Source organism: Vibrio sp. TBV020 (assembly GCF_046056895.1).
Taxonomy (GTDB): domain Bacteria; phylum Pseudomonadota; class Gammaproteobacteria; order Enterobacterales; family Vibrionaceae; genus Vibrio.
In genome coordinates this window covers 922,100-1,037,442 of sequence record NZ_JBEEAQ010000003.1, presented here as the reverse complement: position 1 = coordinate 1,037,442, position 115,343 = coordinate 922,100, and the positions used below count along the sequence as shown (strand labels likewise).

Here is a 115,343-nt window from a genome sequence, read left to right as displayed (position 1 = left end):
CTTCACTGCCCAATAGTCTCTCGGAGTTAGCTTGCTAAAAAGGAGTGATTATGGACATGATCAAAATTGCAGCTCTAACCCTTAGTTTACTAAGTGTTAGTTTAAAGGCCGCACCCATTTACAATGAAACACAATCTTATCAACAGGGAAGCCAAGTTGAGCATCTAGGCAGCATCTATCAAGCGAAATGGTGGGCAGATACTGGGGATATTCCCGGCGCGCCAGTACAACAAGAGTGGCAAACGCCTTGGAAGTTGCTTGAGCAAACTACGCCACCTACCGAGCCATTACCTAAACCAGAACCACCAACCACCCCGGAGGTTCCAGCTAAGCCACAAGAAAATCGCATCGGGCCAGAGGTCACTTACTCTGAAATAGAGAACCTTAGTTATTATCTTATTGACCCTGACACGCCCGATGATATCGCTTATGCGCTAAGTCAAGATGACACCGTGCCTATGCATGGAAGAACAGACTACAATGTAGCTTGGAAGTACACGTATGCCAAAAAAGAAGGTATTTGTTCTATTGCTAAAGCTGAAGTAAAAGTGACCACACACTACGTAATGCCTAAGCTAACATTGCGTTCATCCGCCAATATAGATACGCAAGCAAAGTTTAACGCTTACTATGATAAGCTCATGGCACATGAGAAAAACCATCACGGTTTTGGAGTAAGTGCTGCTCAAGAGATTGAACAACTTATCTTTGGTTGGGAGCCTGAATCTTGCCAAACAATTGGCAACTCAATTAACAGCGCGGCTTATAACATTCTCGATAAATACGGAGAACAAAACCGTATTTATGATGATGAAACCAACCATGGGTATACAGAGGGTGTGGTCATCCATTAGTCCAAATACGAAAAAGCCACTCAGTTACGAGTGGCTTTTAACTTACTATCAGGATCTTTAAGGGCGGTAAACCTTAACGTTGTTAAAGCCCTGCTCTTGTAGATATAGAGCTTGTAGTCGGCTCATGACGCCACGGTCACAATAAAGTAAGTAAGTCTTAGACTGGTCTAAGTCACCAAACTGAGTAGCCAACTTGAAGAATGGAATATGTTTTACTTCCACACCTTCAATTTCTAATGGGTTGTCGTCTTCTTCTTCCGGACTACGGATATCAAGAACGATCGCATGCTCTTCTACCGCTTGAACTTGTTCAACTTCTGGCGCCGCTTGCTCTGTTTCTTTAGCAATGTCACGGATATCCATAACACGAGCATCACGAACCACTTGCTCTAGAATATCGAAGTCAAACTTATCTTCTTCTGCGTCTAGTTTCGCTTTCACTGCTTTCACTGTTGGCTTTTTCGAGATCACACCACAGTATTCAGGCATTGTTTTAGCAAAATCTTCAGTGCCGATTTCGCGCGCTAGATTGATGATATCTTCTTTGTCCCAGTTAATTAATGGGCGCAGAATCAATGTATCTGTCACGTTATCAATATGACGAAGGTTAGTCAGCGTTTGGCTTGATACCTGACCTAGAGCTTCACCTGTAACTAGAGCTTCAATCTTGAACTTCTCAGCGACCATACCTGCTGCACGCATAAACATACGCTTAAGAATTACGCCCATTTGGCCGTCATCTACTTTCTCTAGAATTTCTGCCACTACTGGTTCGAAATCTACCGAGATGAAGCGTACTTTTGCCGAAGAACCGTACTTGTTCCATAGGTAGTGAGAAACCTGCTTAACACCGATTTCGTGTGCTGGACCACCTAAGTTAAAGAAACAGTAATGTACTTTTGAACCACGTTTGATGTGCAGGTAGCTTGAAACACCTGAATCGAAGCCGCCAGAAATCAGGCTCAATACGTCTTCTTGTGTTCCTAGTGGGAAACCGCCTAGACCTTTGTAACGCGCGATAACCTGGTTTAGCTTTTCGTTCGCGACTTCAACTTTCACCGTTACGTCTGGGTTCTTTAGCTTAACGCTCGCACTTTCAATCGCTTGGTTTAGACCGCCACCAACGTAGCGCTCAAGTTCAATCGACGTAAAGTCATGCTTACCACGACGTTTTGCACGAACAACGAACGTCTTACCTTCTAGGTTTGGACGATTTAATTCCAACACCTGCTCGAAAATGTCATGCAGATCTTTAAAGTCTGATTGTTGCACTTCAAGTACGTGGTGAATACCTGGAGTTTGCGTCAGTACTTCAATCACTTCGTTGCGATATTGGTCTGATTCCGCCGTTACTTCGATGTGATCACGACGATTGAATACCGCTACTGACTCAGCACGACTTTTAATTACGTTGCGAATATTACACTCAAGAATCTTTGTGAAGCGCTTACGCACCGACTCACTTTTTACAAAAATTTCTGGATGGGGCTTTACGATAAATTTCATAATTCACTTCACAACAAGTTTAATAAATTCGCAGAATGAGCAGGCCAGCTAAGCGTTAGCCGCTCATTCAAAATAAGAGTTGTTCTCTAAGGGCGCAAGATTATACATGAATGAATGACCATAAAAAAGACGAGCCTTTCGCTCGTCCTTTTCTTTTATCTAATTACTGGTACTTCATCGCTGAGTAGCGCCTCGCCCTGCATGATACTGATTTCCACACGACGATTTCGAGAACGCTGTGCTTCGGTATCATTTGGTCCTAGCGGCTCAGTGTCGGCCATACCTCGAACACGCAGGCGACCATGGTCAAAGCCTCGCACTTTTTCCATCTCTTGCGCTACAGATACGGCTCGTTGAGCGGATAAATCCCAGTTAGAACGATAAAGTTCAGAATCAATGCGTTGGTTGTCTGTGTGACCCGATACACGGATTATGCCCGGAATATCTTTGACCAAATCAGCAATCTGTCTCACAAGTGGCCTAAACTTCGGCTGTAAGAATGCAGAACCTTCCGGAAACGCGCCCTTCTCACGTATGCGAATATCGATCTGCTGACCAAGGTTTTCTACCTCGATCGCACCTTGCTCAATTTCTCGTTCAAGCGCCTTCTTGATACTCTCCATGATGGTCTCAAGCTCTTGAGACATCTCCGCGGATTGCTGTTGCTCGTTATCAGACTCTGAGTTCTGGTTATTCTGCGTCGAAGTATCCGGTGATTGTCCACCAGTCAACTTACCTTCATCACGCTGCGTACCACCGGCTCTATCAGACTCCCCTTCATGAAACTCTAAGGTTTGCTGAGTAATGTCGATAGTCTGTTGCATGATGACATCAATCGGTGTTGGTTCTGGACGCCCAGGACGAAACTCTTGAGCAATGATACTAGTCCCTTTCGGAATATCTTTTACTTCCAATCGGTTTTGAACACCGAAAGCAAACTTCATCGACCCCGCGATCTGTTTAAACTTCAATACGTCCATTTCAGAAAACGAGAGCAGAAGTACGAAGAAACACATCAGCAGCGACATTAAGTCGGCAAAAGTCCCCATCCATAGCGGGAGGCCAGGCGGCGGACATTTGGGTTGTTCTTCTTCCATACCTTCGACCTTACTCGTTATCTACATCAAGAGCACGCTTACCTTCGTTGAGGTAATTCTTGAGGTAACTATCGATGACACGAGGGTTCTGACCATCTTGAATAGCCAACACACCATCCATAACTAGACGACGATTCAGTTTTTCTTGCTCACGGCGAAGAGAGAGTTTGTCAGCAATCGGGAAGAACACCATGTTAGAGAGAATAGCACCATACAAGGTCGTCAAAAGCGCTACCGCCATTGCAGGGCCGATCGCTTTAGGATCGTCCATGTTTGAAAGCATCGCTACTAGGCCAACCAGTGTACCGATCATCCCCATTGCTGGTGCTACGTCGCCAAAGGCTCTAAATACACTCGCACCAAAATCGTGACGTTCATCAGTTAACACAATATCTTTCTGCAGCGCCGCTCTTACAACATCTGCATCATGGCCATCCACCAGCAAATCGATGCCTTTTTGCATAAAGCCATTGGTAATTTCCATCTCTTCTAGAGCTAGGAAACCGCCTTTACGCGCAGCATCAGCCATTTCAACCACTTTGGCAATCAAGTCTTCTGGCTCATCAGCCTTAAACATGAATGCTTTACCCGCGATTTTTGCCGCACCAAAGAATTGCCCCATGGTAAACTTCATTAAGACGACGAAAGTAGAGCCACCCACTACGATAAGGATCGATGTCACATCGACGAACATCATAATGCTTCCGCCAAGTATCATTGCCATGATAACGAAAGCAAAACCGCCTAACAGTCCTACCAGCGTTGCTAAATCCACAGAGCACTCCTCATGCTATTTTGAGCTTCTATCAAAGTATATCGGCAACGTGTTCAGATCTTTAGTTTTTTATTGGTAACCCATTCACATAAATGTAAACACCTGCGTCTTCCTTTTTCAGAATCAACAGCTCAAAGTCATCCGAACTGTACGATAGACTGCCAAAGCTCGATTTTTCTGACAATTTTACTCGGTTAAATTTGACCATCATTATCGGCTAAGGTAACTTTCGTGCATCTTTGTCAAAGTAGAAACGTTATGGCGAGCAAGAAACCTGAAAACATGACCTTCGAGGCGACAATCGACGAGCTCGATGTCATCGTAGAAAACCTTGAAAATGGTGATTTAGCATTGGAAGATGCACTCAAAAAGTTTGAGCGTGGTATTTCGCTTGCTCGTGCAGGCCAAACAAAACTCAGTGACGCCGAACAGCGTGTCAGTATTTTGCTGCAAAACGATGACGAATCACCATTAAGTGACTTTGACGGCCAGCCTGAGTAATCGATAGAAATATGTCTGTTATGCAAGAGGCATTAACCTCATTTCAACAACGCAATAATGATCAGCTAAATCTTTGGCTGCAAGCTCTGCCACACCAAAACCAATCTTTGATTGAAGCGATGCGCTACGGCCTATTACTAGGTGGAAAACGCGCTCGTCCATTTTTGGTATACATCACGGGCCAAATGCTAGGCTGTGATGCAAAAGACCTTGATACGCCTGCTTCAGCAGTCGAGTGTATTCATGCCTACTCATTAATTCATGACGATCTTCCAGCAATGGATGATGATGAGCTGCGTCGAGGACAACCGACATGCCATATCAAATTTGATGAAGCGACCGCGATCTTAACTGGCGACGCATTACAAACTCTCGCTTTCACAATCTTAGCTGACGGTGATTTGAACCCTAACGCTGAGTCGAACCGTATAAAGATGGTTAAAGTGCTAGCAGATGCCTCTGGTGCAAATGGCATGTGTATGGGCCAAGCATTAGATTTAGCTGCTGAAAATCGCTCAGTGTCTCTACAAGAGCTGGAAGAGATTCATCGTAACAAGACCGGCGCTCTAATGAAGTCAGCAATACGCTTAGGCGCCCTTGCTGCAGGTGAAAAAGGTCTTGAGGTGATGCCACTTCTTGACCAGTACGCCGATGCGGTTGGCTTAGCATTCCAAGTGCAAGACGATATCTTAGATATTATTGGCGACACAGAGACACTAGGGAAACCTCAAGGCTCTGACCAAGAATTAAACAAAAGTACTTATCCAGCACTGCTTGGATTAGACGGAGCTATTAACAAAGCTCACACTCTGTTAAATGAAGCACTTCAAGCTTTGGAAGCAATCCCATACAATACAGAGTTACTCGAAGAGTTCGCCCGATATGTCATCGAGCGCAAGAACTAACACAATAAGCGCGCATTTATATGACTCTTGATATTTCAAAATATCCAACACTCGCTCTAGCAGATACGCCTGATGAGCTACGTAGTCTTCCAAAAGAAGTGCTACCGAAACTGTGTGATGAATTACGTACCTACTTATTGAATTCAGTGAGCCAATCTAGTGGCCACTTAGCTTCTGGCTTAGGAACGGTTGAACTCACAGTCGCGCTTCACTACGTATACAACACACCTTTTGACCAATTGGTGTGGGATGTAGGTCACCAAGCGTATCCGCATAAGATCTTAACGGGTCGCCGCGATCAGATGCCAACTATTCGTCAAAAAGACGGCTTACACCCATTTCCATGGCGCGATGAGAGTGAATACGACACATTGTCTGTCGGTCACTCTTCTACATCGATCAGTGCTGCTTTAGGAATGGCAATTAGTGCAGGCAAAGAAGATAAAAATCGTAAAGTTGTTAGCGTAATTGGCGACGGGGCGATTACCGCGGGCATGGCGTTTGAAGCAATGAACCATGCCGGCGACGTTCACCCAGACATGCTGGTTATTCTTAACGACAACGAAATGTCGATTTCGGAGAACGTTGGTGCACTGAACAACCACCTAGCTCAAGTTCTTTCAGGTAACCTTTACACATCGATTCGTGAAGGCGGCAAAAAGGTTCTATCCGGTGTTCCACCAATCAAAGAGCTGGTTCGTCGTACTGAAGAACATCTCAAAGGCATGGTCATTCCAGGGACTCTTTTCGAAGAGCTTGGCTTTAACTACATTGGCCCAATCGATGGTCATGATGTTAACGAACTGATTAAAACTCTTAAGAATATGCGTGAACTAAAAGGCCCACAGTTCCTGCATATCATGACTAAGAAAGGCAAAGGTTACGAACCTGCAGAGAAAGATCCAATCGGCTACCACGGTGTACCTAAATTCGATCCTAGCCATACATCTCTACCTAAGAGCAGTGGTGGAAAGCCAAGCTTCTCGAAAATCTTTGGTGACTTCCTATGCGATATGGCAGCGCAAGATCCTAAGCTAATGGCGATTACACCAGCCATGCGTGAAGGCTCTGGTATGGTTCGTTTCTCTAAAGAATACCCAGAACAATACTTTGATGTTGCGATTGCAGAGCAGCACGCCGTGACGCTAGCGACGGGTATGGCTATTGCGGGTGACAACCCGATTGTTGCTATTTACTCAACGTTCTTACAGCGTGGCTACGATCAATTGATTCACGATGTTGCCATCATGGACTTACCTGTAATGTTCGCCATTGACCGTGCGGGATTAGTTGGTGCAGATGGTCAAACTCACCAAGGTGCGTTCGATCTTAGCTTCATGCGCTGCATTCCAAACATGGTGATCATGGCACCAAGTGATGAAAACGAATGCCGTCAAATGCTCTACACCGGCCATAAACATACAGGTCCATCTGCGGTTCGCTATCCGCGTGGCACTGGCATGGGGACTGAGATTGAAAAAGAGTTTACAGCTCTTGAAATCGGCAAAGGACGTGTGGTTCGAAATGGCGAGAAAGTAGCTATATTGAGCTTTGGTACTTTCTTGGGTAACGCTCTAGAAGCCGCTGAATCATTAAATGCAACTGTCGCTGACATGCGCTTCGTGAAGCCTTTAGATGAAGAGCTGATCAAACAACTTGTTGAAGACCATGACGTGATTGTCACTCTCGAAGAGAACGCTATTGCCGGTGGTGCTGGCGCTGGAGTGATTGAGTTCATGATGAAAGAAAAAATTCTGAAACCAGTGCTAAACCTTGGTTTGCCAGATAAGTTCATCGCACAAGGTACTCAAGATGAGCTTCATCAAGAGCTTGGTTTAGATTCGCAAGGAATTGAACAATCGATTCGTGGCTACTTAGCGAAATAGTGACCGATTCTTCTGTTTGTTAAAAAGCCCTCTTCGGAGGGCTTTTTCATTTTTAGTCAATTTAACTCGGTATTTGCCAATCAAACTCAGCACACAACTTGTGCCATGTTTCATCAACGCCCGCTTTTATCACCAGCTTCTCATGGGTAAACGGATGAACAAACTCTAAGCTTGATGCATGCAAAAGCAGTCTGTGAGAGTCGTAGACCTCTCTATACAACTTATTATGCTTACCATCGCCATGAGTCGTGTCACCAACAATAGGATGCCTTAGGTGAGCCATATGACGCCTTAACTGGTGTTTACGTCCTGTAAGTGGTTTCATCTCCATCAAACAGTAACGAGTCGTTGGAAACTTACCAGTTGAATGAGGCACTTCCACTTTTGCCAGTGGTAAATAATCAGTGATCGCTTCTTGCGCTTCTTTCTCTTGGCTTGCGTGTTTATCTGCGATTTTATCTAGCTCAACCTTCAAGGCGTAATCTAGACGACCAGACTCCTCAATCCAACCACGGACAATCGCATGATATGTTTTTTCCATCTCATGATTTGCAAACATAGGCATCACTTGCGAAGCCACTTCACTAGACAGGGCAAAAATAAGCACTCCCGATGTTGGGCGATCAAGGCGATGTAATGGAAACACGTGCTGACCAATTTGGTCACGTAAGGTTTGCATCACAAATTGCGTTTCGTGTTTATCCAACCAACTACGGTGTACCAACATACCAGCAGGCTTGTTAACAGCAACAAAATATTCATCTTGATAAACAATCTCAAGCATCACTGCATACCTTATCTACTTGTTGAATGAGATTAACTAGAGTCGTCATTGATGGCTGCTCTTTCCAGTTTTCTTCAAAATATGGTGCCATCGAAAACCCGACGGGGATCGGCTGATTAGTGGTAAGTAATCCGCGCATACGAGCAATGAAAATCCATTGAAGCCACTCTTGTGGAGCCAAGGTATCAATAGCAAAAGGCTCTTGGCTAGTTAGCGCTTGATCATTCGGAGACGTCTCTTGCCACTGGCCTAGATTACGCAGTTCGCCCTCTAAAGCATCGAGGAGCGTGACTAATTGTATTTCTTTCGTCATTAATCTTTATATTGGACCTTGAAAATTGCCCTAAGAGTACCATTTATAGAGGAAAGAAAGTTAGGACAATTCTCTAATGGAAACCATTCATACCCTTACCCAACTGCTTACAGATAGCGATTGCCAGTACCAAGTCTTTGATCTTGGACGTCGAATTAAAACTATTGATGCAAAAACTTTCGCAGATACGGAAAAAGGTCAATTACCTTATCCTTATCCAATGCAGCGCAAAGCTCATATTGCGATCGCGTATTGGAACCAAGAGCAGCAGCCATGGATTTGGTTTCTAAAGTTTGAGTTGGATGAACGTGGTCTACTTAAACAATCTGATATCGGTAACTTTCTGAAGTATGTCATTGAGGCTATGGGCACTCGCATCAATCAAGAGATGACCGAGGAACAACAAGAGAAACTGTCTAACAATCCTTATACCTTCAAACCAGCCGAAGATAAGATGGCGGTGTTCCACAGCCAGATTCGAGCTTCTTTAGATATGCCTTGTAGTCAGTACTACGAACATGCTCAGCACTATTTTTCAGGTGGTTTAGAGTGGGATAAGTGGCACACTGTTGGCTTGCAAGGCGTCACCGACATTTGTGCTCGTCTTGGCCAAGAACAAAACGGCGTCAACGTGCGTAAGGCTCTGAAGCAGCTTCCGAATGAACCTCTTTATGCGCTTCTGGGAGCACTAGAGCACACCGAACTTTCAGATAAGTTGGCAGAGCGAATCGCCGAAATGGCCAAGCAGCAGATTGAGAGTGAACAACCTGACCTGTTCCTACTTTCAGCACTCACTCGAGCTCTCGCGGGTGCCCCTGTATCGATCGCTCAGCCTATTGTTGATGCAATTTTGGCGAGCCCACGCTTAAGCCATCAAGAAGTACTTATCGGTATTGCTGGGCGCAGCTGGCATTGGTTAAGTAACGTCACCATTGCTGAACAATTCCTACTACGTTTAGCACAAACAGGTAACCAAACTCTGTTTAATCAGCTGTTTGCCGATCTTGTTATGCTACCTGAATTGAGAATGGTGCTATTGCCACTATTACACTCAAGTCCATCACAAGAGCTTGCTCAAGCACTTATTCGACTGCAACAAGCGACTAAGGCGTAATTATGATTCAAGACCTCTTTGCTATTCTAGCCCTTGCGATTGTATGTCTTATTTTTTGGCAACAAAGACGTCAAGCTGAGATCGCCAAAGGTATCGCTGCGCGTAAATGCAAAGAGCTTGATCTTCAATTAGTGAGCGTTGCCCTTAAAAGCCACAAACTCAAAACGCCAGACGGTGTCTGGCGTTGGCATTCTGTGTATCAGTTTGAATTCTCATCCCTTGGGGATGATTGCTACCAAGGGGAAATTATTATGCAAGGCTTTCGACTAGCAAAGGTGGCTCTGCCGCCACATCGGATGTAAATAGATACTCCCCATAAGGGCCGAACGTATCTTCTTTATGTGCGTTTAAAACAAAGCCAAGCTTGGTTAAGATCCGAATTGAAGGCTCATGCCCAACGTTTGCAGTTGCGATAACTTTGCTGATGTTTAAATCCCGTAGCGCCTTAGGGAAAAATGCTTGTAATGCTTCACTCGCAATCCCTCTTCCCCAATAGTTCTTATCAAAGATAAAGCCCAATTCAGGTTCACTATCTAGGTCAGACAAAAATACATGCCCGACATATTCACGTGTAGCGCTATCTAGTACCGCCATGGCATAGATATTACGGTCTGTCAGTACCTGTTCAAATAGTTTCTTTGCTGATGACACTGTATGTGCACCATTCATTTGTGCGCGGTTAATCGCACAGCAGTTGAGCATAAGAAACTCAGATTGTAATGATTCGTTATAAGGTACTAATAACGATCGGCGAGTCACAATAGTCATGACACATCCTTGTAAGCAGCAGTTCTTGTCTTATAAAACAAAGCCGAAAATTTATACCAACTGATCTCAACCTTTATTGATCTAGGTTGTTTTTAGTACATTGTTATTAGAGTTATTAGTAAAGGTGGGATCTAAGAAAAACCCCGACACGTTAGTATCGGGGTTATAAGTCTTACTCGCAGCAATCCGGCTACAAAAGGTGCTCCATGCATCTTCCTTAATAGTTACTGAATCCTTCAGTAAAATCCTACTATCGCCTTCCTAGCGGTGTCCTAATCATCCTGATAGCTAACATATCCTCGTTAGCACACATCACTCTATCCGTAAGTGGTGTCCTGTGTATCTTCCTGATACGATTCCTAGCCTCTTCCTAGAGGTGTCCATTGTCGTCCTTGTCACTAACATCCTGTTAGTGCTTGTTTCCTTACAATGTCCTTTCGCTCCATGCTTGATTAACTATCCTAGTTAACCAATCTTCATCCTGAAGATTCCCAATCCTTGGTCTTTCCTGTTCCGTGTCAGTATCCTTCCGACAGGTTCTAATTTACGCGAATTGCAGATTGAGACAATGTCTTCGGCAAATAAAAATGGCGTAACAAGTTTGAAACAAACAATAATAGTCAAAATAATCATATATTTAGAATAAGGTTAAGTGATTATCTTGAGATACAAACGCTATTTATCTCACAGCAGGTGTGAGAGATCTCGCACAGAGCAATTCATAATTTTCTATTCGCTAATTGGGTGCGGGCTGAGTATGATGATTTGTATAAGCGAAATGGAGGTTTTATGCTTACTCAAGATGTTAGCCAAGAGCTAAAAGATGTCCTTGAACAGTTACACGCTGAGGGTAAGCAGCCCACAGTTGCATTGGTAAAAGCGCGTTTGAGCACACCTATCCCAATGCCTGCTCTTATTACCACACTAAAAAGTTGGAAGAACTCGAATCGTGTACCTAAAGTTGAAGTAGCGGCGAAAACTGAATCAAACGATCAGGATCGTATAAAGCAATTGGAGCAAGAGGTTGCGCAGTTGAATAAGCGTATAGCAGCCTTAGAGAGCAAATTTGGACTTTAAGCTCCCGCACGTTCTATCCGTCATTCATAAGAGGGAGGTACGACCGGATTGGGATTGGGAAAAGTCCCTCCAACCAAGTCGGAAATAAGTAGAGATTCTTTACTCTCTCCTTCGTCGTTCTAAGGAATGGCAAACACTTATAGCGCACAAAAATAAAAAGGCTTGGCATTACGCCAAGCCTTTATTTATTTGAATCAGGTTAGATTACCAACCAGTGATCTCACGAAGACCTTTACCGATGTCTGCAAGAGACTTCACAGTCTTAACGCCTGCAGCTTCTAGTGCAGCAAATTTGTCTTCCGCAGTACCTTTACCACCAGAGATGATCGCACCTGCGTGACCCATACGCTTACCAGGAGGAGCAGTAACACCCGCAATGTAAGAAACAACTGGTTTAGTTACGTTCTCTTTGATGAACGCTGCCGCTTCTTCTTCTGCAGTACCACCGATCTCACCAATCATTACGATTGCTTCAGTTTCTGGGTCTTCTTGGAACAGTTTTAGGATATCAATGAAGTTTGAACCTGGGATTGGGTCACCACCGATACCAACACACGTAGACTGACCAAAGCCTTCGTCTGTCGTTTGCTTAACCGCTTCGTACGTCAACGTACCAGAGCGTGAAACGATACCCACTTTACCCTTCTTGTGGATGTGACCAGGCATGATACCAATCTTACACTCGTCTGGAGTGATTAGACCTGGACAGTTAGGACCGATCATGCGAACGCCAGTTTCTTCAAGCTTCACTTTAACATCGATCATATCTGTTGTTGGGATACCTTCAGTGATCGTTACGATTAGCTCGATACCTGCGTCGATCGCTTCTAGAATTGCATCTTTACAGAAAGGTGCAGGAACGTAGATAACGGTCGCAGTTGCGCCAGTTGCTTCTACAGCTTCACGTACAGTGTTAAATACAGGTAGACCTAGGTGAGTTTGACCACCTTTACCTGGAGAAACACCGCCAACCATTTGCGTACCGTACGCGATCGCTTGCTCAGAGTGGAAAGTACCTTGACCACCAGTGAAACCCTGACAGATTACTTTCGTGTCTTTATTAATTAGTACAGACATTATTTGCCCTCCGCAGCAGCAACAACTTTCTGAGCTGCGTCAGTTAGCGACTCAGCAGCAATGATATCAACATCAGAATTAGCAAGAACTTCGCGACCTAGGTCAGCGTTAGTACCTTCCAGACGAACAACTACTGGTACGCTTACACCTACCTCTTTAACCGCACCGATAATACCTTCAGCGATCATGTCACAACGTACGATACCACCGAAAATGTTTACTAGTACTGCTTTTACATTGTCATCAGATAGGATGATCTTGAATGCTTCTGCTACACGTTCTTTCGTTGCGCCGCCACCTACGTCAAGGAAGTTAGCTGGCTTACCACCGTGTAGGTTTACGATATCCATCGTACCCATTGCTAGACCAGCACCGTTAACCATACAGCCAACATTACCGTCTAGTGCTACGTAGTTTAGTTCCCACTGAGCAGCGTGTGCTTCACGCTCATCTTCTTGAGATGGATCGTGCATTTCACGTAGTTTAGGCTGACGGTACATCGCGTTTGAGTCGATGTTGATCTTGCCGTCAAGACATAGAAGGTTGCCTTCACCAGTGATTACAAGAGGGTTGATCTCTAGTAGAGCTAGGTCGTACTGAGAGAACATGTTGCCAAGACCCATGAAGATCTTAACAAATTGTTTGATTTGGTCGCCTTCAAGACCCAGTTTGAACGCAAGTTCACGGCCTTGGTAAGCTTGAGGACCTACTAGTGGATCGATAGCTGCTTTGTGAATCAACTCTGGCGTTTCTTCTGCAACTTTCTCGATTTCTACACCACCTTCAGTAGAAGCCATGAATACGACTTTACGCGTAGCACGGTCAACAACAGCACCTAGGTATAGTTCGTTAGCAATGTTTGATGCTTCTTCAACTAGGATTTTTGTTACAGGCTGACCATTTGCGTCTGTTTGATAAGTTACTAGGTTTTTACCTAGCCACTTTTGTGCGAACTCTTTTACGCCATCTTTAGTGTCATGTAGTTCGACACCACCGGCTTTACCACGTCCACCTGCGTGAACCTGACATTTAACAACTTTCTTCTCAGTAGAGATGCGACCTGCAGCTTCGAAAGCTTCTTGTGGCGTGTCACACGCGTAGCCTTCCGGTACAGGCAAACCGAATTCTGCAAACAGCTGTTTGGCTTGGTATTCATGCAAATTCATTTTGATATTCCGTTTATTTTCCCTTAAGGGATTATTATTTCCATAACGTCGCTATGTTGCGTACGTCTGTAGGGTCTTCTCAAATAAATCACTCTATATTTCAACAACAAAGAATGACTCAAGTGAAGGCCAGACAGTTGAGCTAGTCTAGCCTTTGAAACTATCGAACGTCTAGCTACCCAAGGTAACTAGACGTTTTAGCGATATTAAACGTCTAATAGCAGACGTGCTGGATCTTCTAGTAGCTCTTTAATTGTTACTAGGAAACCCACAGACTCACGGCCATCGATTAGACGGTGATCGTAAGATAGAGCTAGATACATCATAGGTAGGATTTCAACCTTACCATCCACTGCCATCGGACGCTCTTGGATCTTGTGCATACCAAGAATTGCCGACTGAGGTGGGTTGATGATTGGCGTTGACATTAGTGAACCAAATACACCACCGTTAGTGATAGTGAAGTTACCACCCATAAGTTCATCAACAGTTAGCTTGCCATCACGACCTTTGATTGCTAACTCTTTAATGCCCTTCTCTACATCAGCGAAACCTAGCGTGTCACAGTCTTTCAGAACCGGTGTTACTAGACCACGTGGCGTCGATACCGCCATGCTGATGTCGAAGTAGTTGTGGTAAACAATATCATCGCCATCGATAGATGCGTTTACTTCAGGGTAACGTTTTAGCGCTTCTGTTACTGCTTTCACATAGAAAGACATGAAGCCTAGACGAATACCATGACGCTCTTCGAACTGGTCTTTGTACTGCTTACGAAGATCCATGATTGGCTTCATGTTCACTTCGTTAAACGTTGTCAGCATTGCTGTGTTGTTCTTCGCTTCTAGAAGACGGTTCGCTACTGTCTTACGCAGACGAGTCATAGGAACACGCTTCTGGCTACGAGCTGCTGCTGGCGCTTCTGCTACTGGAGCTTCCGCTTTAGGTGCTGCTTTCGCGTTTGCGATGTGCGCATCAATATCTTCACGAGTGATACGACCGCCAACACCTGTACCTTTAACTTGGCTAGCTTCTAGACCATGCTCAGCAAGTAGGCGACGAACAGCTGGGCTTAATGCATCGTTGCTTTCTTCAGTCAGCGCGGCTTTGTGACGCTTATCTGGCGATGCTTCTGTCGACTCAGTTGTATCCGTTGTTGGTTCACCCGCTACTGCGCCTGGCTTGAGCTTAGCGATTAGCTGTTTAGAAAGTACCGTTGCACCTTCTTCTTCAATGATAGCTTCTAGAACACCGGCTTCTGGAGCTGGTACTTCTAGAACAACTTTATCAGTTTCGATATCAACCAGTACTTCGTCACGCTCTACTGCGTCACCAGGTTGTTTGTGCCAAGTTGCTACTGTAGCGTCTGCAACAGATTCAGGTAAATCTGGAACCAGAATTTCAATTGTCATATCTGTTTCTTCCTTTAACTTCTAGTTCTTAATCCGAAGTTTTTGTATTCACGTTCAGCGCATCTTCAACCAGCGCTTTTTGTTGTTTCAAGTGTACTGACATATAACCAACAGCTGGAGACGCTGACGCTGGACGACCAGCATATTTAAGATCAGCACCTGCTGGGATCGCAGCACGGAAGTTGTGTTGGCTACAGTACCAAGCACCTTGGTTTTGAGGCTCTTCTTGACACCAAACGAAATCTTCTACGTTTGTGTATTGCTCAATCGCTGCTTTTACTTCATCCAGAGGGAATGGGTAAAGCTGTTCGATACGAACAATCGCTACATCGTCTTGCTCATTGTTACGGCGCTGTTCTAGTAGGTCGAAATAAACCTTACCTGAACAGAACACTACGCGTTTCACTTTCGCTGCATCTAAGCTGTCAATTTCAGGAATTGCTGGTTGGAAAGTACCATCCGCAAGCTCTTCCATTGTCGACGTACATAGTGGATGACGAAGTAGAGACTTCGGAGACATCACGATCAGTGGACGACGCATTGGTCGAACAACTTGACGACGAATCATGTGGTAAACCTGAGCTGGTGTTGATGGAACAACAACCTGCATATTTTGTTCAGCACATAATTGTAGGTAACGTTCTAGACGTGCAGATGAGTGCTCAGGGCCCTGACCTTCATAGCCATGAGGTAGAAGCATCGTTAGACCACATAGACGTGCCCACTTCTGCTCACCTGATGAGATAAACTGGTCAATAACAACCTGTGCACCGTTTGCAAAGTCACCAAACTGCGCTTCCCAAAGGGTCAGGCCGCTTGGCTCTGCAGTTGCGTAACCATATTCAAACGCCAGTACCGCTTCTTCAGACAATACTGAGTCGAATACTTGGAAAGGACCCTGTTTGTCGTGAATATTCGCTAGAGGAACGAATGTGCTCGCGTCATTTTGATTGTGCAGAACAGAGTGACGGTGGAAGAACGTACCACGACCAGAATCCTGACCAGAAATACGAATGCGTTTTCCGTCGTCAACAAGAGTTGCGTACGCTAGAGTCTCAGCCATACCCCAATCAATAGCTTTCTCGCCACTGATCATCGCTTTACGATCGTTGTAAAGCTTGTTTACACGGCTTTGAAGTTTATGGCTATCTGGGTAGTCCGTTAGGCGATTACCAAGCTCGACAAGGCGGTTAGCGTCAAACTTATTATCCCACTCTACATCCCAGTCATGGCCAAGGTATGGTGACCAGTCTACAGAGTGCAGAGCCATCGGGCGCCATTCTTTAACTACAACTTCACCGTGATCCAATGCATCACGATACTCATTGACTAGTTGAGTTGCTGTATCGATACCAAGAACTTCTTTCTCCATCAGCACGTCTGCATATAGCTTACGTGGCGTTGGGTGCTTCTTGATTTTTTGATACATCAGAGGCTGAGTCGCGTTTGGCTCGTCCGCTTCGTTGTGACCATGACGACGGTAACAAACCAAGTCAATCACAACATCGCGTTTGAATTCATTACGGTAATCAAGTGCAATGCGCGTAACAAATGCAACAGCTTCAGGGTCGTCCGCATTCACGTGGAAAATTGGAGCCTGTACCATCTTAGCGATATCAGTACAGTACATAGTCGAACGTGTATCATTCGGGTTAGATGTTGTGAAACCTACTTGGTTATTCACAACGATACGAACGGTACCGCCCACTTGGAAACCACGCGCTTGAGACATATTAAATGTCTCTGCCACAACACCCTGACCTGCAATCGCAGAGTCACCGTGAATAGTAATAGGAAGTACTGTACTACCTGTCTTATCGCCTAAACGATCTTGACGAGCACGAACCGAACCAATAACTACTGGGTTTACGATCTCTAGGTGAGATGGGTTAAACGCCAATGCTAGGTGAACATCGCCACCTGGCGTTGCAAAATCCGCAGAGAAACCTTGGTGGTATTTAACATCACCAGTGCCCCACGTTTCATCATGCTTACCCGCAAACTCATCGAATAGGTCTTGTGGCTTCTTACCTAACACGTTTACCAACATGTTTAGTCGACCACGGTGAGCCATACCGATAACCACTTCACGCATGCCACTCGCACCCGCATGACGAATCAATTCTTTCGTCATTGGGATCAGTGCATCACCACCTTCTAGTGAGAATCGCTTAGCACCTGGGAATTTTGCACCTAGGTAACGCTCTAGACCTTCAGCTGCTGTCAGCTCGTCTAAGAACATGTGCTTTTCATCATTAGAGAAAGAAGGTTGACCAACGACAGACTCTAAACGTTGCTGGATCCAACGTTTCTGCTCTGTGTCTGTCATGTGCATGTATTCTGCACCGATAGAACCACAGTAAGTTTTCTTTAGAGCTGAGTAGATATCTTTCAACTGCATTGTTTCTTGGCCAATGGCAAAAGAACCAACGTTGAAGGTCTCTTCTAGGTCATCTTCGGTAAGATTGTGGAATGCAGGTTCTAGCTCCGCCACAGGTGGACGTTGCCATAAACCAAGAGGGTCAAGCTGTGCCGCTTCGTGTCCACGGAATCGGTAAGCATTGATTAGTTGGAGTACTTTAACTTGTTTAGCGTCGACATCTGGATCACTAACCTGGACACTGTAATGCTTTGTTTCTTGAGCGAGTCGTCGGAAGTAGTCACGGACACGTGAATGAGGTTGTTCTACCACCTCTTCTGATGGCTTAGGTAAACCATCAAATACACGTTTCCACTCCTCACTTACCAGATCGGGATCACTTAGATACAGTTCGTAGAGGTCCTCTACATACGTTGCATTGGCGCCAGCCAAGTGTGAAGACTCGAGCCATGCCTTCATCACGCCGTTGTGCATATTTTCCCTTAACCAGTAGTTTTCACGTTTGCTTCGGTCTTACGCCGAGCTATTAAGAGCCGACCGAACTTAGGTCGGCAATTTTTTTGTTAAATTAAACCGAACGATTTACAAGCATGGTCTTAATATGACCAATAGCTTTCGTCGGATTTAGTCCCTTAGGACAAACACTTACACAATTCATGATGCCATGGCAACGGAAAACGCTAAATGCATCATCAAGATTTGATAGACGTTCATCTGTTGCTGTATCGCGGCTATCAATTAACCAGCGGTAAGCTGCCAATAGACCTGCTGGTCCGATAAATTTATCAGGATTCCACCAGAAAGATGGGCATGACGTCGTACAACATGCACACATGATACATTCGTACAGGCCATCTAAATGAGCACGCTCATCTGGAGTTTGCAGGTTTTCACGTGATGGCGGTAGAGCACCGTCATCAATCAAGAAAGGCTTAACTTTCGCATAGTTATCGTAGAACTGTGTCATGTCAACGATAAGATCTCGAACAACTGGCAAACCTGGTAATGGGCGAATCACAATCTTGTCTGCTTTGAGAGCAGATAGTGGCGTAATACACGCTAGGCCATTTTTACCATTCATGTTCAGACCGTCTGAACCACATACACCTTCACGGCAAGAGCGGCGGAACGAGATGGTTGGATCTTGCTCTTTAAGCAAAATCAATGCATCTAGAAGCATCATGTCTGAGCCTTCTTCCACTTCAAGCGTGTAGTCTTTCATGTACGGCTTTTGATCAACATCCGGATTGTAACGGTACAAAGAGAAATTCAGTTTCATAGTTCTATCCTCCTTTCCTTAGTACGTACGTGCTTTCGGTGGGAACGCTTCACGGTGAATCGGTTCCATGTTTACATCACGCTTAGCCATTGATTCCGTTTCAGGGTTGTAGATTGAGTGACATAGCCACTGCGCATCATCACGGTCAGGGAAGTCAAAGCGAGCGTGTGCTCCACGGCTTTCTGTACGGTAGTTTGCCGCTACAGCCGTTGCGTAAGCTGTTTCCATCAAGTTTTCTAGTTCTAGACACTCAATACGCTGAGTGTTGAACTCTGTTGACTTATCAGCAAGGTGTGCGTTCTTCAGACGCTCACGGATAACTTTAAGCTCTTCAAGACCTTTAGCCATTGCATCACCTTCACGGAATACCGAGAAGTTGTTTTGCATACATTGTTGTAGGTCTTTACGGATTTGAGCAGGGTCTTCACCCTCAGTGCTGTTTTCCCAGCGGTTGTAACGCTCTAGAGAACGCTCAATGTCAGCTTCTGTTGCTGGTTTCGCATCAGCTTGCTTAGCTAGAGTTTCACCTAGATGCAGACCTGTTGCACGACCAAATACCACCAAGTCTAGTAGCGAGTTACCACCAAGACGGTTAGCACCATGAACCGATACAGATGCAATTTCACCACAAGCGAATAGGCCTTGAACTTCAACGTCAGCGCCATTTTCGTCTTGCTTAATAGCCTGGCCAGAAACCTGAGTTGGTACACCACCCATCATGTAGTGACATGTAGGGATTACAGGGATTGGCTCTTTCACTGGGTCAACGTGAGCGAATGTACGAGACAGTTCACAAACACCCGGTAGGCGTGACTCAAGCGTCTCCTTGCCTAGGTGATCCAATTTCAGTTTAATATGTGGACCCCATGGACCATCACAGCCACGGCCTTCACGGATTTCGATCATCATTGAACGAGCAACAACGTCACGACCAGCAAGGTCTTTTGCGTTTGGAGCGTAGCGTTCCATGAAGCGTTCACCATCTTTGTTAAGAAGGTAACCACCTTCACCACGACAGCCTTCTGTTACAAGAACACCTGCACCAGCGATACCCGTTGGGTGGAACTGCCACATTTCCATGTCCTGCATTGGTACGCCAGCACGTAGAGCCATACCAACACCATCACCAGTGTTAATGTGCGCATTCGTTGTCGATGCGTAAATACGACCAGCACCACCAGTAGCTAGGATGGTTGCTTTAGACTTGAAGTAACAAACTTCACCCGTTTCCATGCACAATGCAGTACAGCCAAGCACTACACCATCTTCATTCTTAACGATATCTAGTGCATACCACTCAGAGAATACAGTCGTTTTGTGCTTGATGTTTTGTTGATAAAGCGTGTGTAGAAGCGCGTGACCTGTACGGTCAGCCGCCGCTGCTGTACGAGCCGCCTGCTCACCACCAAAGTTCTTTGACTGACCGCCGAAAGGACGCTGGTAAATAGTACCGTTGTCGAAACGAGAGAAAGGTAGACCCATCTTCTCAAGTTCAATTACTGACTCAGGGCCATTCTTACACATGTACTCGATAGCATCTTGGTCGCCGATGTAGTCAGAACCTTTTACCGTATCGTACATGTGTTGCTCCCAATGGTCTTCGTGTGCGTTACCTAACGCAACCGTAATACCACCTTGAGCTGAAACCGTGTGTGAACGTGTTGGAAATACTTTAGAAAGCAATGCACATGAAAGGCCTTGCTCAGAGATTTGTAGCGCAGCACGCATGCCTGCACCACCAGCGCCGATTACTACGGCATCAAATTCGCGAACTGGAATAGACACTTACGCACCCCACAGAATAAATAGACCAGAGAAGAAGTAACCAAACAGTACAGCAATAACCGCTAACTGTAGGCCGCCACGAAGCTTAGCGCATTTAATGTAGTCAGTAAGAACCTGCCACAAGCCAATCCAAGCGTGGATTAGGACAGAAACTAACGCTAGCATCGTGAACACTTTAGTGAACGTGCCACCAAAGAACTGAGTCCAAGATACGTAAGAAATATCCGTGAAAGCACAGAAGCTAACCAGATAGATTGTGTAAAGTGTCATGATGATCGCAGTAGCACGAATCAATAGGAAATCGTGTACACCATTACGACCAAAAGATGAAATATGTTTTACCACACCATGATCCCCGCTAGTAGTGACAGTACGGCTGTCGCTGCGAATGCAACCTTAGCGCTCATCGCGCCAGATTCCAGCTCTTCAAAGTGACCTAAATCCATCAGAAGGTGACGGATACCACCAGCAATGTGGTAGGCCAACGCCGTTAGAATTCCCCACAAGATAAACTTCACAAAGAAGCCATCGACGATGTCGACTGCTTGTGCGTAACCAACAGGAGATGATAAGGAAATGGATAGTAACCAAAGTAGGATTCCGATCGCGACAAACGTAATTACACCAGAAACACGGTGTAAGATAGATGCGATTGCTGTGATCGGAAAGCGAATGGTCTGTAAATCTAAATTAACAGGTCTTGACTTTCTTTCTTTCACGGGCTTGCTCACTCAGCTCCATTGAGCATTTATAGTTATGAACGAATTTTGGTTGCAAACCTGCAAAAGTTAACATTTATTTAACAAACAAACCCACCAAACGACCGGGTATTTTGTAAAAAAATTGTTAACAACAAGGATTAAAACTTCACCTCACAATTGTTTCAAGCCTTGAATTTATAAGGTTTCCACCAAAATTGACTGCGCCACTATACGGCTGGCAACATTCTAATACAATTGATGTAACAATTTTTGCTACACAGCCCAGATTTTTAACGTTTTACATTTAAAAAATAATAACAAGTGCACACATCAGAGGAGAAAAATTGACTTTGATAACGAACACACGTACAAAAATGTCACACAAACATCCTGGACGGATAAAATAATAAACAAAGGAGATTGTTATGGCAGATAAGAAAGCTACCCTTCATGTTGAAGGTCAAGCGCCTATCGAGCTGCCAATTATGGAAGGTGCTCTTGGCACACCCGTGATTGATGTTCGTAAACTGGGAGCAAATGGATTTTTCACTTTTGACCCAGGTTTTCTTGCCACTGCATCTTGTGAATCTCAAATCACCTACATCGACGGCGGCAAAGGGATTCTTTTGCACCGCGGTTACCCAATTGATCAGTTAGCTAACAACGCTGATTATTTAGAAGTATGTTACATCCTTCTTTATGGTGAAGCCCCAACACGTGAACAATACGAGCAATTCAAAACAACTGTCACTCGTCACACTATGGTCCATGAGCAAATCGCGAGCTTCTTCCACGGCTTCCGTCGTGACGCTCACCCAATGGCTGTTATGTGTGGTGTGGTTGGTGCACTTGCTGCGTTCTACCACGATTCATTAGATATCAACAACGACGAACACCGCGAAATCGCGGCATACCGACTACTGTCGAAAATGCCAACACTTGCGGCAATGTGTTACAAGTATTCAATCGGCCAGCCATTCATTTACCCACGTAATGACCTAAGCTACGCTGAAAACTACCTGCACATGATGTTCGCTAATCCTTGCGAAGAGTACGAAGTTAACCCTGTTGTTGCTCGCGCTATGGATAAGATCTTTACACTACACGCAGACCACGAGCAGAACGCTTCAACATCGACTGTACGTCTATCTGGTTCTTCGGGTGCTAACCCATTTGCATGTATCGCAGCAGGTATCGCCTCTCTATGGGGTCCAGCTCACGGCGGTGCAAACGAAGCATGTCTGAAGATGCTAGAAGAGATCGGCAGCGTTGAGAACATCCCAGAGTACGTTGAACGTGCGAAGGATAAAGAAGACCCGTTCCGCCTAATGGGCTTTGGTCACCGTGTTTACAAGAACTACGACCCTCGCGCAACAGTTATGCGTGAAACGTGTCACGAAGTTCTTAAAGAGCTTAACATCAAAGATCCGCTACTTGATGTGGCAATGGAACTTGAACGTATCGCTCTATCAGACGAATACTTCGTTTCTAAGAAACTGTACCCGAACGTCGACTTCTACTCAGGTATCATTCTGAAAGCAATCGGTATTCCTGTATCTATGTTTACAGTTATCTTCGCAATCTCTCGTACTATCGGTTGGATTGCACACTGGAACGAAATGCACAGCGATCCACTGAACCGTATCGGTCGCCCTCGCCAGCTATACACTGGTGAAGTACAGCGTGAATTCTCACCTCTACATGAGCGTGAATAATAGCTGACAAGCAATAATAAAGGGCTGATGTGTGAACATCAGCCCTTTTTATTAGTTGTCATCCTCAAGAACGAGGCACGAGTGAGTTGTGGATCTCTCACCGCGAGCTGCCAACCTTTAGAGATTCCTTACTTTGTCATTCTTCGGTCTAAAGAATGACAAATCTTTCTCTCGCAGGGTGTAGCCTGTTCCGGTTCTGACCTAAACCGGGTTATCAATATCAATAAACTCGACATCCAAACCATGTTCTTTTGCTAACCATTCCCCTAGAGCTTTAATGCCGTAGCGCTCTGTTGCATGATGACCTGCAGCAAAGTAATGGATATCTTGCTCACGTGCTGAATATGTCGTGCGCTCCGAGATTTCGCCAGAGACGAACGCATCTAGACCATTTTGAGCCGCTAGCTCGATATAATCTTGGCCACCACCAGTACACCAACCAACCGTTTCGATCATCTTATCAGCGTTATCAGGAGCGATATGTAATGGTTCGCGCTTGAGCACTTGATTGATCTTGGTCGCAAACTCAGCACCTGTCATCGATGTTTTTAGTCGACCAAACATTGCAACAGATTGTGCGTGACCTTCTAGACCACCTTCAACCTCAATCTCCAACAGACGAGCAAGCTCTGCGTTGTTTCCTAACTCAGGGTGGATATCTAACGGCAAATGATAACCCAACAGATTGATGTCATTTTTAATTAAGGTGCGGATTCGCTTGCCTTTCATACCTCGAATAGGCTCGGGTTCACCTTTCCAAAAGTAGCCATGATGCACAAGCAAAGCATCTGCATTGAATTCTACTGCTTTATCAATTAACGCCTGCGAAGCCGTTACGCCGGTAACGACCTTTTTAATCTGTTCTTTTCCTTCGACCTGCAAACCATTTGGTGCGTAGTCTTTGATTAACTGTGGTGAGAGCTTTTCGTTGAGGATTTTTTCTAATTGTAAGTTATTCATGACAGCTTCCATCTAATTGTCAGCGTTGCGCTTTATCTTGTTTTGCAAAGTGTATTCGAACCGTAGCAACCTTACCAGCACCTCGCTACAATAGTGATGGTCAAGCAAATATAGGTTTAAGGATGAACGCTTTACAACGCTTCTATCACTGGGTACACGAAACTCCATCTCTTTTTGAGTTAACGCCGCCGTTCGTCGATGTAAAAACGTTAAACCCTGCACCATTGAAACAGTCTGAGTATCAAGGGAATCCTAGATTAGGTTTTATCTACCAACATTTGTGTACCGAACTAATTACCAATAGTGACCACTATTCGCTTGAAGCCGAAGAGATTCAAATTAACAGAGCCTCTGGACAGACACTTGGAGCGATAGACCTCATCTTGCGTCACAACGAATCTCAAAACCTCGAACACTGGGAAGTCGCCATCAAGTTTTACCTCCTACACCAAGGAACTTGGTACGGTCCTAATGCTCACGATCAGCTTGATAAGAAACTCCATCGAATGCTCACTCATCAATTAAAGATGAGCTCCTCACACGAGTTTGGTCAACAATACCCTCAGTACAATGAGTTATCTGAACACCTCTTGATTCAAGGGAGACTCTACATCAACCCATTCTCATCAGAAACCATTCCAACTGAATGTTTAGGTTTACCACTGAACCCTACGCAAATATCCGGTTATTGGTGCTATCAAAGTCAGTGGGAACAAATCGATGAGCCGCTTTATGAGCTTGCTAAACCACTCTGGGCGGTAGGATTAGAAGAGTTTATTCAGCCTATCGACAAGCCCGATGGGCGGTTTATACATGCTCAAACGAAAAGCGGCAAATTTTGGTTTGTAGTGCCTGATAGTTGGCCAAACTAATAAAGACACATCCTCAAGAGCGAAGCATGAGCGAAGCATGAGCGAGTTGGGGATCTCTTCAAGCGAAAAGAAAATGGTATGAGATTCCTTACTCGTTCATTCTTCTCTCTAAGGAATGACAAGTTATTCCCCTTAGGGAGAAGGCCAGTGCTAACTTCCAAATAAAAAAGGGCCGACATAATGTCAGCCCTTGATAAGAGATTTAGCAGTATGAATTACAGGCCTGCGTTAGCAAATACCTGATTTACGATCTCTTGCGCTTCCGCTTCAATTTGCTTTAAGTGCTCAGCACCTTTAAAGCTCTCACAGTAGATCTTGTAAATATCTTCTGTACCAGATGGACGTGCAGCAAACCAACCGTTCTCTGTCGTCACCTTAAGACCACCAATTGCAGCGCCATTACCAGGAGCATGAGTTAAACGAGCTGTAATCGCATCACCCGCTAAAGTTTCAGCGGTTACCATCTCGGCTGATAGCTTCTTCAGTACCTCTTTTTGCGGGCCATTCGCCACAGCTTGAATACGGTTGTATTCAGAAGCACCATGCTTTGCAGCCAGCTCTTCATAGTAATCTTGAGGGTTCTTACCTGTTACCGCTGTAATTTCAGCAGCGAGTAGACATAGAATGATGCCATCTTTATCCGTTGACCAAGGCGTACCATCTTTACGTAGGAAAGAAGCGCCTGCCGACTCTTCACCACCAAAACCGAATTTACCCTCGTAAAGACCATCAACGAACCACTTGAAGCCTACAGGTACTTCACAAAGCTCACGGCCAAGATCGGCTACCACACGGTCGATTAGTGCGCTTGAAACTAGCGTCTTACCCACTGCTACATCTTCACCCCAACCTTCACGGTTACGATATAGGTAATCAATACATACCGCTAGGAAGTGATTTGGGTTCATCAAGCCTTTTGGCGTCACGATACCGTGGCGGTCATAATCTGGGTCATTACCAAACGCTAGATCATACTCATCTTTTAGCGCCAGCAACCCAGCCATTGCGTACGGAGATGAACAGTCCATACGAACCACACCATCTTTATCTAGCGACATAAACTGGAACGATGGATCAATTGCTTCGCTTACCAATGTAAGATCAAGATTGTACGCTTGACCAATTTGGCGCCAATAATCGATACCACTACCGCCTAGTGGATCGACACCAAGCTTAAGGCCAGATTTTTGGATCGCTTCCATATCAATAACATTCACTAGGTCATCAATATATGGCTTAACCAGATCAAGTTCTTTAAACAAGTCAGATGCTTTCGCTTGGTCAAGTGGCATACGTTTTACGCCTTGAAGACCTTCAGCGATTAGTACGTTAGCGCGATCTTGAATAGCTTGTGTTAGTTCACCTTCAGCAGGACCACCGTGTGTTGGGTTGTATTTGATACCGCCGTCTTGTGGTGGATTGTGCGATGGAGTAATTACAATGCCATCTGCTTTTTCATCATGCTTAAGGTTGTGGGTCAAAATAGCGTGTGAAACACCCGGAGTTGGAGTATAGCCATTGTCTTGTTGAACAATCACTTGTACACCGTTAGCAATAAGAACTTCAACAACAGTTGAAAAAGCAGGCTCTGACAAAGCATGCGTATCTTTACCTACAAACAGTGGCCCCGTCGTACCCTTTGCTGCGCGTACTTCTGCAACTGCTTGAGCAATCGCTAAAATGTGGTGTTCATTAAACGTTGATTTATCCGCTGTACCACGGTGACCAGATGTACCGAATTCTACTTTATGATCTGAGTTCGATGGGTCTGGTTGAAGTAGGAAGTAGTTTGCGACGAGGGCTGGAATATTGTGTAGGTCTTGCTGCTGAGCTTTTTCTCCCGCTCGTGGGTGTATAGCCATTTTGACATCCTTTCTTAAAATTATTAGAAATAAAAAAACCTCATAATACGTTATGTAAACAGTACATTATGAGGTTTAAATCAGAATTCTTTAAATTGAGTTGGTGACCTTCTCAATTAAGTCTGATGGGAAGTTCATCCTTGCCATCAGTTGGTCAACCATCTGCCTCTTACGGCTAGTGTTGTTATTGGTGATAACCCAAAACGGCGAGCCCGGAATTGCCTTTGGCTTAGTCGTGTTACCGTTAGCCAATAGTGTCTGCTCATTATCTGCAAAGTAAACGCGCTTGCGGCCTTTTACTTGCGTCGCTTCAGAGAAATCACTCGGGTTAATGTGATGCAGTGTCGCTAGAACCAGCATAAAACGATCAATCGCTTTCTTAAGGCCTGCAAATTCGTCAGAAATAAGCAGCGAGCGCATTTCTTTCACACTATCTACAGACTCTTCTTTAATTGCATCTTTGCTAACCACTACACCTTTTGGTTGCGCCATAACCTGCGGCTGTGCTGCTGGAGCAGGAGCTTTAGCGTCTGTCATTAATAGACGACGTAAAATGTCCGAAGCACTTTCACCGATGTCCTGGGTTTGACTTGCGATGTAACGGTATAGATCCTCATCAACCTCAATTGTTTTCATTCGCTTTTCACAATCTCTATGTTTAAACTCTGGGGGATTATAGCGAGATCTTTAAAGAGACTCTACGGTTTACCTGTAACGAATAGAATAAAATGTCACATCTGCTCAACTATAAAGTCGAAGGTGAGGGTCACACCATTGTTCTGATCCATGGATTATTTGGAAACTTAGATAACTTAGGCTTGCTCGCGAGAGATCTAAAAAAAGATCATCAAGTCGTTAGTATTGACCTACGTAATCACGGCCTTTCACTGCATAGTGATGAACACAACTATGCTGCGATGGCGCAAGATGTTCTTGACCTAATTCAACACCTAGGACTAGCGCAATACACAATTGTAGGCCATTCAATGGGCGGTAAAGTTGCAATGAAACTGGCTGACAATGACCGAGACAACATTGCCAAGCTGCTAGTACTCGATATGGCGCCAGTTAAATACACGCAAAGTCGTCACGACAACGTATTCGATGGACTAAAAGCCGTTATGGCCCAAAAGCCTGCCAATCGAAAACAAGCCCTAGAGATCTTATCTGAACATATCGAGCTTGAAGGTGTTAGGCAGTTTCTTAGTAAGTCACTGTTTAACAATGGTGAGCACTTAGCGTGGCGCTTTAATGTAAATAGCCTTTGGGACAACTACCGGCATATCCTAGGCTGGGAGCCTATTACACCTATTGCAACCCCAACCTTGTTTATTAAGGGTGGTGATTCTGATTACTTGACGGCTGAACACCAAGGGGAAGTACAAAAGCAGTTCTCAAATGCTAAAGCCCATGTTATTGCCAATACTGGCCATTGGCTCCATGCTGAAAAGCCCGCTGAAGTGCTGCGCGCTATTCGTAAGTTCATCGCCTAAAAGAGAATGAGAGATCTGTAACGCTATGGCCGTTAACTTTATTGGTTAACAGTGGTATAGTTCCGCGCAAGTAATTTGGCATAAAGGGATCCCATGCTTTACGACTACATGAACATGCTCGAGTCAATTGGTCTCGATCTTCTTTTTGCGTCTATCTTTTTCTTAATTGGTATGGCAATAAAAGATGTCTTAAAAGCGGGTAACGTCCCCCCTTTCGGTCGTCGCATTGTATGGTTAGTCCTGTTCCTTGGCTGTGCTGGTTTTATTGCTAAAGGCATTATTCAGCTTAGTTGGGAAGGTGGTGGTATCGGTTGATAAACCGGTCTCACAGCAGAAAATAGTAAAGGTAACGAATCTATGGCAAGTGTAGGCATCTTCTTTGGTAGCGATACAGGTAACACTGAAGCCGTTGCAAAGATGATTCAAAAGCAACTAGGTAAACAACTAGTTCACGTTCAAGACATTGCAAAAAGCAGCAAAGAAGATATCGATAATTTCGATCTTCTGCTTCTAGGTATCCCAACTTGGTACTATGGTGAAGCGCAATGTGACTGGGATGACTTCTTCCCTGAACTTGAGCAAATCGACTTCTCAACTAAGCTAGTAGCAATCTTTGGTTGTGGTGACCAGGAAGATTACGCTGAATACTTCTGTGATGCGATGGGCACGGTTCGTGACATCGTTGAAGCGAAAGGCGGCACTATCCTAGGTTACACTTCAACAGAAGGCTACGAATTCGAAGCATCGAAAGGTCTTGTTGAGGGCGACGACAGCCAGTTTGTTGGTCTGTGTATTGACGAAGATCGTCAACCTGAACTAACTGAAGAGCGCGTGAACAGCTGGTGTAAGCAAATCCACGAAGAGATGTGCTTAGCTGAACTAGAAGACTAATATTTCTAGTACCTCAATAGAAAAACCTCCCTATGGGAGGTTTTTTTGTATCTTATCCAACACAGCTTTATGCCTAAGCCAGCTGCTCTTCACTCTCTTCTCGATACTTTGGCTTTTTGCGTACATAAAGTTTGCGCTGCACTTCAGACACCACAGTGCCATTCTTGTCTTTCACATATGTGATAAATTCAGGGAAGCACTTATCCCCGTTTGCCGTTTGATTAAGAATGTCTTGTAACTTATCTTGACTCACAACAAACTCAGCAAAAAGGTCACTCTGCCCAGGTTTAATAAAGTTGATGCTCGCCTCTTTATCCCATACGTAGTATTGCTCTCCCAGAATGCCCATTAACATTAATGAGTAAACTGGGTCAGTCAGCGAGAAGATGCTCCCTCCATACTGGGTACGGTTCGCGTTCTTATTCCACCAACGTAACTTCAGCCGCATTTGAACTTCACGAAAATCATCACTGATCGACAAGATTTTAATCCCTGCTCCCCAAAATGGAGGCCAAATGTTGAGGGCAAATTTAACAATGTTAGGTTTGTATATTCTCGCTAATGACTTATTCATCCTCAGTCCCGAAGTCCTTATCTCCTTTAGATGTTAACATATTGTAACTGGTCGGATGTCGTATATCAGTGACATCGCACTACTTTATAAAAAAATAGTAGTAACCCCTTGAAGTTCGTGGTTTATTGTTATTGTGTAGTACCCTATAATGATAGGAATATTGGATTCTGTTAATTACTGCAGCTCATCAACAGGAAAGTATATGTCAGACAATAACCAAGCGCTAAAGGATGCTGGTCTTAAAGTTACCCTTCCAAGACTGAAAATTTTAGAAGTACTACAGCAACCGGACTGCCAACATATCAGTGCTGAAGAACTGTATAAGAAGCTGATCGATTTAGGTGAAGAAATCGGTCTAGCGACCGTTTATCGTGTATTAAACCAATTTGATGATGCAGGTATTGTGACTCGCCACCATTTCGAAGGTGGAAAATCAGTGTTTGAATTATCAACTCAGCATCACCATGACCATCTAGTATGTCTAGATTGTGGTGAGGTAATCGAGTTTTCTGATGACATCATCGAAGAACGTCAAAAAGAAATCGCTGAAAAATACAATGTGACGCTTACTAACCACAGCCTTTACCTTTACGGCAAATGTGGTGACGGAAGCTGTAAAGATAACCCTGACGCTCACAAGCCGAAGAAGTAATCTTAGAAAGAAAGCGCCTAAGCTCAATGGGCGCTTTTCTTTTATCTACAGGGTTTAGATACAAAAATGCCAGTCATATGACTGGCATTTTTCATTTTAGCGGATTCGTTTACTTAGCTTCAATTTTAGCCCAAGTATCACGAAGACCAACAGTGCGGTTAAACACTAGTGCATCTGCTTTAGAGTCTTTTGCATCAGCACAGAAGTAACCCATACGCTCAAACTGGAAACCAGCCTCTGCTTCTGCATTTGCTAGGCTTGGCTCAACAAAGCCATTTAGCTTAACAAGAGAATCAGGGTTAATCGTCTCTGCAAAGTTATCCGCAGCCGCTGGATTAGGCACTGTAAATAGGCGATCGTACAAACGAATCTCTGCAGGAAGACCTTTATCAGCTGAAACCCAATGGATAACACCTTTTACTTTACGACCATCCGCAGGGTTCTTGCCTAGTGTTTCGTTATCGTAAGTACAGAAGATAGTCGTGATGTTGCCTTCAGCATCTTTCTCGATACGCTCAGCTTTGATCACATATGCACCACGTAGGCGAACTTCTTTACCTAGAACAAGACGCTTGTACTTCTTGTTCGCTTCTTCACGGAAGTCTTCACGTTCAATCCATACTTCACGAGTAAATGGTACTTCACGCTCACCCATTTCAGGTTTGTTCGGGTGGTTTGCTACAGTTAGTGACTCAACCTTACCTTCCTCGAAGTTTTCAATAACGATCTTAACTGGATCAAGTACCGCCATTGCACGAGGTGCGTTTTCGTTCAAGTCATCACGAATACAAGACTCTAGTGAGCCCATTTCAATCATGTTGTCTTGCTTAGTCACACCGATGCGCTTACAGAATTCACGAATAGACGCAGAAGTAAAACCACGACGACGTAGGCCTGAGATAGTAGGCATACGAGGGTCATCCCAACCGTCGACTAATTTCTCAGTCACTAGTTGGTTTAGCTTACGCTTAGACATTACCGTGTATTCTAGGTTCAGACGGCTGAACTCGTACTGACGAGGCTGACAATCAATAGTAATGTTGTCTAGAACCCAATCATATAGGCGACGGTTGTCTTGGAATTCAAGCGTACAAATAGAGTGCGTAATGCCTTCTAGTGCATCCGAGATACAGTGGGTGAAGTCATACATTGGGTAAATGCACCACTTATCACCTGTTTGGTGATGTTCTGCAAAACGAACGCGATATAGAACTGGATCACGCAGCACGATGAAAGAAGACGCTAGGTCAATCTTTGCACGTAGACACGCTTTACCTTCTTCAAAGCCACCATCACGCATCTTTTCAAATAGCGCTAGGTTCTCTTCTGGCGTACGGTCACGGTACGGGCTTGGCTTACCAGGTTCGGTAAGTGTTCCACGGTACTCGCGGATCTGCTCAGGACTTAGCTCTTCAACGTACGCTAAGCCTTTGTTAATTAATTCCACTGCGTAGCCGTATAGCTTGTCGAAGTAGTTTGATGAGTAACATACATCACCACTCCACTCGAAGCCCAACCAGCTCACATCATTCTTAATTGACTCAACGTATTCAACGTCTTCTTTTTCTGGGTTAGTGTCATCAAAACGTAGATTACACTGGCCCTGGTAGTCCTGAGCAATACCAAAGTTCAAGCAAATTGACTTAGCGTGACCGATATGCAGATAACCGTTTGGCTCTGGCGGGAAACGAGTATGCACGCTTGTGTGTGTACCATCCGCTAAATCTTTATCGATGATTTGGCGAATGAAATTCGATGGACGAGCCTCAGCTTCACTCATCTATAGCACCTCAATTGTTGTAGTATTGTTCAGATAATTCTTTACTTTGACGACATCAGTAACCGTCAAGTACATAACGTCTAATGATCCACAATTATGGTGGATTACACAACAATATCTCGACTGAAAACACTTTTTTTTTCATTGTCTGGTTAAGAAGCTAGCATTGTTCCCCCAACCTAAAGCTCCAAACGTAAAAAAGCCTCCCGAAGGAGGCTTTTATCACTTACTTATTAACAAGTCGTTACTAAGGAAGTTTTACATCAGATAGGTCTTCGTTAGCACCGATTGCTTTCATTTCGCCAGCAACGATTTCAGCTAGAGGACCAAGGATAACTTGAAGGTTGTTCTCGCCTAGTTTAACAACACCTTTCGCACCAAGCTTCTTAAGTACTACTTCGTCAGCTACAGAGCGGTCTTTTAGAGTAAGACGTAGACGAGTGATACAAGCGTCGATTGAAGTTAGGTTGTCGTGACCACCTAGAGCTTTTAGGTATTGACGCGCTAGGTCGCCGTTCTTCGCTTCACCTGCAGGAGCTGCGCCAGCTTCTTCGTCGTCATCTTCACGACCTGGAGATTTCAGGTTGAATGCGCGGATAGCGAACGAGAATGTGAAGAAGTATAGAGCACCGAAGCCTAGACCGATTAGTAGTAGAGTTACAGGCTTAGTTGCTAGACCCCAGTTCAGGATGAAGTCGATTAGACCAGCAGAGAAACCGAAGCCGTGTAGCGTACCAAACATGTTAGCAACAACTAGAGATAGACCAGTGAATACAGCGTGCATTGCGTATAGAGCTGGAGCTAGGAATACGAACATGAATTCTAGTGGCTCTGTGATACCTGTTAGGAATGAACAGAAACCTACTGAGAATAGTGCACCACCAACTTGGCTACGTTTTTCAGCTGGAGCTGCTAGGTACATAGCTAGAGCTGCACCAGGTAGACCGAACATCATTACAGGGAAGAAGCCGTTCATGAATACGCCAGCAGACTTGTCGCCGCCGAAGTAACGGTGTAGGTCACCAGATTTAACTGTTTCAGTTACTTCTTTAACAGTTGCAGTGATTTCTGGAGTTACAGAGTTAGCGAATTCGAATGTGTGTGATTGACCAGCAACAAGAGTCTTAGCTAGAGCTGGGTCTACACAAAGCTGTTGTAGAGCAGGAAGAGCTTGACCAGCAGCTTGAGCACCAGTAACTAGAACTTCTTGACACGTACCCATACCGAACCAGAAGTAAGAGTTAAGAACGTGGTGAAGACCTACAGGGATAAGTGCACGGTTAAGAGTACCGTAAACAAACTGACCAATTGCACCTGAAGTAGAAACAGCGTGTGCTAGTGCGTCAAGACCGCCTTGGATAGTTGGCCATACAACACCAGAAACAGCACCTGCTACTAGCGCGAATAGACCAGCCATGATTGGTACTAGACGTTTGCCAGAGAAGAATGCCAACCACTCAGGAAGACGTGTAGCATGGAAAGCGTTGTAAGAGTGACCAGCAATGATACCAGCGATGATACCACCAAAGAATGACATGTTAACGTCAGCGTTGATTGTTGTTGCTGTCGCTGTTAGTACGAAGTACGCAACCGCGCCAGCTAGGCCAGCAGCACCTTGACCGTCTTTAGAAAGACCAATCGCGATACCTAGACCGAATAGAAGAGGTAGTTGACCGAAGATAGCACCACCAGCTTGCGCCATGAATGGGATATCAAGAAGGTCACCTTGACCTAAACGTAGTAAGAGCGCCGCAACTGGAAGCGTTGCGATAGGTAGCATAAGAGCTTTACCTAGCTTTTGCGCATATCCAAGAATATTCACCTTAAGTTCCCCCTATAGGATTTTGTATTTTGGTTGAGCTACTTTTTTTAGCCGCTCAATTTAGTCCTGTTCAGTTTATGATATTAATTTTGCTCCGCAAATTAAAACCTCACCATTTGTGATCCTAATCACCAGAAACTGCCAATATCCGAGGTTTTTGCTAGCGAGATCATAAAACTTATTTTACAATCCAAAAAAATAGCAATCATTAGAGTGAAATCGAGTTACTCTTATCTAACAGAAATAGGCCGTGAGTGTTGCTAGATCTAGCATCAAGCAAGGTTCGGGGATATTCCCAAACCTCTAGTGAACTCAATAGCAGCCAGAGCTAACATCGATTTTAGACGACTCATTTTTCCGTTTGCTAAAGATATTTTGCGACCTAATTGAAGGCTACAAATAAAGTACTGCTTTTCGTTGAGCTCACTTCATTTAGGCGGCTAAAAAGTATTAAGAATCTAACCTATAAGGATTAGCTAACCATGTATGCGCTAACTAACTGTAAAATCTTTACCGGCAGCGACGTCCTCGTTGAACATGCTGTTATCATTAACAACAACCTTATTGATGCTGTATGTCCAATCTCGGAGCTACCTGAAGGCATTGAAACTCGAGATCTAAACGGCGCTAACCTTAGCCCAGGTTTCATTGACTTACAGTTAAACGGTTGTGGCGGCGTAATGCTGAATGATGAAATCACAGCTGAAACAATGCAGATCATGCATGAAGCAAACCTAAAGTCTGGCTGTACTAGCTTCCTACCGACTTTGATCACTTCGTCTGACGAAGATATGCGTCAAGCGGTTGCAGCAGCACGTGACTACCACGCTAAATACCAAAACCAATCTCTTGGTTTACACTTAGAAGGTCCTTACCTTAACGTTGCGAAAAAAGGTATTCACAGCGTTGATTTCATCCGCCCTTCGGATGACAGCATGATTGATTTCATGTGTGAGAACGCTGACGTAATCGCAAAAGTAACCCTAGCACCTGAGCACAACGAAGCTGCTCACATTGAGCGTCTAAAACAAGCTGGTATCGTCGTGTCTATTGGTCACACGAATGCAACTTACGCAGAAGCACGCCGTGGCTTCGATGCTGGTATCACATTTGCTACTCACCTATTCAACGCAATGACACCTATGGTTGGCCGTGAGCCAGGCGTTGTAGGCGCGATCTACGATACACAAGACGTATACGCAGGCATCATCGCTGATGGCTTCCACGTTGATTATGCAAATATTCGTATCGCTCACAAAATTAAGGGCGAAAAATTAGTATTAGTGACCGATGCCACAGCTCCTGCAGGCGCTGACATGGATTACTTTATTTTTGTAGGTAAGAAAGTATATTACCGTGATGGTAAGTGTGTTGATGAAAACGGCACACTAGGCGGCTCAGCACTTACAATGATTGAAGCAGTTCAAAATACTGTTGAGCACGTCGGAATCGCTCTGGACGAAGCACTGCGCATGGCTACTCTGTACCCTGCTAAAGCAATTGGTGTTGAAGAGCAACTAGGCCGAGTTAAGAAAGGTATGGTTGCAAACCTCACTGTATTTGATCGTGACTTCAATGTTCAAGCGACAATTGTTAACGGACAATACGAGCAAAATTAAGAATGAATGGCGGACAGATAGGTAACGTAGATTTAGTAAAACAACTAAATAGCGCAGCAGTTTACAGACTCATTGACCAACAAGGGCCTATTTCTAGGATCCAAGTTGCAGACGTCAGTCAACTTGCGCCTGCAAGTGTTACAAAAATAACCCGCCAACTTTTAGAGCGCGGCCTAATTAAAGAGGTCGCGCAGCAAGCTTCTACTGGTGGTCGTCGTGCGATCTCACTCACCACAGAAGTAGAACCGTTTCACTCAGTCGCTATTCGTCTTGGCCGTGACTATATTCAGTTCAGCCTTTACGATTTAGGTGGAAAGGAGCTTGCTGCAGACTACTGTGAGTTTTTCTACACAACTCAAGATGAACTGATTGAAGGCTTACTCACACAGCTCAAGCAGTTTATTCAAACGCATCAAAGCTCAATCAATCAGCTAATCGCCATTGGCGTTACGCTTCCTGGCCTAGTAAACCCAGAAACGGGTGTGGTTGAGTACATGCCAAATATTCCAATCGACAACCTAGCGCTATCTGAGATCATCCATAAGTCTTTCCATGTACAATGTTTCGTTGGCAATGACGTGCGTGGTATGGCACTGGCAGAACACTATTTTGGGGCGAGCCAAGACTGCCAAGACTCTATCCTAGTTAGTGTTCACCGCGGTACTGGTGCTGGTATTATCGTCAATGGTCAGGTGTTCCTTGGGTTCAATCGCAACGTTGGTGAGATTGGCCACATTCAAATTGACCCACTTGGTGAGCAATGTCAGTGTGGAAACTTTGGCTGTTTGGAAACGGTTGCGGCAAACCCTGCTATTGTTGAACGAGTAAATAAACTGATTAAACAAGGTTATGAATCAAGCCTAACGACGCTTGATACCATTAATATCTCTGATGTTTGTGAACACGCTAACTTAGGGGATGAACTTGCGAAACAAAGCTTAGTACGTGTCGGTAACAAGCTAGGTAAAGCAATCGCGATCACTATTAACTTGTTTAACCCGCAAAAAGTGATTATTGCTGGTGATATCACTCAGTGTGAAGACATCGTTTTCCCTGCGATTCGTCGTAACGTAGAAAACCAGTCTCTGACAACTTTCCATAGCGGACTGCCAATTGTCGCTTCTAAAATCGATAAACAGCCAACTCTGGGCGCGTTTGCAATGATTAAGCGAGCAATGCTAAATGGCGTTTTGTTACAAAAATTGTTAGAAGATTAATCTTCTCCCCCAGTAAGCAACTAATTGAGTTAGAATAACGGGCTACGACATGTAGCCCGTTTTTTTTAGGACGAAATAACACACTTATGGAACTCATCTTAATTTCAGCGGCTTTTTTAGCTGGCTTTATTGCGCTCAAGTGCAACCTTCCCCCTTTAGTCGGATTCCTACTGGCCGGTTTTGGCTTGAACGCAATGGGATACCATAGTGACGATACAATCGTTACCTTAGCCGATCTAGGTGTCACCCTACTGCTATTCACTATCGGACTGAAATTAGATATCAAAACCCTGCTCTCCAAAGAGATTTGGGCCGGTGCGACCATCCACAACCTGTTATCAACCGCCATTTTTAGTGTCGCGCTTTTCTGCTTCAAATTCCTAGGTGTCAGCTCTTTAGCAGCAATGTCGATCGATCAAATCGTTTTGCTTGGTTTTGCCCTTTCTTTCTCAAGTACCGTTTTTGCTGTGAAATCTTTACAGGAAAAAGGGGAAATGAATGCGACCTACGGTACCATCGCAATTGGTATCTTGGTCATGCAAGATATCTTTGCCGTAGTATTTTTAACCGCTTCGACAGGAAAGATTCCCGAGTGGTACGCTATCGCTTTATTTGCGCTGCCGTTGTTAAGACCTCTGTTTTTCAAAATGCTGGACTGGGTTGGACATGGCGAGATGCTCGTCTTACTCGGCGTTTTTTTCGCACTAGTTGCAGGTGCCGGTCTGTTTGAACTTGTTGGCATGAAGCCAGACTTAGGTGCCCTTATTTTAGGTATGCTACTCGCCGCTCATAAAAAAGCGTCCGAGCTTTCCAAGTCTCTATTCAATTTAAAAGAACTATTCCTAGTCTGTTTCTTCCTTAACATCGGTCTATCAGCTAGTCCTACGTTATCGGGTTTTGCTTTAGCAATTTTATTCCTATTGCTATTACCTCTAAAAGGCATTCTATACTTCCTCGTGCTAAACACGTTTAAGTTCCGAGTCCGTACGTCACTACTTGCTTCGTTAAGCCTATTCAACTTCAGTGAGTTTGGTCTCATCGTCGGTGGATTAGCATTTAAGATGGGCTGGATGAGTGGTGACATTCTTGTTGCTCTTGCGATTGCTGTATCAATATCGTTTGTGCTAGCTGCGCCTATTAATCGTCATGGACACGCTTTATATCAACGGTCTGGCCGATGGCTACGTGAACATGCGGCTGAAAAACTCAATACTCGCGATCAGCTCATTAATCCTGGCCATGCTCAGGTATTGATTCTAGGTATGGGCCGTATTGGTACCGGTGCCTATGATGAACTTAGACATCGTTACGGCAAGATCAGTTTGGGTATCGAAGTTCGTGAGGATGCAGCTCATCAACATAAAGCCCACGGACGAAATGTTATTTCAGGCGATGCAACCGACCCAGATTTTTGGGAGCGTATCCTAGACACAGCCAATGTAAAACTGGTTCTACTAGCAATGCCACACCACCAAGGTAATCAAATCGCGTTAGAGCAACTTCAGCGTCGTAATTTTAAAGGCCAAATAGCAGCAATCGCAGAGTACCCAGATCAGCTTGATGCTCTGATTGAAGGAGGTGTTGATGCCGCATTCAACATCTATAGTGAGGCAGGCAGTGGCTTCGCCCGCCATGTATGTGAACAATTAAAGCCTGAATTTAACCGAGTAAATTAATCTCAACATTGCGAAACTAAGCCGCTCATTTTGAGCGGCTTTTTTATACTTTGTCTAAATAACCAACAAAACCTAGAATTCATCCACCAAAAAACAATATTAATTAAATTCCATTCACCAATTCGTCGGTATTATTATTTTTTTAATCAAACACGGTTGATTTTTTTAATCAGAATGGCAAATTGAAGTTAGAAAGTTAATGTATTTTTAAAGGGAAGTTGTATGTGTTCGATTTTTGGTATTTTAGACATCAAGAGTGATGCGGAAGCACTACGTCCAGTAGCGTTAGAAATGTCTAAAAAGCTACGCCATCGTGGACCAGACTGGTCTGGGATCTATTCTTCAGAAAAAGCAATTCTAGCGCATGAGCGTCTGGCAATTGTTGGTTTAAACAGTGGTGCTCAGCCACTATACAGCCCTGATAAAAAACACATCCTTGCGGTTAATGGCGAAATCTACAACCACAAAGAAATTCGTGCGCGCTATGAAGGTAAGTACGACTTCCAAACAGACTCAGACTGTGAAGTAATCCTAGCCCTATACCAAGACATGGGTGCAGATCTGCTTGAAGAGCTAAACGGCATCTTCGCATTCGTTCTGTACGATGAAGAAAAAGATGAATACTTAGTTGGTCGTGACCACATCGGTATTATCCCACTTTACCAAGGACATGATGAGCACGGGAACTACTACGTCGCTTCAGAAATGAAAGCGCTTGTTCCTGTATGTAAAACAGTCAGTGAATTTGCACCTGGTTGTTACTACCGTTCAACAGACACTGAGCCACAACGTTACTACATTCGTGACTGGAACGAGTACGCAGCGGTGCAAGGTAACAGCACAAGCAAAGAAGAGCTAACAGAAGCACTAGAAGCTGCAGTTAAACGCCAGTTAATGACTGACGTTCCATATGGTGTTCTTCTTTCTGGTGGTCTCGATTCATCAATTACTTCTGCTGTCGCTAAGCGTTTTGCGGCTATGCGTATCGAAGATGATGAAAAGTCTGAAGCTTGGTGGCCACAATTACACTCTTTCGCTGTAGGCCTGGAAGGTGCACCAGATCTGAAAGCTGCTCGTGAAGTCGCAGACCAAATTGGTACGGTTCACCACGAAATGACCTACACGATTCAAGAAGGTCTAGATGCTATTCGCGACGTTATTTACCATATCGAAACCTACGATGTAACAACCATCCGTGCCTCGACGCCAATGTTCCTGATGGGTCGTAAGATCAAAGCGATGGGTATCAAGATGGTTCTATCAGGCGAAGGTGCGGATGAGATTTTTGGCGGATACTTATACTTCCATAAGGCACCAAACGCTAAAGAATTCCATGAAGAAACAGTACGTAAGCTACTGGCTCTGAACATGTTCGATTGTGCTCGCGCAAACAAATCACTGGCGGCATGGGGTGTTGAAGGACGTGTACCATTCTTAGATAAAGAGTTTATTGATGTAGCAATGCGTCTAAACCCTGAAGATAAGATGTGTGGTAACGGTAAAATGGAGAAACACATTTTACGTGAGTGTTTCGAACACTACCTACCAGAATCAATCGCATGGCGTCAGAAAGAGCAGTTCTCTGACGGCGTAGGTTACAGCTGGATCGACACATTAAAAGAAGTGGCAGAAGCCAAAGTCACTGACCAACAGATGGAAACAGCAGCATTCCGCTTCCCGTACAACACACCAACAACAAAAGAAGGCTACGTATACCGTGAAATCTTCGAAGAGTTGTTCCCACTGCCATCTGCAGCTGAGTGTGTACCAGGAGGCCCTTCTGTAGCATGTTCATCAGCTAAAGCCATTGAGTGGGATGAATCATTCAAAAACATGGCAGACCCATCAGGTCGAGCTGTCCAAAGTGTCCACAACGACGCTTACTAGAGCATCAGTTCCCCAATCTAAAAAGGCACCATCTAGGTGCCTTTTTTATTTCTCCACTAACAATTCATCCAATAAACCTATAGTCGTAACAATTTGGCAATCCCAACTCAATTTTGGAAACTAAGTTTGTAGCACGAACTCAACCCCCATTACGCTCACTATTATTCATTATAATTCAACAAGTTAAACTAAATATTGGAAGTTACTTTTTATTTTGCTCATTTGCAGTCAATTAGTCCAAGGAGTATATGTAGAGAAAAATAAAAAACTGTAATAACTAAGATTAGTAAAACTTATGACAAACCAACATCAACAATTTTTCGGACACCCTAGAGGTCTGTTCCTATTATTTGGAACAGAGTTATGGGAACGCTTCTCCTACTATGCAATGCGCGCCATCTTAGTGCTCTATTTAACAGACGCAACGATGAATGGCGGTTTAGGCTGGTCGACTAAAGATGCTCTAGACCTTTACGGCATCTATACTGGACTTGTTTACATTACCCCAATGATCGGTGGTTACTTGGCCGACAATTACCTAGGTCAACGCCGCTCAATTTTGATTGGTGGTGCTTTAATGGCTATCGGCCAGTTCACACTCGCTTTACCTGCTGACATGATTGGCCTTAGCGTGACACACAGCTTCTACCTTGGTTTGGCTTTGCTCATCATTGGTAATGGTCTGTTTAAGCCAAATATCTCGACTATGGTGGGTGATTTGTACGAAGAGGGTGACAACCGCCGTGATGGTGCGTTCACTATCTTCTACATGGGTATTAACTTAGGCGCACTGATCGCAGGTGTCGCATCTGGTTCAGTTACAAACGAGTTCGGCTGGAAAGCAGGCTTTTTAATTGCAGGTCTGGGTATGTTGATCAGTCTCGTTATGCAGATGACATTGGCTAAATCATGGTTAGGTGACATCGGTGTTGTTCCTGCTGCTACTCGTGATCTAGAGAAAAAGAAATCAGACACTAAACAACCACTGACCAAACAAGAAGTCGATCGCTTAAAGGTCATTCTGGTGATGGGGCTATTCGTAATTGTATTCTGGGCAGGTTTTGAACAAGCTGGCGGCCTGATGAATATTTACACCCAGCAATACACTGACCGCATGATTGGTGGTTTTGAAGTCCCTGCGGCTTGGTTCCAATCGCTGAACCCGTTCTTCATTATTACCCTTGCGCCTGTTCTTGCTGCACTTTGGGTCAAGTTGGGTCCTAAAGAGCCGAACTCTCCAGTAAAATTTGCGCTTGCCCTATTCTTCTTAGCTCTAGGCTTCCTATGTATGGTTGGTGCAGTAATGGAGCAAGGCGGCGATACGACAGTGAAAACATCAATGCTTTGGCTTGTCGGTGCGTTCTTCTTCCATACGCTCGGTGAACTTTGCCTATCACCTATTGGTTTATCGCTTGTCACTAAGCTTGCACCACTTCGTCTTGCATCGCTAATGATGGGTGCGTGGTTTGGCTTCAATGCAATCGCTAACTATGTTGCAGGTCTTATCGGTTCACACGTTGGAGAGTTAGGTGCATTGCCTATCTTCGGCGGTATTGCCATTGCAGCGACCGTATCTGGGGTTATTCTTTTGATGTTCTCAAATACATTGGTACGTTGGATGCACGGAGCTGAAACGCCAATCAGTAATGCTGAACAAGTAGAAGAACAACAAGCACAGGTTGCTTAAAAAGTTCTACAAAAATAAAAACGCCCGACCATTATTGGCCGGGGCGTTTTTCCCTCTCTTAAAGACAAGAGGGAGGGGGGGAATTACTTCACGCTAGTCACGCGGCTTGTCTTCTCGCCTGTTGCAGAGACAGTGCGGATAAACACTTCACTTTTAACATTTGGACGAGCGTCGTCTGCGTAAGTTAGCCAGTTGTCACCATCTAGAGAGTATTGAAGCTCAACACCTGGGAACTGAACGTTCATTGAAAGCGTTCCATCTTCTACTTTCGCACCTGGTACAGGTAGGCGGTAGTCGATACCTGCTTTTTCTAGCTTCGCCAGTTCACGTTGTCCAAGTACGTTCGCAAAGCGGTTGTAGTCTTGGTTTAGCGCAGCTTTGTCTACTAGGTTCGAGTTTTGCGAGTATTCAACACCCACTTTGTAGTCGTTTTCCCAATCAGCACGGTGCCATGCGCGCTCAGCGGCTGCTAATACGCGAGGGAATACCATGTACTCGTATTGCTCGTCGTTACGTACTGTCTCAGACCAAAGCTGTGCTGATAGACCGTAGAAAGGCTTCGCTTCGATTTCACCTTTACCAGTGAAGCCGTTACCATCGCGGTCTACAGAAGTTTCTGCGTTTTGAGGCATGTTCTCAGGTGCAAAACCAAACATCTTACGAGTATCTGTTGCACGCGTTGCCCAGTAGTAACCACGCTCTTTCGGGTCAACTTCGTATGGCATGTCCATGTACACGTAGTCTGGGTTAGAAACGATCACGTCGTAACCTTTCTTAGACCACTCGTACACTGATGATGTGCCACCCCAGTAAAGAACATCCCAGAAATTAACACGCGTGTTTTCGGTTGCGAACGCTTCCTCACCTTCACTGTACTTAAGACCATCTTGCCAAGCTTGGAAGTTTGGAATGCCCTTCTCTGCCACAATCTTAGAAACTTCTTCTGCAAAGTGGCTTGGTAGATGAGCAAAGTCGCTTACCGTACCGTCTGCAATTAACGTCTGACATTGTGGAGATTGTGCGAATGGCTTGTCTTGTTTAGACAGGTCAATCGTACCCTTCCAGCTTACTTTTTCTTCAGCATTCACATCTTGGAAACCAGCGCCTAGCTTGATGTTTTTCGCTTCATCACCACCAAAGTGCCAAGTTGTCAGCGGAGCTCCAGCTTCTTGGTGCATTGCTGCTACTTCTGAAATCACTTTATCAACAAAGCGAGTTGAAGATTCCATACATGGGTTGATGAAGCTTTGCTTGTTATAGAACTGAACCGTCGTTACGTTCGATGTATCTTGAGGATCCATCAGGCGGTACTCGTTCGCTTCTGCTTCTTTACCTTCTTCCATTAGGCGGTCGTAACGTGCTTCCATTGATACCACTGCTGCACGAGCGTGCGCTGGCATATCGATTTCAGGAATCACTTCGATGTTACGCGCTTTCGCGTATTTCAAGATGTCCACGTAGTCTGCTTTGCTGAAGAAGCCAGAACCAAAGTTGTCTGTCGTTGCACCTGAGCCAAGCTGAGGCAGTAAACAGCTTTTCTCTTCCAAATCGAAACAACGGTTAGCACCCACTTCAGTCAGTTCAGGCAGACCCGGGATTTCTAAACGCCAGCCCTCATCATCTGTTAGGTGAAGGTGTAGTTTGTTCATCTTGTACGCTGCCATTTGGTCAAGCGTTGCAAGGATTGCGTCTTTAGAGTGGAAGTTACGAGCCACGTCCACCATCACACCACGGTAATCAAAACGCGGCGCATCTTTAATAGACAGTTGTGGTAGAGAATCAGCATTTTGGCTGTCTATCAGGCCAAAGATAGATTGTACTGCGTAGAAAGCACCTGCTTGGTCAAACGCTTTAATCGCAATACCGTCGCCTTTGATGCTCATTTCGTAAGCACCTGATTTTGCTAATTCACCAGTGAAGTCTGCAGGAACAACAGTGATACTTACAGGAAGATCACCACGAACATCCACACCTACCACTTCTGCACGATCTTGAATTGCTGCGTATTGAGTCGCATCGAATGCGTCTTTAGGCAGCGCGATACCCGCCGCGATATCTACTGTACCTTTACCTGCTTCAACAGACATTGGCGTTGGTAGTAACGTGGTTGATACGTCTTGTTTCGCTAAGTCTTGGTTCTTCTCGAATCGAGACACAGCGTTTGCAAATACGTTGTTATCATCTGGCGTACGTTTCAGGTTGTTGCCCTCAAGGCCTGTCACGAAAGAGGCAACGTCTTCTGTGTTAAGAGAAGCGATCATCTTTGGCTCTGCATTGGGTGCAGCAACAAACGCGCCTGGCATAAAGTCAGTTTCAAATAGCTGCCAGTATTCGCCAATCAGCGGAAGTTCCACTTCTTCGCCCGCCGCAAAGCCATCAAACTTATCGGTTGGTTCTAGCTTGTGTAGGTCACCCGTTACGCGAGAGATTTTGAACTGTTCGTTTTCAACATCCAGAATCAGACGAATGCTGTGGAAGTAAATAGCCCAATCTTTAGAGTCAACCGCTTCACCTTGGTTAACTAGCGTCATGTTTACTTTGTTACAAGACGCCCACTCAGCGCCCATGTCTTGACATGCAAAACCTTCGTTAGCACCGTGGTTTGTTAATACTTCATATTGAACGTCTAGGTTTGCAGCAAGAGAGTTAACTACATTTTGTTCCGTAGACTGAAATGATGCGCAACCCGCTAACGTTGCTAATACTGAAGTCGCGATGAGAGTTTGTTTAAACATCTTACTTACCCTTAAAAGTGGAGCGAAGCCTGAAAAGTAGGCGTCAAAATCAAGATGTAATCACAATAGCCCGAGTTATTTTTCGTCGTAAAATTAATCCTTGACGAAAGTGATCTAATTCAAAATTTACAAATCCTAAAAAAATTAACTATCGAATAAACAGTTAGTTACAACCAACGTCAATTTCGACGGACTTATTTTGACGAGATTACTGAGAAGTAAATCACAGGTTTTCGCCTCAAACCGCTGCAATTAGTGAATAGTGATCACACCACCCATGCTCTTGTCATAAAATCAAAAGAGGAACTCGGATACGAATTGTGAACTAACGCTCATTATTCTCACGTCAAAACACGTCGAAAGTTTTTAATTCGACAATTTTTCAGTAAGGCAGTTAACACCTTATGCGCAAATTATTTCTTATAACTTTTGCTCTAGTTCATTCAGTTTCATCGTTCGCTGAACCACTCTTCTGGCATGCAAAAAAAGGCACGTTGAACTACTACATTCTTGGATCTGTGCATGTTGGAGATGAGACTATGTACCCACTACCAAAACTAGTTATGGAGAAGCTGCAATCTAGCGATGGACTGATTATCGAAACGGACATACGCAAATCGCAAGGCGTGACCTATCCTCCCATCACCTTGTTGAGTAAAGATGTCCTTAATCAACAGCAGCAAGAGGAGCTAACAGGACTTGCTAACTTGTTAGAGATGGATGCCAATCAACTGTTGGGTTCTCCGCCTTGGGCGACCGCATTGGCAATCCAAATGAGACAAATTGAATATTTAGGTTATAAGGCTGCAAATGGCGTTGACGTACATCTTACTTATAAAGCAAGCGTTCAGAATATCCCTGTCATCAGCCTAGAGTCTCTTCAATTCCAAATAGACCTTCTTACTGGCCAAAAGGAAGCCGGAAAAGAGCTACTCATTAGTGCTATCGAAGAGTTTGATCACTCCGAGGATGCGACACATTGTTTGATTAAAACTTGGAAAGCGGGGGATATTGAGAAGTTAAACGAATTCGCCCAACTAACTGAAATGTCGGAAGAGTTCGAAAAGTCATTCCTTACTGACCGCAATTTAGACTGGGCTCAGCAACTTGCTAAGCCAAGTTGGTCAAAAGAGAAAAAAGGGACATTTCTAATGGTCGTCGGTAGCTTGCACCTAGTCGGTGAAAATAGTGTGCTTGATTTACTCCAGCAAGATGGCTTTACGGTCACTCAACTGTCGAAAAGCAAGCCTGCATTGTGTGAGTTTGAGTATTGATGACCTGCGTTATGAGTCGTGCCAAGATCCTCAAGAGTGAGGGACGAGTGAACTAGGGAGCTTTAATACTCCTCACCCAATATCAGGAGATTCCCTACTCCTTTCTCAGTCTATGGAATGATGAATCTCTAGATACAAAAAGGGCTCTACATCTCTGTAGAGCCCTTTTTTAAATGTGGTCGGTGAAGAGACATTCTTTGAACATCAGATGAACCCCATTTAGGTTCACCCCTATTTCCATATCCCCACTGCTTTAGAAGCAGACTCTCTTAATATGGTCAGTGAAGAGACATCCTTTGAACATTAGACGAACCCCACTCGGGTTCCAGTCCTATTTCCTATACTCTAAAACGACGAAAGCCTGCTATAAAGCAGGCTTTCTTAATGTGGTCGGTGAAGAGGGATTCGAACCCCCGACCCTCTGGTCCCAAACCAGATGCGCTACCAAGCTGCGCTATTCACCGAGATATTTAACAGAGAACTTATCCCCGTCAACGGATGCGTATATTACGGATTCTGGATTTTAACGCAAGCCATTTTCATTAACTTTTTCAAATTAATAGTTCGTTTGTATAAAACATCATCTAATGAGTATAAAGTGTGAGCACAAACACATCACCAAAAACAAATACGCAACCTAATAACAACATTTGATCCAGATCAGTGTTGCATATTTAACCAAGCATTACCTTAATCCTTGTCTTCACACTTGAACTAGAGGAAGTAATTATGGACTTTTGGCTTGATCTCCTATTTGGTAATGCAGTAGGTCTATCTTCAATGATGGTAATCTTTGGAGCCTTTGGTCTTATGCTGTTCTATGGCGGTTACTTCATCTACAAAGTGATGAACGACAAATCTCCTCACTAGAATCGCTTAGCCCTATTCTCTGAATAGATATTCGCTATGCACCGGAGTAGATACCTTGTCTGCTTCGGTTTTTTATTTTTTCTGATCCCCTCTTCGTTATCATTGGTATAATGCCTGTATTGATTTCCACTCTGAGATGTCGCTATGTCTCAAGACGATGATTTCGCCCTTTTTCAACAAATGATGGGCGATGTAAAACCTCTCCAACAAGATACTACTGAGCACAAAAAACAGCATCAAGTCACTGACGCACAGTTGGCAAAACGAGAAGCTGCGATTTGGCTAACTGAAGACGACCCTGAATATCTGTCTATTGATCATGCCGAAATGATTAAGCCTGACGATATCATCGAGTTTAAACGTGATGGTGTACAAGATGGCGTATATAAAAAGCTCCGCCTTGCTAAGTACCCTATTCAAGCTAGATTAGATCTACATAAACGAACACTTGAACAAGCTCGAGATGAAGTTGTTAAATTTCTAAAACAATGTATGCGTATGGACATTCGCACCGTTGTAATCGTTCACGGCAAAGGTGAACGGTCTAATCCACCAGCATTAATGAAAAGCTTTGTTGCTCAGTGGTTGATGCAAATAAAAGAAGTACAATGTGTCCACAGTGCTCAACGCTTTCATGGTGGAACCGGCGCTGTTTATGTCCTTCTGAGAAAAAGTGCTGAGAAAAAGATCGAAACTCGCGAACGACATCAAAAACGACTGGGTTAAGTCGCAGCACAGTGCTAGAATGCGCGCCCTCAAAGTGCTGATATTTTATTCTAGCTGGTATTGGTCAGCACGCCTTTTAACCGCCGTTGTGAAACGTTAGGAGAACAACATGTCACAAGAAAATGGCAAACGCCTGAATAAATTCATCAGCGAAACTGGCTTCTGCTCACGCCGAGAAGCGGATCGCCTAATCGAACAAGGTCGTGTGACCATCAATGGTAAAGTGCCAGAGATGGGGACCAAGGTATTACCTGGCGATGATGTCCAAGTCGACAATAAACCTATCTCCGCTGCAACTGATAAACCGATCTATATCGCTCTAAATAAACCTACGGGTATCACTTGTACTACTGAACGTGATATTCCGGGCAACATCGTTGATTTTGTTGGTCATAAAAAGCGTATTTTCCCGATTGGCCGCTTAGACAAACCTTCTGATGGCCTAATCTTTCTGACCAATGACGGCGATATCGTCAACAAAATCCTTCGTGCAGGTAATAATCATGAGAAGGAGTATGTTGTTCGTGTCGATAAACCAATTAGTGATGATTTCATTAAGAAAATGTCGTCTGGGGTAAATATCCTCGACACAGTAACCCTACCTTGTAAAGTCACTAAAGAGACGAAATATGCGTTCCGTATCGTACTGACTCAAGGCTTAAACCGCCAAATTCGCCGTATGTGTGAGGCGCTTGGGTACGAAGTGTTTAAGTTGCGCCGTGTACGTATTATGAATATCTCACTCGATGGAATCCCTAACGGTCAATGGCGTTACTTAAGTGATGATGAGGTCGCTGAGATTTTAGCAATGTGTGAAGACTCAAGCGGAACAGAAGAAGCGTCAAAAACTGATGCTAAAGGCAAGCGTATTCGCAGAGCAACTGATGCAAAACTCTACGACAGCCGAGAAGAAAACCAAGAATCTAAAGCTCGTCGCAATCAGAAGCAACGTACCTTTAAAGGTCGTAATGCTGACGAATTCCGCCACGCACCTAACTCTAAGAAAGGTCGCAACAATGATAAACAGCGTGACTCAAAAGACAAACCGAACAAAGGTAAGGCGTTCTTTAAGCCAAAATCAGACGGTGCTTCACGCCCAAGTAAACCAAAAACCGGCGGCACACTAAGCCTTAAAAAGTAGAAAGAAACTGAGGGGCAGGCGTAATACGTTAGCCCTTTTTTAGTTTCTATGGGTAATAACTACCCTGTCATCACTCGAGAGTGAGGAACGAACGAGTTGAGGATCTTTTAAAGCGAACTTATAACCGCTAGAGATTCCCTACTCTCTCCTTCGTCGCTCTATGGAATGACAATGAAAAAATGCGAACAAACAAAAAGGGAGCCAATCGGCTCCCTTTTCAAATCATTTTATATCGACGGCTTATAGCGTACCGAAGATCTTATCACCAGCATCGCCAAGACCAGGAACGATGTAACCTTTGTCATTTAGCTTCTCATCGATTGCCGCAGTGTAAAGCTCTACGTCTGGGTGAGCTTTTTCTAGCGCTTCGATACCTTCAGGTGCTGCAACAAGTACAAGAACCTTAATTGCTTTACAACCTTTCTCTTTAAGAAGATCGATTGTTGCAATCATTGAGCCGCCAGTTGCTAGCATTGGGTCAACAACAAGTGCGATACGCTCATCCATGTTAGATGCTAGCTTGTTGAAGTACGGTACTGGTTCTAGCGTTTCTTCATCACGGTAAATACCAACAACACTGATACGTGCACTTGGCATATGCTCTAGAACGCCATCCATCATACCTAGACCAGCACGTAGAATTGGCACTACCGTTACTTTCTTACCTTTGATTTGATCAATCTCTACTGGACCATTCCAACCTTCAATGGTTACTTTTTCCGTTTCAAAGTCCGCAGTTGCTTCGTATGTAAGTAGGCTACCAACTTCTGTTGCTAGCTCACGGAAGCGTTTTGTGCTGATATCACCTTCTCGCATTAGACCCAGTTTGTGTTTAACTAGAGGGTGTTTCACTTCAACAACTTTCATTTCCATCTCCGGATATAAGGTAAAAATTTAAACAAACCTCGAGATTATAAACGATTTCGTTCTCAATTTCTGCTTTATTGATAAACAAAAAAAGTTGCGCAAACGTTTGCTCTTTATCTTTAACCGCTGTTAGAATAGCGCCGTTTTCATATCCAACTTAAAAACCGAGGACTTCCCTGTGAGTGCTGATAACACATCTCTTAGCTACAAAGACGCTGGCGTTGATATCGATGCAGGCAACGCGCTTGTTGACCGTATTAAAGGTGCTGTAAAACGTACACGTCGCCCAGAAGTAATGGGTGGTATTGGTGGTTTTGGCGCATTATGTGAACTACCAACTAAATATAAGCAACCAGTTTTGGTTTCAGGTACTGACGGTGTTGGTACTAAACTTCGCCTTGCTTTGGATATGAAAAAGCACGACACAATCGGTGTTGACCTTGTTGCAATGTGTGTAAACGACCTTATCGTTCAAGGTGCGGAGCCTCTATTTTTCCTTGACTACTATGCAACAGGCAAACTAGACGTTGATACTGCAGCTGACGTAGTTTCAGGTATCGCTGATGGTTGTGTTCAAGCAGGTTGTGCACTAATTGGTGGTGAAACTGCTGAAATGCCAGGTATGTACGAAGGCGAAGACTACGATGTAGCTGGCTTCTGTGTTGGTGTTGTAGAAAAAGAAGACGTTATCGACGGCACTAAAGTTGCGGCTGGTGATGCTCTTATCGCTGTAGGTTCAAGCGGTCCTCACTCTAACGGCTACTCACTGATCCGTAAGATCCTTGAAGTATCTGGCGCAGACAAAAACGAAGAACTAGCAGGACGCACCATTGGTGAGCACCTACTAGAACCAACCAAGATTTACATTAAATCAGCACTTAAAATGATTGAGAAGCACGACATCCACGCGATTTCTCATATCACTGGTGGTGGTTTCTGGGAAAACATTCCACGCGTACTTCCTGAAGGCACAAAAGCGGTTATCGATGGAAACAGCTGGGAATGGCCAATCATCTTCAAGTGGCTGCAAGAAAAAGGCAACGTAACGACTCACGAAATGTATCGTACATTTAACTGTGGTGTAGGCCTAGTAGTCGCTCTGCCTAAAGACCAAGCAGATGCAGCTGTTGAGCTATTAAACGCTGAAGGCGAAAACGCTTGGGTTATTGGTGAGATTGCAAACGCTGAAGCTGGCGAAGAACAAGTAGAGATCAAATAAGTATGAAAAGTATCGTTGTTTTAGTTTCAGGAAACGGTTCTAACCTACAAGCAATCATTGATGCGTGTGACAAGGATATTACTGGTGGTCGTGTTACCGCGGTATTTTCCAATAAGGCCAATGTTTATGCTTTAGAACGCGCTGAGAAAGCCGGTGCTGCTGCACACTTCCTTGACCCTAAAGCATTCGATACTCGTGATGCCTTTGACCATGAATTGATGAAGCAGATCGATGAGTACAAGCCTGACGTCATCGTTCTTGCCGGGTATATGCGTATTCTAAGTGGTGAATTTGTTCGCCATTACATGGGTCGTATGATCAATATCCACCCTTCTCTACTCCCTAAGTACCCGGGCCTTAACACTTATCAACGTGCGATCCACGCAGGTGACGAAGAACACGGTACTAGCGTTCACTTTGTTACCGAGCAATTGGACGGCGGTCCTGTCGTGCTTCAAGCGAAAGTGCCAATCTTCGATGAGGATACGGTCGATACTCTAACTGAACGCGTTCAAACTCAAGAACACAAAATCTACCCAATGGTGGTTAAGTGGTTGGTTGAAGAACGTTTAGTGATGAAAGATGAAAAAGAAGCTTACCTTGATGGCGAACTTCTTGGCATGCACGGATACGCTGAAGAGTAATTCTCGGTAGCACTGATTTCAAAGGCGAGCTCATTGCTCGCCTTTTTGTTTCCTTTTATTAATCCCCCATTCATCTTTACCTCGCTAATCTGTCAAAAAATGACGGAGGTAACGTATGGATCTTAAAAGCCTACTCAATCAAGCACTCAATTCCGATATCGTCCGACAAGGGCAAGCTCAAGTTAAAAACAGCTCAAGCTCAAGCAGCTTAAAATCACTTGGCGCAGGAGCTGTTGGTGGTGGCTTGGTTAGCCTGTTGATGGGCTCAAAGAAGAGTAAAAAGCTTGGTAAGAAACTTGGCAAAAACACCCTTAAGGTCGGTGGTGTAGCTGTGTTAGGTGCGCTTGCTTATAAGGTTTATAACGACTATCAAGGTAAGCAGGCGCCTACCGGTTCAACCGAGAGCTTTAATGCACAAGACGATTATCATAGTGAATTGATCCTAAAAGCGATGATCGCCGCAGCAAAAGCAGACGGTCATGTTGATCAGCAAGAAATGGATCATATTGAAACAACACTTCAGCAATCAGGAGCTGATAACGCACTGCAACAATTGGTTTATACTGAGTTAAACAAACCTCTCGACCCTGCTGATATTGCTCGATTGGCACGCTCTCCGCAGCAAGCTTCAGAAATTTATTTAGCTTCATTGATCGTTATTGATGAGCAAAACTTTATGGAAAAAGCTTACTTAAAAGAGCTCGCTAAACAACTTCGATTAGACAGCGAGGTCACCTACCAATTAGAGCACCAACTGCAAAATTAATTATTCTGTTCAATTCTCAAGCACCGTTAAACAAGGCTTGAGCTAGAACAAGCTTAAGCTTTGAGTTTCACATACTGAGTGTGTATATTTGAGAGCAGTTATCATTTATTGGAGTTAACGCTATGCAAGTATATGGCTGTTGTGAACTGGTTCGAGAACTGTACGCTCAAATTGGCAGTGGTGACCAAGCGTATGTCCCACAAGCGATCTCATGCGCAGTAAGAGCGCTGAATGATATTGCAGCTGATGAGTCTTTACCAAAAGAAGCGCGCGAGAAAGCCGCTTTCGCTGCGGCAAATCTACTGATTTCAGATTTCGAGGATAAGTAATGAATCTAGCGAATTTTGAGAACATGGATCCAGTGATGCTGATGAGCATCGTCAACATGAAACTTCGCGATGATTTCGGTGGTGACTTAGACAAACTAGTCGCTTACTTTGATATCGATAAGTCAGCACTAGAAGCAAAGCTGTCGACTGCGGGCTTCGATTTCTTACCTGAAGCTGGTCAATTTCGCTAATTCAGCAAACACCCCAGATACAAAAAAACCGCCTCGCTGGCGGTTTTTTATTGAATAATGAATAATTACTCTTCGTCGAAGAAGTCTTCTTCATCAAGTTCAGCTTGTGCTGCTTTCGCTTGCTTAGCTTCTTCGTAACGTGCTTTCTTTTCTGCAGCTTCTTGTGCTAGGCGCTCTTCACGCTCAATACGAACTTTACGCGCTTCACCTTTACGCTCATTACGAACCGCTTGGTTCTGAATGAAACCCGCTAGCTCTTTTTCTGCCCACTCTTGCGCTTGAGCTTCGGTTTCAAAGCCAGTTTCACGTTTAGACACAGATGTTTTACGTGAAGTTACTTGACGAGTGATCTCTGCACACCAACCGTTACGCTTCTCAGTAACACGAATGGCAAATTTTTGATTTTTAGACATTTGTTAATTTCCTAAGGGATTAATCAGGGATTCGGTCAACTTGATAACTCCATCTAAGCTGAGCTGTTTAACACCATCCCTTGGCAAGGGCGGTATTAAAACTTAAAAGCCACCATTTGGCTAATGGTTTCTTTCAAAGAATGAAAAAAGCGCAGATCTTTCGATCTGCGCTTTTATTTATGCTGCTAAGCGAAAACTAAGGTCGTTTCATTAACCTACGTTCTTACGTGCGTTTTGGAACATACGCATCCAAGCACCGTTCTCACCCCAACCTTCTGGAGACCATGAGTTCGCTACTGTACGGAATACACGCTCTGGGTGCGGCATCATGATAGTTACACGGCCATCTTGAGTCGTTAGACCCGTGATTGCGTTTGGTGAACCGTTCGGGTTGTTCGGGTATTGCTGAGTCGCGTTACCGTGGTTATCCACGTAACGAACGGCAACTGTACCTGATGCTTCAATCGCTGCTAGGTGGTCAGCATCACGTACTTCTACGCGGCCTTCACCGTGTGATACTGCGATTGGCATACGTGAACCTTCCATACCATCGAAGAATACAGAATCAGACTTCTGAACTTCAACTAAGCTGAAACGAGCTTCAAAACGCTCAGATTCGTTACGAACGAAGCGTGGCCATAGGTCTGCACCTGGAATCAGCTCTTTCAGGTTCGATAGCATCTGACAGCCGTTACACACACCTAGAGAGAACGTATCTTCGCGTTGGAAGAAGCCTTCAAACTGGTTGCGAGCTTGCTCATTGAACAGAATAGATTTCGCCCAACCTTCACCCGCACCTAGTACGTCACCGTAAGAGAAACCACCACAAGCTACTAGGCCGTTGTATTCTTCTAATACCGCTTGACCCGTTAGGATGTCGCTCATGTGAATATCAGTTGCTTCGAAGCCAGCACGGTCGAATGCTGCAGCCATCTCAACGTGAGAGTTAACACCCTGCTCACGTAGGATTGCCATCTTAGGCTTAGCACCTTTAGCGATGTAAGGTGCTGCGATATCTTCGTTCACATCGAAGCTTAGCTTAACGTTTAGACCTGGGTCAGAGTTGTCTTTCTTCGCTTCATGCTCTTGGTCAGCACATGCTGGGTTATCGCGTAGACCTTGCATCTTATGCGTCGTCTCAGCCCAGATAGTACGTAGTTCAGTACGGTTACGCTCAAGAACCACTGTGTCACCAGAAGTAATCACTAGCTCATCAGATGCTTCGACTGAGCCGATTACGTGAGAACATGCTTCAAGACCGTTCGCTGCTAGCGTTGAAAGTACAGCGTCTAGGTCATCGTTTTTAACCTGAAGCACTGCACCCAACTCTTCGTTGAATAGTGCTGCTAGTACATCTTCACCTAGGTCGGCGATGTCTGCTTTAACACCACAGTGACCAGCGAACGCCATCTCTGCAAGCGTTACAAATAGACCGCCATCGCCTTTATCGTGGTAAGCGACTACTTGGTCGTTTGCTACTAGAGTTTGAACACCCTCGTAGAAACCTTTTAGCTGTGCTGCGTTGTCTACGTCTGCTGGCTTATCACCAAGCTGCTTGTAAACCTGTGCAAGTGCTGTTGCGCCTAGACGGTTCTGACCGTTACCTAGGTCGATAAGTACTAATGAAGTATCGCCCTTATCAGTACGTAGTTGCGGAGTGATTGTCTTACGAACATCTTCAACACGTGCAAACGCAGTAATGATTAGAGATAGTGGCGAAGTTACTTCTTTCTGCTCACCGTTCTCTTCCCACTTAGTCTTCATCGACATTGAGTCTTTACCCACTGGGATAGTTAGACCAAGTGCTGGACATAGCTCTTCACCTACCGCTTTCACCGCTTCGTAAAGACCTGCATCTTCACCTGGGTGACCTGCTGGAGACATCCAGTTCGCAGACAGTTTAATGTGTTTAATATCACCAATGTTTGTCGCTGCAATGTTCGTGATTGCTTCACCAACCGCTAGACGAGCTGAAGCTCCGAAGTCTAGCAGAGCAACTGGAGTACGCTCACCCATCGACATTGCTTCACCGTGGTAAGTGTCGTAGCTTGCTGCTGTTACTGCACAGTTTGCTACTGGCACCTGCCATGGACCAACCATTTGGTCACGTGCAACAAGGCCTGTAACCGTGCGGTCACCGATAGTGATCAGGAATGTTTTCTCTGCAACCGTTGGTAGGCGTAGAACGCGATCTGCTGCTTCATTTAGCTCAATACCGTCACGGTTAACCGCTGGGTTGTTCGCTTTTAGCGTCTTCGCATCACGGTGCATCTTAGGCGTCTTACCAAGAAGAACGTCCATTGGCATATCGATTGGCGTGTTGTCGAAGTGTGAATCTTCTAGTTTCAGATCACGCTCTTCTGTTGCTACACCTACTACTGCGTATGGTGCGCGCTCACGCTTACAGATTGCATCGAATACTTCCATATTCTCTGGCGCAACTGCCATTACGTAGCGTTCTTGAGATTCGTTACACCAGATTTCAAGTGGGCTCATGCCCGGTTCGTCGTTTGGAACATCACGCAGTTGGAAGATACCACCACGCTCGCCATCGTCTACAAGCTCAGGAAGTGCGTTAGAGATACCGCCCGCGCCTACATCGTGGATGAATGCGATTGGGTTCTCGTCGCCAAGCTGCCAACAACGGTCAATAACTTCCTGACAGCGGCGTTCCATCTCTGGGTTTTCACGCTGTACAGATGCAAAATCTAGGTCTTCTGCTGATTGACCCGATGCCATTGAAGATGCTGCACCGCCACCAAGACCGATGTTCATCGCAGGACCACCAAGCACGATTAGGCTTGCACCTACTGGGATCTCTTTCTTCTGTACGTGCTCGTCACGGATGTTACCCATGCCACCAGCAATCATGATTGGCTTGTGGTAACCACGAACCTCTTCACCTGCGTGAGAGTTCACTTTTTCTTCGTAAGTACGGAAGTAACCAAGTAGGTTTGGACGACCAAATTCGTTGTTGAACGCCGCGCCACCAAGTGGGCCTTCTAGCATGATGTCTAGAGCGTTAACGATGCGACCTGGCTTACCGAAATCAGTTTCCCATGGCTGTTCAAAACCCGGAATGCGTAGGTTAGATGTTGTGAAACCAACAAGACCTGCTTTTGGCTTACCACCAATACCTGTTGCACCTTCATCGCGGATTTCACCACCAGAACCTGTAGAAGCGCCAGGCCAAGGAGAGATAGCTGTTGGGTGGTTGTGCGTTTCCACCTTCATTAGGATGTGCGCTTTCTCTTGGTTGTAACCGTACTGGCGAGTTTCTGGGTTCGGGAAGAAACGACCTACATCTGAACCAACCATAACTGCTGCGTTATCTTTGTACGCAGACAGTACGTTTTCTGGTGTAGTTTCGAATGTGTTCTTGATCATCTTGAACAGAGACTTCTCTTGCTTAACGCCGTCGATAGTCCAGTCAGCATTGAAGATCTTGTGACGACAGTGCTCTGAGTTCGCCTGTGCAAACATCATTAGCTCGATGTCAGTTGGGTTGCGATCTAGCTTGTTTACGAACGCATCGTAAAGGTACTCAATTTCGTCATCTGCAAGAGCAAGACCTAGGGTAACGTTTGCGTTTTCAAGCGCAGCGCGACCGCCATTGAGTAGATCAACGTCAGCTACTGGTGCTGGCTCTGCTACTTGGAAAAGTGCAGTTGCTGATTCGAAGTCAGTGAAGATAACTTCCATCATGCGATCGTGCAGAATAGCTTTTAGTTCAACCAGTTGAAGTTCAGAAAGCTCTGCTGATGTTTCGATGTAGTAAGCGGTACCGCGCTCAAGACGAGAGACTTTATCTAGACCACAGTTATTTGCGATATCAGTCGATTTTGAAGACCAAGGCGAAATTGTGCCTGGACGAGGAGTAGCAAGTAGAAGAAGACCTTCTGGCTCGTGCTCTTCAATTGTTGGACAGTAAGTCAGTAGTTTTTCTAGTTTCTCAACTTCAGACGCATCTAGGTCTGTCGTTAGATCAGCAAAGTGTGCAAACTCAGCGTAAATACCTGTTACAGGTAGGCCTAGTTCACGACAAAGCTCAAGAAGCTTGTTAACACGAAATTCAGATAGAGCTGGGGAGCCACGAAAAATTCTCATGTACTTAGGTCTCTTATGCAATTGATTAAGGTGATATTGGAATAAATTCAGTGGGTTAAAATGTAATACAACATTAAATGGTTCTATACATTTCACTGTTTTCTTCGAAGCTATTCCGAAGGTTTTTCAAACCTATGCCGATTCCACCTCTTCATTGCGAGCGCATTATATAGCAATTGTTTTTGTGATGTAACACTAAAAGCAACCGTTTGCGTCATTTTTTTCATCAATTTTGAAATTCGACAGAAAACCCTCTTTATTGCTCTCTATTACTAAGAGTTACTGTGATTGTCTTGCCTTGTTATGCCACTTTGATATAAATGCCCTACTGGATGTATGAGATTGCCGTGAATGAAGAAGCATTATCTAAAACAATTTAAATTACTCTGTTTACTGTGTGCCAGCGCATTGATGTTATCTGGCTGCCAAATCGAATCAGAGCCTAAGAGCGAGCTCGATTTAATTAAAGAGCGTGGCGTTCTGCGTGTCGGCACGTTGAATAACCAACTCTCCTATTATATTGGTCCCGATGGTCCTGCTGGCTTAGATTATGAATTAGCACGTGAATTTGCGAATGAGCTTGGCGTACAACTCGAGATGAAACCCGCTTATCGAATTTCTAGCCTTTATCCTGCACTGGAAAAAGGCGAGATCGATATCATTGCAGCGGGATTAAGCCAGTCACCTGAGCGACTAAAAGCGTTTCGACCAGGACCTGCTTATTACTACGTAAGCCAACAAGTGATATACAAGAAAGGTAACTGGCGTCCTCGTAACCTAGAACAGCTGCTTGCCAAACAGGCCGAGTTGATTGAAGAAAATGACGGCAAAGATGTATTGAGTATTGTTAGTGACTCACACTTCAATCAGACCCTCGCAGCTATCAAAGCCAAGAATTCGGACTTTTCTTATCACATCGACCCAAATGCTGATGTAAATGATCTGCTCAAGAAAGTATCTAAGGGAGAACTGCGTTTTACATTAGCAGACTCGGTGGAGCTTTCCTTATCACAGCGTATTTACCCAGATGTTGCTTTGGCCTTCGAGCTGACGGAAGACCAACCTATTTCATGGTTCTTAAAGCGCTCACAAGACGAAAGTCTTTACGGTTTACTTATCGAGTTCTTCGGTAATATTAAACAGTCTGGCCACCTTGCTTCACTTGAAGAGAAATACATTGGTCACGTGGGTAGCTTCGACTATGTCGATACACGCGCCTTTATTCGTGCGCTCGATTCAAAGCTTCCAAAATGGTCACCACTATTTAAAAAGTACTCTGACGAATTTGACTGGCGCTTAGTCGCAGCATTGGGTTATCAAGAGTCACACTGGAATCCCAAAGCGAAGTCTCCGACAGGTGTTCGCGGCATGATGATGTTGACCTTACCAACAGCAAAAAGCGTCGGTGTAACCAACCGACTAGATCCTGAGCAGTCTGTTCGTGGTGGCGTTGAGTATTTACGTCGAATGGTGTCTCGCATTCCTGACTCAATCGATGAGCACGAAAAGATTTGGTTCGCATTGGCTTCATACAATGTCGGATATGGTCATATGATGGATGCACGTCGATTGACGAAAAAACAAGGTGGTAACCCAAATGCTTGGTCTGATGTGAAAGACCGTCTGCCTCTACTACGTCAAAAGAAGTACTACAGTCAAACTCGATATGGTTTTGCTCGTGGTGATGAGGCGAGGAACTACGTTGAGAACATTCGTCGTTATTACCAAAGTATCATCGGCCATGTCGAGCAACAAACTCCAGATACAGAAGATGTCAGTATTGATGATCTTAAAGTGATTCAAGTACCTGAAACAGCTGTTTCGGATGCAACCGAGGTATCTTCAGCACAAGACACGACGTCTAGTGAACAATAACTCTTTTCAAGCCAAAGTGCGCAGTTTTTGAACAAAGATTGCGCACTTGAAATCATTGAGTGCAACCCATACATAATATCGTGTCTGAGATCACTTGCGAAGTTTCTTAAAATGGTAACAATTGCAGGGTATAAATCCTTTATTGCCGGAATATCAATTGCCTTCGCAATCTTCCGCATGTGATTTGAATTTAACCATGATAGGAGGTTGTTTTATGCTTAAACGCAAAATGCAGTCAAAACGCCTTAATAAAACTGTTGCAGCAAACCGCCGCAAGCGTATGCTGAGTAACAACAAGAAAAAGGTGATTGCACGTCACCGAGCTTTTATGCAGCTAATCTGCGCAGCATAAAGCCCAATAGCAAACATCTTACGATAAGGTGTTTGCTTAAAAACTTCTCTACTTCTTTTGTTCTTCCTTCGATTCATTCATCTGCGCTAAACGAGTTGCCTCACGTTCTTTCTTTTTCTCTTTACGTCGACGTTTAAAGAACGCTTGAAGTTGTCCCCGACACTCGTCTTCTAACAACCCCTGCTCGACATCAGCATAATGGTAAGCAGCTTGGTGCTCGAACAAATTCAGGACAGTTCCTGCCGCTCCAGCTTTCAAGTCAGGAGCTCCAAATACGATACGCTTGACTCGACTATGTAATAGAGCCCCTGCACACATTGGGCAAGGCTCTAATGTGACATACAAAGTAGTATCCAGTAGGCGATAATTTTCTAGTACCTGCCCTGCTTTACGAATTGTCTGCATTTCTGCATGCGCAGTCGCATCGTGTCGACCAATGGACTCATTCCAACCTTCTGCAATAATTTCACCCTCTTTCACTAATACAGCCCCGACAGGCACTTCGCCTTGAGCTTCTGCCTGCTCTGCGAGCTCCATTGCTCGGCGCATAAACAGTTCATCTTGAGGGGTAAATTGAGATTCAGACAAAGAAAGCTCCGGTTAGTTGAGTAAGCAAGTATAGATAGCGAATTCTACCCGTATGGCAAAGGAAGTGAAAGCAAGTTGAGGGCTCGGGGCTTTTCCTAAAAAACAAAAAAAGCGCCAGTTTTTCAACTGGCGCTTTTGCTATTTCAATTCAATCTACCAACTTAATAGTTGGCAATGACGGTATTTACATTGTGTAAGTGTATGGTGCTTGGATACCTAGAGGAATACCTAGAGTCCAGTATGCTACTAGGAAGATTGACCAGCCGATTAGCATAGCAATAGAGAACGGCATCATTAGAGACGCTAGCGTACCAATACCTGTCGACTTCACGTAACGCTGACAGTAAACAACCACTAGTGGGAAGAATACCATCAGAGGTGAGATGATGTTCGAAACAGAGTCACCTACACGGTAAGCTGCTTGAGATAGCTCAGGAGAGATACCAACAGCCATTAGCATTGGAACTAGGATAGGACCGATTAGAGCCCATTTAGCTGATGCTGAACCAATTAATAGGTTTACAGAAGCAGTCAGAAGAATCATACCAATGATCGTTGCTTCACCAGGTAGGTTCATCGCTTTCAGGCCTTCAGCACCGTATAGAGCAAGCATCGTACCGATGTTTGATTGTGCAAATGCTGATAGGAACTGAGCACAGAAGAACGACATTACAATGTATGCGCCCATTGTTGACATTGTATCAGCCATCGCTTTGATGATGTCGTTACTTGTCTTGAACGTGCCTGAAACCTTACCGTATACGTAACCTGGAATGATAAATAGAATGAAGATCAATGGAACGATCGACTTCATTAGCGGTGCTGAGAACGCAGTAATTTCACCTTCAGGAGAACGCAGAGCTGAGTTCTCTGGGATGATTGCTGCAATCAGTACTGCAATACCAGCCATCATCGCCCAACCAGCGTAGCGGAAAGCTTTAGATTCTAGTTCAGTAAATGAGCCTAGATCTGGTGCTTTTTCAGCGTCTTCGTCGATTGGTGTATTTGCAAGACGAGGTTCGATGATTTTCTCAGTCACGTACCAACCGATAGCTACAATGATCACTGAAGATAGACCAGTGAAGAAGATGTTTGCTAGAGGGTTTACTACGTACTCTGGGTCTAGAACTTGTGCTGCAGTCTGAGTAAAGCCAGCTAGTAGCGGGTCGATACCAGAAGGGATGAAGTTTGCTGAGAAACCACCCGATACACCTGCGAACGCAGCAGCGATACCCGCTAGAGGGTGACGTCCAGCAGCGTGGAAGATGATACCGCCTAGAGGAATAACAAGTACGTAACCCGCATCTGCTGCTGTGTGTGACACGATAGCAACAAGAATAAGCATCGGCGTTAGAAGCTTAGCAGGTGTGAAGTTAAGCATCTTCTTAAGGCCAGTTGTAATAAAGCCTGAAGAGTCAGCAACACCAACACCTAGCATCGCAACAAGTACAATACCTAGTGGCGCAAAACCAGTGAAAGTTGTCACCATGTTCGCTAGAAAGCTTGCTAGAGATTCGCCAGTCAAAAGGTTATTGATTGCAAGCGCTTCGCCAGAACGTGGATTAATTAGATCAAATGAAATATTTGATAGAAGTGCAGATGCACCCCAAGTGATGACCAATGCCCAGAAGAACAAAATTGCAGGATCAGGAATTTTGTTACCTGCTCGTTCAATAAAGTTTAAGAAGCGATCCATCCCACTCGGCTTTTCGGATGGTGCCTTATTTACAGCTTGGTTACTCATGGTAACTCCATATGTGATGTTGTTGCCGTAGACCTTTGTGCAATTATTATGTCGGTCTATTTTTCACTAAGCATTCTAGTAAATCCGCTTACAGAAAGCACAAGGTTCTATAGTTTTTTCCATAATTGGAGACATATTTTGCAAAAACACCATCAACGTGCAACAAAAGATCCACATATTTATCATCAGTAAATCAACAATATTTAAACTAATTTTAAATATATAATATGACGTTTTAAAAGATACCTAATTAGACAGACAAGAATGCATCTAATTACATATTAAATTCACTATAAGAAGACAACATCGATTTCACCATCACCGACTGAGTAACTCCAGTTCGATCATTCCATTCAACCGTAATTGCAACACTTTTCAGCGAAGATGAAAGAGATGCAGTTGGAGCTAAAACAGACCAACGCACTACATAAGGAGTGTAGCTCGTACCATCGCTCCCACTACTGATTGAAGAGAATGTTGCTACAGAAATAGTCGAAGCAGCAGCCGATGCTCCTCGAGTTCGAAACCACTCCATCTTTTGTTCCGCTATATTTAAAGCGCGGTGACTATGCAATGCAAAGTCAGCTCGTTGCTCCACATAGGATTGCATTTTCACCAACCCTAAAGAGGCAATACCAATTAACAAAAAGGCGATCAGCACTTCTAGTAGGCTAAAACCACTTTGCTTAGTCGACATACCATCCCCCAGCGATCCAGGATAACTCTTTGGGACTGTTATTGAGGCTGTTGGATGATGAGTAATCAAGATTGTATGAACCGTTCAAAACGACCTCTCCTCCAAAAGAATCGAAGATCATTCCCCCTTTAGGATGAAATGCACCGTTATCGAAATAAATGGTTTTTGTGCCTAGGAAGCTTTGAATAGAACCTTTAAAAGAAACGTCATTCCAGTAATCAGCGATCTTAGTGGGAGTAAAATCCGGTAATGTCATATCGACCATGTGGTACATCGAACCTTCAAATACCGTTGAGCCATTTGCAGCAAACAAACCGTTTTCAACCACCAGAGAATGAGGCCCATAAACCGTGATTGGGGAGTCAATTATGCAATGCCCCTCTATCCACAGCTTTCTATTTGTTGCCGTAAACCGAGATTGAATGACATCTGGGCAATCATGACCATCTGCTACAGTCGGCAATGAAACCACCTCATAGCCACTCTTAATAGCAATTAAGTTAGCTGGCGTTTTTTCCACGTTGAAGTAGTTCTTAAATGGATCGAGCGTGGTATCTTTTTTGTAATCTTGCTGAAAACGACTCGCATGATTCAGTGTATTACTACTTACTGAGTTGGACGTCTTATGAGTAGTAGAACAATGACCAGAAAATCCGGCATAAGGACCATCGACAACTGGATCGGTCGTTTGCAATAAATCTGATGACGTTGTGGCTTCAAAGGTCACTAAATTTTTATATCTCACTGCAACACAATCATAGGTTCCTGCCGCGTTTGCCATTCTTGGTGCGTCTGGCGCGATATCTGCACTTCCTCTAATCCTTAGATCGGCTGTGGTTTGAATGGCACCAAAACCTGTCTTTGAAGCGTAAAGCACCTGTTTACTAATATTATGACTATTCCCCTTTGAACGAATAGCATAGCGATCGCTAGTTAATGACTCAGCGTAGAGCTGCGTTAAGTTCAGCTCGTTTTTACAGGTTGCATCCAAGACTGTGTTAGAAGCAGAGTAAAGCGCCGATAGTTGAGCGGGATCTGCTGAAACGTAGGCATATAGGCACTCTATACCTCCTTCTACCTCCCAATGAGCTTGGCGATCTTTGATTTCATTTTGAGAACGCTTAATTTGATAAAAGACAGATTTGTACGAGCTGAGGGTCAACATCAACGCAACCACAAGCAGAGCGGAGACAATCAACAGTGTGACCACACCTTGTTGACGATATTCTGTCTTCATTGCCAGTTCCTCTGCATCAACTCAATACTCGTTTGATACTCAATACTGTTATCTGACACCAAATGTCCAGTTATCAGAAGCGTAAGCCATTGGCTAGATGCAGTTGTTCCCTCAACAAGCTGTGACTCAAGCTCGAATTGAGATATGGATATCTGCTTAGGATCGAACAAGTTAAAACAATACCCACCTGTTCCAGATGTACTTGCCGCAGAAACCACCAAAATCGAAGGAGAATGTTTTTCGCATACTTTAAGCATGTCACCTTGAGTGGAAACCGAAGACGCTTCCCTTTTGTAAACAACACTACGAAATGCATGACTACCCACGGAAGCAACACGATAAACATAGCCAAGTAAATCCGGGCTAGACTGCGTATATAAACTGCTACTTGCTCCCGATAGAGTTAAAGAGCTAGAACCGACGCCATCGTAACCTGCCCTTTGTGCATCTTCTTTAATTTGCTGAACTACGCTCGATAGGTTCTGAGTTAACATTAGTACTTTGGCTCGCTCAATTGCCATTTTCTGCCCTGCAAGATACACACTACCCACAATGCTAATCGCCATTAGCCCAATCAGCGAAGCAACCAACAGTTCCACTAACGAACCTCCAGCCTGCCTTCTTGAGTTAACAACTTGGGTAGCCATAGAATGAACTCCCTTCACCACAGATTAGGATTCGACTTGCCGCATAAGCACTCTTCAGCCTTAACACTTTGTTAGACGCCCCCTCAATGTAAAACCTTAAATGGCCGCCTTTTATCTTCCCTCTTGTTCCATCAAATTTGATTTGTTCAAATGTATAACCAGAGAACAAAACAATATCTCGATAAGCCTCACCGCTTAATATCAACAACTCTACCCCAGCGTTCTCGGTATCTGAGTCTGTCAAAGTAAATCTCCACTCCCCCGCTGGGCTTGGGTTTGTAGATAAAGAGATATGTGCCCACAAACTTTTGTTCCGCCAAACCGCTTCAGATTTAGATTGGATGAGGTAACTATGGATCTCATCTGCAAAGCGCCTTATCTGAGTTTCTTTGGCCATCGAAGAAAAGTTCGGAGCAGCAATCATTAGCACTATTCCAAGCACCAATAATGTGATGACTAGTTCGAAGAGTGTAAACCCGCGAGACATTTCCCAATTTCCTATGTAAAGCCATGTGAGGCACTTTTCTATCTTGAATAGATCCTATCAGCTGAGAAAAATAGTCGGAAAATCATAAGGAAGCATTCGAAATGATTCGAGAAAATAACTGTAATGTGCGCAAGAAAATAGTAAGAGGAATGACACTGCTCGAATTAATGTTCGTTATCGCAGTGATTTCAATACTGGCTAGCATCGCCTACCCCAGTTATCAAAGCCATGTACTGAAAGCACATCGTATTGCAGCAATTTCAGACTTAGTCAAAGTCCAAGTTGAATTGGAAAGGAAATACAACGGAAGCTATGCATCTGCAGCGCAGAGTGTGTTATCTGGTGGTGTTTGTAGTTTCTGTGAAATAGACAGCGGGCGGTTCGATATTACAGTATCTTCAGCTATAACGAGCTACACCATCACAGCAACAGCCAAGGGAACTCAAACCAATGATGATTGTGCTGGTAACCCATATACAGAGCTCACCCTTAATAGTATTGGGGAAAACACGCCCAGCGAATGTTGGAAATAAAAAAGCCTGCATCAGAGCAGGCTTTTGATAAATTCAGATTAACAGGCGATTAGCTTGTCAGGTCATCAAAGAACTTTTTAACACCATTAAAGAAGCCTTCAGACTTTGGCTTGTGCTTAGTCGCTGCTTCGCCACCGCAAGATTCTTCAAACTCTTTTAGTAGTTCTTTTTGACGTGAGCTTAGATTCACTGGTGTTTCTACCACTAGTTTCACAATTAAGTCACCAATACCGCCACCGCGAACGCCTTTAACACCCTTACCACGCATACGGAACATACGGCTAGTTTGAGTTTCAGAAGGCACTTTAAGGTTTACACGACCATCAAGCGTAGGAACTTCAACTTCGCCGCCTAGCGCAGCCATTGCAAAACTCACTGGCACTTCACAGTAAAGGTTGTTGCCGTCACGTTCAAAGATATGGTGCTCTTTTACGTGTACTTGTACATATAGATCGCCTGCTGGTGCGCCATGTTCACCTGCTTCACCCTCGCCAGATAGACGAATGCGATCGCCAGTATCCACACCCGCTGGAATCTTAACGTTAAGTGTTTTAGTTTTTTGCTTGCGACCTTGACCATGACATGACTTACATGGGTTCTTGATGATCTTGCCTTTACCGTTACAGGTAGGACACGTTTGCTGAACCGCGAAGAAGCCTTGACGCATTTGCACTTGGCCGTGGCCATGACAGGTCCCACAAGTCTCAGCTGAAGAGCCTTTTTCTGCGCCGCTGCCGTCACACGTATCACACTCTACTAGTGTAGGTACTTCAATTTCTTTAGAAACACCACGAACTGCTTCTTCTAGAGTGAGTTCCATGTTGTAACGTAAGTCAGCACCACGCTGTGCACGATGACCACCGCCACCACGACGACCGCCACCAAAAATATCACCAAATACATCACCGAAGATGTCGCCAAAGTCAGCACCGCCGCCGCCAAAGCCGCCACCACCGCCCATGCCACCTTGTTCAAAGGCTGCATGACCGTATTGATCGTATGCTGCTTTCTTTTGCGAATCGGTTAGGATTTCATACGCTACTTTTACTTCTTTAAACTTATCCGCAGCGGTGTCATCACCCTGATTGCGGTCTGGGTGGTATTTCATCGCTAAGCGCTTGTACGCTTTCTTAATATCGCGCTCTGATGCATCGCGGCTTACGCCTAATACTTCGTAAAAATCACGTTTTGACATGTTCTTCGTCACCAATGTAGTACTGCAAACAGTGGGGAAAGTGAGCCACCGCTTGGTGTTTGTATCATTCTAGATAAAGGCTTTAAATAAAAAGTGTTTATCTGGAAGGACAGTTATTTACAAACATACGGGCGTATGAGTTTCCTCAAACGCCCGCATCATATTCAAGTTAAATCAGATTCAAGAATTACTTCTTGTCTTCTTTTACTTCTTCAAACTCTGCGTCGACAACGTCATCGTCTTGAGACTGTTGTTGAGCACCAGCATCAGCACCTTGTGCTTGCTGAGCTTGAGCCTGCTGCTGAGCGATTTCCATCAGCTTTTGAGCTGCTGCCATAAGAGCTTGAACTTTAGCGTCGATCGCTTCTTTGTCTTCACCCTTACGAGCTTCTTCTAGCTCAGAGATAGCTGCTTCAATCTTCTCTTTCTCGTCAGCTGGAAGAGCGTCACCCGCTTCTTCGATTTGCTTGCGAGTACCGTGAATCATTTGGTCAGCTTGGTTACGTGCAGTTACTAGTTCTTCGAACTTTTTGTCCGCTTCTTTGTTAGCTTCTGCTTCTTGTACCATTTTCTCGATTTCTTCGTCTGATAGACCGCCAGAAGCTTGGATAGTGATCTTCTGCTCTTTACCAGTCGCTTTATCTTTCGCAGATACGTTTAGGATACCGTCAGCATCTAGGTCGAAAGTTACTTCGATTTGTGGCATGCCACGTGGTGCTGGCTGGATACCTTCTAGGTTGAACTGACCAAGAGACTTGTTGTAAGTCGCTTGCTTACGCTCACCTTGTAGTACGTGGATAGTTACCGCGCTCTGGTTGTCTTCAGCTGTAGAGAACACTTGGTCCGCTTTAGTAGGGATAGTTGTGTTCTTCTCGATTAGCTTAGTCATTACGCCACCCATCGTTTCGATACCGAAAGATAGAGGAGTAACGTCTAGTAGAAGTACGTCTTTAACGTCACCAGCTAGTACACCACCTTGAACTGCAGCACCCATTGCTACTGCTTCATCAGGGTTCACGTCACGGCGAGCTTCTTTACCGAAGAACTCAGCAACTTTAGCTTGAACCATTGGCATACGAGTCTGACCACCTACTAGGATAACGTCAGTGATGTCGCCTACAGATAGGTCAGCATCCGCTAGAGCAACTTTTAGTGGCTCAAGTGAACGTTGAACTAGGTCTTCAACTAGAGATTCTAGTTTCGCACGAGTAACTTTAACGTTCATGTGCTTAGGACCAGTTGCATCAGCAGTAACGTAAGGTAGGTTTACGTCAGTTTGAGAAGTAGAAGAAAGCTCGATCTTCGCTTTTTCTGCTGCTTCTTTAACACGCTGCATTGCTAGTGGATCAGTCTTAAGATCGATGCCTTGCTCTTTCTTAAACTCTTCTACTAGGTAGTTGATCATGCGGTTATCAAAGTCTTCACCACCTAGGTGAGTGTCACCGTTAGTTGCTAGTACTTCGAAAGTTTTCTCGCCTTCAACTTCGTCGATTTCGATGATTGAGATATCGAATGTACCACCACCAAGGTCGTATACCGCGATAGTGCGATCGCCACCTTGCTTGTCTAGACCGTATGCTAGAGCAGCAGCCGTTGGTTCGTTGATGATACGTTTAACATCTAGACCTGCGATACGGCCAGCATCTTTAGTTGCTTGACGCTGAGCATCGTTGAAGTAAGCAGGTACAGTAACAACAGCGCCAGTTACTTCCTCACCTAGGAAATCTTCAGCTGTTTTCTTCATTTTCTTAAGAATTTCAGCAGAAACTTGAGGAGCCGCCATTTTTTGGCCTTGCGCTTCTACCCAAGCGTCACCGTTGTCAGCCTTAACAATTTTGTATGGCATGATTTCGATATCGCGCTGAACTTCTTCGTCTTCAAAGCGACGACCAATAAGACGCTTAATTGCAAATAGCGTGTTTGTTGGGTTTGTAACCGCTTGACGTTTAGCTGGTTGGCCTACTAGTGTTTCACCTTCTGTGAATGCTACAACAGATGCCGTTGTACGCTCACCTTCTGCGTTTTCGATTACGCGTGGTTTGTCGCCGTCTAGTACAGCAACACATGAGTTAGTAGTACCTAAGTCAATACCAATGATTTTACCCATCAGGCTATCTCCGAATAATTTTCTATTTTCGTTTTGCTATATCCCCTATGTGGGGATGGAGAATCGGGTTTCAACCCTTGCTCACAAACAAAAATATGGATGTTTGCTTCTCGTATGCCACATAAATAAGGGCGGCAAATAGCTTTTCAAGGGAAAGATTGAAAAAAAATGAAAAAAAAGCGAACCCTAAGGCTCGCTTTTGATGTTTCGAAACTTTGAAGATTAAGCTTCTACTGGCTTCGCTTCTACTTCAGCTTCATCTTTACCGATTTCGCCTTCAGTCTTCGCAACGATTGTGTTCACCGCTGTGTCACCTACTACGTTAGAAGATGTACAGAACATATCGTTAATACGGTCTACTGCTGCGATGATAGCAAGACCTTCTGGTGGAAGACCTAGTTGGTGAAGAAGAACACCAACCATTACTACACCACCACCTGGAACACCACCAGCACCGATAGACAGTAGAAGGATAGTAAGACCCAGAGTGAATACGTCAGCAGTGTTGATTGGTTGACCAAACGCGTTGGCTACAAAGATGGTTGCTAATGCGATGTAGATAGATACACCAGACATGTTCATTGTTGCGCCTAGTGGTACACCGAAACCTGCAACTGATTTAGATACTTGTAACTTCTCAGTCAAAGTACGCATTGTTACTGGAATCGTCGCGTTTGAGCTCGCTGTTGATAGAGAGAATAGGATCTGCTCGCGAGTAGCACGTAGGAACGTCTTTGGAGAAGTACCTGTCGCAATACCTACCGCTGTTGGGTAGAACACGAAAATCCAGAACACAAGCATTGCGATTACAAGCGCTACGTAGCCTGCTACAGACATTAACGTGTTCGCATCAAGTGTTGCACCTAGTTGAATCATAAGAGCAAAAACACCGTATGGCGCTAGGCTCATTACAAGACCAACTAGCTTCATCATAATTTCATTTGCCATCTTGAACGTACGGATAGCTGGACCACCACGTGAATCAAGAGCTTGAATCGCAAGACCTGTCAGGATTGCCATGAAAATGATTTGCAACATGTCACCATTTGCAAACGCTTGAACAGGGTTGCTTGGTACGATGTTTACAACAAGTGAGAAAATGTCAGGTGTTTCAGTCGTTGTCAGCTTCACTGACTCTGAAATTGTACCTGCTAGGTTTGCATCTGCACCCGGCTGGAAGATCATACCAACCGTTAGAGCCGCAGTAATCGCGATGATGGTGTTAATAATGTAAAGAGCAAAGGTTTTACCACCAAGACGACCAAACGCAGTAATGTCTTTCAGATCAACGATACCACATACGATAGATACGTATACCAAAGGAACAACTAGCAGTTTAATCAAAGATACAAACATACCACCCGCGCCTTCCGCAGCACCAAGAAGGTATGTATCAAAGATAGCAACTCCGCTGAACAAGTACTGAATTGCAGTACCGATCAACAGACCAGCAAACAAGCCTACAAAAATCTTGCTTGAAAGCGATTTATCCATCATTCATCTCCAGAATGTTGTGTTTATAATTTATGGTTTTATAGATTATTCCGCCAGTTTATTCGGCAGAGTTCGCACATAATACACACAAAAGTTACAAAATAAAGCACTTGTTTACGATAGTGTTACAACTTTCTCATTGGAAATAAATTTTCATTTAAACTTCTGTTACAGAATCATTCTCTACATCAATAGTTTAAAACGAACGACTTAATCGCTAGACACAAATAAAAAAAGAGAGCCCCATAAGGACTCTCTTTTCAAAAGTTAGATCTAAGTAGAATTATTTAGATACCATTACCATCGCAGGGCGAATTACACGGCCATTTAGCTCGTAGCCTTTCTGCATAACAAACATAACCGTGTTAGGTTCATGGTCTGGGCTCTCTTGGATCGACATTGCTTGGTGCAGTTCAGGGTTGAATGCTTCACCTTCTGGGTTGATCTCTTTCAGGCCGTTTTTGCTCAAAGTGTCTTGGAACGTTTTATGAGTAAGCTCAACACCTTCAAGAATAGGCTTAACCACTTCATTTTCAGCGTCTGCTGCTTGAATAGCACGCTCTAAGTTATCGATAACTGGAAGTAGTTCTTCAGCAAACTTGTTTAGTGCAAATTTTCGCGCTTTATCGATCTCTGTTTCAGTACGACGACGCATATTTTCTACTTCTGCTTTCGCACGTAGAACACTGTCTTGTTGATCCTTTACTTTCGTTTCGCTTGAAAGTAACGCCGCTTCTAGTTGAGCAATCTTAGCGTCTTTTTCATCACCAATTTCTTCTAGTTCAGCTTCTGCTTCTTGTGCAGCTGCTTCAACCTTTTCAGCCTCTTCGATGATTTGATCAAGCTCTTCTTCAGTAACTTTATTTTCTTCGTTGCTCATGATATCTCCAGAATTCACATCTATTGGTACTCAATACATCACGTTTATCGTATTGAGATACACAAAAATTCGCATAAATAGCTAACTTGCCATTATTATGGGGATGAAGATTGACGATTCAAGCCTATTTGGTACGTAAAACCTATGAAAAAACCTTTTGAAGTGATCGCCATCATTGGAAAACCAAGAGATCAACAAGCTATAGCCACTCATAGAGAGCTCTATACATGGCTACAAGCGGAAGGTTATAAGGTCTATATCGATGACCGCCTAAGTGAAATCTTAGATGATATTCCACAAGATGACTTTGCCAGCCTAATTCAACTAGGTCGAAGCGCCGATCTTGCCATTGTTGTCGGTGGTGACGGCAATATGTTAGGTGCAGCTCGTGTCCTTTCTCGCTTTGACATCTCCGTTATAGGCGTTAACCGTGGCAACTTAGGTTTCCTAACAGACCTCAATCCTGAAGACTTCCAAACAGCGCTAAAGAAAGTATTAGAAGGTGAGTTCTTTGAAGAAGAACGCTTCCTCTTAGAAGCAGAAGTCCATCGTCATGGCCAAGTAAAAAGCCACAACGCCGCGTTAAACGAAGCAGTCCTGCACCCAGGGCAAGTCGCGCATATGATCGAGTTTGAAGTCTATATTGATGATAGCTTCGCGTTTTCACTGCGTGCAGACGGCCTAATCGTTTCAACGCCAACGGGCTCTACAGCTTATTCACTATCAGGTGGTGGCCCGATTCTATCCCCGAGCCTTAATGCGATTTCACTTGTCCCGATGTTCCCCCACACCTTATCGAGCCGTCCTTTGGTTGTTGACGGAAATCGCCGTATTAAACTGCTGGTCTCTCCAGATAATCGCGGCACACAAGAAGTTGGATGTGATGGTCAGGTCTCTTTACCTGTGTCACCTGGTGATGAAGTGCACATTTACCAAAGCCCAAACATCTTAAAACTGATCCACCCTAAAGATTATAGTTACTACCATGTACTGCGTAACAAGCTTGGTTGGTCAAGTAAGTTGTTTTAAATCCCCGTATCCCTTAAAAAAGTCGGCTACTTATGCCGACTTTTTTGTGCCTCTTACATTAGGAAAAAGCTAACTCCTTGAAACAACAACTCTGATCCTTCTCACAAAAATTTTCACCTGCATCTTTACTGTATAAAGAAACAGTATATACTGAACTTATATACAGTATTGTTCATTTAAACAGGTACAACAAAATGCTGGCTCATCTAAGTGTTAATAATTTTGCAATTGTTAAGTCTCTACAGCTAGAGCTATCCAAAGGAATGACAACCATCACGGGTGAAACAGGCGCGGGTAAATCCATCGCCATTGACGCTCTCGGTTTATGTTTAGGCGGGCGCGCGGAAGCCAGCATGGTGCGACAAGGTGAAGAAAAAACAGAAGTCAGTGCCGCTTTCTCTTTAGAGAACAATATTAATGCCACTCGTTGGTTAGAAGACAACGATCTACTGGATGGTAGCGACTGTATTTTGCGCCGTATCATCAGTAAAGAAGGTCGCTCTCGCGCATTCATCAATGGTAGCCCAGTTCCCCTTTCACAGCTTAAGTCTTTAGGGCAGCTATTGATCAACATTCATGGTCAGCATGCGCATCATCAATTGATGAAAAGTGAATACCAAATGGCAATGTTGGACCAATACGCTGGGCATACTAATCTGCTAAAAAGCACTCGTAATGCTTACCAGTCATGGCGACAAGCGGACAACAACCTAAAACAGCTAAAAGAGAACAGCGCGGCAAATTTGGCTCAAAAACAGCTACTTGAATACCAAATCAAAGAGCTTAACGAACTTTCTTTGGGAGAGGACGAATATGAAGAACTCGAACAAGAACATAAACGCCTATCCAACAGTGGCGAGCTTGCCTCTACCTGCCAACAAGCCATCGAACTTATTTACGAAGGTGAAGAAGTTAACGCGCTTGGTATTTTGCAAACAGCCAATCACTCCCTAATTCAGCTAGCAGAACTCGATGAGAAGCTTGCCGAACTCCCTAACATGGTGGCGGAAGCAATCATTCAGCTTGAAGAAGCCAACAGCGAACTACGCAATTATCTCGATAACATCGATGTTGACCCTGCACGTATGGCCTATGTCGAAGAGCGTTTTTCTAAAGTGATGTCGATGGCGAGAAAGCACCACGTTATGCCGGACGAGCTGTACCAACATCATCAAGATTTGCTAAGCCAAATTGAAGCGCTAGATTGTTCCGATGAACGCCTAGAAGAGCTTGAACAAGAAGTAGAGACGAAATATCAAAGCTTCCTAACCGCGGCAGAGAAACTGCACAAGTCTCGTATGCGCTACGCTAAAGAGCTCAACAAGCTAATTACGGCTAGTATGCATGAACTGAGCATGGAAAAAGCCCAATTTAGTATTGAAGTAAGCAATCAAGGTACCCACCCTTCCCCATTAGGTATGGACTCGGTGTGCTTTGTGGTCTCAACCAACCCTGGCCAACCGATGCAACCTATCGCAAAAGTAGCATCTGGTGGTGAGCTGTCACGTATCTCTCTTGCGATTCAGGTCATTACCGCGCAAAAAGTTGATACACCAAGTCTTATTTTCGATGAAGTGGATGTGGGTATCAGTGGTCCAACTGCTGCAGTGGTAGGAAAAATGCTGCGTAAATTGGGTGAATCGACTCAAGTTATGTGTGTAACTCACTTACCTCAAGTTGCAGGTTGTGGTCACCAACAACTCTTTGTTGCGAAGCAAACTAAAGCAGGTAAAACAGAAACACAAATGCGCCGCCTAGACAATGAACAACGTGTGTCAGAGCTAGCTCGCTTGCTCGGAGGCAGCCAGATCACCGATTCCACCTTAGCGAATGCGAAAGAACTTCTGATCGCCGCATAATCGTCACGACACAGAGTCAAAGTTCCTTTTGTTTAAGAATTTTGACTCTACTTTGCAACCAAATTCAAAAATCATGGTCTGAAACAATTCAAAACACGTTCAGCTTTTTACTTTAGCGCCTAGCTTGTTTATTATCGGCTGAGTTTGAGAATTTATCAGTTACAAGAATTTAAGTATGCAATTGAAAAAGTGGCTTATCGCAGTACCACTCGCTATGACAATGTTGACAGGCTGCTCCCTACTAGAAAAACTGGTATATCGTATTGATATCAACCAAGGTAACTATGTTGAGCAATCTGCTGTAGAGCAACTGAAGTTTGGCATGACCAAAGAACAGGTTCGCTATGTGATGGGCTCACCGATGTTGGTCGAAAATGGCTATCCAGATACGTGGTACTACATTTATCATCACACTGAAGGCCACAACGACTCGATCCAGAAGAACTTGATCGTCAACTTCAATGGTAACGGACAGCTAGTTGATATCACCGGAGACTTCCCAGCAAGTTCTGACTTTTTCGAAAGTATTAACTAATCGAAAAAGTATTAACTCATCGAGGAAAATTAAGGGTTGATGTGTAAGCATCAACCCTTTTCATTTCAAGCTAGCAATAATCTTTATTTAGACTGTAAAGCGCTAAGCCTCTTTTCTTAGAGGGTTCTTTTTACCACCAGTAACCGGATCTGCCGCGCCAGATGCCTTCGCTTGTTCCGCTCGCTTACGTCGAATCTCTTTTGGATCGGCAAGTAGAGGGCGATAAATCTCAATGCGATCTTTGTCGTTCACCGTCGCATCCAGTTTTACATTGCGGCTAAACACGCCAACCTTGTTTGTTTTCAGGTCAACCTCAGGGTAGATCTCTAGCACGCCTGACTGAGCAATGATCTCTTCTACCGTCATTTCTTTGTTGACCACCAGCGTAAATACACGCTGCTCTTGAGGCAGTGCGTAAACCACCTCAACATGAATCATGTCAGACTCAATACTCATAAGCTGGGTACACCTGTTTTGCACGTTTCGTAAATGCGTTGACCATATTACTGGTTAGTTCGTTAAACACTTTGCCAAATGCCATTTCAATCATCTTGCTTGAAAACTCAAATTCCAGCTTTAGCTCAACTTTACATGCTTGATCATCTAAAGGCGTAAAAAACCAACCACCTTTTAGAGTCTTAAATGGCCCATCGACAAGGTTCATGATGATCGCCTGACCAGTCACTAGTTCATTCGATGTGGTAAATGTTTTGCTTATCCCTGCTTTTGCTACATCAACTGAAGCGACCATGGCATCTGCACTCGACTCAATCACACGTGAACCAGAGCAGCCCGGTAGAAATTCAGGGTAACTCGCGACATCGTTCACTAGATTGAACATCTGATCGGCACTAAACGACACCAATGCAGAACGGCTGACTTGCTTCATATTGATTCCTCTTAACATCTGCTTGAACCTCAAGCATGATGCAATTTTACTTTTATTTGCACTCAGCGCAAATAAAGGGATTTCCTAACTTAAATCCTAACCGTATAATGCAGCTATTATGGCAAAGAAAAAATCTAAACAAAAAGCGGGTAGCAATACCATCGCTCTAAATAAAAAAGCTCGCCACGAATATTTTATCGACGATGAAATTGAAGCCGGCATGGAGCTACAAGGCTGGGAAGTTAAGTCACTTCGTCAAGGCAAAGCGAATATCGCAGAAAGCTACGTCTTTATGCGTGACGGTGAAGCTTTTGTCAGTGGCATGACTATTACTCCACTTCAACAAGCATCGACACACGTAGTCGCTAACCCGACTCGCGTTCGAAAACTACTTATGAGCCGTCGCGAGCTGGACAACCTACTTGGTCGTATCAACCGCGAAGGCATGACGCTAGCTGCACTTTCACTATACTGGTCTCGCTCTTGGGTGAAGATGAAAATCGGTGTTGCGAAAGGCAAGAAGCTGCACGATAAACGTACTGATCTTAAAGAAAAAGATTGGGCTCGCGAAAAAGCGCGCGTAATGAAGAGTTCACTGCGCTAATATTGAGCACTTAAACGCACAAGTCTAGACAGGTTACACTTTTCTGGTACTATGCGAGTAACACTTCGGGGCTGATTTAGGATTCGACAGGAATTTTGAAGTCTGAGGTGCATGCCGTGGGGCGGTTGGCCACGTAAAAAGCCGCAAAAAAATAGTCGCAAACGACGAAAACTACGCACTAGCAGCTTAATAACCTGCTCAGAGCTCTCTCGCCCTAGCTTCCGCACGTAAGACGGGGACCACCGAGAGATCAAACCCAAACGCGCTAGCCCGGATTCTCCCGCCTGAGAGATGAACGGCGAATTTTAATTCAGGATAGTCATTTACTAGCGTGTCGGTTCGCAGGTACTTGGTGAATTTAAAGATCGACTAAGCATGTAGTACCAATGATGAATGGTTTTTGGACGCGGGTTCAACTCCCGCCAGCTCCACCAAACGTTTGGAAAGGCGCTAACTCTTTGAGTTAGCGCCTTTTTGTTTTCTATCACCAATGAAACCCATACGTTGTACTAAACATTAGTACTAACCTAAAACGCCCTCACCGTCTTATAAGCACACATAGCTCTAGCTTTCTCAGCACCTTGCGCTTTATTTTGCTCGTAGCACGTTCGGTACGAACTGATGTAGCGATTAAACAATTGCGTCGCTTCTGGCTTAGGTTTGGAAACTAATTGATTAACGAACTTCCTTGAGCCAACTTCAAAGTGCTGGGTATCGATAGGCGTGTTCCAATCCCCACCCCAAATCAGAAAGCCGTGATGAGCAAATAGATCGACTACCTCTTCCGCCATTCCTGTTCGGCTTAGCTCAGAGCGAGCACGAAACTGAGTTCGGTTGATGTACTGAGTCGCAGATTGAGTCGGCTTCACTTTGATAGTGCCATTGTCTCCAAACTCTAAAAATGGGTTTTGCACTGGATTAATATCAATCGCTACACCATAAGCGTGCTTAGACCAGCTGCTGCCCCCCGTTATCGCCCGAGCATTAAATGCGCTGCTGTTGTTGGCATCCATAGAAGCATTATCATCACCTTTAAACTCACGCATTAAACGTGCGGAGTGAAGAGGAAACTTGCGCTGTTTCAATGCCGTAAATATTTGCTCGACAGAAGGAGCCACGATATCCAAGACAATCACACTTCCTGACTCGGTTTCACCGACAAAATTCACAAACTCAAAATCGACTTTGTTTAACCGTTCACACCCTATCGGCGCATTGCTTGGTAGGACACCGGTCTTTTTCATCATGCCACATTGCCACTCCGAAATAGGTGCGACGTTTGCGCTCGCTCCTGCACTGAACATTAGCAGTAAGGCTGTAAACACTCTTTTTATCGTCATTATTCTTTGTTTCATTTAATTCGCTTGCCAATACACAATTTCATTATCCAACGACGCTTTCATTTCAGGTAGCGTCGATAATTCCGGCCATTTTGAAGCAACAAACATCAACGCAAATGCATCAATCAAATCATCGGGTTGAGCCACGCTACGCTTGGTTTGCTCTATAGAATCGGTCAGTATCGAAATCCACTCTGGGCAATAGTGATTAAAAATAGCAAGGCGCTCTTCCCTACCCTCTATCGTCTTTTTGCTGTGGGATAGCGGCTGTTTATTGAGTGCTTTGAAAACGACTTCAGGGTGAGATTCTCGAAGCATGACTGAATGACGCTCCCTTAATAGCGCATCAACTTCGCATACTTTCGGCAAAATATACCAGGTTTGTTTAGAGATCTTTTTACCCAATTGTTCCATATTGATTTGGCACGCTTGCTGATACGTTTCTGCATAGGCGGCCTCTTTACAAGGAACAGGGAATACTGACGAACCTCGCTTAGGCGCTAAGAACTTTCTTGCCGCTTGATCGCATAACCTATCTGGCTGCGTACTATCACTAAAGCCAATCGGAATGTCGATCAACGCTCTGCTCTGGGTAAGTAAATCCGCTATGTCACTTAAAGAAGTCACAATTTGAAAAGATGGTGAACCACTGTTGAGCTGCCAAACAACCCAGCCTGCTTTGCACCCGTCAATCCCAAGGTATCGCATCTTGTCTCCATCTTTTAGTTAGATGCTCAATCGAGCCGAGCCATTTTTTCGTATAGTTAAAACAAGCAAACGACTAAGGCTAGTTATGACTGCATCAAATCCCATTCGCATACTTGCGATTGACCATATTGTACTAAGAACCTCTAACTTAAAGAAAATGCTCGCCTTTTATCAAGACATTCTTGCTTGCCCAATAGAAAGAGAGCTGCCCGAACTCGGCTTAACTCAACTCAGAGCAGGTAATGCACTGATCGATATCGTAACGGTAGACAGTGAACTAGGACAACTGGGAGGAAAAGCCCCCCAGCAAAATGGACGCAATGTTGATCATTTCTGCCTGCAAACAGCCATGTTTGATGAGCAACAGCTACGTGACTACCTTCACTCGCACAATATTGCTACCAATGACTTTGTAGAAAGGTATGGCGCCCAAGGCTTTGGACGCTCAGTCTATATTGAAGATCCTGAAGGTAATGTAGTTGAACTCAAACCTCAGTTATAGTTTTTGCTTGTCTGCAATCTTATCGCAAATATAACCACCAATCGGAATAGCAGAAGTCGCCGCTGGTGATGGCGCATTACACACATGCAAAGAGCGCGGACTTTCGGCAAACAAGAAATCGTGCACTAAGCTGCCATCTTTGAGCACCGCTTGAGCTCTTATACCGGCGGGATACGGCTGCAGGTCTTCAACTTCTATCTGTGGGCAGTATTTATTAACCAGCTTGAGATAGCCCGCTTTCGACCACGAATTTTTAAACTCCACTAGCCCAGTTTTAAAATGCTTTGCGGTTACCTTCCAAAAGCCAGCAAAGCTCAGCATCTCTGCGGTATCTTTAATATCAAAGTTAAAACGCCCATACCCTTCCCGCTTAAACCCTTGCACTGCGTTCGGTCCGACAGTCACACTGCCATCAATCATGCGAGTAAGGTGGACACCTAAAAAGGGTAAATCGGGATCAGGAATAGGATAAATAAGGTGGCTGACTACATCGTTGTGCTTAGCAGGTAGACGATAATACTCCCCTCGATATGGAATGATTTGAAAGTCTGTCTCTAGACCCATCATCCTTGTCATGCGATCTGCCATTAGCCCAGAACATACCACTAAAAATCGCCCCTTCAACGATGACGATTCAGTCACCCCTTCAGTGGAGACCTCAACATGATCTGAATGCTCAGCTATCCCAGTCACCAAAGTTCCAAGCAATAACTCTCCACCAGCTAATTCAAACTCTTGGGCCATCGCTTGGGTCACTTTCCGATAGTCAACAATACTCGTCGCAGAAACAGCAATCGCACCTAGCCCTGTAATGTTTGGCTCTCTGCGTTTTAGTTCCTGTTGATCGATAAGCTCTACGTCTATGCCATTTTGCTGGCAGCGTTCAAACAAGGCATTCATTCGATGGCGTTCAACTTGGGTGGTCGCCACCAACAACTTACCGCAGTTCTCGACCTTAATATCATGCTTTAGACAAAACTCCGTCGTTGCTTTGACTCCCGCTTTGCAAAACTCCGCCTTGAGACTGCCAGGTGCGTAGTAAACTCCCGCATGAATCACACCACTGTTATGGCCCGTTTGATGGGAGGCTAAGCTTTGCTCCTTTTCAATCAGCAAGATAGATTTATTGGGGTGACGCTGCTGCAGTTGCCAAGCCGTCGACACACCAACAATACCGCCGCCAATAACGATGTAGTCGTATATTTGATCCAATCTATCGCTCCTTTACTCAAGTAAAGCACTTACCCCTATACATCAAATTAATATTTCTTGCTCAGTAAATAATTGAAAGTAGTGCTTATATAGAGGAATTTTATCAATCGATACAATTCATGTTCAATTAAACGTCGAAAGTTTGTGAAACATGGTTAAAATAGCCGGCTCAGATTTTTATCCATCGGTTCTTTGAGGAAGAGACATTGAAGACGCAACACCTTTCAGCAAGCAATAGTCATGATATTGAACAAGCCAAAGAAATTCTCGCTTCTGGCGAACTTGTTGCGATTCCGACCGAGACCGTTTACGGGCTTGCTGCCGATGCTTCAAACCCAGAAGCGGTGAAAAAGATCTTTGCTGCAAAAGGTCGCCCAGCAAACCACCCACTGATCGTTCATATCGGCAGTGTGGAGCAATTGACTGACTGGGCAACGGATATTCCTCAAGAAGCTTTCACTATCGCCAGCGCTTACTGGCCGGGCCCTGTTACGCTGCTACTGAACAAAGCAGAGCAAGCAACGCCAGTGGTAACTGGTGGTTTAGACACAATTGGTATTCGCATGCCAGCGCACGATGTTTTTGCATCGCTATTATCTTCAGGTATGGCGGTGGCGGCTCCATCGGCAAACCCATACAAAAAGCTAAGCCCAACTTCAGCAGAGCACGTGATGAACTCGCTAGGTGGCAAGATTGCCGCAGTACTTGATGGCGGTGATTGTGTTCACGGCCTAGAGTCGACGATTATCGACCTGACTCAAAAGCCATTTCGAGTTCTTCGCACTGGCCCAGTGACTGCGACACAACTATCTGAAACTTTAGGGGAAGAAGTTCTTGCACCTAAAGCTCACGCGGTTGCGGTACCTGGCAATGTCACTAGCCACTATCAACCGAATACCAAAGTGCGCTTGGTTGACCTTAGCGATATTGAATCAGCAAATGGCAACAACATCGCTTGTTTGCACTACTCATCAATTGAAGCATCACTTGGTTTTAAATCTAAGCTGATGCCACAAGATGTTGCTCAATACTCGCATGATCTTTATCGCGCGCTTGATGAGGCCGATAAATGGGGCTGTGATGAGATCTGGGTCGAACGCCCGCCAGTGAACGAAGAGTGGTTTGCTGTTCATGACCGCTTAAATCGAGCGCAATCAAAGCTGTAATGGTTCCAAGCCCAGTTCACGCTGGGCTTTTTATTTTCACCTCACCTAAACCTAGCATCTACTTAATATTCAGCGCACATGCGTTCACATTTTTTCTTTTTAAAATAAAGAGTTAAGAGGTTTACTTGTCCGTTTTTCGATCCAACTTCACACCTTTGAATCTCTCCGGCCTGCCTTTCTTCATATTTGTTGCAATTTAGTTAACTAGACCTAAAACTCTAAATTTCATGGATAGGCTTAACCAAGGAGTGTGCTGTGCTAGCTGTAATTCGTTTAATGGTAGCGGCGGTATTTATCGTATTTATGACTTTGTTTGCGATGGTCTATTGCTTGTTTAGTCCGCGCAACCCAAGGCACGTTTATTTCTTTTGTCGTTGGTTCAACCAACTGCACAAACTGATCGGGTTGAAACTGATCCAACGTGGGCTTGAGCATGCGCCAACACCGAGCAATAGCGTCTACATCTCTAATCATCAAAGTGTTTATGATTTTGTCACTTCACCAGGGATGCTGAGACCAAGAACCGTCTCTTTAGGAAAAAAAGAGCTGCTTTGGGTCCCGTTCTTCGGCCAGCTATATTGGATTACAGGAAACATATTGATTGATCGTCAAGACAAGTCAAAAGCGCGAGATACCATCAAGCAAGTGGCAGAAGCGATTCATCGACGAGATCTGTCTGTTTGGGCCTACCCAGAAGGAACGCGCAGCAAAGGTCGAGGTTTACTCCCTTTCAAAACTGGTGCCTTTCGTATGGCAATTGAAGCAGGAGTGCCTATTACTCCAATGGTAGTCAGTACAACTCACAATAGAATTGACCTCAACCGTAAAGACAATGGTGTCGTTATCACCGAAATGTTGGAACCAATTGATGTCACGGGATACACCATTAATGACGCGCGTGCGTTAGCCGATCACTGCCATGCTCTTATGGCACAGAGAATTGCTGAACTGGATGCCGAAGTCGCCCAACTAGAGACAACAAGCCAAAACGTTCCTAAACACTCGACGAACAATTAACTCGTTCGCATATAACCTACTGAGTAATAATTGAATTACTTTGAAAACTGCTTAGTCCTCGCATTTCTCGAACGGCAAGTTGTCGTAAAATAGCAATGTCGGCACTGTCGTAACGATGTCTTGCGAGGGGGTTATATGGAAATCATTCATCATGGTGGGAAAGACACCATCACTGGTTCATGCCACGAACTTAAATACGAGCACCAAACGCTCTTAGTAGACTGTGGATTATTCCAAGGTGCCGATACTCGACCGCTTGAGATTGAGTTTTCTACCTCTCACCTCAATGCTCTGCTTATTACCCACGCACACATTGATCATATTGGTCGTCTTCCTTGGTTACTCGCCACTGGGTTTAATCAACCTATCTACTGCAGTTTAGCGACTGCCGAGCTGATTCCACTGATGTTAGAAGACAGCTTAAAACTTCAGTTAGGACTAAAACCTAAGCAAGCGCAACGCGTCTTGAATAAAATCCGCAAACTGCTTAGACCCCGAGAATACAGTCAGTGGATTGAGTTAGAACCTGCGTTGCCTGAATCCATCGCTATTCGCTTTCAACCAGCAGGGCATATTTTGGGCTCAGCCTACATTGAAGTTCGCTTACCCAATCAAGAGATCGTGGTTTTCTCTGGCGATCTAGGCCCCAATAACACACCTCTATTACCCGATCCTCTACCACCAGAGCGTGCCGATTATCTACTAATAGAAACCACATACGGTGACAAGCCTCATGATGACATTGCCACTCGTGCCCAGAGGTTAAAGTCTATTATTGACCGCTCCCTTGAAGATGGCGGTACGATACTGATCCCTGCGTTTAGTGTCGGGCGAACTCAGGAGCTTCTGTTTGATATCGAGCAACTCATCCATGATCATCAAATTGATACTTCTATCCCGATCATCTTAGACTCGCCCATGGCGCAGCGTGTCACTCGTTCCTACCGCCGTTTCAAACAACTTTGGGGACAAGAAGCCAAGCATAGAATTAATCAACGTCGTCACCCGCTCGCCTTTGAACAATGCATTACAGTTGAAGACCATCGAACGCACCAACGACTTGTAAACCGGCTTCAATCAACTGGAGAAGCAGCAATTGTGGTAACAGCATCTGGAATGTGCCAAGGCGGCAGAATCATGGATTACCTTAAAGCGCTGTTGCCCGATGAACGTAGTGACGTTTTGTTGGCTGGCTACCAAGCACAAGGAACATTGGGTCGCGCGATTCAATCTGGCGCTATGGAAGTCATGATTGATGACGACAAGGTAGAAGTAAATGCTCAAATTCATACTATGTCAGGCTATTCCGCCCACGCAGATAAAAATGACTTACTCCAATTTATTCAAGGGATTAAATTGCCACCAAAGCAAATCCATTTGATCCACGGAGAGCCCCAAACTAAGGGGGCATTTGCCCGTCAGCTAAGAGAATTACAGTATCAAGTCATCGACTGAATAAACAGCATCATAAAAGGTTATCGCCAAGGTAAAAATTATTCACCGACATTCCCTTTGAACTGCATATCTTTTGTTCGGTCGTGCCGTTATGCTTTCAAGGTGTTTATAACTGGACCAATTAATGGACATTTTCATACTGGTGGGGCTTATCACCCTTAATGGCATCTTCGCGATGTCTGAACTTGCGCTTGTTGCTGCAAAGTCGAGCCGCCTAAAAAAACTCGCTGAAACCCAATCCTCAGCCAAGCTTGCTCTTGAGCTTAAAAATAATCCAACCCGCTTTTTATCTACGATTCAGATCGGTATTACTGCCATTGGTATCCTAAGTGGTATTTTTGGCGAAGCGACATTGTCTGCACCTTTTGCTGCATGGCTTATCACCCAAGGTTTGGAGTCTGAGCTCGCTGCTATTGTCGCGACTGCTAGTGTCGTCGTATTGATTACCTACTTTGCTATTGTTGTCGGTGAATTAGTACCGAAGCGTTTTGCCCAGCGCAATGCAGAACGTATTGCTGTCATTGTTGCCTACCCTATTCACTGGCTAGCTATTATTACTTCGCCGTTTGTAGTACTGCTTAGCATCTCTACGGACACATTACTCAAGCTGTTTCGCCAACATGGTGATGACAATGATCAGGTCACTGAGGAAGATATCTTTGCCGTAGTAACGGAAGGTTCTGAATCTGGGGCGATTGAGCCACAAGAGCAAGAGATGATCCGCAATATTCTTTATCTCAATGATAGACTCGTGACATCACTGATGACCCCACGTTGTGACATCGACTACTTAGATGTAGAACTGCCGATAGAACAGCTACTCAAACATATTCGCCAGACTCAACATTCAGTCTGGCCAGTAGTTCATGGTGGCCTAGACAACATCATTGGTACGATTTCATCAAAGGTATTACTGGATCAGTATGATGAGCTTTCGATCGAGAAAATTGCTCGATTAGCCCGTAAGCCAAAATATTACCCAGAATCGATGAAAGGATTACCGCTATTAAACCAAATGCAGCAAAGCAATGGTGAGATGGCGTTTATCGTCGATGAATATGGTGACATACAAGGTATTGTTACCCATTACGATATTCTTGAATCCGTTGCCGGTGAGCTAGGTCTTGCTCCGCAACACTCATGGGCAAGGCAGCATCAAGATGGCAGTTGGTGGATGGATGCGCTTATTCCACTCAATGAGCTAAAACGTCGACTTGACCTTGGAACAATAGATGGTGAAGAGATCGAAGGTTTCCAAACATTGAATGGTTATCTGACATGGAAAGCTGGAAAAGTGCCTTTGCGTGGGGAGTTTATCACCTGTGGTGAATGGCAATTTGAAATACTCGCGGTGACCTCAAGCCGAATTTTGCAGGTTAAAGTATCGTCAATATCATCTGATTAGACCATTTAATAGCATAGCTTCATGTATACTGCGCCGCAGTTATAGCCACATGATTAAAAGTATGTTTCTTACACCTTATTTTTCACAAGATAACAACCAGTTCCAGTTCACCCGCCAGCAAGCAAGCCACTTTGCAAAAAAGGTAGCGGGTGACTACAACCCTATCCACGACGAAGATAACAAACGCTTCTGTGTGCCAGGTGATCTACTTTTTGCTGTTCTACTAAGCAAAGAAGGCATCAGCCAAAAAATGCGTTTTGACTTCTCGGGCATGGTGAACGATGGCGTATCCCTGTCTATCGAAAATAAGTGTGACAAAGAAAGCGCGTTAGTCGATACAAACGCAAAAGAATACCTACACATGTCGCGTGAAGGTGAAGTAAGCCACAACCCAGAGTTCATTGAACACGTGGTAACAAGCTACGTTCAGTTCTCTGGAATGAACTTCCCTCATATCATGGTTCCGCTAATGGAAGAGCAACAGATGATGATCAACTGTCAGCGCCCATTAGTTATCTATGAAAGCATGGAAGTGGAATTCTCTCGCTTAGATTTATCTCACCCTGAAGTGGCGTTTGCAGGCGCAACATTTGATGTAGAAGGTAAGCGTGGCGTAGTTACACTAAACTTCGACTTCAAAGAAGATGGTGAAATTGTCGGTAAAGGCATTAAGCGTATGGTCGCGAGTGGTCTAAAACCTTACGACCAAGCTTCAGTTGATGACTTAGTTGAGCGCTTCAATGCACGTAAAGAAGCTTTCTTAGCTGAATTTGCTACTGCAGCATAAATCAAATTTAGGTTACCAGATCGCTGATTTGGTAACCTTTTTCTTATCTAACCCTTCTTACTGCGCCAACTGGCTCAAACTATTAAACCTTACTTCTAGCTCCATCGCAGCTTCTCCGCTAGCCTCTGCACTATTCTAAACGTCTAACGAATGACTATGACCGTGAGCACTCACTACGCTGCACCCATTCTGCAGTTCACCCAAACCGACACTTCATCCATATTGACGCAACTACCACCAGAACACCATGATAAATGGCAAGCGACCATTGAGTTATTAAAACAACAATTCAAGCAACTGCCCCACTTAGCTGGTGACATCATTCTTGAGTTCACCAATCAAGCTACAACGACGGTGAGTTCTGTGATTATTTTGTATCGTGGATTGGTTTTTGTTGCCGCTATTGGATTTGAACAAAGTGACTATCAGCCTAACGTACTGACTGCACTCCACGAGCAGGCAAACGGGTTAAAGCACTATCATCTAGAAAGTAGGAGTAAGTTTATTATTCCGGTCAGCATTGAGACTCTCGCTTCCCCACAAGGCGGTGCGATTGTTGTTTCTGAGGATTTGGTTGCCGAAACGATGTGTGACAACGGCCAACACCTCGCAATGCTGATTGAGCACTTTTCTAACCAATACAAAGATGATCAAATCATCCTATTAGATTGGTTAGAAAGTGGTTTTGAACAAGTCTAAAGCTTTTTGTCAGCGGGTCATCTTCTTCACAAAGACCACCACAAACAGCGCCATAGTAAAGCTGCCTAGGAACGCTTCGCAGGCAGCGATAAACCTCGCAAGCCCAACGGGTGATATGTCCCCATAACCTAGCGTGGTAAAGGTAACTACACTGAAATAGAGTGAATTAAAAAACTCCAAAGCGTAAAACTGCCAACCAGTTACCCCCTCATAGACGGGGTGAGCGCCAGTGGTATCGAGAAAGAAGTACGCCAACGCGCATACTAAAATAAGAAAGATGGAAAAACCCACTACCCGAATCGGATCTTCTCCGTAGCCACAAAAAATATCCACCAGCTTAGAGACAATCCGTTTCACACTAAACAGCGGCATTTGATAGCGGCGAAAACGCATTTCTCGCTTAAAGAAATCCCCCGCTATTTCAAACAACCCTTGCTTCTCACACTGCTTACGAATATTGCGGCATACCTCTTCGGCTTCTTGGCAATACATCACAGACTCTTTCCTATGACGACATTTGAGTGCATGCTTAGCCGCTCGCTCTTGTTTTAAATAGCCACCCCACTCTATGTTTTCCAATTTGGCACGTGAGAGCGATGCACCGAGTAAATTGCAATTGTCCAACTTAGCACAATGTAAATTTGCACCAATCAGCTTGGCTTTCATCAATGAAGAGCCACGTAAGTCTAAGCCAAAGAAATGAGCATCAGTTAAATCTGCTCGGTAGAAGTCAGCATCTCGACATAGATAACCTTCTTTGCACCCACGGTTTACTAAATCGATGTCTTCTAGGTTCGTTTTCGCCAACTGAAATCCGTCTAAAGGTTTACCCGCTGCGGCCCATTGTTCAACCTTGTCTTTTATATCATCTTTGCTTTTATCGACTTTTGGGTCATGCCAGTAACAGAGTCCTGACTCGCCACTAGGTTGATCGCAGCACCAGCCATCAGGGTTTTGATAGCTGCATCGGCCCTGGTGAGATTCCATAATGCGCTGCCCCTAAATTCACCTGCCCCTTGTCAGTCAGAGTCAAGTTCACTACTAAGTGTAGTGGGTGCATATGCTCTCGCCATTCATATTTACAATTTAATCAGTAACAACTTGTTCTCGAAGCCAATTTTTAAACAACCGCGTATAAGGATTGTCAGTATGGGTCAATATGAAGTACCCAGCATTGGCATCAATAGCAGGAAAAGGAGCGACAAGGCGCCCTTCTTCAAGCTCATTATTCAGTAATGCTGAACGTGCCAGTGCAATGCCGACTCCAGCCTCAGCTGCTGACATTGCCATGTCCGTTCGATTAAAAAAATGGCCTTGATTCGTATTAAATTGCAGCTGGTGTTGCTCTGCCCAATATCGCCACTCATAGTCTTTGACAGCACTTTCCCAAGGCATGACATCATGAAGTAATGCAACATCTGCCCAGCCACTGTTTTCGAGATTCAGGGGATGCGCTTGCAAGTATGCTGGACTCATCACAGGCACTAGTGACTCCTCCATCAAAAGCTCAGCAGTTTGGTGTTTATATGGCAGTGGTCCGTAATCAATCGCTATATCAAAGTTTCGATTCTGGCTGTCGACTAGTGCCCCTTCAGCAAAAGTATGTATCTGCACGTCTGGATATTGTTTGTGGAATTTTTCTAAGCGTGGAACGAGCCATTTAAAAGCGAATGATGGCGTTAGCTTTAAACGGATCTGTTTTCGTTCGGACACATGCGTGAGCTGAAAAACATTTTCTTCAATTGCAGCTAAATGATGACGGGTCGCTTCAACAAGTTTAGTTCCTTGTTCTGTAAGCCGAATACCACGAGCATGGCGCTCAAAAACCGTGAAACCGAGCTTGTCTTCGATTTGCTGAAGCTGTTGACTCACCGCCCCCACGGTCAGGCTCAGCTCTTTGGCTGCACTGGTTAAACTTTGATGGCGAGCGACAATGCAGACTAGGTTCACTCCATGCAATATTGCTGATTTCATACTAAGCCTTTAAAAAAACTAAAACCTAGTAGCAATTCTTATCGATTGTTAAGTGAATGTAAATTATCGATCCTATGCAAAATTCAATTGTGTGAGAATCCAACGTGAAAGTTGTAGTTTTAGGAAGTGGTGTCGTCGGTTTAACAAGTGCATGGTATTTGTCGCAAGCAGGATTTGAAGTCACAGTAGTCGACAGACAACCTAGGGCCGCAGAAGAGACGAGCTATGCTAACGCAGGTCAGATCTCGTATGGCTACTCTTCTCCATGGGCTGCACCGGGTATACCAACGAAGGCATTCAAATGGTTGTTCGAGCAACACGCTCCGCTAAAAATCAAACCAAGCCTAAGCCCTGAACTTGTCAGTTGGGCAACAAAAATGTTGAGCAATTGCCAACTTGATAAATACAGAATCAACAAGGCACGAATGCTGACTATTGCTAACCGTAGTAGAGAGTGTTTAGCAGAGTTAAATCGAACTCACCAGTTGAGCTACCAAGGTAAAGCTCAAGGAACATTGCAGATCTTTCGCAAAGAAGCACAGTTGAAGGCCATCGAGAAAGACATTGCTTTGTTAGAAGAGAGCGGCACTCGCTACAAGCTTATGTCACCAGTAGAGTGTTTAAAGCAAGAACCTGGATTGACAGGTATGAATGGTGAGCTGGTTGGTGGCCTTTACCTACCTGACGATGAAACCGGTGACTGTTATCTGTTTTGTCAGCAACTACAAACAATGGCAGAACAGGCTGGTGTTCAGTTCTTATTTAATACTGAAATTGAACGACTCCTTGTCCGTGATAAACACGTCTATGGCGTGAAAACCTCACAAGGTATCATCGAAGCAGATGACTACGTTGTGGCCATGGGGAGTTATTCAAAGCACCTACTTCAGCCGCTTAATATCGATATTCCTGTCTACCCCGTCAAAGGTTACTCGCTAACATTACCTGTTATTGATGACACCCATGCCCCTTACTCCACCATTATGGACGAAACCTATAAGGTCGCAGTGACCCGATTCGATCAACGGATTCGAGTTGCCGGAACCGCAGAGCTTGCCGGATTTGATCCAAGCCTACCTGACAAAAGGCTCTCTACGCTCAATCATGTCGTCAATAATCTATTTCCAGAAGGTGTCGACTTAGCTCAGGCTGACTACTGGACAGGTTTCAGGCCGATGACCCCTGATGGCACTCCGATCATTGGGCAAACAGAATTTTCTAACCTCTATACCAACACTGGGCATGGCACTTTGGGATGGACCATGGCTTGTGGTTCCGCCGACATCCTTACCGAAATACTCTCTACAAAGGGCCAAAAGCCGTTCGCTGAGCTTAGTATCGAGCGATACCAATAACTCAGACTATAGAAACAACACAATCCGCTCATTTCAGATCGATAGACAATATATATACATGCAAGAGTTTTCTATTTTAAATGAATAGAAAACTCTACCTATGATACTGATTCAACCAAATATCTGTACGTTTAGCACCCACTAACTCGGCATATTCTGATTTTTAACATTTTTTTAGCACTTTGTGTTTTAGATCACGCCCATTAACACCAAAAGGCAAATAAATTAACAATCAAGTTACAAAGAGGGTAATATCCTGCTCAGAAAACAACCATTACAAAACAAACAGGGAAACTTCTTATGCAGTCAATTGTTGATTTTTTGAATGGAATCATCTGGAGTCCAGTATTGATTTATCTATGCTTGGGCGCAGGTCTGTTCTACTCAGTCATGACACGATTTGTTCAGATTCGTCACTTCAGTGAAATGTGGCGTCTACTTCTTTCAGGGAAAAGTTCATCAAAAGGTATTTCATCGTTCCAGGCATTAGCAGTATCACTGTCTGGTCGTGTTGGTACAGGTAACATCGCAGGTGTTGCTGCGGCTATCGGCTTTGGTGGTCCAGGTGCAGTATTCTGGATGTGGGTCGTTGCATTCTTCGGTGCAGCAACGGCATATGCAGAGTCAACCTTGGCGCAGATTTACAAAGAAGAAGATAATGGCGAGTTCCGTGGCGGTCCTGCGTACTACATTGAAAAAGCAATGGGCCAAAAATGGTATGCATGGATCTTTGCTATCGCAACTATCTTCGCGTGTGGTTTCCTACTACCAGGCGTTCAATCAAACAGTATCGGTAACGCAGTAGAAGCAGCGTTCGGTTCTGGCGCAATGATTGAGACTGCAATCGGTACATTTAGCTTCGCTAAGATCCTGACAGGTACTATCATCGCTGTGATTCTAGCGTTCATCATCTTCGGTGGTGTTAAGCGTATTGCAAACTTCACTCAAATCGTTGTTCCTTTTATGGCGCTTGCTTACATCGTAACAGCGTTCATTATCATCCTTCTAAACATCGGTGAAGTTCCTCGCGTATTTGCAATGATCGTTGGCGATGCATTCACACCTATGGCCGGTGTTGGTGCTGCAATCGGTTGGGGTGTTAAACGTGGTGTTTACTCGAACGAAGCGGGTCAAGGTACAGGCCCTCACGCAGCGGCAGCGGCAAGTGTTGATCACCCAGCACAACAAGGTCTGGTTCAATCGTTCTCAATCTACATTGATACGCTACTAGTATGTTCTGCAACTGCATTTATGATCATCATTACAGGTGCATACAACGTACACGGCGCTGAAGGTTTCCTAGTTCAGAACGTAGCAGCAGACATTGCAGCAAACGGTCCTGTATTTACTCAGATGGCAATCGAAAGTGCACTACCAGGCATTGGTAAGCCATTCATCGCAATTGCACTGTTCTTCTTCGCATTTACTACCATTCTTGCGTACTACTACATTGCAGAGACAAATATTGCTTATATTCGTCGTACCTTCAAAGTTAACGGCTTAATGTTCATGCTAAAAGTCGCATTAATCGCAGTTGTGTTCTACGGTACAGTTAAGACCGCAAACCTTGCATGGGCAATGGGTGATGTGGGTGTAGGCCTAATGGCATGGCTAAACATTGTCGGCATCTTAATTATCTTCTTCATGTCGAAGCCAGCGCTGAAAGCACTGCATGATTACGAAGAGCAGCAAAAACAAGGTGTTACAGAGTACACATTTAACCCAGTGAAACTTAGTATTAAAGGCGCGGACTACTGGGAAGACAAATACCGTCGTAAAACAGGCAAAGAGCCTTCGGCAGAGGTAGAGTCAAAACCAGTTGAACAGCCTTCAACCTAATAGCGATAAGCTATAGATAAAAAAGCAGTGGTAAGAAAAAGGGGTTAGCAAATGCTAACCCCTTTCGTATTAAGGTTCCCAAATATCAGTTGTCGTCACTTCAGGCGATTAGACAACTAAATCTCAATTCAATTAAGCAGCAACTTGTTCTAGTTCTACTTGAGCAGGTTTCTTCTCACCAATTGGTAGAATTGTACGACCGTATTCATTGTTCAGTACTTGAGCCATTGCGAAGTAAATCGCGCTCGCGCCACAGAAGATACCTTCAAAGCCAGCAATAGTACCGATAAGTTCGCTACCAGTGAAATCACGAGCAGCAAGCAGGAAGAACAGAATAGTTAGTGAGCCAAACACCACTTGTTTTGCAACTGGGTAGCATAGAGAACCTACAAACATGAAACCTGTAAAGATGCCCCATAGCGCTAAGTACCAACCCATAAAGCTTGCAGGGCTTGCTGGCAGACCCATGTAAGGCATAACGATCAGACCAACAAGAGTTAGCCAAAATAGACCGTAAGAAGTGAACGCTGTCGTACCAAACGTATCACCACGTTTGAAACACATCATGCCAACTAGAACCTGGCTAAGACCACCATAAAAAATACCCATTGCTAGGATCATAGAATCAATAGGGAAAAAACCTGCATTGTGGATGTTAAGCAGGATGGTTGTCATACCGAAACCCATTAGGCCCAGTGGAGCCGGGTTTGCCAGTTTTGTTGACATTTTGCGCACCTTTAAAAAAAGTTAATAAAATTTACGCGCAGATTTTAGTCCTGTTCAACAAAAAAGATAGATCTTGGTTATGCAATCTAAGATTTCGAAAATCACCTTCTCCGAAATGTAAAAAACCGAGCACTTATCCATATATAGGGTTAGCACTCGGTTTTCTTATCTTCACCGCTCCTAACACGGCTTAGTTGGTCTTACTACTGACAAGAGATTTCATCCCAGAACCAGTTAGATTGCGTTGGAGTATCCCACACACCTGGACCGTTTTTAGCGACAAAACATTTACCTAGGTGTGTAACTTTATCGCCATTAGCAACCTGACTTACACCCGCTTCCCATTGAATAAAGGTGTCTGGAACAGGGTCAGGCGTCGGGGTTGGATCCGGTGTAGGCTCAGGATCTGGCGTTGGTTCTGGTGTAGGCTCAGTCGGTGTGCCTGACACCAATTCCCACGGACCACCTAGACTAGGGTCATCACCTTGTGTCCACCACTTCGCTTGATATGTCGCTCCTTTATGAGTGACTTGGTCACCCGAATTGTAAACCTTATTTGCATCCCAATCTGTTCCCGTGCCAGGGCCAGTGCCGGGATCAACCGGATCCAATTTCTCAACAATACGTACTTCTGGCCAGCTTGAATGTGAACCATAGAAGTTGGTGACACACTTTTCGTAATCACCCGGCACAAGTGCAGAATAAGCAGTTTGGAACCCCACCAACTCACACTCGAATGAATAACCACCAGGACGGTCTGCATAATACTTCCAGTTACCATCCCAGTTGGTGTAAAGCACATCCGTAGCACCGTTTAGATTCAGGCTACCGTAAGGAGTTTGCTGCCAACAGGTATTCTTTTCATCCGCTTCTAATGGAATTTTATAATGTGTTGATAAGCCTTCCCAATAACGAATACGATTGACTGGCTGACCTTTATTTTTGTTCTGCTCACCACATTCAATACCACCATTAATGATGTTGATTGTGGTGCCGAAACCGTAACCAATACCAGCTTCAATCTCACGCTGAGAAGGCGACCAAGTTTTATCGATAACGTGGAGCATTGCTGGCTTTGGCGCTTGAGGCGTTAAGAAGAACCAAACGGCTGACGCGAGATTAAGCCAAGAGTCGGCAACTAGTCCTGGATTATTTAACAATACCGACGCGTCACCATCGAACATCACCTCAGAAAAAGCACCGTAGTTAAAGTGGTAAGAAAGCTGTTTCGCACCACGGCCAAAATAGCCCTGTCCCGCAGCACACGGCCATTTTTTATTCTGCCAATCATTCTGGCCACAACCTGTTGTATAGCCTTCCTGACCTTCTGACCAGCCCATCTCGCGAACATGAACCAAAGCTTGCTGCCACTCTTCTAAAGCAAGCGGGTTATCAGAAACATTATCTTTCGCGATATGCCCACCAGTTTCTTGAGCAAAGTGAGCAAAAGCCGTCACAATAGAACGTTTACAGATCGCATCAGAATCTCTGCCGTCGGTATACTCAGCACAAAATGCGGGGAACTTACCTATCGCTCTTAAGAAACGAGTATAGGTGTACTCAGGCGCTGCCATATGGGTCAAAAAATCCCATTCAGAGCGCGGGAATACACGTTCAGCCCTTTTTACGTTTTCAGGATTAGAAGTAAGGCCTGAATCAATAGCCTCCACAACAGTGTTCGGTGCAGTTCGAAGTGCTTGAGACCAAATTTGGTACATAGGGTCTGCGGTCTTCTGGCTCTCTACCGCTTGAACATCAGAACGAGCAATCACATACCCTGTCGGATTCTGTGGATCTGGCTGAATGTTCATCGCAGCCCAACTCGACGACGCTGCTACTAGTGAAAGTGCAGCAGCCAAGTAACTTACCTTTTTCATGGTACATTTCCTTGTGTTTAAAGCTGCAAAAAGGTTAGGAAATACAGAAAAGATAAGCACGTTGAATAACTTAGCGTCGCGTCAAGTTGCGAGTCAATTAAGGCTTACAACAAAAGACGTAACAAAGTCAGATTAAGAAGTGTGCACTGACTCCAAATAAAAAAGGGAGCGCCAAGCACTCCCTATCGATACAAAAAAACCTACTGTCTTAGCTCTCTGTTTGCGGTTGAGGCTCTCCGACTAAACGAGTTCGGCTAATCACCACATAGATAGCGATTTGAGCAACAATGGCAACCAGCAACACCATAGGACTCTCTACAATACCTGCGATGATAAAGCTAGAAAGCGCAATCGCACCATTCAGTAATGCATAAGGCAACTGTGTCTTAAAGTGTTCATATTGATTACATGCTGCACCAGTAGAAGACAAGATCGTCGTTTCAGAGATTGGCGAGCAGTGGTCACCAAAGAGTCCACCAGAAAGAACCGCACCAATCGCGACTAACAGTGGTGCATCAATCGCAACACTGGTTGGGATCACGAGCGACATCATAATGGCAAACGTACCCCATGATGATCCGGTAGCAAATGAGATAATTGCAGCCAGTAAAAATGCTACCCCTGGCAGTAACCATGAAGGGAACCCTGCCTGAGCCTGCTCTGCAATATATGCAGCGGCACCAAGTTCTTTACCAACAGAACTCAACGCCCAAGCTAAAACCAGAATAACAGCGACAGACATCATGCCCGACATGCCTTTCAGATACAGTTGAATGCTGTCTGTTACTTTTCGAACACCATATAAAGCCATCAAACTTACTAGAGTCACCGCAGCAAATAAGTAAGCTGTTGAAAGCGCTGCACGGAAAGTTGAGCCCGCTACTTTTTGAAACGGAAAGCCTTGAGGCACCAGCATAGAGCAAAGTACCACCAGCATTACTAGCAGCGGTGCCCATACAAATGACGCTTTAGCATTTTGGTGAGAGAAAGCTTTATGAGTATCTGCGTGATCATGAATAGATATATTGCCCTGCTTTGCATTCCATTCAGCCTGAGCCATAGGCCCAAAATCGCACTTAAGGATAGAGATAATAGGTACAATCGCAATCGCCAGAAATGCATAAAATTGATAAGGAATCGCACCAATAAATGCATCCCAATCCGTCATTGCAACATCAAGTTGAGAGAACTCTTTTTGAATCAGGCCCATGATGTAGACGCCCCAGCCAATGAAAGGAATGAGGATAGCGACCGGAGACGAGGTAGAGTCAATAATAAAGGCGAGTTTCTGACGAGATAACTTAAGCTTGTCAAACAAAGGACGAAAAACGGGACCAACAATCAAGGGTGTACCAAGGTCAGAGAAGAAGATAACGATCCCGCCAAACCAAGCGGAGATTTGAGACTGTGATTTACTCTTAACCCAAGTAGTAACACGTTCTGCGAAGGCAACTCCACCACCCGACTTTTCCATTAGCGCGACAAAACCACCAATAAACACCAGTAGTAAGATGACCCCTGCGTTGTAGCTATCGGTTAGCTGAGGCAGAAGGTAGTTTTTCATTAATGCGCCAAACGTTTCCAGCGGACCTGTGGCTACAAAGGTTTGTTCTAACATTGCCACACCTGTCATCACGCCTGCAAAAAGGCCGACAACGACATTTCGAGTCGTAAGTGCGAGAGTTAAAGTGACAATAACGGGGAGTAATGAGGTGAATTCAGCTTGTTCCATTAGCAAATACCAAACAACATAATTAGATATTAAAAGTGAATATACATTCAAAATATCGCATTGTATATGCTTTATGAAATATTAGTTATCAAATCGTAGAAACAAAAAAACCAGCCCGAAGGCTGGTTCTACTATTGCTTGTTAATCGAGAAGATTATTCCCACTCGATTGTCGCTGGTGGCTTACCTGAAATGTCGTAAACAACACGAGAAATGCCATCAACTTCGTTGATAATACGGTTAGAAACCTTACCTAGGAAGTCGTATGGTAGGTGTGCCCAGTGAGCAGTCATGAAGTCAATTGTTTCTACAGCACGTAGAGACACAACCCAATCGTACTTACGACCATCGCCCATTACACCAACAGAGCGTACTGGTAAGAATACCGTGAACGCTTGAGATACTTTGTGGTATAGGTCTGCTGCATGTAGCTCTTCAATGAAGATAGCATCAGCACGACGTAGCAAGTCACAGTACTCTTTCTTAATCTCGCCAAGAACACGAACACCTAGACCTGGACCTGGGAATGGATGGCGGTAAAGCATGTTGTATGGAAGACCTAGCTCTAAGCCAATCTTACGTACTTCATCTTTAAATAGCTCACGTAAAGGCTCAACAAGGCCCATTTCCATATCATCAGGAAGGCCACCAACGTTGTGGTGAGACTTGATTACGTGTGCTTTACCAGTCTTAGATGCAGCAGACTCGATTACGTCTGGGTAGATAGTACCCTGAGCTAGCCACTTAGCATTCTTCAGTTTCTTAGACTCTTCGTCGAAGATGTCTACGAATACGTGACCAATGATCTTGCGCTTCGCTTCAGGATCGTTCTCGCCTTTAAGTGCTTCTAGGAAACGGTCTTCAGCGTTAACGTGGATGATGTTTAGACCAAACTTGTTGCCGAACATATCCATAACTTGCTCAGCTTCGTTCAGACGAAGTAGGCCGTTATCTACGAATACACACGTTAGTTTGTCGCCGATTGCACGGTGAGCAAGCATCGCAACAACTGATGAATCAACACCACCAGATAGACCAAGGATAACTTCGTCGTCACCTACTTGCTCTTTAATACGTGCAACTGCATCTTCAATGATTGAAGCAGAAGTCCAAAGACCTTCACAACCACATACGTTAAGAACGAAGTTTTCTAGCATTTTCATGCCGTTCTTAGTGTGCGTTACTTCTGGGTGGAACTGAACGCCGTAGTATTTCTTCTCTTCGTTTGCCATTGCTGCGTACGGACAAGTGTCTGTTTCGCCTGTTTTAACGAAGTCTGCTGGAATTTCTACAACTTTATCACCGTGGCTCATCCAAACATCTTGAGATGCTTCTAGATCAGCGAACAGTGCAGATTCACCTGTTACTTGTACTGCTGCATAACCGAACTCACGTTCAGTAGACGTCGCAACTTTACCGCCAAGTTGCTCAGCCATAGTTTGCATGCCGTAGCAGATACCGAATACAGGAACACCTGAATCAAATACATACTGAGGTGCACGCGGAGAGTTCTCTTCCGTTACACTTTCAGGGCCACCAGAAAGAATAATACCGTCTGGATTGAATTCACGAATATCCGCTTCTTCTACATCCCAGCTCCATAGTTCACAGTAAACACCGATCTCACGGATGCGGCGCGCTACTAGTTGAGTGTACTGAGAACCGAAGTCCAAGATCAGAATACGTTGGTCATGAATATTTTTAGTCATTTTGAGCGTTCTTTTTAGTTAATACCAATGCCTGTTGAGCTAACTGCACTGGTATAGAAATATGATCGGGGGCGAGTTTACCCGCCCCTTTGAAATGCTTCAAGAAAAAAGCAAACGTTTACGTAAGGTTTAACCTAAACGGTAGTTTGGTGCTTCCTTCGTGATTTGCACGTCGTGTACATGAGACTCTTTCATGCCCGCGCCAGAGATACGAACGAATTCAGCTTTCGTGCGCATTTCTTCAACGGTTGCAGAACCAGTTAGACCCATGCTTGAACGTAGACCACCCATTTGCTGGTGAACGATCTCTTTCAGGCGACCTTTGTATGCGATACGACCTTCGATACCTTCTGGTACTAGTTTGTCTGCCGCGTTGTCAGACTGGAAGTAACGGTCAGAAGAACCTTGAGACATTGCGCCAAGAGAACCCATACCACGGTAAGACTTGTAAGAACGGCCGTTGTAAAGAATCACTTCACCTGGTGCTTCTTCAGTACCAGCAAACATTGAACCAACCATTACACAAGATGCACCAGCTACGATTGCTTTACAGATATCACCAGAGAAACGGATACCGCCATCAGCGATTACTGGAATACCGTATTCGTTAGCCACTTCAGCGGCATCTGCGATTGCTGTTACTTGAGGAACACCAACACCAGTAACGATACGAGTCGTACAGATAGAACCAGGGCCGATACCAACTTTAACTGCGCTAACACCCGCCTCAATTAGAGCACGAGCACCTGCACCCGTTGCTACGTTACCACCGATGATTTCTAGATCTGGGTATGCTGCGCGAGTTTCGCGGATACGGTTAAGTACACCTTCAGAGTGACCGTGAGAAGAGTCGATAAGTAGAACGTCAACACCTGCTTCAACAAGAGCAGCAACACGCTCTTCGTTACCCGCGCCAGCACCAACAGCAGCACCAACACGTAGGCTGCCGCGCTCATCTTTACACGCGTTTGGCTTACGTTCTGCTTTATGGAAATCTTTTGCTGTAATCATACCGGTTAGTTGGAAGTCATCGTTCACAACCAGTACTTTTTCAACGCGTGCTTCGTGCATTTTCTCTTGAACTTCTTCGCGAGTTGCACCTTCTTTAACAGAAGCTAGACGCGATTTAGGCGTCATCACTACGTCAACTTTCTTAGACAGGTCAGTTACAAAACGAACGTCACGACCAGTGATAATACCAACCAGTTCGTTTGTTTCAGTCACTACTGGGAAGCCAGCAAAACCATGCTTCTCAGTTAGAGCTACAACATCAGCAATCGTTGCGTCAGGGCTTACTGTTACAGGGTGAGAAACCACACCTGCTTCGTAAATTTTAACCTGGCGAACCATTTCAGCTTGTTGCTCAATAGACATGTTCTTGTGAATAAAGCCAATGCCACCTTCTTGCGCGAGTGCGATAGCCAGACGAGCTTCCGTCACGGTATCCATCGACGCAGAAATCATAGGGATGTTTAGTGAAATGTTTTTCGTCAACTGAGTGCGAAGATCAGCTGTGTTTGGGAGAACAGTGGAGTGTGCTGGCACAAGTAGTACGTCATCGAATGTCAGCGCTTCTTTGGCAATTCTTAGCATTTGCAATATCTCACAATTAGAGGAGTAAAAAGAACAATCCGGTCTCATCGTTTCGCATAATGAGGGCAACTTGTGTTGCATTTGGATTAGATATTGCGGAGGGATTATACGGTCAACGCAATCGCTTGACCACAAATTTTTTTAATTTTTTTCTTGCATTTACCCCCTTGATATGTATTATATTGCCGCTATCTTCCATACTCACGCCCTGTGAGATTCACACGAAAGATCATCTTTAAAGATAGCGCCTCTATGACCAATCCAAACATCTTTACTGTTTCTCGCCTCAACGCTGAGGTTCGATTACTTCTTGAAAATGAAATGGGTATTGTTTGGTTAGTCGGTGAAATTTCTAATTTCTCTGCACCGGTTTCTGGTCACTGGTACCTCACTCTTAAAGATTCACGCGCTCAAGTAAAATGCGCCATGTTCCGTGGGAACAATCGTCGCGTCACGTTCAAACCTCAAAATGGTAATCAGGTATTAGTCAAAGCCCGCTTATCACTGTACGAGCCGCGTGGTGATTATCAGCTCATTATCGAAAGTATGCAGCCAGAAGGCGATGGTCGACTCCAGCAGCAATTCGAAGAGTTAAAGATGAAGCTTGCTGGCGAAGGGTTGTTTGCTCAAACCAGTAAAAAAACACTACCGGAACACCCTAAGTGTGTCGGTGTCATCACTTCAAAAACAGGCGCTGCCCTTTACGATATCTTGGATGTATTGAAACGCCGAGATCCCTCTTTACCTGTAGTGGTTTATCCAACTATGGTTCAAGGCGAAGAAGCTGCAATTCAAATTGCTCAAGCGATTGGATGTGCTAACAGCCGTAACGAGTGTGACGTTCTGATCGTAGGTCGTGGTGGTGGTTCGTTGGAAGATTTATGGTGTTTTAACAATGAAATACTGGCGCGAACCATTGCGGCCAGCCAAATCCCTATTATTAGCGCTGTTGGTCATGAAGTTGATGTAACCATCGCTGATTTTGTTGCCGATATGCGCGCACCTACGCCATCAGCTGCAGCAGAACTTGTGAGCCGAGATAACAGCCATAAGGATCAAGCTCTACTTAGTCGCCAAAACAAGTTAATGAGTGCCATGCGCTTTTATCTAAGTGAGCAAAAGCGACACAATGCCTTATTGCTTCACCGATTGGAGCGTCAACACCCGAGCTACCAACTGCAGCGTCAAAGCCAGCAATTAGATGAACTTGAAGTTCGTCTGCATCGCTCAATGGAACGCTACCTCACACAACGCAACCAGAAAGTTGAGCGTCAACAATACCGTTTAGAGCTCAACTCACCAGTGAAACGACTCGCCGAACAACAGGCTAGTTTGCAACGTTTAGAACAAAAACTTCTTGATGCAATGGACAGGCGTTTACTTCACACTCGTCATCAACTGGCTTTAGCAGCAGAAAAACTTGATACGGTTAGTCCATTGGCAACGTTAAAGCGTGGCTACTCTATTTCTCAGACTGAGCAAGGTAAAGTTCTCACTAAAGTTTCGGATATAAAAACGGGCGACACTTTGGTCACCCGTTTATCTGATGGAGAGATTCGCTCAACTGTTAACTGATCAGCTTGGCTGGAACTCAATACGTACTTTCGACTTTGATTTCAGTTCATTACACGTGTGGCAAAAATAACTAGCCGAGCCACACGCTTGCAGCTTTTCTAGCTCCGCATCGCAATCAGGGCAAAAGCCAACTTTTTTAAAGTTTTCATCGCAAGATTGGCAATAATATTCACCAGTCCAACTCAATTCATCATGACAGATTGGGCAGCTATTCTCATTCATAACGCTTTCATACCAATGTATATCTCTAGGTCACTTTAGCCTTATCATGCAAAGTTACAATGATCTTTATCAAGCTCATCACTGTGCTTCACTTTATACATTTTGTGGTCAGCTTGCTTAATCAACTGCTGCAATGACGTGAGTTTGTCTACTTCACAGACTGATGTCCCGACACTGACATGTATCATCACATCTTCAATAGTCGATACTGCCTGGAGCCTTTGGTTAAATAACAATGCCAGCTGAGAAAATACCGCCGGATCGTTAGACCAAGAAAAGGCTACAAACTCATCACCACCATAGCGCCCACTCAAACTACTGGTATCAAACGTCTGATTAAAAATCTCGCCAACAGCAGCAAGCACTTTATCCCCCACTTCATGGCCATTGCGATCGTTAATCTGCTTGAACTTATCAATATCAGCAAAGAAGCAAGCAACGTACTTGAGATCGGTATTAAGACAATCACTCGCTTGTTGAAGTAAAGCACGGCGATTTAAGCAACCAGTTAAGCTGTCATATCGAGCATGGTAATGGAGCTGGTCTTCTAGCTGGTACTTCTCCCAAGCAACAGCATAAAGGGACGCTAGCATTTCCAAGACTTCAAGCTCATGCGCTTCTGGTTCTGAAGGAGTGGCACTGTATATGGCAAATGTTCCCATAACCGCTTCTTTACTCGATAAAATAGGCACAGACCAACACGCATGTAAGTCTGCCGCCTTTGTTAACGACGTAAAGGGAGCCCAATTGGGATGAGTATTGATATCGTCAACGACAACGATTTGTTTTAAATAAGCAGCGGCGCCACATGATCCTATTTCAGGGCCAATATCAACGCCTTCTATCGCATCGTTGTAGAATTCAGGTAAGCTTGGGGCAGACTCTAGATAGAGTTTTTTAGTATTCGCATCTAGTCGAAGTATCGAAGCTTTCCTTTCACCAAACCAGCATTCGGAAAGCTCAACCACACGGCGATTGAGCTCTGTTCTCCCCATTCCTAATGCGAGCTTGGTGAGCAACTTGTTAACTTCTCTGTGAGCGGTAAGAAGCTTAAGGTAACTCATATAGCTGATCTTTAATTTATTTAGTTTTTATCAGAATACAGTAGCATAAACGCTCTATTTATAACCTGATCCCAACCTCATTAATAACCAAATAGAATAAAACACTAAAAATGATCTACCCTATAATAAAGATCAAACTCTGATCATCGGCAAAATCCCATGTGATCAGCGATCTGCCCCAAAAAGAACATTTATATAACCACATACCGAAAGCATAAGTTACATGTTCTGCATTTGGATTTTTAAAAGTATAAAACTCCAATTAAAATTAAACAAAGTAGAATATCAGGATAATGTAAAAACGATCGTATCTACTATGCTGGTTTTACATCGGTGTGCATTTCAATATTACTTACATCCAACTGAAGCAATTTCACAGTGATAGCAGCATAATCGTTTAAAGAACTGGCATGGCTACCACCGCACGGAATGACTGCCTTGGCACTCTCATTTAAGTTGCATGACCAATACCTAGAATCCGTTAAAGCATCACCATCACACTCTACGCTAATCTCTGAATCAAGCTTTAACCACTCGATCAACTGCTCGTTTACTAAGCTCTGTATTTGGTCAAGATTCTCTACCATATCTGCGCTATTTAGACCGCGTTTGCGTAAGGTTTTACCCAAACGATATGTATCAAGGCATTTATCCGGCGTAACAAAACTCGTCACCTGAGCATAGCTATTAAAGTCATAGTTGCCATGAGGGTCTTTTCTATCCGCATCTTTACGCCAGTACCCGTGTTCAGTCAGTACTTTATTCAAAGCCAAATAAGAAAGATGACCAGCACTATGACCACGGCTTAGTGACTGTTGGTATACTTTATCTACCGACAAAGAGACTGTCATATCTGGTTGTATTTCACTGGTATCTTTTGCTAAACAATGAACAACAACAAAACTCCAACCTGGTTCATCACGTTTTACAGGGATTGCTTGGCCAACATATAACTCACCACTCGAGAGTTCCACCGCACCGACTAAGCAATCAATAACTTCGTAGCCGTTCAATGTCCCTTTATCAGCAGGGTGATCTGGCCATATATGACTCACTGGATGAAAAGGCGTAGTGTCTGTCACGACATGTAGATACTCAGCGCCTTGCTGAGTAAGTTGAACATGGGCGTCCAATTGCCAAGTGTTGTGACAAAACTGGGTAATAGTTGGCTTGATTTGCATTTTCTTTCCTATAAAAAAAGCGCCGTAGTCAAACTAGGCGCTTTTTATCAATAAACTCTATCCTGTGTACTCCGACTCAGGCAGTGATTAGTTCTTACGATTTTTCATCATGCTCATTAGGCGTTTACGTTTACGCTCTTGAGACATGGTCATCTTATTCGTTTTACCCTCAAATGGGTTCTCGCTGCTCTGGAACTGAATACGAATCGGTGTACCCATAATCTCTAGAGACTTACGGTAATAGTTCATCAAGTAGCGCTTGTATGAATCTGGCAATTCGTTAACTTGGTTACCGTGAATAACAACGATCGGTGGGTTGTAACCACCTGCGTGCGCATATTTCAGCTTAACGCGGCGACCACGAACCAATGGTGGCTGGTGATCATCTGTCGCCATCTTCATAATACGAGTCAATACTGAAGTACCTACACGAGTCGTTGCAGACTTATATGCTTCTTGAACAGATTCAAATAAGTGACCAACACCAGTACCGTGAAGTGCAGAAATAAAGTGAATACGAGCAAAATCAACGAAGCCTAGGCGACGGTCTAGCTCTTTCTTCACGTGTTCTTTCACATCCATATCCAAGCCATCCCACTTGTTCACAGCAAGAACAATAGAACGACCAGCGTTAAGAGCAAAGCCAAGCAGGCTAAGGTCTTGGTCTGAGATATTTTCACGCGCATCGATAACCAATAGAACGACGTTTGCGTCTTCTACGGCTTTCAGTGTTTTAACTACTGAGAATTTCTCAACAGTTTCGTTGATACGCTTACGGCGACGAACACCGGCTGTATCAATAAGTACATATTCACGACCATCACGCTCCATAGGAATGTAGATAGAGTCACGTGTTGTACCAGGCATGTCGTACACAACAACACGCTCTTCCCCGAGAATACGGTTTGTTAGCGTCGATTTACCTACGTTAGGACGACCGATAATCGCAAGCTTGATTGGCTGATCTTGTAGGCGTTTAAATTCCGCTTCTGCTTCTTCTTCGCTGTAGTCTAGCTTTTCGTCTTCTTGGTCTTCGAATTCAGTTAAGTCTTCGATCTCGCCTTTTGCTTCTTCCGCCATTTTTTCTGCAAATGGGTTAAGAGCGCGATCAATCAGTGCACCAACACCACGGCCGTGCGCTGCCGCAATTTGGTACATGTTTTCAACGCCTAGTTGCCAGAAGTCAGCAGATGCTGCGTCAGCATCAATGCCATCAACCTTGTTTACAACAAGCATTGAAGGTTTTTCGATCTTACGAAGGTGGTTTGAAATTGCGATATCTGATGGTGTTAGACCTGCGCGGCCATCAACCATGAATAGCACAACATCAGCTTCATCAATCGCCGCTAGCGACTGCTCAGCCATTTTAGTCTCTACACCTTCTTCAGTGCCATCAATACCACCAGTATCGATAACAATAAATTCATGTTCACCAAGCTTAGCCTGGCCATATTTACGGTCACGAGTTAAACCTGGGAAATCCGCAACCAACGCATCACGAGTACGAGTTAGTCGGTTAAATAACGTTGATTTACCTACGTTTGGACGCCCAACTAGAGCAACAACAGGTATCATAACAACCTCTACAATATTCTTTTCTTTATGTAGTTATAGGTAACAACTCAGCAGAGTCCACTTTACGAGCGCTTTACCTATAACCACATGTAACTTTGGGGTTCTAAAACAAACAAACGGCTCCCAACTGTTACCAGCGAGGAGCCGAATGTGAATTGTATCACGAAACTATTCGCTGATCGTCAGTTTCTTTACATCGCCATTACGCGTCATTAGGACATAGCCGCCAGGAATCGTGATTGGAGCTACAGCAAAACCGCTGCTATTTACTTCTTGCTGAGCAACAAACTCACCACTACTGCGATCAATCCAGTGTAAGTAGCCTTCGCTATCACCTACAACCACGTACTGATCGATAACAACAGGTGCCGTCAATTGGCGGTACTCGAGTTGGTCATTGTTCCATAGCTCTGTACCACTGCGCGCATCAAAAGCCACTAAGTGATCTTGCTCGGTAACGATGTAAATTCGGCTACCGTCGCTTGCAAGATCGGTCGCAGAAGAAAATGCACGTTTCCAAACCGGTTTACCAGAGCGCAAATCAATTGCCGTCAATTGGCCGTTGTAGCCAATGATGTAAAGATTGCTACCTAGGATAAGAGGTGAAGCATCCACATCAACAAGGCGATCTATTTCAGTCGCACCTTGAGGCATACCGATTGGTTGCTGCCAAATTAGTTGTCCACGCTCGACAATTGCTGCAGCTAAACGACCATTTGCCGTACCCCAGAAAACACCACCAGAGGCGGTCACAGGTGTACTGTTACCACGAAGCGTCAGGTTCGGTACTTCTGTACTAATCGTCCACTTGCTCTCACCAGTCACTTGGTCAAGTGCAATCAACATTCCGCTATTGGTGTGAACCATCACTAGGTTGCTGTCAGTTGCTGGTGCAGTTAGTACTTCACCGTCAACTTCTGCTTTCCAGTTTTGCTCGCCAGTTTCTTCGTCGAACGCAAATACTCGACCATTTTCACTACCAATGAAGATTTGGCCATAAGCTGCAATAATGCCACCAGACAAGCGCGCTGAAACATCAGATGCAACTTCACTTTCCCACAAGGTTTTACCTGTTTCTGGGTCCAGTGCTTTAATCTCACCATCGCGGCTAGCAACAAATACTTTATCGTAAGCGTATTCTGGTGTGAGCTTTGAGTAGTATTGACCGACGCCATTACCAACGGATGCACTCCACTCTGTACTTGGTGTAAATTCACTTTGTACAATAGGCACTGGTGCCATGATGATGGTATCTTCCTCGCTAGCGCAGCCTGCAAGAATACCGGCAAACATCGCCGCAGTGAGCGCTTTCTTCAGCATATTTTTCATGCTTTGCCCTTACTTGGCTAGGTCGTCCAATTTCATCTGTAGCGCTTGGCTTGCATCACCAGACTGTTGAGCTTCAGTGTAAGCTGCGTATGCCGCTTGCTCATCGCCTTTACGTAGCAAAATGTCGCCTTTTAGCTCAGCAACACGGCCAGCCCAGCTTTCATCAGTAATGCTTGCAAGTTCAGCAACTGCTGCGTCAAATTCGCCTTGTTCTGCTTTTAAACGAGCTAGGCGGTAGTTCACGACAGAAGAAACAGCCGCGTCTTTTGTTGCAGACTTCGCCCATTCTAGTTGTGCAAGAGCTTCATCAAAGTTACCAGCTTCAACTTGTGCTTTCGCTAACTGTAGTGCGGCTAGAACTGAATACTCTGTATCTTTGTTGCCATCGATGAAGGCTTGAATATCACCTTCAGCAGATGCGCCATTTTCAGCAAGTGCTTGAACGGCTTTCGTGTAGCTTTCTGACGCCGCTTCTTGAGCCGCTGTCACTGAATCTTGGTAGTAGCGCCATCCGAAAAGACCGCCTAAACCAACGACCGCACCCAAGATGACTGCTTTGCCGTTCTCTTTCCACCAATCTTTGATCGCTTCTACTTGTTGTTCTTCAGTATCGTAGAGTTCCACTTCCTGTCCTCTTACATCTCAAAAAAGTAGCGATAAAAACCGCTACTTTGAAAATAGATAAATTAATTAAACTAGCTCAGATAGCTTAGCGATAACGTCAGTTTGACTGTACGTTTCTTGAGTACCGCCAATCAGATTTTTGAGTACTACTGTATTGTCAGCAACTTCGTTCTCACCAAGAACTAGCGCTACAGCTGCACCTACTTTATCAGCACGTTTAAATTGCTTTTTAAAGTTACCGCCGCCAAAGTGATTCATTACACGTAGACCTGGTACTTGCTCACGTAACGATTCTGCAAGCTTCATACCCGCCATCATCGTACCTTCACCAGCTGTTACCATGTAAACATCAACGCTACGACGTACTTCTGTTAGCTCAAGAGTTTCTAGCATTAGTACTAGACGCTCTAGACCCATAGCGAAGCCAACTGCCGGTGTTGCTTTACCGCCTAGCTGTTCAACTAGACCATCGTAACGACCACCACCACACACAGTACCTTGAGCACCTAGGCTTTCAGTGATCCACTCGAATACAGTGCGGTTGTAGTAATCCAAACCACGAACTAAACGCTCGTTAACTGTGTATTCGATACCTGCAGCGTCAAGAAGTTCACAAAGACCAGCAAAATGTTCTTTCGATTCTTCACCAAGGTAATCAGATAGACGTGGCGCATCACCAAGAATTGCTTGAACATCTGGGTTCTTCGTATCCAGTACACGCAATGGGTTAGTGTGCATGCGACGCTTACAGTCGTCATCCAAAATATCAATATGCTGCTCTAGGAATGCGATCAGCGCAGTACGGTAGTTCGCACGATCTTCTAGAGAACCGATAGAGTTAAGCTCTAGACGAACGTGCTTATCGATGCCTAGCTCGCGCCATAGACGTGCAGTCATCATAATAAGTTCTGCATCTACGTCAGGACCGTTTAGACCGAAAACTTCGACACCACACTGGTGGAATTGACGGTAACGACCTTTCTGTGGACGCTCATGACGGAACATAGGACCCATGTACCATAGGCGCTGTTCATCACGGTTGATAAGGCTGTTTTCAATACATGAACGAACACAACCTGCCGTACCTTCTGGACGAAGCGTTAGGCTATCGCCATTGCGGTCTTCGAAAGTGTACATTTCTTTTTCAACCACGTCGGTCACTTCACCGATTGCGCGACTGAATAGATGTGTCATCTCAACGATTGGCATGCGCACTTCGTTGTAGCCGTATGCGCTAACTACGTTCTTCACTGTGTTTTCAAGTTTCTGCCACAGTGGTGATTGAGTTGGAAGGCAGTCGTTCATGCCTCGAATTGCTTGGATTTTCTTTGCCACAGTTGTTTACCGTAAAATTGTTACCGTAATTTAGGTTACGTTGAGATTAGTCTTCTTGTTTGATATCGATGCGATTTGCTTCGTCGAGTACCGACGCCTTAGCTCGAATCTTCGCTTCTAGCTGGTTGACTAGATCTTCGTTATCAAAACGCTCTTTCTGACGTTTACCGTCTTCGTAGAAAGCGCTCTTCTTATTACTACCCGCCAAACCTAGGTGAGAGACTTCAGCTTCACCCGGTCCATTTACAACACAGCCGATGATCGATACATCCATTGGTGTGATCACATCTTCTAAACGTTGTTCTAGGGCGTTTACCGTGCCAATAACATCAAACTCTTGGCGAGAACAACTCGGACACGCAATAAAGTTAATGCCGCGAGAACGAATACGCAGTGACTTCAGAATATCGAAGCCCACTTTGATCTCTTCAACAGGGTCAGCTGCAAGAGAAATACGTAATGTATCACCAATACCTTCCGCGAGAAGCATGCCCAGACCAACTGACGACTTCACTGCCCCAGCACGCGCACCACCAGCTTCGGTAATACCTAAGTGAAGTGGCTGATCAATTTTCTTAGCTAGTAAGCGGTATGAATCTACTGCAAGGAATACATCTGACGCTTTTACACTTACTTTGAATTGATCAAAGTTGAGGCGGTCAAGAATATCCACATGACGCATTGCTGACTCTACCAATGCTTCTGGTGTTGGCTCGCCATATTTCATCTGGATATCTTTTTCCAGAGAGCCGCCATTTACACCGATGCGAATTGGGATGTTTTTGTCACGAGCGCAGTCAACAACTGAACGAATGCGATCTTCGTTACCAATGTTGCCTGGGTTAATGCGCAGACAATCCACACCGTACTCAGCGACTTTCAGCGCGATTCGGTAGTCAAAATGAATATCCGCTACGAGTGGGATATTCACTTGTTGTTTAATCTGTTTGAACGCTTCAGCTGCGTCCATAGTTGGAACAGACACGCGAACGATATCTGCACCCACATTTTCTAGTGCTTTGATTTGAGCAACAGTCGCCGCAACGTCTGTTGTTCTGGTGTTTGTCATTGACTGCACCGCGATTGGTGCGCCATCACCAATAGGCACATCGCCCACGTAGATACGAGTCGATGGGCGACGTTTGATCGGAGATTCGTATTGCATAGTAATTTCTAAGGTAAGTTGAATCTTGCTACTTTGCCTGAAGTATACCCAGAAAGGTCGACAGGTTCACTCGCTAATGTCATTGAAACGTTTTCAGGTGCACCTAAAATAACGCTATATGGCATATTTCCGGTCAGATCTAAACTTTGACCTGCTTTTTTCACACCAGTAGACAGTGTTTTTCCGGTTGCATCTTTCACCTGAATCCAGCAGTCATCGCTAAATGACATCGTCAAAAGATTTTTAACAACTTCTGGTTCTTGCACTTGCTGCTCAACTGGCTCAGCAGGTTGCTCCGGTTGTATTACTTCAGTGGTAGTCGTTTCTTGAACTGGTTCTTCTACAGGCTCAGCAATGATTTGTGTGCCAGAAGTAGCCTCTGCAGTTTGTTTTGCTTCAGCTTCTATAATTTCTTCGATGTTACTGTCAGTCGCAACGACTTTAGGCTCTTCAGCTTCAAGCGTAGTGAAGTCGAGAGCCATATCACTTTCTTGCATCTGTTCAATTTTAAGCTCTTGCTCAGTTTCACTGGTCAGCGCCACCATACTCGTTTCTTGGTTCTGCCACCACCAGAGCGAAGAGATACCGGCAATAACTGCAAATATGCCCCAAGTCAGAGTCATAATGCGGCTATCATGCTTTTCTCGATTGGTTTGACGAGAGAAACTTTTCATTTCTTGCTCTTCATGCTGAGTCTCAGTGCAACCATCTAGCGCACATAAGACTACCGACTCTTCAATCCCAACCGCACGTGCGTATGAACGCAGATAACCACGGGTGAATGTTGCGACCTGGTCAGAAGCAAAATCATTATTATCAATGTTTTCAATAATTGAAACGCGTAAGCGTAAACGATCGGCAACTTGCTTTTGGCTTAAACCCAGTTCTTCACGTTTATTTTTCAGGATAGTTCCCGCTTCAACTCTTTCTACATTTTCTTCGTTATTCACTGGTGCTTGTTGTTCAGCAGTCATGATTAATTCAATCTCTTTGGTTAGAGCTTGTCTGTTACGCCTTAGTTATTCATTTTTGTTGTACGTCAAACAAACTCAAAAATTAGTAGGAGGACACACCCTCACAGCTCAATACTCACGCTTCACTCAATAGACAGGGAATTACCCTAAAGCGTTAACCCTTAATTCTAATAGATATCTTAGCCGAAACAACATAGACAAAGTGCATAATTTACAAGCAGCTCAAGGTTTTTCGATAATTTGACAAAGAGATCGCTACAGGATGTAACGAAAAAGCCAGAGCTAGGCTCTGGCTTTAGAAATAATTGGCATGTTTTATTAAACAGCTTTCACATCAATAGTTTCGCCTTTTGCGGCCTTATTGATTGCCGTACGCTTTGTGCGGTCAATAACGTCACCAACAAGCTGACCACAAGCGGCATCGATATCATCGCCACGCGTCTTACGAACAGTTACTGTATGATCATATTGCATTAACGTTTTCTGGAAACGGTCAATACGAGAATTGCTTGGTTTCTTGTATGGTGAACCTGGGTACGGGTTGAACGGAATCAGGTTGATCTTACATGGCGTATCTTTTAGCAACTCTGCTAATTCACGCGCATGGTCCATATCATCGTTAACGTGATCCAATAGCACATACTCTACTGTCACTTTACCGCGGTTAGCGTTTGACGACTGAATGTAGCGACGAACAGATGCTAGGAAATCTTCAATATCCCAACGATCGTTAATCGGCATAATTTGGCTACGCAATTCATCATTTGGGGCGTGTAGAGAAATAGCGAGGGCTACGTCAATTTTACCCGTCATTTGATCAAGGCCAGAAACAACACCTGATGTTGAAACTGTCACTCGACGCTTGGATAGACCGAAACCTAGATCGTCTAACATTAGTTCTAGTGCTGGAATCAGGTTCTTCATGTTGAGTAGAGGCTCACCCATTCCCATCATTACAACGTTAGTAATTGGGCGACGGCCTGTTTCTTTCTCTAAACCAATTTCGCGTGCAGCACGCCAAACCTGACCAATAATTTCAGATACTTTTAGGTTACGGTTAAAACCCTGCTGAGCAGTTGAGCAGAACTTACATTCTAGTGCACAACCTACCTGAGAAGAGACACAAAGAGTCGCACGGTCATCTTCTGGGATGTATACCGTTTCAACATCTTGATCGCCTACTTTCATCGCCCACTTAATCGTGCCATCCGATGAGTGTTGAGCTTCCGCTACAACTGGCGCTTTAATCTCACAACGATGAAGCAGTTTCTCACGAAGTTTCTTGTTAATGTTGGTCATGTTATCGAAGTTATCGACACCGAAATGGTAGATCCACTTCATTACTTGATCTGCGCGGAATGCTTTTTCGCCGAGCTCCTCAGCAAAAAACTTACGCATACCTTGACGATCAAAGTCGAGTAGATTGATTTTTTCAGTGGTCATGTGGCCTCTCAAACGACGGAACATTAATTAAGGGCGCGAATTGTACAGCCTTTACGCAGTGACAACAAGCGTTGTAAAGCCATGTATTTACTAAGGCGTTAATATAGTGGTGATTATTTTTTAATCAAACTAAAACATGGGATATGAAAACTGAGGAGATTCCCGACCGCGCGCATTCTTCGCTATCGGGAATGACAGGATATTGGTTGTCATCAGAAGAAAAATCGTCATCTCCAAGAGGGAGAAGCAATCAAGTTAGAGGCTTCTGATTTATTCTGCTGTCGTTTGCTTTATCTGTTCCACAATCGCTTTCAAGCCATTGCCACGAGAAGGGCTTAGATGGGCGATTAAGCCGAGCTTTTCAAAGTACGAGTCAATATCGAACGTTTGAATCTCTGATGCCGACTTGCCATCATAAGCCGCCATAACCAGCGCAATCAATCCACGTACAATACGAGCGTCAGAGTCAGCGCAGAAATACCATTGGCCATTTGCTTCCTGACTGACTAGCCAAACAAGACTTTCACAACCAGATACCGTCACCTGCTCAGACTTCAGGTCATCAGGCATTTTAGGGAGCTTTTTACCCCACTGAATCACCTGGCGATAACGGTCTTCCCAACCTTTAAACTCCTGCATTACAGCTACGACATCATCAGCTTTGATGTCAGAACCAAATGGAGATAATGGAAACGGTGACATAGAACTCTCCTCGCAGATGATTATTTTGCGTATTTAAGTAGTAGCTTTTCAACGATGCGCGATACTGCAACAAAACCAAATGTTGCTGTCACGACTATTGCCGCACCAAAACCACTCGCACAGTCCATTCGTTTTGGACCTTCTGCCGTCGACTTAACACCACATACACTGCCATCTGGTTGAGGATACTTTAGCTGCTCTGTTGAGAACACACATTCAATACCAAACTTACGCGCAGGGTTTGTAGGAAAGTTATGGTGACGACGCAATGTGTCTTTGATCTTTTTCGCTAATGGGTCTTGGATAGTCTTAGTCAGATCCGCCACTTTAATTTGAGTAGGATCGATTTGGCCACCAGCACCACCCGTGGTAATGACTTTAATTTTGTTACTGCGGCAGTAAGCTAATAATGAAGCTTTCGCTTTTACACTATCAATCGCATCCAACACGTAATCATACTCTTTACTCAAATACTCATGTTGGTTGTCCGGCGTAATAAAATCATCAATCAAATTAACCTTACACTCAGGGTTAATTAGCTTAACGCGCTCTGCCATTACTTCAATTTTGCTTTGGCCAACAGTCCCTGACATCGCATGGATTTGACGGTTAATGTTAGTCACACATACATCGTCCATGTCGATCAAAGTCAGTTCACCAACACCAGTGCGAGCAAGAGCTTCAACCGCCCAAGAACCGACACCACCGATACCAATCACACAAACGTGTGCCGCACGCAATATCTCAACCTCGCTATTGCCATAAAGACGACGAGTACCACCAAAACGTTGGTTGTAATTATCTGAAGCTGGAGTGTCGAGTTCGCGCATATTGATTTTCCGCTTGGTACAAAAAGAAAGAGTGCGATTTATACGCACTCTTAAGGTAAAAGTCTAGGTTATTGCAGCTTCTCTGGCGGTAGTGCCCAAGGAGCTTGTGTCGCCGAACCGTCTAGGCCCAACTTCCACACTCGCCCAAAGTGCTTATAGTGGCCAGCTTCAGTCCCTGCTCTTGGGCCCATACCATGGTAAAGGTCCAAGTGATTCTGTTTCACTGCACCACCAGTATCAAGCACAATCAACAAGCGAAGTTGGTGCGCCCCACTCCAAGTCCCATCAGGTTTTAATAGTGGCACTTCAGCTAAAATTGGCGTTCCCATTGGGAATATCGAACGATCGCCAGCTACTGAAGCCATAGGTAAAAGAGGGATACCCGCAGAACCTGTCACTGGAGCATCGGCACGCGGCTCAAAAAAGACAAACGAAGGGTTCTGTTCTAACAGCTCTTTCACCGTCGCTTCGTCATTTTCAAGCACCCACTCTTTGATGGCTTTCATTGACATTTTTTCACGAGGGACGAGATCGCGTTCAATCAACACACGACCAATACTGACATACGCTTTGTTGTTTTTGCCACCGTATGCGAAGTACTCCAATGTGTCATCATCTTCGAAATGTACAAAGCCACTACCCTGAACTTCCATTAAAAATGGGTCAATCATATTCGCAGCATAACCAAGCTCTAGGCCACGACCTTCTAATGCACCATCATATATTTGAGCACGCGTAGGACAGTCACTTTCACAATCTGGTTTGGCATAGACTGGGTACTTAAATTTTTCATTTGGCTCATGACGCAGTTCCATTACCGGAGAAAAGTAGCCCGTAAAAAGGACATTCCCTTTTTTGTCACCACCACCAAGTTGAGCGGTTTGAATACCAAAGTTAGCTAAGTCTGAAGGGTCGCCACTTTGCAAAACCCACTCATTAAGCTTTTCATATAGAGGCTGATAAATCTTCGCCATGGAAGGAGAGTTGCTCACGACTTGATCAGCTTGTCGATGGAACTCCGTAAAGTCTCTTGGTTTATCAGACTCAACAGCAACAGATTTATTTAAGATGGTATTAAACTCTTGATCTGTATATTGCTGAGCGCGATCGGTAGGTTGAGCACAGCCAAAAAGAACGGTAGCGGCTGCTAATGGAAGATATTTTTTAAACACTTAGTTTGATCCCTATCAAGCGATGCTGTGAGCATGACAAACTTAGCGAAAATACGCAATCAAGCAGTGGTTAATGAATGTTATTTTTGGATTTCTCTGACACGGAAAACGGGTTGATAGTGAGGCTCAGAGATCTGTCTCATTTCTGTAAACTTTTCATTCAGTACCATAAAGCGGCGAACCTCTTCACCAACACTGTATTCCAAGTAGGTTCCGTCCCAGTGATACTGTGTTGCGACAATCCCACCATCAATGGTTACTCCCGTAGGGCTAAGTACAAATTCACTCGCAGCGTAAGACGCTACATCTTGCTCTACCCAAGTGCCATAAACATTAGACTTTGGATAGGTAACCGAGAGATAGTGGTCATACAGTTGACCACCCAGCATCACCGCCGTAATAGCCGCTATTAATGCACCAACAATAAATGTGCGCTCGACTAATTTCTTCTTTCCGCTTAACGAACTATCCACGTTATTTTTTACCGCTGAATTCAGAATACATACTCCAATATTATAACCCTTAACTATCAATAGACAGTTATCTGACAATTTAAACAATAAGTACTACTTATATCTCGTCCCTTTACGATAAACAACATGACATACAGATTCAGTCAAGATAACAAAAAACGCTTGCTGACACTCGAATAAAATTGCAGTATATCTGTATATAAATTCACTTAATGGATAATGTTGTGAAAATTCGTAGTACCGCTCTAGTTAAAGGGTTTAGACAATCCGCGCCCTATGTTAATGCTCACCGTGATAAAACCATGGTTGTCATGCTTGGTGGTGAAGCGGTAGCGGATGGAAACTTTGCCAATATTATCAGTGATCTAGCTCTGCTACATAGCTTAGGTGTGAAAATTGTTCTCGTTCATGGAGCGCGACCACAAATTAATCATCTTTTTGAGCAAAATAACCACTCAACGCC

At 44.5% G+C, this 115,343-nt stretch carries 105 protein-coding genes, 1 tRNA gene and 1 other RNA gene (1 of these 107 cut by a window edge); 46 read left to right on the top strand and 61 right to left on the bottom strand.

Going from position 1 to position 115,343, the window contains the following annotated elements; translation table 11 throughout:
• Positions 1–50: 50 nt before the first annotated feature.
• Positions 51–854: a DUF922 domain-containing protein gene (locus AAFX28_RS12710; RefSeq protein WP_408688136.1), complete on the top strand. Its 804-nt coding sequence runs from the start codon at positions 51–53 to the stop codon at positions 852–854.
• 57 nt (positions 855–911) lie between these two features.
• Here AAFX28_RS12710 and thiI read toward each other — a convergent pair whose 3' ends face one another.
• The 3 genes from thiI to pomA all read right to left on the bottom strand — a co-directional run bounded on the left by thiI (position 912) and on the right by pomA (position 4,232).
• Positions 912–2,360, bottom strand: a complete 1,449-nt coding sequence (gene thiI / locus AAFX28_RS12705) for a tRNA uracil 4-sulfurtransferase ThiI (RefSeq protein WP_408688134.1) — start codon at positions 2,358–2,360, stop codon at positions 912–914.
• A gap of 155 nt (positions 2,361–2,515) precedes the next feature.
• Positions 2,516–3,457, bottom strand: a complete 942-nt coding sequence (locus AAFX28_RS12700; protein ID WP_408688132.1) for a flagellar motor protein MotB — start codon at positions 3,455–3,457, stop codon at positions 2,516–2,518.
• Between the two features lie 10 nt (positions 3,458–3,467).
• The gene (pomA, locus tag AAFX28_RS12695) at positions 3,468–4,232 is read right to left on the bottom strand and encodes a flagellar motor protein PomA (protein WP_408688130.1); all 765 of its coding nucleotides are present in this window, start codon (positions 4,230–4,232) and stop codon (positions 3,468–3,470) included.
• Positions 4,233–4,490: 258 nt separating this feature from the next.
• On the opposite strand from pomA, the gene xseB reads away from it, so the two are divergent.
• The 3 genes from xseB to dxs are packed head-to-tail and all read left to right on the top strand — an operon-like array spanning position 4,491 to position 7,524.
• Positions 4,491–4,733 (top strand): exodeoxyribonuclease VII small subunit, encoded by a 243-nt coding sequence (gene xseB, locus AAFX28_RS12690; RefSeq protein ID WP_408688128.1) that lies wholly within the window; start codon positions 4,491–4,493, stop codon positions 4,731–4,733.
• Positions 4,734–4,753: 20 nt separating this feature from the next.
• Positions 4,754–5,638: a (2E,6E)-farnesyl diphosphate synthase gene (gene ispA / locus AAFX28_RS12685; protein ID WP_408690868.1), complete on the top strand. Its 885-nt coding sequence runs from the start codon at positions 4,754–4,756 to the stop codon at positions 5,636–5,638.
• 20 nt (positions 5,639–5,658) lie between these two features.
• Positions 5,659–7,524 (top strand): 1-deoxy-D-xylulose-5-phosphate synthase, encoded by a 1,866-nt coding sequence (dxs, locus tag AAFX28_RS12680; RefSeq protein WP_408688126.1) that lies wholly within the window; start codon positions 5,659–5,661, stop codon positions 7,522–7,524.
• 61 nt (positions 7,525–7,585) lie between these two features.
• Here dxs and truC read toward each other — a convergent pair whose 3' ends face one another.
• The gene (gene truC / locus AAFX28_RS12675; protein ID WP_408688124.1) at positions 7,586–8,308 is read right to left on the bottom strand and encodes a tRNA pseudouridine(65) synthase TruC; all 723 of its coding nucleotides are present in this window, start codon (positions 8,306–8,308) and stop codon (positions 7,586–7,588) included.
• Complete coding sequence (locus AAFX28_RS12670) at positions 8,301–8,621, bottom strand: YqcC family protein (protein ID WP_408688123.1); 321 nt, start codon at positions 8,619–8,621, stop codon at positions 8,301–8,303. Before AAFX28_RS12670 ends, truC begins: the two co-directional genes overlap by 8 nt.
• Positions 8,622–8,697: 76 nt before the next feature.
• Between AAFX28_RS12670 and AAFX28_RS12665 the strand changes: the two genes are divergently transcribed.
• Together AAFX28_RS12665 and AAFX28_RS12660 are read left to right on the top strand one after the other, a co-directional pair.
• Positions 8,698–9,735 (top strand): DUF3549 family protein, encoded by a 1,038-nt coding sequence (locus AAFX28_RS12665; protein ID WP_408688121.1) that lies wholly within the window; start codon positions 8,698–8,700, stop codon positions 9,733–9,735.
• 2 nt (positions 9,736–9,737) lie between these two features.
• Positions 9,738–10,037 carry a DUF3301 domain-containing protein gene (locus tag AAFX28_RS12660; protein WP_408688120.1) on the top strand — a complete coding sequence of 100 codons (300 nt, stop codon included), beginning with the start codon at positions 9,738–9,740 and terminating at the stop codon, positions 10,035–10,037.
• Here the strand turns inward: AAFX28_RS12660 and AAFX28_RS12655 are convergent.
• Positions 9,985–10,503 carry a GNAT family N-acetyltransferase gene (locus AAFX28_RS12655; RefSeq protein ID WP_408688119.1) on the bottom strand — a complete coding sequence of 173 codons (519 nt, stop codon included), beginning with the start codon at positions 10,501–10,503 and terminating at the stop codon, positions 9,985–9,987. The genes AAFX28_RS12660 and AAFX28_RS12655 overlap by 53 nt on opposite strands.
• 789 nt (positions 10,504–11,292) lie before the next feature.
• On the opposite strand from AAFX28_RS12655, the gene AAFX28_RS12650 reads away from it, so the two are divergent.
• Entirely contained in the window at positions 11,293–11,580 is a 288-nt protein-coding gene (locus tag AAFX28_RS12650) for a hypothetical protein (protein WP_408688117.1), read from the top strand.
• A gap of 204 nt (positions 11,581–11,784) precedes the next feature.
• On the opposite strand, the gene sucD is transcribed toward AAFX28_RS12650, so the two are convergent.
• The 8 genes from sucD to sdhC all read right to left on the bottom strand — a co-directional run bounded on the left by sucD (position 11,785) and on the right by sdhC (position 21,410).
• Positions 11,785–12,657, bottom strand: a complete 873-nt coding sequence (gene sucD / locus AAFX28_RS12645) for a succinate--CoA ligase subunit alpha (protein ID WP_005476019.1) — start codon at positions 12,655–12,657, stop codon at positions 11,785–11,787.
• Complete coding sequence (gene sucC, locus AAFX28_RS12640; protein ID WP_004744517.1) at positions 12,657–13,823, bottom strand: ADP-forming succinate--CoA ligase subunit beta; 1,167 nt, start codon at positions 13,821–13,823, stop codon at positions 12,657–12,659. The genes sucD and sucC overlap by 1 nt, the downstream gene beginning before the upstream one ends.
• Before the next feature lie 206 nt (positions 13,824–14,029).
• Positions 14,030–15,235 (bottom strand): 2-oxoglutarate dehydrogenase complex dihydrolipoyllysine-residue succinyltransferase, encoded by a 1,206-nt coding sequence (gene odhB, locus AAFX28_RS12635; RefSeq protein WP_408688116.1) that lies wholly within the window; start codon positions 15,233–15,235, stop codon positions 14,030–14,032.
• Between the two features lie 28 nt (positions 15,236–15,263).
• A complete protein-coding gene (gene sucA, locus AAFX28_RS12630; RefSeq protein WP_408688114.1) occupies positions 15,264–18,089 on the bottom strand; it encodes a 2-oxoglutarate dehydrogenase E1 component in 2,826 nt (941 codons plus the stop codon).
• 94 nt (positions 18,090–18,183) lie between these two features.
• Positions 18,184–18,894 (bottom strand): succinate dehydrogenase iron-sulfur subunit, encoded by a 711-nt coding sequence (locus tag AAFX28_RS12625; protein ID WP_408688112.1) that lies wholly within the window; start codon positions 18,892–18,894, stop codon positions 18,184–18,186.
• An 18-nt stretch (positions 18,895–18,912) separates the two neighbouring features.
• On the bottom strand, positions 18,913–20,679 hold the full coding sequence (sdhA, locus tag AAFX28_RS12620) for a succinate dehydrogenase flavoprotein subunit (protein WP_408688110.1): 1,767 nt from the start codon (positions 20,677–20,679) through the stop codon (positions 18,913–18,915).
• Positions 20,680–21,024, bottom strand: a complete 345-nt coding sequence (gene sdhD, locus AAFX28_RS12615) for a succinate dehydrogenase, hydrophobic membrane anchor protein (RefSeq protein ID WP_004413188.1) — start codon at positions 21,022–21,024, stop codon at positions 20,680–20,682.
• Entirely contained in the window at positions 21,018–21,410 is a 393-nt protein-coding gene (gene sdhC / locus AAFX28_RS12610; protein WP_408688108.1) for a succinate dehydrogenase cytochrome b556 subunit, read from the bottom strand. The genes sdhD and sdhC overlap by 7 nt, the downstream gene beginning before the upstream one ends.
• Positions 21,411–21,805: 395 nt before the next feature.
• Here sdhC and AAFX28_RS12605 point away from each other — a divergent pair, with 395 nt between their 5' ends.
• On the top strand, positions 21,806–23,095 hold the full coding sequence (locus AAFX28_RS12605) for a citrate synthase (RefSeq protein ID WP_408688107.1): 1,290 nt from the start codon (positions 21,806–21,808) through the stop codon (positions 23,093–23,095).
• A 201-nt stretch (positions 23,096–23,296) separates the two neighbouring features.
• Here AAFX28_RS12605 and AAFX28_RS12600 read toward each other — a convergent pair whose 3' ends face one another.
• The gene (locus tag AAFX28_RS12600; RefSeq protein WP_408688105.1) at positions 23,297–24,055 is read right to left on the bottom strand and encodes a Nif3-like dinuclear metal center hexameric protein; all 759 of its coding nucleotides are present in this window, start codon (positions 24,053–24,055) and stop codon (positions 23,297–23,299) included.
• A gap of 122 nt (positions 24,056–24,177) precedes the next feature.
• Here AAFX28_RS12600 and AAFX28_RS12595 point away from each other — a divergent pair, with 122 nt between their 5' ends.
• Entirely contained in the window at positions 24,178–24,927 is a 750-nt protein-coding gene (locus AAFX28_RS12595; RefSeq protein WP_408688103.1) for a DUF1853 family protein, read from the top strand.
• 215 nt (positions 24,928–25,142) lie between these two features.
• Here AAFX28_RS12595 and pgm read toward each other — a convergent pair whose 3' ends face one another.
• Both pgm and seqA read right to left on the bottom strand, forming a co-directional pair.
• Entirely contained in the window at positions 25,143–26,789 is a 1,647-nt protein-coding gene (pgm, locus tag AAFX28_RS12590) for a phosphoglucomutase (alpha-D-glucose-1,6-bisphosphate-dependent) (protein WP_408688101.1), read from the bottom strand.
• A gap of 90 nt (positions 26,790–26,879) precedes the next feature.
• On the bottom strand, positions 26,880–27,425 hold the full coding sequence (gene seqA / locus AAFX28_RS12585) for a replication initiation negative regulator SeqA (RefSeq protein WP_408688100.1): 546 nt from the start codon (positions 27,423–27,425) through the stop codon (positions 26,880–26,882).
• A gap of 92 nt (positions 27,426–27,517) precedes the next feature.
• On the opposite strand from seqA, the gene AAFX28_RS12580 reads away from it, so the two are divergent.
• The 3 genes from AAFX28_RS12580 to fldA all read left to right on the top strand — a co-directional run bounded on the left by AAFX28_RS12580 (position 27,518) and on the right by fldA (position 29,173).
• Positions 27,518–28,282, top strand: coding sequence for an alpha/beta fold hydrolase (locus AAFX28_RS12580; protein WP_408688098.1), 765 nt, complete (start codon positions 27,518–27,520; stop codon positions 28,280–28,282).
• Between the two features lie 93 nt (positions 28,283–28,375).
• Positions 28,376–28,597 carry a DUF2788 domain-containing protein gene (locus AAFX28_RS12575; protein WP_004413180.1) on the top strand — a complete coding sequence of 74 codons (222 nt, stop codon included), beginning with the start codon at positions 28,376–28,378 and terminating at the stop codon, positions 28,595–28,597.
• 42 nt (positions 28,598–28,639) lie between these two features.
• On the top strand, positions 28,640–29,173 hold the full coding sequence (gene fldA, locus AAFX28_RS12570) for a flavodoxin FldA (RefSeq protein WP_272786581.1): 534 nt from the start codon (positions 28,640–28,642) through the stop codon (positions 29,171–29,173).
• Positions 29,174–29,246: 73 nt separating this feature from the next.
• Here the strand turns inward: fldA and AAFX28_RS12565 are convergent, their stop codons facing one another.
• Positions 29,247–29,747: a DUF4442 domain-containing protein gene (locus AAFX28_RS12565; protein ID WP_408688096.1), complete on the bottom strand. Its 501-nt coding sequence runs from the start codon at positions 29,745–29,747 to the stop codon at positions 29,247–29,249.
• Between the two features lie 202 nt (positions 29,748–29,949).
• On the opposite strand from AAFX28_RS12565, the gene fcrX reads away from it, so the two are divergent.
• Complete coding sequence (gene fcrX, locus AAFX28_RS12560; protein WP_408688094.1) at positions 29,950–30,399, top strand: ferric iron uptake transcriptional regulator FcrX; 450 nt, start codon at positions 29,950–29,952, stop codon at positions 30,397–30,399.
• A 109-nt stretch (positions 30,400–30,508) separates the two neighbouring features.
• Here fcrX and glnS read toward each other — a convergent pair whose 3' ends face one another.
• Entirely contained in the window at positions 30,509–32,179 is a 1,671-nt protein-coding gene (gene glnS, locus AAFX28_RS12555) for a glutamine--tRNA ligase (RefSeq protein WP_408688092.1), read from the bottom strand.
• 247 nt (positions 32,180–32,426) lie between these two features.
• Positions 32,427–34,001, bottom strand: coding sequence for an N-acetylglucosamine-specific PTS transporter subunit IIBC (gene nagE / locus AAFX28_RS12550; protein ID WP_408688090.1), 1,575 nt, complete (start codon positions 33,999–34,001; stop codon positions 32,427–32,429).
• 482 nt (positions 34,002–34,483) lie between these two features.
• Between nagE and nagA the strand changes: the two genes are divergently transcribed.
• From nagA to AAFX28_RS12525, 5 genes are all read left to right on the top strand, one after another.
• On the top strand, positions 34,484–35,620 hold the full coding sequence (nagA, locus tag AAFX28_RS12545) for an N-acetylglucosamine-6-phosphate deacetylase (RefSeq protein ID WP_408688089.1): 1,137 nt from the start codon (positions 34,484–34,486) through the stop codon (positions 35,618–35,620).
• Positions 35,621–35,622: 2 nt separating this feature from the next.
• The gene (locus tag AAFX28_RS12540) at positions 35,623–36,837 is read left to right on the top strand and encodes an ROK family protein (RefSeq protein ID WP_408688087.1); all 1,215 of its coding nucleotides are present in this window, start codon (positions 35,623–35,625) and stop codon (positions 36,835–36,837) included.
• Positions 36,838–36,923: 86 nt separating this feature from the next.
• Positions 36,924–38,513 carry a cation:proton antiporter gene (locus AAFX28_RS12535; RefSeq protein ID WP_408688086.1) on the top strand — a complete coding sequence of 530 codons (1,590 nt, stop codon included), beginning with the start codon at positions 36,924–36,926 and terminating at the stop codon, positions 38,511–38,513.
• Positions 38,514–38,735: 222 nt separating this feature from the next.
• A complete protein-coding gene (asnB, locus tag AAFX28_RS12530; protein WP_408688084.1) occupies positions 38,736–40,400 on the top strand; it encodes an asparagine synthase B in 1,665 nt (554 codons plus the stop codon).
• Positions 40,401–40,695: 295 nt separating this feature from the next.
• A complete protein-coding gene (locus tag AAFX28_RS12525; RefSeq protein WP_408688083.1) occupies positions 40,696–42,087 on the top strand; it encodes a peptide MFS transporter in 1,392 nt (463 codons plus the stop codon).
• Positions 42,088–42,170: 83 nt separating this feature from the next.
• Here the strand turns inward: AAFX28_RS12525 and AAFX28_RS12520 are convergent, their stop codons facing one another.
• Positions 42,171–44,822 (bottom strand): beta-N-acetylhexosaminidase, encoded by a 2,652-nt coding sequence (locus tag AAFX28_RS12520; RefSeq protein WP_408688082.1) that lies wholly within the window; start codon positions 44,820–44,822, stop codon positions 42,171–42,173.
• Between the two features lie 404 nt (positions 44,823–45,226).
• Between AAFX28_RS12520 and AAFX28_RS12515 the strand changes: the two genes are divergently transcribed.
• The gene (locus AAFX28_RS12515; RefSeq protein WP_408688080.1) at positions 45,227–46,096 is read left to right on the top strand and encodes a TraB/GumN family protein; all 870 of its coding nucleotides are present in this window, start codon (positions 45,227–45,229) and stop codon (positions 46,094–46,096) included.
• Between the two features lie 387 nt (positions 46,097–46,483).
• On the opposite strand, the gene AAFX28_RS12510 is transcribed toward AAFX28_RS12515, so the two are convergent.
• A tRNA-Pro gene (locus AAFX28_RS12510) sits at positions 46,484–46,560 on the bottom strand.
• 265 nt (positions 46,561–46,825) lie between these two features.
• Here AAFX28_RS12510 and AAFX28_RS12505 point away from each other — a divergent pair.
• From AAFX28_RS12505 to rluF, 3 genes are all read left to right on the top strand, one after another.
• Complete coding sequence (locus AAFX28_RS12505) at positions 46,826–46,966, top strand: DUF3149 domain-containing protein (protein WP_408688079.1); 141 nt, start codon at positions 46,826–46,828, stop codon at positions 46,964–46,966.
• 144 nt (positions 46,967–47,110) lie between these two features.
• Positions 47,111–47,692 carry a DNA endonuclease SmrA gene (smrA, locus tag AAFX28_RS12500; protein ID WP_408688078.1) on the top strand — a complete coding sequence of 194 codons (582 nt, stop codon included), beginning with the start codon at positions 47,111–47,113 and terminating at the stop codon, positions 47,690–47,692.
• A 109-nt stretch (positions 47,693–47,801) separates the two neighbouring features.
• Positions 47,802–48,833, top strand: coding sequence for a 23S rRNA pseudouridine(2604) synthase RluF (rluF, locus tag AAFX28_RS12495; protein ID WP_408688077.1), 1,032 nt, complete (start codon positions 47,802–47,804; stop codon positions 48,831–48,833).
• 240 nt (positions 48,834–49,073) lie between these two features.
• Here the strand turns inward: rluF and upp are convergent, their stop codons facing one another.
• The gene (gene upp / locus AAFX28_RS12490; RefSeq protein WP_171758519.1) at positions 49,074–49,700 is read right to left on the bottom strand and encodes a uracil phosphoribosyltransferase; all 627 of its coding nucleotides are present in this window, start codon (positions 49,698–49,700) and stop codon (positions 49,074–49,076) included.
• Positions 49,701–49,878: 178 nt separating this feature from the next.
• On the opposite strand from upp, the gene purM reads away from it, so the two are divergent.
• The 5 genes from purM (at position 49,879) to AAFX28_RS12465 (ending at position 52,849) form a co-directional block, all read left to right on the top strand.
• Positions 49,879–50,919, top strand: coding sequence for a phosphoribosylformylglycinamidine cyclo-ligase (purM, locus tag AAFX28_RS12485; RefSeq protein WP_408688075.1), 1,041 nt, complete (start codon positions 49,879–49,881; stop codon positions 50,917–50,919).
• A 2-nt stretch (positions 50,920–50,921) separates the two neighbouring features.
• Entirely contained in the window at positions 50,922–51,563 is a 642-nt protein-coding gene (purN, locus tag AAFX28_RS12480; protein ID WP_408688074.1) for a phosphoribosylglycinamide formyltransferase, read from the top strand.
• Positions 51,564–51,678: 115 nt separating this feature from the next.
• Positions 51,679–52,329 carry a tellurite resistance TerB family protein gene (locus AAFX28_RS12475; protein ID WP_408688072.1) on the top strand — a complete coding sequence of 217 codons (651 nt, stop codon included), beginning with the start codon at positions 51,679–51,681 and terminating at the stop codon, positions 52,327–52,329.
• Positions 52,330–52,451: 122 nt separating this feature from the next.
• Positions 52,452–52,658 (top strand): YaeP family protein, encoded by a 207-nt coding sequence (locus AAFX28_RS12470; RefSeq protein WP_039478024.1) that lies wholly within the window; start codon positions 52,452–52,454, stop codon positions 52,656–52,658.
• The gene (locus AAFX28_RS12465; RefSeq protein ID WP_408688070.1) at positions 52,658–52,849 is read left to right on the top strand and encodes a DUF4250 domain-containing protein; all 192 of its coding nucleotides are present in this window, start codon (positions 52,658–52,660) and stop codon (positions 52,847–52,849) included. The genes AAFX28_RS12470 and AAFX28_RS12465 overlap by 1 nt, the downstream gene beginning before the upstream one ends.
• 65 nt (positions 52,850–52,914) lie before the next feature.
• On the opposite strand, the gene AAFX28_RS12460 is transcribed toward AAFX28_RS12465, so the two are convergent.
• Both AAFX28_RS12460 and purL read right to left on the bottom strand, forming a co-directional pair.
• Positions 52,915–53,262: a DUF3622 domain-containing protein gene (locus AAFX28_RS12460; protein ID WP_408688069.1), complete on the bottom strand. Its 348-nt coding sequence runs from the start codon at positions 53,260–53,262 to the stop codon at positions 52,915–52,917.
• A 210-nt stretch (positions 53,263–53,472) separates the two neighbouring features.
• Positions 53,473–57,369: a phosphoribosylformylglycinamidine synthase gene (gene purL / locus AAFX28_RS12455; RefSeq protein ID WP_408688068.1), complete on the bottom strand. Its 3,897-nt coding sequence runs from the start codon at positions 57,367–57,369 to the stop codon at positions 53,473–53,475.
• A gap of 351 nt (positions 57,370–57,720) precedes the next feature.
• On the opposite strand from purL, the gene mltF reads away from it, so the two are divergent.
• Both mltF and AAFX28_RS12445 read left to right on the top strand, forming a co-directional pair.
• Positions 57,721–59,244, top strand: coding sequence for a membrane-bound lytic murein transglycosylase MltF (gene mltF / locus AAFX28_RS12450; RefSeq protein WP_408688067.1), 1,524 nt, complete (start codon positions 57,721–57,723; stop codon positions 59,242–59,244).
• Positions 59,245–59,458: 214 nt separating this feature from the next.
• A complete protein-coding gene (locus tag AAFX28_RS12445; RefSeq protein ID WP_408688065.1) occupies positions 59,459–59,596 on the top strand; it encodes a hypothetical protein in 138 nt (45 codons plus the stop codon).
• Positions 59,597–59,644: 48 nt separating this feature from the next.
• Here the strand turns inward: AAFX28_RS12445 and tadA are convergent, their stop codons facing one another.
• The 6 genes from tadA to AAFX28_RS12415 all read right to left on the bottom strand — a co-directional run bounded on the left by tadA (position 59,645) and on the right by AAFX28_RS12415 (position 64,996).
• Positions 59,645–60,184, bottom strand: a complete 540-nt coding sequence (tadA, locus tag AAFX28_RS12440; RefSeq protein WP_408688063.1) for a tRNA adenosine(34) deaminase TadA — start codon at positions 60,182–60,184, stop codon at positions 59,645–59,647.
• A 184-nt stretch (positions 60,185–60,368) separates the two neighbouring features.
• Positions 60,369–61,928, bottom strand: coding sequence for an AbgT family transporter (locus AAFX28_RS12435; protein WP_408688061.1), 1,560 nt, complete (start codon positions 61,926–61,928; stop codon positions 60,369–60,371).
• A 274-nt stretch (positions 61,929–62,202) separates the two neighbouring features.
• Positions 62,203–62,625 (bottom strand): prepilin-type N-terminal cleavage/methylation domain-containing protein, encoded by a 423-nt coding sequence (locus AAFX28_RS12430; protein ID WP_408688060.1) that lies wholly within the window; start codon positions 62,623–62,625, stop codon positions 62,203–62,205.
• Positions 62,615–63,862: a hypothetical protein gene (locus AAFX28_RS12425; RefSeq protein ID WP_408688059.1), complete on the bottom strand. Its 1,248-nt coding sequence runs from the start codon at positions 63,860–63,862 to the stop codon at positions 62,615–62,617. The genes AAFX28_RS12430 and AAFX28_RS12425 overlap by 11 nt, the downstream gene beginning before the upstream one ends.
• On the bottom strand, positions 63,859–64,509 hold the full coding sequence (locus tag AAFX28_RS12420; RefSeq protein ID WP_408688057.1) for a PilW family protein: 651 nt from the start codon (positions 64,507–64,509) through the stop codon (positions 63,859–63,861). The genes AAFX28_RS12425 and AAFX28_RS12420 overlap by 4 nt, the downstream gene beginning before the upstream one ends.
• On the bottom strand, positions 64,490–64,996 hold the full coding sequence (locus AAFX28_RS12415; RefSeq protein ID WP_408688056.1) for a GspH/FimT family pseudopilin: 507 nt from the start codon (positions 64,994–64,996) through the stop codon (positions 64,490–64,492). The genes AAFX28_RS12420 and AAFX28_RS12415 overlap by 20 nt, the downstream gene beginning before the upstream one ends.
• Before the next feature lie 149 nt (positions 64,997–65,145).
• Here AAFX28_RS12415 and AAFX28_RS12410 point away from each other — a divergent pair, with 149 nt between their 5' ends.
• The gene (locus AAFX28_RS12410; RefSeq protein WP_408688054.1) at positions 65,146–65,529 is read left to right on the top strand and encodes a type IV pilin protein; all 384 of its coding nucleotides are present in this window, start codon (positions 65,146–65,148) and stop codon (positions 65,527–65,529) included.
• A gap of 49 nt (positions 65,530–65,578) precedes the next feature.
• Here the strand turns inward: AAFX28_RS12410 and dnaJ are convergent, their stop codons facing one another.
• The 4 genes from dnaJ to grpE form a co-directional block, all read right to left on the bottom strand.
• The gene (gene dnaJ / locus AAFX28_RS12405) at positions 65,579–66,724 is read right to left on the bottom strand and encodes a molecular chaperone DnaJ (RefSeq protein ID WP_408688053.1); all 1,146 of its coding nucleotides are present in this window, start codon (positions 66,722–66,724) and stop codon (positions 65,579–65,581) included.
• Between the two features lie 187 nt (positions 66,725–66,911).
• Positions 66,912–68,831: a molecular chaperone DnaK gene (gene dnaK, locus AAFX28_RS12400; RefSeq protein ID WP_408688051.1), complete on the bottom strand. Its 1,920-nt coding sequence runs from the start codon at positions 68,829–68,831 to the stop codon at positions 66,912–66,914.
• A 222-nt stretch (positions 68,832–69,053) separates the two neighbouring features.
• The gene (locus AAFX28_RS12395) at positions 69,054–70,325 is read right to left on the bottom strand and encodes a dicarboxylate/amino acid:cation symporter (protein ID WP_408690867.1); all 1,272 of its coding nucleotides are present in this window, start codon (positions 70,323–70,325) and stop codon (positions 69,054–69,056) included.
• Between the two features lie 283 nt (positions 70,326–70,608).
• Positions 70,609–71,205 (bottom strand): nucleotide exchange factor GrpE, encoded by a 597-nt coding sequence (gene grpE / locus AAFX28_RS12390; protein ID WP_171758537.1) that lies wholly within the window; start codon positions 71,203–71,205, stop codon positions 70,609–70,611.
• Positions 71,206–71,349: 144 nt separating this feature from the next.
• On the opposite strand from grpE, the gene nadK reads away from it, so the two are divergent.
• The 3 genes from nadK (at position 71,350) to bamE (ending at position 74,628) form a co-directional block, all read left to right on the top strand.
• Positions 71,350–72,234: an NAD(+) kinase gene (nadK, locus tag AAFX28_RS12385; protein WP_408688049.1), complete on the top strand. Its 885-nt coding sequence runs from the start codon at positions 71,350–71,352 to the stop codon at positions 72,232–72,234.
• A 194-nt stretch (positions 72,235–72,428) separates the two neighbouring features.
• The gene (gene recN / locus AAFX28_RS12380; protein ID WP_408688048.1) at positions 72,429–74,093 is read left to right on the top strand and encodes a DNA repair protein RecN; all 1,665 of its coding nucleotides are present in this window, start codon (positions 72,429–72,431) and stop codon (positions 74,091–74,093) included.
• A gap of 175 nt (positions 74,094–74,268) precedes the next feature.
• Positions 74,269–74,628: an outer membrane protein assembly factor BamE gene (gene bamE / locus AAFX28_RS12375; protein WP_053440572.1), complete on the top strand. Its 360-nt coding sequence runs from the start codon at positions 74,269–74,271 to the stop codon at positions 74,626–74,628.
• 102 nt (positions 74,629–74,730) lie between these two features.
• On the opposite strand, the gene AAFX28_RS12370 is transcribed toward bamE, so the two are convergent.
• Both AAFX28_RS12370 and AAFX28_RS12365 read right to left on the bottom strand, forming a co-directional pair.
• Complete coding sequence (locus AAFX28_RS12370) at positions 74,731–75,084, bottom strand: RnfH family protein (RefSeq protein ID WP_408688046.1); 354 nt, start codon at positions 75,082–75,084, stop codon at positions 74,731–74,733.
• Positions 75,074–75,517 carry an SRPBCC family protein gene (locus AAFX28_RS12365; RefSeq protein ID WP_408688044.1) on the bottom strand — a complete coding sequence of 148 codons (444 nt, stop codon included), beginning with the start codon at positions 75,515–75,517 and terminating at the stop codon, positions 75,074–75,076. The genes AAFX28_RS12370 and AAFX28_RS12365 overlap by 11 nt, the downstream gene beginning before the upstream one ends.
• Positions 75,518–75,635: 118 nt before the next feature.
• Between AAFX28_RS12365 and smpB the strand changes: the two genes are divergently transcribed.
• A complete protein-coding gene (smpB, locus tag AAFX28_RS12360; protein WP_408688042.1) occupies positions 75,636–76,121 on the top strand; it encodes an SsrA-binding protein SmpB in 486 nt (161 codons plus the stop codon).
• Positions 76,122–76,188: 67 nt separating this feature from the next.
• Positions 76,189–76,555: a transfer-messenger RNA gene (gene ssrA / locus AAFX28_RS12355) on the top strand.
• A 93-nt stretch (positions 76,556–76,648) separates the two neighbouring features.
• Here the strand turns inward: ssrA and AAFX28_RS12350 are convergent.
• Positions 76,649–77,425 (bottom strand): M15 family metallopeptidase, encoded by a 777-nt coding sequence (locus AAFX28_RS12350; RefSeq protein WP_408690866.1) that lies wholly within the window; start codon positions 77,423–77,425, stop codon positions 76,649–76,651.
• 51 nt (positions 77,426–77,476) lie between these two features.
• On the bottom strand, positions 77,477–78,169 hold the full coding sequence (locus AAFX28_RS12345; RefSeq protein ID WP_408688041.1) for a DUF429 domain-containing protein: 693 nt from the start codon (positions 78,167–78,169) through the stop codon (positions 77,477–77,479).
• A gap of 85 nt (positions 78,170–78,254) precedes the next feature.
• Here AAFX28_RS12345 and AAFX28_RS12340 point away from each other — a divergent pair, with 85 nt between their 5' ends.
• On the top strand, positions 78,255–78,671 hold the full coding sequence (locus AAFX28_RS12340) for a VOC family protein (RefSeq protein ID WP_408688039.1): 417 nt from the start codon (positions 78,255–78,257) through the stop codon (positions 78,669–78,671).
• On the opposite strand, the gene lhgO is transcribed toward AAFX28_RS12340, so the two are convergent.
• Complete coding sequence (gene lhgO / locus AAFX28_RS12335) at positions 78,666–79,883, bottom strand: L-2-hydroxyglutarate oxidase (protein WP_408688037.1); 1,218 nt, start codon at positions 79,881–79,883, stop codon at positions 78,666–78,668. The genes AAFX28_RS12340 and lhgO overlap by 6 nt on opposite strands.
• A 206-nt stretch (positions 79,884–80,089) precedes the next feature.
• On the opposite strand from lhgO, the gene AAFX28_RS12330 reads away from it, so the two are divergent.
• From AAFX28_RS12330 to AAFX28_RS12305, 6 genes are all read left to right on the top strand, one after another.
• Positions 80,090–81,049, top strand: a complete 960-nt coding sequence (locus tag AAFX28_RS12330; RefSeq protein WP_408688035.1) for an L-threonylcarbamoyladenylate synthase — start codon at positions 80,090–80,092, stop codon at positions 81,047–81,049.
• A gap of 255 nt (positions 81,050–81,304) precedes the next feature.
• Complete coding sequence (locus tag AAFX28_RS12325) at positions 81,305–82,066, top strand: 1-acylglycerol-3-phosphate O-acyltransferase (RefSeq protein ID WP_408688033.1); 762 nt, start codon at positions 81,305–81,307, stop codon at positions 82,064–82,066.
• A gap of 135 nt (positions 82,067–82,201) precedes the next feature.
• The gene (locus AAFX28_RS12320) at positions 82,202–83,521 is read left to right on the top strand and encodes an MBL fold metallo-hydrolase RNA specificity domain-containing protein (RefSeq protein WP_408688031.1); all 1,320 of its coding nucleotides are present in this window, start codon (positions 82,202–82,204) and stop codon (positions 83,519–83,521) included.
• 124 nt (positions 83,522–83,645) lie between these two features.
• Positions 83,646–84,926, top strand: coding sequence for a hemolysin family protein (locus AAFX28_RS12315; protein ID WP_408688029.1), 1,281 nt, complete (start codon positions 83,646–83,648; stop codon positions 84,924–84,926).
• Between the two features lie 61 nt (positions 84,927–84,987).
• Positions 84,988–85,713, top strand: a complete 726-nt coding sequence (locus AAFX28_RS12310) for a DUF3581 domain-containing protein (protein ID WP_408688027.1) — start codon at positions 84,988–84,990, stop codon at positions 85,711–85,713.
• A gap of 156 nt (positions 85,714–85,869) precedes the next feature.
• Positions 85,870–86,412 carry a hypothetical protein gene (locus AAFX28_RS12305; protein ID WP_408688026.1) on the top strand — a complete coding sequence of 181 codons (543 nt, stop codon included), beginning with the start codon at positions 85,870–85,872 and terminating at the stop codon, positions 86,410–86,412.
• Positions 86,413–86,421: 9 nt separating this feature from the next.
• Here AAFX28_RS12305 and AAFX28_RS12300 read toward each other — a convergent pair whose 3' ends face one another.
• Both AAFX28_RS12300 and AAFX28_RS12295 read right to left on the bottom strand, forming a co-directional pair.
• The gene (locus tag AAFX28_RS12300) at positions 86,422–87,399 is read right to left on the bottom strand and encodes an ion channel (RefSeq protein ID WP_408688024.1); all 978 of its coding nucleotides are present in this window, start codon (positions 87,397–87,399) and stop codon (positions 86,422–86,424) included.
• 99 nt (positions 87,400–87,498) lie between these two features.
• Positions 87,499–88,386: a LysR substrate-binding domain-containing protein gene (locus AAFX28_RS12295; protein ID WP_408688022.1), complete on the bottom strand. Its 888-nt coding sequence runs from the start codon at positions 88,384–88,386 to the stop codon at positions 87,499–87,501.
• A gap of 104 nt (positions 88,387–88,490) precedes the next feature.
• On the opposite strand from AAFX28_RS12295, the gene AAFX28_RS12290 reads away from it, so the two are divergent.
• Both AAFX28_RS12290 and AAFX28_RS12285 read left to right on the top strand, forming a co-directional pair.
• Entirely contained in the window at positions 88,491–89,741 is a 1,251-nt protein-coding gene (locus tag AAFX28_RS12290; protein ID WP_408688020.1) for a D-amino acid dehydrogenase, read from the top strand.
• Positions 89,742–90,041: 300 nt separating this feature from the next.
• A complete protein-coding gene (locus tag AAFX28_RS12285) occupies positions 90,042–91,580 on the top strand; it encodes an alanine/glycine:cation symporter family protein (RefSeq protein WP_408688018.1) in 1,539 nt (512 codons plus the stop codon).
• A 132-nt stretch (positions 91,581–91,712) separates the two neighbouring features.
• On the opposite strand, the gene AAFX28_RS12280 is transcribed toward AAFX28_RS12285, so the two are convergent.
• The 5 genes from AAFX28_RS12280 to guaB all read right to left on the bottom strand — a co-directional run bounded on the left by AAFX28_RS12280 (position 91,713) and on the right by guaB (position 99,216).
• A complete protein-coding gene (locus AAFX28_RS12280) occupies positions 91,713–92,306 on the bottom strand; it encodes an acetate uptake transporter (protein ID WP_408688016.1) in 594 nt (197 codons plus the stop codon).
• A gap of 203 nt (positions 92,307–92,509) precedes the next feature.
• Positions 92,510–94,183 (bottom strand): chitinase, encoded by a 1,674-nt coding sequence (locus tag AAFX28_RS12275; RefSeq protein WP_408688015.1) that lies wholly within the window; start codon positions 94,181–94,183, stop codon positions 92,510–92,512.
• A gap of 208 nt (positions 94,184–94,391) precedes the next feature.
• A complete protein-coding gene (locus AAFX28_RS12270) occupies positions 94,392–95,915 on the bottom strand; it encodes a Na+/H+ antiporter NhaC family protein (RefSeq protein WP_408688014.1) in 1,524 nt (507 codons plus the stop codon).
• Between the two features lie 154 nt (positions 95,916–96,069).
• Positions 96,070–97,623, bottom strand: coding sequence for a glutamine-hydrolyzing GMP synthase (guaA, locus tag AAFX28_RS12265; protein WP_032551338.1), 1,554 nt, complete (start codon positions 97,621–97,623; stop codon positions 96,070–96,072).
• A 129-nt stretch (positions 97,624–97,752) separates the two neighbouring features.
• Positions 97,753–99,216, bottom strand: a complete 1,464-nt coding sequence (guaB, locus tag AAFX28_RS12260; RefSeq protein WP_408688012.1) for an IMP dehydrogenase — start codon at positions 99,214–99,216, stop codon at positions 97,753–97,755.
• A 252-nt stretch (positions 99,217–99,468) separates the two neighbouring features.
• Here guaB and xseA point away from each other — a divergent pair, with 252 nt between their 5' ends.
• Positions 99,469–100,791, top strand: coding sequence for an exodeoxyribonuclease VII large subunit (xseA, locus tag AAFX28_RS12255; RefSeq protein ID WP_408688011.1), 1,323 nt, complete (start codon positions 99,469–99,471; stop codon positions 100,789–100,791).
• On the opposite strand, the gene AAFX28_RS12250 is transcribed toward xseA, so the two are convergent.
• From AAFX28_RS12250 to AAFX28_RS12185, 14 genes are all read right to left on the bottom strand, one after another.
• Positions 100,792–101,013, bottom strand: coding sequence for a zinc ribbon domain-containing protein (locus AAFX28_RS12250; RefSeq protein ID WP_408688010.1), 222 nt, complete (start codon positions 101,011–101,013; stop codon positions 100,792–100,794).
• A 44-nt stretch (positions 101,014–101,057) separates the two neighbouring features.
• Positions 101,058–102,077: a diguanylate cyclase gene (locus AAFX28_RS12245; protein WP_408688008.1), complete on the bottom strand. Its 1,020-nt coding sequence runs from the start codon at positions 102,075–102,077 to the stop codon at positions 101,058–101,060.
• Between the two features lie 314 nt (positions 102,078–102,391).
• Entirely contained in the window at positions 102,392–103,258 is an 867-nt protein-coding gene (locus AAFX28_RS12240) for an alanyl-tRNA editing protein (protein WP_408688007.1), read from the bottom strand.
• Between the two features lie 87 nt (positions 103,259–103,345).
• Positions 103,346–104,833, bottom strand: coding sequence for a ribosome biogenesis GTPase Der (der, locus tag AAFX28_RS12235; RefSeq protein ID WP_408688006.1), 1,488 nt, complete (start codon positions 104,831–104,833; stop codon positions 103,346–103,348).
• Between the two features lie 168 nt (positions 104,834–105,001).
• Complete coding sequence (bamB, locus tag AAFX28_RS12230; RefSeq protein WP_408688005.1) at positions 105,002–106,162, bottom strand: outer membrane protein assembly factor BamB; 1,161 nt, start codon at positions 106,160–106,162, stop codon at positions 105,002–105,004.
• Between the two features lie 9 nt (positions 106,163–106,171).
• On the bottom strand, positions 106,172–106,786 hold the full coding sequence (locus tag AAFX28_RS12225) for a YfgM family protein (RefSeq protein WP_408688004.1): 615 nt from the start codon (positions 106,784–106,786) through the stop codon (positions 106,172–106,174).
• A 66-nt stretch (positions 106,787–106,852) separates the two neighbouring features.
• A complete protein-coding gene (hisS, locus tag AAFX28_RS12220; protein WP_408688002.1) occupies positions 106,853–108,121 on the bottom strand; it encodes a histidine--tRNA ligase in 1,269 nt (422 codons plus the stop codon).
• A 46-nt stretch (positions 108,122–108,167) separates the two neighbouring features.
• Positions 108,168–109,286, bottom strand: coding sequence for a flavodoxin-dependent (E)-4-hydroxy-3-methylbut-2-enyl-diphosphate synthase (gene ispG / locus AAFX28_RS12215; protein ID WP_408688001.1), 1,119 nt, complete (start codon positions 109,284–109,286; stop codon positions 108,168–108,170).
• An 8-nt stretch (positions 109,287–109,294) separates the two neighbouring features.
• Positions 109,295–110,260, bottom strand: a complete 966-nt coding sequence (gene rodZ, locus AAFX28_RS12210) for a cytoskeleton protein RodZ (protein ID WP_408687999.1) — start codon at positions 110,258–110,260, stop codon at positions 109,295–109,297.
• Between the two features lie 318 nt (positions 110,261–110,578).
• Entirely contained in the window at positions 110,579–111,703 is a 1,125-nt protein-coding gene (locus AAFX28_RS12205) for a bifunctional tRNA (adenosine(37)-C2)-methyltransferase TrmG/ribosomal RNA large subunit methyltransferase RlmN (RefSeq protein WP_408687998.1), read from the bottom strand.
• 270 nt (positions 111,704–111,973) lie between these two features.
• On the bottom strand, positions 111,974–112,405 hold the full coding sequence (gene csdE, locus AAFX28_RS12200; RefSeq protein WP_408687996.1) for a cysteine desulfurase sulfur acceptor subunit CsdE: 432 nt from the start codon (positions 112,403–112,405) through the stop codon (positions 111,974–111,976).
• 20 nt (positions 112,406–112,425) lie between these two features.
• Entirely contained in the window at positions 112,426–113,235 is an 810-nt protein-coding gene (gene tcdA / locus AAFX28_RS12195) for a tRNA cyclic N6-threonylcarbamoyladenosine(37) synthase TcdA (RefSeq protein WP_408687994.1), read from the bottom strand.
• A gap of 68 nt (positions 113,236–113,303) precedes the next feature.
• Positions 113,304–114,407 (bottom strand): murein transglycosylase A, encoded by a 1,104-nt coding sequence (gene mltA / locus AAFX28_RS12190; RefSeq protein WP_408687992.1) that lies wholly within the window; start codon positions 114,405–114,407, stop codon positions 113,304–113,306.
• Between the two features lie 80 nt (positions 114,408–114,487).
• Positions 114,488–114,880 carry a DUF2850 domain-containing protein gene (locus tag AAFX28_RS12185; protein WP_408687990.1) on the bottom strand — a complete coding sequence of 131 codons (393 nt, stop codon included), beginning with the start codon at positions 114,878–114,880 and terminating at the stop codon, positions 114,488–114,490.
• Between the two features lie 224 nt (positions 114,881–115,104).
• Here AAFX28_RS12185 and argA point away from each other — a divergent pair, with 224 nt between their 5' ends.
• Positions 115,105–115,343: the start of an amino-acid N-acetyltransferase gene (gene argA / locus AAFX28_RS12180; protein WP_408687988.1), read on the top strand. Its footprint extends 1,099 nt past the window's final position; the window shows 239 of its 1,338 coding nt (coding positions 1–239); its start codon is at positions 115,105–115,107; the stop codon falls past the right edge of the window.

Excerpts from the sequence above, each read along its gene's own strand:
- AAFX28_RS12710 (WP_408688136.1), top strand. The coding sequence starts at position 51 with ATGGACATGATCAAAATTGCAGCTCTAACCCTTAGTTTACTAAGTGTT.
- thiI (WP_408688134.1), bottom strand. The coding sequence starts at position 2,360 with ATGAAATTTATCGTAAAGCCCCATCCAGAAATTTTTGTAAAAAGTGAG.
- AAFX28_RS12700 (WP_408688132.1), bottom strand. The coding sequence starts at position 3,457 with ATGGAAGAAGAACAACCCAAATGTCCGCCGCCTGGCCTCCCGCTATGG.
- xseB (WP_408688128.1), top strand. The coding sequence starts at position 4,491 with ATGGCGAGCAAGAAACCTGAAAACATGACCTTCGAGGCGACAATCGAC.
- ispA (WP_408690868.1), top strand. The coding sequence starts at position 4,754 with ATGCAAGAGGCATTAACCTCATTTCAACAACGCAATAATGATCAGCTA.
- dxs (WP_408688126.1), top strand. The coding sequence starts at position 5,659 with ATGACTCTTGATATTTCAAAATATCCAACACTCGCTCTAGCAGATACG.
- truC (WP_408688124.1), bottom strand. The coding sequence starts at position 8,308 with ATGCTTGAGATTGTTTATCAAGATGAATATTTTGTTGCTGTTAACAAG.
- AAFX28_RS12670 (WP_408688123.1), bottom strand. The coding sequence starts at position 8,621 with ATGACGAAAGAAATACAATTAGTCACGCTCCTCGATGCTTTAGAGGGC.
- AAFX28_RS12665 (WP_408688121.1), top strand. The coding sequence starts at position 8,698 with ATGGAAACCATTCATACCCTTACCCAACTGCTTACAGATAGCGATTGC.
- AAFX28_RS12660 (WP_408688120.1), top strand. The coding sequence starts at position 9,738 with ATGATTCAAGACCTCTTTGCTATTCTAGCCCTTGCGATTGTATGTCTT.
- AAFX28_RS12655 (WP_408688119.1), bottom strand. The coding sequence starts at position 10,503 with ATGACTATTGTGACTCGCCGATCGTTATTAGTACCTTATAACGAATCA.
- AAFX28_RS12650 (WP_408688117.1), top strand. The coding sequence starts at position 11,293 with ATGCTTACTCAAGATGTTAGCCAAGAGCTAAAAGATGTCCTTGAACAG.
- sucD (WP_005476019.1), bottom strand. The coding sequence starts at position 12,657 with ATGTCTGTACTAATTAATAAAGACACGAAAGTAATCTGTCAGGGTTTC.
- sucC (WP_004744517.1), bottom strand. The coding sequence starts at position 13,823 with ATGAATTTGCATGAATACCAAGCCAAACAGCTGTTTGCAGAATTCGGT.
- odhB (WP_408688116.1), bottom strand. The coding sequence starts at position 15,235 with ATGACAATTGAAATTCTGGTTCCAGATTTACCTGAATCTGTTGCAGAC.
- sucA (WP_408688114.1), bottom strand. The coding sequence starts at position 18,089 with ATGCACAACGGCGTGATGAAGGCATGGCTCGAGTCTTCACACTTGGCT.
- AAFX28_RS12625 (WP_408688112.1), bottom strand. The coding sequence starts at position 18,894 with ATGAAACTGAATTTCTCTTTGTACCGTTACAATCCGGATGTTGATCAA.
- AAFX28_RS12605 (WP_408688107.1), top strand. The coding sequence starts at position 21,806 with ATGGCAGATAAGAAAGCTACCCTTCATGTTGAAGGTCAAGCGCCTATC.
- AAFX28_RS12600 (WP_408688105.1), bottom strand. The coding sequence starts at position 24,055 with ATGAATAACTTACAATTAGAAAAAATCCTCAACGAAAAGCTCTCACCA.
- AAFX28_RS12595 (WP_408688103.1), top strand. The coding sequence starts at position 24,178 with ATGAACGCTTTACAACGCTTCTATCACTGGGTACACGAAACTCCATCT.
- pgm (WP_408688101.1), bottom strand. The coding sequence starts at position 26,789 with ATGGCTATACACCCACGAGCGGGAGAAAAAGCTCAGCAGCAAGACCTA.
- seqA (WP_408688100.1), bottom strand. The coding sequence starts at position 27,425 with ATGAAAACAATTGAGGTTGATGAGGATCTATACCGTTACATCGCAAGT.
- AAFX28_RS12580 (WP_408688098.1), top strand. The coding sequence starts at position 27,518 with ATGTCACATCTGCTCAACTATAAAGTCGAAGGTGAGGGTCACACCATT.
- AAFX28_RS12575 (WP_004413180.1), top strand. The coding sequence starts at position 28,376 with ATGCTTTACGACTACATGAACATGCTCGAGTCAATTGGTCTCGATCTT.
- fldA (WP_272786581.1), top strand. The coding sequence starts at position 28,640 with ATGGCAAGTGTAGGCATCTTCTTTGGTAGCGATACAGGTAACACTGAA.
- AAFX28_RS12565 (WP_408688096.1), bottom strand. The coding sequence starts at position 29,747 with ATGAATAAGTCATTAGCGAGAATATACAAACCTAACATTGTTAAATTT.
- fcrX (WP_408688094.1), top strand. The coding sequence starts at position 29,950 with ATGTCAGACAATAACCAAGCGCTAAAGGATGCTGGTCTTAAAGTTACC.
- glnS (WP_408688092.1), bottom strand. The coding sequence starts at position 32,179 with ATGAGTGAAGCTGAGGCTCGTCCATCGAATTTCATTCGCCAAATCATC.
- nagA (WP_408688089.1), top strand. The coding sequence starts at position 34,484 with ATGTATGCGCTAACTAACTGTAAAATCTTTACCGGCAGCGACGTCCTC.
- AAFX28_RS12540 (WP_408688087.1), top strand. The coding sequence starts at position 35,623 with ATGAATGGCGGACAGATAGGTAACGTAGATTTAGTAAAACAACTAAAT.
- AAFX28_RS12535 (WP_408688086.1), top strand. The coding sequence starts at position 36,924 with ATGGAACTCATCTTAATTTCAGCGGCTTTTTTAGCTGGCTTTATTGCG.
- asnB (WP_408688084.1), top strand. The coding sequence starts at position 38,736 with ATGTGTTCGATTTTTGGTATTTTAGACATCAAGAGTGATGCGGAAGCA.
- AAFX28_RS12525 (WP_408688083.1), top strand. The coding sequence starts at position 40,696 with ATGACAAACCAACATCAACAATTTTTCGGACACCCTAGAGGTCTGTTC.
- AAFX28_RS12520 (WP_408688082.1), bottom strand. The coding sequence starts at position 44,822 with ATGTTTAAACAAACTCTCATCGCGACTTCAGTATTAGCAACGTTAGCG.
- AAFX28_RS12515 (WP_408688080.1), top strand. The coding sequence starts at position 45,227 with ATGCGCAAATTATTTCTTATAACTTTTGCTCTAGTTCATTCAGTTTCA.
- AAFX28_RS12505 (WP_408688079.1), top strand. The coding sequence starts at position 46,826 with ATGGACTTTTGGCTTGATCTCCTATTTGGTAATGCAGTAGGTCTATCT.
- smrA (WP_408688078.1), top strand. The coding sequence starts at position 47,111 with ATGTCTCAAGACGATGATTTCGCCCTTTTTCAACAAATGATGGGCGAT.
- rluF (WP_408688077.1), top strand. The coding sequence starts at position 47,802 with ATGTCACAAGAAAATGGCAAACGCCTGAATAAATTCATCAGCGAAACT.
- upp (WP_171758519.1), bottom strand. The coding sequence starts at position 49,700 with ATGAAAGTTGTTGAAGTGAAACACCCTCTAGTTAAACACAAACTGGGT.
- purN (WP_408688074.1), top strand. The coding sequence starts at position 50,922 with ATGAAAAGTATCGTTGTTTTAGTTTCAGGAAACGGTTCTAACCTACAA.
- AAFX28_RS12475 (WP_408688072.1), top strand. The coding sequence starts at position 51,679 with ATGGATCTTAAAAGCCTACTCAATCAAGCACTCAATTCCGATATCGTC.
- AAFX28_RS12470 (WP_039478024.1), top strand. The coding sequence starts at position 52,452 with ATGCAAGTATATGGCTGTTGTGAACTGGTTCGAGAACTGTACGCTCAA.
- AAFX28_RS12465 (WP_408688070.1), top strand. The coding sequence starts at position 52,658 with ATGAATCTAGCGAATTTTGAGAACATGGATCCAGTGATGCTGATGAGC.
- AAFX28_RS12460 (WP_408688069.1), bottom strand. The coding sequence starts at position 53,262 with ATGTCTAAAAATCAAAAATTTGCCATTCGTGTTACTGAGAAGCGTAAC.
- purL (WP_408688068.1), bottom strand. The coding sequence starts at position 57,369 with ATGAGAATTTTTCGTGGCTCCCCAGCTCTATCTGAATTTCGTGTTAAC.
- mltF (WP_408688067.1), top strand. The coding sequence starts at position 57,721 with ATGAAGAAGCATTATCTAAAACAATTTAAATTACTCTGTTTACTGTGT.
- AAFX28_RS12445 (WP_408688065.1), top strand. The coding sequence starts at position 59,459 with ATGCTTAAACGCAAAATGCAGTCAAAACGCCTTAATAAAACTGTTGCA.
- AAFX28_RS12435 (WP_408688061.1), bottom strand. The coding sequence starts at position 61,928 with ATGAGTAACCAAGCTGTAAATAAGGCACCATCCGAAAAGCCGAGTGGG.
- AAFX28_RS12430 (WP_408688060.1), bottom strand. The coding sequence starts at position 62,625 with ATGTCGACTAAGCAAAGTGGTTTTAGCCTACTAGAAGTGCTGATCGCC.
- AAFX28_RS12425 (WP_408688059.1), bottom strand. The coding sequence starts at position 63,862 with ATGAAGACAGAATATCGTCAACAAGGTGTGGTCACACTGTTGATTGTC.
- AAFX28_RS12420 (WP_408688057.1), bottom strand. The coding sequence starts at position 64,509 with ATGGCTACCCAAGTTGTTAACTCAAGAAGGCAGGCTGGAGGTTCGTTA.
- AAFX28_RS12415 (WP_408688056.1), bottom strand. The coding sequence starts at position 64,996 with ATGTCTCGCGGGTTTACACTCTTCGAACTAGTCATCACATTATTGGTG.
- AAFX28_RS12410 (WP_408688054.1), top strand. The coding sequence starts at position 65,146 with ATGACACTGCTCGAATTAATGTTCGTTATCGCAGTGATTTCAATACTG.
- dnaJ (WP_408688053.1), bottom strand. The coding sequence starts at position 66,724 with ATGTCAAAACGTGATTTTTACGAAGTATTAGGCGTAAGCCGCGATGCA.
- dnaK (WP_408688051.1), bottom strand. The coding sequence starts at position 68,831 with ATGGGTAAAATCATTGGTATTGACTTAGGTACTACTAACTCATGTGTT.
- AAFX28_RS12395 (WP_408690867.1), bottom strand. The coding sequence starts at position 70,325 with ATGGATAAATCGCTTTCAAGCAAGATTTTTGTAGGCTTGTTTGCTGGT.
- grpE (WP_171758537.1), bottom strand. The coding sequence starts at position 71,205 with ATGAGCAACGAAGAAAATAAAGTTACTGAAGAAGAGCTTGATCAAATC.
- nadK (WP_408688049.1), top strand. The coding sequence starts at position 71,350 with ATGAAAAAACCTTTTGAAGTGATCGCCATCATTGGAAAACCAAGAGAT.
- recN (WP_408688048.1), top strand. The coding sequence starts at position 72,429 with ATGCTGGCTCATCTAAGTGTTAATAATTTTGCAATTGTTAAGTCTCTA.
- bamE (WP_053440572.1), top strand. The coding sequence starts at position 74,269 with ATGCAATTGAAAAAGTGGCTTATCGCAGTACCACTCGCTATGACAATG.
- AAFX28_RS12370 (WP_408688046.1), bottom strand. The coding sequence starts at position 75,084 with ATGAGTATTGAGTCTGACATGATTCATGTTGAGGTGGTTTACGCACTG.
- AAFX28_RS12365 (WP_408688044.1), bottom strand. The coding sequence starts at position 75,517 with ATGAAGCAAGTCAGCCGTTCTGCATTGGTGTCGTTTAGTGCCGATCAG.
- smpB (WP_408688042.1), top strand. The coding sequence starts at position 75,636 with ATGGCAAAGAAAAAATCTAAACAAAAAGCGGGTAGCAATACCATCGCT.
- AAFX28_RS12350 (WP_408690866.1), bottom strand. The coding sequence starts at position 77,425 with ATGTTCAGTGCAGGAGCGAGCGCAAACGTCGCACCTATTTCGGAGTGG.
- AAFX28_RS12345 (WP_408688041.1), bottom strand. The coding sequence starts at position 78,169 with ATGCGATACCTTGGGATTGACGGGTGCAAAGCAGGCTGGGTTGTTTGG.
- AAFX28_RS12340 (WP_408688039.1), top strand. The coding sequence starts at position 78,255 with ATGACTGCATCAAATCCCATTCGCATACTTGCGATTGACCATATTGTA.
- AAFX28_RS12320 (WP_408688031.1), top strand. The coding sequence starts at position 82,202 with ATGGAAATCATTCATCATGGTGGGAAAGACACCATCACTGGTTCATGC.
- AAFX28_RS12315 (WP_408688029.1), top strand. The coding sequence starts at position 83,646 with ATGGACATTTTCATACTGGTGGGGCTTATCACCCTTAATGGCATCTTC.
- AAFX28_RS12310 (WP_408688027.1), top strand. The coding sequence starts at position 84,988 with ATGTTTCTTACACCTTATTTTTCACAAGATAACAACCAGTTCCAGTTC.
- AAFX28_RS12305 (WP_408688026.1), top strand. The coding sequence starts at position 85,870 with ATGACCGTGAGCACTCACTACGCTGCACCCATTCTGCAGTTCACCCAA.
- AAFX28_RS12300 (WP_408688024.1), bottom strand. The coding sequence starts at position 87,399 with ATGGAATCTCACCAGGGCCGATGCAGCTATCAAAACCCTGATGGCTGG.
- AAFX28_RS12295 (WP_408688022.1), bottom strand. The coding sequence starts at position 88,386 with ATGAAATCAGCAATATTGCATGGAGTGAACCTAGTCTGCATTGTCGCT.
- AAFX28_RS12285 (WP_408688018.1), top strand. The coding sequence starts at position 90,042 with ATGCAGTCAATTGTTGATTTTTTGAATGGAATCATCTGGAGTCCAGTA.
- AAFX28_RS12280 (WP_408688016.1), bottom strand. The coding sequence starts at position 92,306 with ATGTCAACAAAACTGGCAAACCCGGCTCCACTGGGCCTAATGGGTTTC.
- AAFX28_RS12275 (WP_408688015.1), bottom strand. The coding sequence starts at position 94,183 with ATGAAAAAGGTAAGTTACTTGGCTGCTGCACTTTCACTAGTAGCAGCG.
- AAFX28_RS12270 (WP_408688014.1), bottom strand. The coding sequence starts at position 95,915 with ATGGAACAAGCTGAATTCACCTCATTACTCCCCGTTATTGTCACTTTA.
- guaA (WP_032551338.1), bottom strand. The coding sequence starts at position 97,623 with ATGACTAAAAATATTCATGACCAACGTATTCTGATCTTGGACTTCGGT.
- guaB (WP_408688012.1), bottom strand. The coding sequence starts at position 99,216 with ATGCTAAGAATTGCCAAAGAAGCGCTGACATTCGATGACGTACTACTT.
- xseA (WP_408688011.1), top strand. The coding sequence starts at position 99,469 with ATGACCAATCCAAACATCTTTACTGTTTCTCGCCTCAACGCTGAGGTT.
- AAFX28_RS12250 (WP_408688010.1), bottom strand. The coding sequence starts at position 101,013 with ATGAATGAGAATAGCTGCCCAATCTGTCATGATGAATTGAGTTGGACT.
- AAFX28_RS12245 (WP_408688008.1), bottom strand. The coding sequence starts at position 102,077 with ATGAGTTACCTTAAGCTTCTTACCGCTCACAGAGAAGTTAACAAGTTG.
- AAFX28_RS12240 (WP_408688007.1), bottom strand. The coding sequence starts at position 103,258 with ATGCAAATCAAGCCAACTATTACCCAGTTTTGTCACAACACTTGGCAA.
- der (WP_408688006.1), bottom strand. The coding sequence starts at position 104,833 with ATGATACCTGTTGTTGCTCTAGTTGGGCGTCCAAACGTAGGTAAATCA.
- bamB (WP_408688005.1), bottom strand. The coding sequence starts at position 106,162 with ATGAAAAATATGCTGAAGAAAGCGCTCACTGCGGCGATGTTTGCCGGT.
- ispG (WP_408688001.1), bottom strand. The coding sequence starts at position 109,286 with ATGCAATACGAATCTCCGATCAAACGTCGCCCATCGACTCGTATCTAC.
- rodZ (WP_408687999.1), bottom strand. The coding sequence starts at position 110,260 with ATGACTGCTGAACAACAAGCACCAGTGAATAACGAAGAAAATGTAGAA.
- AAFX28_RS12205 (WP_408687998.1), bottom strand. The coding sequence starts at position 111,703 with ATGACCACTGAAAAAATCAATCTACTCGACTTTGATCGTCAAGGTATG.
- csdE (WP_408687996.1), bottom strand. The coding sequence starts at position 112,405 with ATGTCACCGTTTCCATTATCTCCATTTGGTTCTGACATCAAAGCTGAT.
- tcdA (WP_408687994.1), bottom strand. The coding sequence starts at position 113,235 with ATGCGCGAACTCGACACTCCAGCTTCAGATAATTACAACCAACGTTTT.